The sequence below is a fragment of the Marinobacter mobilis genome, assembly GCF_900106945.1.
GTDB lineage: Bacteria > Pseudomonadota > Gammaproteobacteria > Pseudomonadales > Oleiphilaceae > Marinobacter > Marinobacter mobilis.
The window spans coordinates 57,672-171,473 of sequence record NZ_FNNE01000010.1 but is presented as its reverse complement, the minus strand read 5'-3'; the positions used below and the strand labels follow the sequence as shown (position 1 = coordinate 171,473).

Sequence of the window (113,802 nt, the reverse complement as noted above, 5' to 3'; positions counted from 1 at the left end):
ATTCCTTTACCAGCCAGTCGGGGAATGCGGCAACACCACGCCCGGCCGCCACCATCTGCAGGATGATGTCGGTGGTTTCCAGGGTCTTGTGCTGCTTCGGGCTGCAGCCTGCGGGCAGCAGGAACTGGCTGAACACGTCCAGTCGCTCGATTTCCACCGGGTAGCTGATCAGGGTTTCCGAGCCCAGCTGTTCGGGCAGCACCCGGGTTTTGCCGGCCAGTGGGTGATCGCTCGCCACGACCAGTACCTGCTCGTAATCAAATACCGGGGTGAAGGCGATGCCCTCCTTGAACAGTGGGTCAGGGGTGATCAGCACGTCGATATCGTAACCGAACAGGGCCGCCATACCGCCAAACTGAAAGGCCTGCTTGACGTCCACATCCACCTTCGGCCACGCCGCGAGAAAGGGAGAAACGGTTTTCAGCAGCCACTGGTAACAGGGGTGGCATTCCATGCCGATGCGCAGGGTACCGCGCTGACCAGCGGCGTATTGCTGCATCAACACCTCAGCATGCTCGAATTGGGGCAGCAGCCGGTTGGCGAGCCCCAGCAGGTACTGACCGGCCCTGGTCAATCGCAACTGCCGACCCTCTTTCACCCACACCGTCGTTCCCAGTTGTGTTTCCAGCTTCTTGATGGCGTGGCTGAGGGCGGATTGGGTCAGGTGTAGGCGTTCCGCAGCTTCCGTGAGGGTACCGCAACGGTCCACTTCCCGCAGGATCGCCAGGTGAGATCGTTCCAACATTTGCCCGTCCTTGATTGTAATGAATTATGCTCATGGATTAATGATTATTTACCATTATTATTCATCGATTGGAACTCCTATGCTGGCTCACATTCTCAACAACGGAGGTGAACCATGGCGATCACACACAACCTTGGATTTCCGCGTATCGGGGCGCGGCGTGAACTGAAATTTGCTCTGGAAGAGCACTGGCGCGGCGAATTGCCGGCGCCAGCGCTGTTAGAGCTGGCTGCCGGTTTGCGGCAGGATCATTGGCAGCTACAGGGCGAACTGGACTGGCAGCCGGTCGGCGACTTTTCCCTGTACGACCAGGTCCTGGACATGAGTGTGACCCTGGGCAACCTGCCGGCGCGGGTGCGTGACCTGGGGGGCGATGAGCTGACCGCTTACTTCCGCACTGCCCGCGGCCGGGCACCGGGGGATGCTGGCGACAGCGTGGTGGCCGCTGGCGAGCTGACCAAGTGGTTCGATACCAACTACCACTACATTGTGCCGGAGTTTTCGACAGACACCCGCTTCAGCCTTGATCCCAGCCGGTTACTGGCGCAGATCGACGAAGCCCGGGGCCAGAATGTGGCGGTCAAGCCGGTTATCCTGGGCCCGCTTAGCTATCTCTGGCTGGGCAAGGCCAAGGATGGCAGCGATCCGCTGGCCCTGCTGGATGGCTTGCTGCCGGTGTACGCCGAGTTATTCGAGACCCTGGGGCGTACCGGTGTTGAGTGGGTCCAGGTGGACGAGCCGGTACTGGTCACGGAGCTGTCCGAAACCTGGCAGCAAGCCTATCTGAGGGCCTACCGGTTCCTCGCCGGTCGTGGTCCGAAGAAGCTGCTGACCACCTACTTCGGGCGTCTGGCGAACAATCTTGAGCTGGCCCTGAGCCTGCCGGTGGATGGCCTGCATCTGGATGCGCAGGCCAATCAGGACAAGCTGGAGAGCCTGGCCGCCGGACTACCGGACGATCGTATCCTCTCCCTCGGGGTGATCAATGGCCGTAATATCTGGAAAAGCGACCTTAATGCCCTGCTGGATCGCCTGGAACCCCTGCACCGGCAGCTGGCGGACCGCTTGTGGCTGGCGCCAAGCTGTTCGCTGTTACACGTGCCGGTGGATCTTACCAGCGAGCAGCAGCTTGATGCGGAAGTGCGCAACTGGCTGGCCTTCGCCCGCCAGAAACTGGACGAGTTGACCACCCTGGCGACGGCGCTCAATCAGGGCCGGGCTGCGGTGGCGGAGGCGTTGCAGGCCAATGCCGAGGCATTGCGCAGCCGACGTGAGTCGCAGCGGGTCAACCGGGTTGACGTCAAGGCCCGCCTGCAGGCTTTGGACGCGAGCTGGGGACAGCGTCAGAGCCCCTTTGCGGAACGCATCCGCCAACAGCAGGACCGGCTGAGGCTGCCAGCCTACCCGACCACCACCATCGGCTCCTTCCCCCAGACCAGTGAAATCCGTCAGTTGCGCCGCCGTTATCGCCAGGATGAACTGGATGAACGACGTTACCGGGCCTGTATTCAGCACGAGATCGCCCGCTGCATTCGCGAACAGGAAGCGCTGGGCCTGGATGTACTGGTTCATGGAGAGGCTGAGCGTAATGACATGGTGGAATACTTTGGCGAACAGCTCGACGGCTACGCCTTCAGCCAGTTTGGCTGGGTTCAGTCCTACGGCTCCCGCTGCGTCAAACCGCCGATCCTTTACGGAGATATTCAACGCCCCAAAGCCATGACGGTGGACTGGATTCGCTATGCCCAGTCGCTGACCGACAAACCGGTCAAGGGCATGCTCACCGGCCCGGTCACTCTGCTCAACTGGTCGTTTGTGCGTGATGACCAGCCGCGTTCGGTCACCTGCTTCCAGCTGGCGTTGGCCATCCGTGACGAAGTGCTCGACCTGGAGCAGGCGGGTGTGGAAATCATCCAGATTGACGAAGCGGCCTTACGGGAAGGGTTACCGTTAAAACGGTCCCAGTGGCCGGACTATCTGGACTGGGCGGTGGATGCCTTCCGCCTGGCGGCCAATGGGGTGGCCGATACCACCCAGATCCACACCCACATGTGCTATTCGGAGTTCAATGACATTATTGATGCCATTTCCCGAATGGATGCGGACGTCATCACGATTGAAACATCCAGGTCGGACATGGAACTGCTGGCGGCGTTTGATCGCTTCCGCTATCCCAATGATATTGGACCGGGGGTGTACGACATCCATTCGCCGAACATCCCCAGTCACGACCAGATCGTGGAGTTGATGGCCAAGGCCGGCCGGCGGATTCCCGCCGAGCGACTGTGGATCAATCCGGATTGCGGGCTGAAAACCAGGGGCTGGCCGGAAGTGCTGCCGGCCCTGGAGAACATGGTGGCGGCTGCCCGCACCCTGCGTGAAGCCGTGGCCTAGTTGGCGAGGTGCACACCGAAGGCGTCGCCATAGTGTTCAACCACGAAGTCGATGTCCTTGTCGCCACGCCCGGACAGGTTTACCAGGATGCTCTCGCCGGGATGCGTCTTGGCCAGTTTGAGGGCGTAGGCGACGGCATGTGAGGATTCGATGGCCGGGATGATGCCTTCGGAGCGGGACAGTTCAAAGAACGCTTCGATGGCTTCCTGGTCGTTGATGGTGTCGTAAGTGACCCGGCCGCTGTCCTTGAGGAAACTGTGCTGGGGGCCCACTGAGGGGTAGTCCAGGCCACTGGCCACGGAATAGACCTCTTGCGGTTCTCCTTCAGCGTCCTTCAGCATGTAGGACTTGAAACCGTGCATGATGCCGGGCTCGCCCTTGGTCATGGTGGCCGCGTGTTCGCCGTCGGTCTCAAGATCACGTCCCGCGGGTTCAACGCCCCAGAGTTTTACGTCCTGGTCTTCAAGGAACGCGGAGAAGATGCCCACGGCATTGGAACCGCCGCCAACACAGGCCACCACGTTGTCCGGCAGCTGGCCGGTCTGGGTCAGCATCTGTGCCCGGGCCTCGTTGCCGACAATGGACTGGAAATCCCGCACCATCATCGGGAACGGGTGTGGTCCGACGACCGAACCGATGGCGTAGAGCTGGTTGATGGGGTCCTCGAGATAGGCTTCAAAGGCCGCATCGACAGCTTCTTTCAGGGTCTTACGGCCATGAGTGGCGGGAATCACCCGGGCGCCAAGGATTGCCATACGGACGACGTTCGGGTGCTCCTTGCGGATATCCACTTCGCCCATATAAATATCGCACTCAAGGCCGACCAGTGCGGCGGCGGTCGCTAAAGCTACGCCGTGCTGGCCTGCCCCGGTTTCGGCAATGAGCTTCTTCTTGCCCATCTTCTTGGCCAACAGGGCTTCACCGAGGCAATGGTTGATCTTGTGGGCGCCGGTATGGTTCAGGTCTTCCCGTTTCAGGAAAATCTCGGCGCCACATTTGCGACTGAGGTTCCTGGCATGGAACACCGGGCTGGGGCGGCCAACATAATGGCTGTAGAGTTCTGCCAGCTCGCGGCGAAACTCCGGGTCTTCGCGAATATCGAGGTAAGCCTGGGTGATTTCATCCATCACCGCCTTGAGCTGATCTGGAATAAAACTGCCGCCGTATTCGCCAAAGTAGCCGTCGGCGCTGGGAAGATCATGGAGAAAGGTATTGGTGATGGTATCGCTCATTGCGCGCTCCTGAAGAATGGCCCGTTGCCCGGTTTGTTCGTCACTCCGGTGTTGACTGGCCCACGGTCCGGGGTTCCGGACTGTGGGCGCAACAGTATATCGGATTGTGGAAACCTGGTGTTGGGCCCATGCGCAGGCAGTGGTGCACCGGCCTGAAGGAAGGGCTTAGCGGCGACGGCTACGAAGCCACAGCAGTGACAGCAACCCGAACAGCAGCCAATGGCCGGCGCCACCGCCGCCGTTGCCACCGTTTGGTGCGCCAAATACTTGCAGTTCGAGCGCGATGATCTGGGACTCAATGTCATCAAGCATCGCCTCGATGTCATCGGCACTGGCCAGTTGCTCGCTGATCAGGCTGGCTTCCATCTGGGACTTGATGACCACATCGGTCTGGGCGATGGCACTGGCGACCTGAGTCAGACGACGCAAGGCACTGTCGTTGCCGACGCTGACCTCACCATTTGTCAGCTCACTGTCACCACCTATGGCCACGCCTCCGTTGGCGGAACTGGACAGTTCGACGCTGGTAAGCCGGGCGTAATCGACAAGGGGTTGGCAGTTCATGGTCTCCGCGGGCTGTCCGGCCGGGATGGTTCCGTTGACGACGGGGTTAAACGGGTCACTGCAGTCGTAGTCCGGCGCGGTGCCGTCGCTGATCACCGCAGCTTTGTCGGTGCCATAAAGCTGTATATAGAACCGGTTATCACCACCGTTGGACGATTCATTGGCTTCAACGCGCCAGGAATTGCCCAGCTCACTGTCAAGGTAACCACCTTCCAGGTTCCGGCGGACAGCCTCCGTGGTGGCGGAGGTGTCCAGCCAGCGGATGCGATCGTTGTTTTCCTTGAGAACGAAGCTGTGGTCGGTGAAGGTCTCGCCGGATACGCAATCGGTGCCAAGGCACTGGTTACCCTGCACCACCAGGTTGTCGGTCTTGATCACGTCAGCGGAAACCGTGGCGCCAAGCACCAGCCCCACCGCCGCCGCAAGAAGGCGTGTCAGTGCCATGAGTCACCGTCCTGATCGATGGCCTGTGTTTGCGCCACTTTATCTGCGATACGATCCAGACGGTCCAGCATCGCTGTCATACGGGCTTCAAAACCATCCAGGCGATTGTTCAGCGCCTCTATATCCTGTTGTGCTGTCGCTTCGGCGGTTGCCTGAAAGGCTTCAAACTGGCGCAGGTTAACGGCGTCGGTGTCGTCGATTGCATCGGCCACGTGACTGACACGACGTTCGTTGCCAAGATTACCAACCGATACGGCGCCCTCGACCAGCCCGGCACCTGCGCCCAGGGCTACATCACCGTCCGGTGAGATAACCAGTACGTCCTGACTGGCCGTTTCACTGCGAACAAAGAACGACGTGCGTGATGCGGTACCACCATCGGTGATGCCCATGCTCCAATCTTCTATAGGAAAACTGGCGGTATTGCTGGTGTCCCAGAAGTGAATTTGCGGGGTTGGTGATTTCAGTCGCAGAGTGTCGAAGTCGAAGTCTTCGCCGTCGACACAGTCGCTTCCCACGCACATGCTGAACGGGACAATAAGGTCGTCAAGGATCACTTCATCAGCACTGGCCACTACTGTCAGGGTCATGGCCAACCCGCCCGCTATCAAACGTAATGCACCCATTGCCCACCTCGTCTGAGCTATACGAACCCCTTGAGCGGCAGTGCCCAATCAGAGTTCTGGAAAAGAGCCTGCGAAATTAGCGGATCATGCTAAATGATACAAATGCTAAATTGTTAAATGTCGACATAATTGGCGAGCGCCCGCCGAGGCGGCCGCTCAGGGATCGGTTTGCGGTGTCAGTTGCAGGTGCTCCGGCAGCGTTATGTGGACGGGCCGGTTTCTTAATGGGCACTGGAATTCCAGTTCAACGGCAAGCAGCTGCAGTGGCTGTGGGCCGGCCTGACCATACAGTCGGTCGCCCACAATGGGGTGGCCAATGCCGGCAAGGTGGCGGCGGATCTGGTGTTTCCGCCCGGTTTCTATTGTGACTGAAACCAGGGTTTGATCATCAGCCTGGTGCAGGGTGGTGACGCGGCTCACCGCCGCTTTGCCCTCGACAGGCGCGTCGATCAGGCGATCGTCCGCCACAAGTTGTCCTGAGATCCGGGCCTGGTAGACCTTGTGAATGGTACGACCCTGGAACAGCCGGGACAGCTCTCCGGCAGCCTTGGGATCGTGGGCAATGACCATCAGGCCGGCGGCATCGGCATCCAGCCGGTGTAACAGAAAACAGTCACGGCCGGTTTTCTGTTCGGCCCAGCGCAGCAGGCTGCAGTGATCCCCCCATTGGGACCCCTGGGCCAGCATGCCATGGGGTTTGTACCAGATGCTGTAACGTTTGTTGTCGAGCAGGCACTCGGCGGGCAAGGGCTTCAGTGCCAGGACCTTGTCATCATAGTAGAGGGCAATCCGGGTACCGGGCTGCAACGCCTTGGTTGCCCTTCTGAGTCGCAACTGTTTCCCCTTGTAAGTCCACCAGCAGGCGCCTTTAGTCATGGCATCCTTGATCCTGCCCTTGGGCAGGCCGGTGCGTTCGGCCAGGGCTTCCGCGGCAGTTTGGGGTTCGGTGACGGTGAGTTCAAAAGTCTTTCGCATGGCTCCGGCCGGTCGGATGGTGAGCCGGCCATTTTAAGCCGAGTTGAGGCGCAAGTGGGGAGATTCGTGCTCATTGACATGGAATGGCAAACAAAATCTATAGAACACGGTGTAAAGAACCGCTCGAATGACCTCGTGCCTTCGAGGGATTGAGGTCGTGTCGCGGCCAAGAGCTTTGTGTGGACTTACAATCCGTTACCAAACCTTCCACCATAGTCCCATTGTTGCCTTGGCAAGGGCTGCTGAAACTAACCGGCTTAAGAAAAAAACCATAAAACAGACAACACTGGTCGACCGAGGGGGTGCAGGAACGGTGGGCCTGCCGTTGTTGCCAACCGGAGACCTGTCACCATGAGTTTCAGAACGCTGCTTTTGTCTGTCTGTCTGCTTGCCCTAGTCAATACCGGCGCCGCCGCCGAATCACTCAGGCTGGGCTTCAACTATCCCCAATCCGGACGCTACAAGGAACAGGGGTTGCAGCAGCGACTCGGGGCATTTCTGGCGGTGGAGGAGATCAACCGGTCCGGCGGCGTGCTGGGTCGTCCGTTGGAGTTGGTGATTCGGAACAGTCGCGGTGAGCCTGACCAGGGCGCCGAGAATACCGCAGAACTCATCGACAACGAGGGTGCACAGATGGTGTTCGGCGGCGTGTCCAGTGCGGTTGCCATTGCCTCAGGCAAAGCCGCCAGGGACCGGGATCGGCTCTACTTTGGCACCCTAACCTATTCCAATGCCACCACCGGCAGCGAAGGGCACCGTCACATGTTCCGTGAGCCCTACAATGCGTGGATGACGGCGCGGGTGCTGAGTCAGTACCTCAATGCCAATCACGCGAATGAGGAATACTTCTACATTACTGCAGACTACACCTGGGGGTGGTCGGTGGAAGAGTCGCTGCGGGGATTCTCCAATACCTCCGATGTCGAACGTCATCAGGGCGTGCGTACGCCGTTCCCCAGAGCTCTGACCAGTGATTTCCAGGCGGCCCTGGAACAGGCCAAGGCCAGCGATGCCAAGGTGCTGGTGCTGGTGCTGTTTGGTGACGACATGGTGCGGGCGGTGAATCTTGCCTATGAGCTGGGGCTGACCCAGCAGATGCAGGTGGTGGTACCGAACCTGACGCTGGGCATGGCTCGTGAAGTCGGCCCGACCATTCTTGAAGGTGTGGTCGGCGCGGTGCCCTGGGTCTGGAACCTGCCTTACGAGCATGACTACGCCCGGGGGATGGCGTTTGTCGACGCCTTCTCCGAGCATTATGACATGCGCCCATCCTCGGCTGCGGCCTCGGCCTACAGCATCGTTTACCAATATCGCGATGCGGTTGAGCGGGCGGGCAGCACCAGAACGGCAGATGTCATGCGCGCTCTGGAAGGTCACCGCTACAGTCTGTTGAAAGATGAGCAGTACTGGCGGGCGTTCGATCACCAGAATGTGCAGAGCGTCCATGTGGTCAGAATCAACGACCGCGAGACCGTTATGGCGGACCCCTACAGTTCCGGATACTTTACTATCATTGCTTCGTTACCCGGTGACGAGGCCGCGCAGACCCGGGAGGAGTGGCAAGCCCGGCGTCGTGAAGCCGGCCGGTCTGATACACTGTAATACCCCTTGTTTGCCAGAGAGTCAGACCCGTGATCAGTCTCTACCAGTTTCCGTATGCCTGGCAGGTCAATGCCAGTCCCTTCTGTCTGAAGGTTGAAACCTACTGCCGGCTGGCGGGGATTGATTACCGGATCTGCCCGACCCCTCCGTTCAGGGCGCCCAGGGGCAAACTGCCCTACATTGTCGACGACGGTCGCACCATTGCTGATAGCCGCGAGATTGTGCAGCACCTGGAGAAAAAGGGAGGAACGCCACCGGGAGCGCCGTTGAGTGATGAACAGCGGGCAACGGGACACCTGTTGCGTGAGCTCTGTGAGCAAAGCCTGTACTTTGCCATGCTCTATTCGCGCTGGATGGACGACGCTTTCTGGCCGGAAACCCGCGTTGAGTTTTTCCGGACGTTGCCCCCCGGGGTGAAGAGCCTGTTGCCTCGCGTCGCCCGGCGCGGGGTGCTGGCGGCCCTGAAGGGACAAGGGCTGGGACGCTGCCCGCAGGAGGAAGTGTATGCCCGTGCTGCCGCTGATCTGGACGCCCTGGCCTGGGCATTGGAGCGCAATCCGTTTGCGGTGGGGCCGCAGCCCAGCGAATACGATGCGACGGTCTACGCCTTTCTGGTCAACCTGTTGCGGGTGCCGCTGGCGACGCCGGTTCGCCATCACGCTGAGACTCACCCGGTGTTTGCGGCTTACCTGGCGCGGATGGATCTGGTGCTGAACGGCTCCCCGTCCTGAGATTCTCGCCTACGATACCGAACGGGGTGTGTTCAACGGCCAGCTCAGCCGTCATCCTGAGTCAGGGCGACCAGCGTGGCGCCGGTGAGCTTTTGCAGGTCCGCGGGGGTCAGTTCAATTTCCAGACCCCGGCGACCGGCACTGACAAACAGAGTGTCGAAGTGGCTGGCGGATTGATCGATGAAGGTTTTCAAGCGCTTTTTCTGCCCCAGCGGACTGACACCGCCGAGCACATAACCGGTGGCGCGCTGGACCTCAGCGGGATCGGCCATGGCCGCTTTTTTGGCGCCCGCGGCCTTGGCAATCCGTTTCATACTCAGCATTGCGCTGACTGGAACCACGCCGACCGCCAACTCCCTGCCATCCACCGTTACCACCAGGGTCTTGAACACCCGGTTGGGGTCCACCCCCATTTTTTCCGCCGCCTCGGTGCCGTAGGACTCACTGGCGGGGTCGTGGCTGTATTCGTGAATGGTGTGCGTAATCTTGGCCTTGCGGGCGCTGTTGATGCCTGGGGTCATTGGGCTGTCCTTGGAATGGCAACGGCGGAATCAGCCCGCAATTTACCATGAATCCGGTCCTGCCGGGGGGCGCAACAATGGGGATGTTTTGCCCGGAAGATGGCGATACAGTGAGTTCAGGCGTGAGGATCAGGAGTGACACGTGGTGGTCAGCGATGTAAATACCAGTGAACAGCGTCACCGGACCCTGGTCGCGGAGCTCTGTCGCCGCATTGAGCAGGCGGAATCCGCGCCGACACTGGCAGAGCTGGCCGCTCAGGCCGGCCTGAGTCGTTATCACTTGCAGCGGGTGTTCAAAGCCGTGACCGGGATCAGCCCGGCGGCCTATGCCCGCCGCCATCGCCACCAGCGGCTGGCCCAGACGCTGCATCAGCCGTTGTCGGTGACCGAGGCGGCCTACGCCGCCGGTTATGCCTCCAGCAGTCATTTTTATCGGGAAGCCAATGAGATACTGGGTATGAATCCGAAGGATTACCAGCGTCATGGGCGCAACAACACCATCCGATTCGCGGTGGGCCAGTGTTCACTGGGGGCGATCCTGGTGGCGTGCAGCGAGCGCGGTATCTGTGCCATCGCCCTGGGCGAAGATCCTCAGGCGCTGGTGGAGGAGCTACAGGGTCAGTTCCGCAATGCGGAGCTGGTCGGCGGGGATCGCGGATTTGAGCAACAGATTGCGGCCGTGGTGGGGCTGGTGGAGCAGCCGCAATTGGGGCTGACGTTGCCACTGGATATTCGTGGCACGGCCTTTCAGCAGCGGGTATGGCAGGCCCTGCGTGCCATACCTCCGGGACAGACCGTCAGCTACAGTGATATCGCCCGCCGTATCGGATCGCCGGCAGCAGTGCGGGCGGTGGCCGGTGCCTGCGCCGCTAACCGGCTGGCCGTGGCGATTCCCTGCCACCGGGTGGTGCGCAGTGATGGCGGACTTTCCGGTTATCGTTGGGGCATTGCCCGCAAAAGAGCCTTGCTTGAACGCGAGCGGGGATGATCCTCTACCACAGCAGCGCGATGGCGCGATGGCCCATCACCGGTGCATCAAAAACCACTTCTGCGGGCTGGTTACCGGCCATTCCGGCACACAGGTGCAGTGGCAGCAGATGTTCCTCCCGCGGGTGGCACAAGCGGGCTCCGGGGGCCTGGGCCCAGTCGCGCAGCCGCTGATTGCGGGTGTCTGCGGTCAGCTCCGGATGGCAGCAGGTGTCGATCAGCCAGTGGTGGAATGCATCGACGTCATCGCGGTAACGGTCATCGCCGCTTCGCAATAACTGCATGTTATGGAATGACAGGCCAGAGCCAACCACCAGAATGTTGCGCTCACGCAACGCCGCCAGAGCCTGACCGATGGCCAGGTGCTGACCCGGATCCATCTCCTGCTGCAGGGCAATCTGCAGGCAGGGAATGCTGGCGTCCGGGTACATCAGTTTCAGCGGGATGAACAGGCCATGGTCAAAGCCGCGGTCGCGATCGCCCTGCGCATCGATACCAGCCGCTGCAAGGTGCTTGAGGATGGTCTCAGCCAGCGCTGGCGCGCCCGGTGCCGGGTATTCGATGCTGTAGCTCTCCGGCGGAAAACCGTAATAGTCGTAAATCAATGCCGGCTGTGCACCACTGGTCACAGTGACGACGGGGGCTTCCCAGTGGGCGCTGATGACCACTATGGCCTCGGGGGTACCCAGTCGTTGTGGGATGGTCTGCAGGAAGTCAGTCATCGCCCGGTGCCCGGGGTCCGCCAGCAGTGGCAGCGGGCCGCCGCCATGGGGCAGGTACAGGATTGGGGCCGGAGGTGTGGCCATGGCGTTTCTCCCGGATAGTGGGCCGATAATAGTACCCAATCATGGCGCTTTCACCACATTGGTGAAAGCGGAACCTGGTGACGGACTCCATCAGGAATATTGACGAGGGCCACTTCGCTGGTCCGGTGCTGGCCTATAATGGGCGCAAACCTCTTCAGAAATCTGGCAAAGAGCGACCATGCTTCGAGACATACTGCACCCTTCCCTGGTTTTCCTGTCCGAGCTTTGGGATCGGCTGCTGATTGCCTGGCCGATTCTGGTGTTCCTGATGATGCTCATCGCCCTGATGGGCTTGTGGGTGGGGCGCCGTGAAGGCTGGCGCTGGCAGGACAGTTTGTACTGGGCGGGTATCACCGCGACCACGGTTGGTTACGGCGACATTCGACCCAGACGTGGCGGCTCGCGGTTGCTGGCCCTGTTGATTGCGATGATCGGGCTGGTCTTCAGCGGCCTGGTGGTGGCGCTTGCGGTGAACGCCGGGCAGTCCATGGTTGAGCTGCTCAGGTAAGGCTGGCGTTCGTCACAGCCAGTCGTGGAGCATGATGCCGATACCGATCCGGTGAATCCGCACGTTGTAATCCACCAGGCTTTCCCCGTAGCCATTGAAGTACTGCACGTAGCCCTTGGTGGTTTTGCCCAATGGAAAGCTGTAACCAAGTTCAAAGGTGGTCTTGTTGTCGTGGCTGCGGAAGTTGTTACGTAACCGCAGTGACAGCGACTGGCTCTCATCGACCTTGTAGATCGCCCAGTAGTCACCATAGCCCACGTAGCGGGTCATATCCGGGTTGTTGTCGTCGCTGCTGCTCTCCGGGATGCGATACCAGGGATTGGCAATGAACAACCAGCGATCAACACCATACACCAGGTTGGCGGTAATCCGGTTCCAGCTGCGGGATTGCGGCTCAGTGCGACCATTGGACTGGTGGTTCAGACCCAGAGTCACCATATCGAGTCGCCCGGGCCCCAGATCGAGGCGGGCATCGTAGCGATAAAACAGCTCTGGCTGGTAATTGGTTTCCCGGAACGGTGCGGAATCTTCGGTATTGTAGAGTTGCCAGAAGCTGAGCTGGGTGTAGCCAAACCAGAGCGTGGAGCGCTTATCGAAAAGGCCGGGTAGCAGCGGCACCTTAAAGCTGATCTGAAACTTGACCTCATGCTCTTTGACGTCGTAATCGTAATCGGTAAAACCCAGGCTGGGACTGTAGGGTTGCTGGTTCGGCGATGAGACGTATGAGTACGGCATCAGGTACGTCTGTTTGTAGGGCAGAAAGTTACCCGAGAGCGACATGAACGCTTCCTCAGACGCCAGATGGCGGCTGATCAGTGCCCCGGTGAAACTGCTTTCCTCGCTGGCGCCGACTGCCCCCCCGGGCTTGGGGGCGAGCAGTTCGGTGGCCTGTTCGACCTGCTGCCGCTGCTCGGGCGTCGCGTTCATGGCGCGTTCCTCGGCGTTGACTGCGGTATCGAAGCAGGCCAGGCGCTTGGCGCCGTTTTCAATCAGCGCACAGTTTTCAACGGTTACCGGAGCGACGGGAGGGGGGCTGACCGACTTACTGGGAGGCTCGGCTCCCTGAGCCATCACGTGTCCGGGTAAAACAAAGGCCAGTGCCAGGCACCACCCTGATTGCCGTTGGTTACATGCCCACTCTGCCACTGCTAGCGCCACTGCCCCGCCCTTTCGTTGTTAAAACCAGTGCAGAGGTTACCACCATCGTGCGGCGAAGCTGAATGCCAGTTGTGCCAATGCAGGCGGTGGTTAGCCCAGCACCGGCCAGTGTTCGTGGCTCCGGCGATCATTGCCGTCGTAGCTGTCGATACCATCGAAGGCAAGGAAGACCCGCTCGCTCTGGCTGGGCCGCAGAAAGACCCAGTCGTCCGGCTGCAGGGCAAGAGCGGCGCTGCCGTTGAGCATTTCCTGGTTGGTAGAGCGGCCATAGATCGGGTTGGGACTGAGCCCCGCTGGCGACTCGGCGACGGCTTTCCAATCTCCGCCATAGATGAACACCGCCTTGTGACGGTTGGGGTTCCACCACCCCATCAAGCGGCCGAGTCCGGGTATGCCGGGGATCTCGGGTGGCTCCACGACCTTCAGCACCGGGGTGGCAATGTAGGCGGCTGGCTGGTGGTCGGCCAGGGTCGGAAGGTCGAAGTCGGTGGGTTTGACCAGCGCAGAGCCGGCGGCGATCTCGTTGGCGGCGAAGCGCTCGTGCTGGTCGCGGTAGAGTGTATAGGTGGTGCTGCCGCCGGTATTCAGCGTGAGATTGCGGATGGAGCGGCCCAGTGTCTGTTCAGCCTGATCGACAAAGCCCTGGTAGCGGGCCATAGCCTGGTCGCGGCGCCAGGTGACCGACCCCGGTGCCTTTACGATGTGCGGCTCATAGCCCATGAAGCCGGCGAAGCTCAGCCGTGGCGACTGTTCAATGTGGTTGAGCATGGGGACCAGCTCGGCGGGCGCCCGGATCCCGCCCCGGTGCAGTCCGACATCAATCTCGATGTTGATGCGCAGCTGCAGGCCCAGCTCGGCGGCCAGCTGGTCGTACTGAGCCAGCCGCTCGGGACTGTCGATCAGCCACTGGAGCTGGTGCGCGGGCTCGAAGCCCCCCGGACTTGCCGCTGGCAGGTCGTGGTAGAACTGGCGTGCGGCCTTTACTGGCATGGGTTTGCCGAGCAGGACATCGGCGTCGGGCAGCGCGCTGGCCACCTGGTTCAGGAACGGCTGGTGAAACACCATCAACCGCCGGGTTCCGGTGCGCGCCATCACCAGTTTGAGCAGCGGCAGTGACGGCAGTGATTTGGTGACAATGCGGTAGTTGAATTGTCCCGCCAACTGTTGGCTGAGCAGGTCAATGTTGGCCAGCAACCGCTGCCGGTCGATGATCAGACGCGGCTGGTAGGGGCCGTGTTGACGGAGGGTGTCGTCGAGCCCCTGAAAATAAGGGCCATGACCACCATCGGCGCTGGACGGTCGCAGCCAGCTGGCCGTGCCGGCCAGCGTCAGGGCGCCGGCCCCCAGAAGCAGCCGGCGTCTGCCGGGGGAGAAGTTGTCGTTCTGACTCATCCGTTGAACAGTCCTTGCAGGTAGACGTTGAGGAAGCGTCCTTGCGGGTCCATCTGCTGTCGCAGGGCCCTGAATTCCTCCCAGCGTGGGTAAAGGTCAGCAAAATCCGTTGCGGTGCAGGTATTGAGCTTGCCCCAATGAGGGCGGCCGCCGTAGCGGCGGAAAACGGGTTCTATCGCCTGGAACAGTGGCTGATAGTCTTCCTCAAAAAAGCGATGCACGGCGATGGAGAGGGTGTCGCGTTTATAGAATGGGCTCAGCCAGATGTCATCGCCCCTGACAAAGCGCACCTCCAGCGGAAAGAACACTTCCGGAAAACGGTGCTCGATCAGGTCGCGGATTTCTGCCAGGGCCTTGAGACCCTCCTCTCGCGGCAGGTGATATTCCATCTCATTGAAGCGTACGTTGCGGTCACTGGTGTAGTTCTGCCACGACGAGGCCACTTTCACTTCCCGGTCGATGCTGTTGAGGATCCCTTTGAGCACCATTCGTCGCAGACTGGGGGACCAATCCAACAAATCACGGATTGTCTGCAGATCACGGGCGCCATCGTTCTGGTCAAAGGTGTCGGTACTGGACAGCGGCTCGTCGGTGAGTTCATGGGTGTCACACAGCCCCATGCCGGAAAACGGAATGTAGAAAAACTCGAAGTTACGGTAGCGGTCGGCGTTTTCCTGGGCGTTGGCCAGAATGTCCTCGATCGGCAGCCACTCGGACACCCGCTTGAGCCGGTATGGGCGGGTATTCTGCAGGGTGACATCGGTGACAATGCCAAGGCTGCCGAGGCCGACCCGGGCAGCCTGGAAGAGGTCACGGTTGTGATCCCGGCTGCAATGCATCAACTCGCCACTGGCGGTCACCAGCGACAGCGCCTCAATATTGGCGGACAGGCAGGTCAGGCCTGCGCCGGTGCCGTGGGTGGCTGTGGCGAGCGAGCCGGCGAGGGTCTGCTGGTCGATATCAGGCATGTTGATCAGGGCCTGATTAAGCGCCTCCAGGGGCTGGCCGAGCTGTCCCAGACGGGTGCCGGCGGCGATGGTGGCCTGCACCCGGTCATCATCATGGCTGAGGACTCCGCTGAGCCGGTGCAGGGCAATCAGGGTGTCGTCAGTGGGCACCAGTGGCGAAAACGAATGTCCGGAGCCGACCGCGCGGATAACCCCTGAGGCGTTGCGAACCTGCTCCTGCAGTTCGGCCACAGACGCCGGTGCGAGCCGGTTGAGGGGGTGGCAGGTCTGGCTGCCCGACCAGTTCTTCCATGGCAGGCGGCGGGAGGCACCGGCTTCGCGGGTCGTCGCCAGGAGCGACTCGAGCGGCAGCGAAGTGGCGGCGGCGACCGCCACCAGACGTTTCAGAAACTCCCGACGGTTGGGCATGTTGGTGGTCCTGTGGTGCTCACGGTGTGGCTGGATCACGGCGGGCCCCCGGATGGCGCGACATGAATGCAATCAGCTGTTCAAAATCCCGGGCCGAACAGTCCATGCACAGGCCATAGGGGGGCATGCCGCCGTAGCCTTCGATCACATGCACTAACAGGGTGTCCATGCCCTGGTTCAGCCGTGGCTGCCAGTCTGCGACATCACCGGTTAACGGAGCGGCGGAGCCGGGCCGGCTGTGGCACGCCTGGCAGGAACGCTGATAGATCTCCGCCAGGTCGCGATCTTCCGGTATGGCGGAGCTGGCATAGTGTTCCAGAGTCGCCCGGTCCGGCTCCTGCGAGCAGCCGGTCAGGATCAGCAGAAGCGACAGCAGCCATGGCCCCGGTGTGATTTGTATTCTCAGGTGATATCCCTCCAGCATGGCCCTTTTACGTAAGCACCGTCCGGTGTTTCCGGGTTGCATGGGCATGGTTTATGGGAAAACATGATTGTGTATCACGTATTGGCTGTCAAGGGTGTCGGACGCGTGGCGGCGCCGTCGTGCCAGTCACGGGGGTCAAGGCGGTAAAAGCCGGCCATGCAGTCGTACAACTCGGGTTCCTGGCTGGCCAGCAGCGCAGGGTGAAGGAAGAACGCCTCGGTTGCGACCGCGAAAAACTCGGCGGGTGAGGTGGCGCCGTATTCGTCGATGATGCTGTTGCCTCCAGAGTGTCGCCGGCGCCGTTCCCAGGCTTCGGAAAACACCTGCTGCCAGTGCTGGGCAACCTCTCCCGAGGCCAGCGGTGGCGCGCCGTCGGCGGCTCCGTCGACCTGGTCGAGCTGGTGGGCAAACTCGTGTAGCGCAACATTACTGCGGCTGCTGTTGTCGCCGGCTTCCCGTATCAGGGTGTCCCAGGCCAGTACCAGCTTGCCCTGCTGCCAGGATTCGCCCAGCCGTTCCTGGTCGTCGAAATGCAGCACCGGGCCGTCCTGTTGTGACTGGCTGACGCGGTAGGCACCTGGATAGACCAGGATTGACTGTAGTTTGTGGTAGTAATCCGGCGACAACTGATTGATCAACAAGGCACCGTGGGCCGCAATCAGCACCTTCATGGGCTCGGTCAGTTCGAGGCCGGCACAGCCATAGAATTCGACCCGCTCCAGCAGCACCCGCATGTGGGTGTGCAGGCGGGCGCGGCGGATGGGGGGCAGCCGCCGGTACAGGGCCATCTGTGCCCGTAGCTGCTCGATCCAGTCCATTGGCACTGGTATCCGGGCCAGCCGCTCGAGCTGGCGGCGGGGGCGTACAAACAGCCAGTAAAAGGCCGCTAAAACGATGGCGGTGAGCGCAATTCCGTAACCGAGCATGGGCTTCCCAGATCAGTAGTTGAGTTATTTGTCGTTGCCGTGGCAGGCGGTTCGGCCAATGTAACCGGGGCCGCCAGCTACAATGATAGGTAAGCGATAGCCCAGAACCAAACCAATAAGAGCCGTAACAAAAAGGTTAACCGAATGAAACAGCTTGCCCGTCGTGCGTTCCATACCAGTGCGATCCCCAAAGACCTGGACTCTGTGACCTGCCGTGACAGCGCCGGAGAAAATCCGGCGCTGGTGGGCGTTAGTCCGGAGTCGGTGGAAACTATCTGGCGCAGCGTGCAACGGTTGTACCGCAGTGGTGTGCACCCAGGTATTCAGGTGTCGATCCGCCACCGTGGCGAACAGGTGTTGCACCGTGCCATCGGCCATGCCACCGGTAATGGTCCCGACGATGGCCCGGACACCCCAAGAGTGGCCATGACCACGGACACCCCGGTGTGCTACTTCTCGGCGTCCAAGGCCGTCACCGCCCTCATCATGCACCTGCTGGCAGAACAGGGGCTGGTCAACCTGATGGATCCGGTTGCCTATTACTGTCCGGAATTTGCCCAGAGCGGCAAGCGCACCATCACCGTGCACCAGATACTGTCTCACCGGGGCGGCATTCCGGCCATCCCCAAGGACACTCCCATTGATGTGCTGTGGGACAAGGACGAGATCTGGCGGCTGTTGTGTGAATCCAAGCCGGTCGAAGTGGACGGAGCCAAGGTGGCCTACCATGCCATTACCGGTGGTTTTGTGCTGCAGAGAGTCCTGGAGAAGGTCACGGGTGACAGCATCGAGAACTTCCTTGATCGCCACCTGCGCCAGCCGATGGGGATGAAATGGTTCACCTACGGCATCGATCCTGCGCGCCTGGATCAGCTGTCACTGACTTATGCCACCGGCCCTCGCCCGACGCCTCCCGTGTCCTGGGTGGTCAAGCGCGCTCTGGGTGGGGACATCAAAACCATTGAGGAAGTGGTCAACGATCCGCGCTTCCAGGCGGCGGTGATTCCGGCCGGCAACCTCTGCGGTACCGCTGAGGAGATGAGCCGTTTCTACCAGATGATGCTCAACGGTGGGGTCTGGAATGGCAAGCGGATCTGCCAGGAGATTACCGTACGGCGGGCGATCCAGCAGTTTGGCTCGCTGCAGATCGATCGGACCATGCTGGTGCCGATGCGCTTCAGCGCCGGGTTGATGCTCGGTGGAAATCCTGTGGGTATCTGGGGACCGCAAAGTCGTTATGCTTTTGGTCACCTGGGATTGATCAACAAGCTGTGCTGGGCCGATGCCGGCCGTGATATCTCGGTCAGCATGCTCAATACCGGACTGCCCATCGTCGCCCATCACATCCCGGCACTGATGCGCTTTGTCCAGACCGTCTGCCGTGAGTTCCCGCTGATGCCTGAACAGGAGCGGCCGTTGGTTCTGGCCTGAGCCCGGCGCAGGCAGGACTACCCGGACAGCGATCGCTGTCCGGGGGCTTTCAAAGGTCGGTCAGCTGTGCCTCGAGGATGCCGAGTACCGACGACACCACATCGCGAAAGTCGGTGAGGGTCTGAGTGCGCTGAATCACCTCTTCCCGTTCATCGTCCAGCCGTTCCAGTTTCGGCACCACCCGGCGAATCCCCTCGGTGATGACTTCGTAAGGGTAGTGGTGATCCATGATGCTGAGCTTGTTGAGCTCAGCCACTTCCTGATGAAAGATGCTGATGATGTCGTACAGCATGTCCTTGTGCTGAATGCTGCCGGCTTCCCAGTAGGCGTCGTCCAGCAGTTCGAGCAGGGACAGGTATTCCCGAAGGGTATCGGCGACGGAGGTCTGGTTCATTCACTTGGCTCCAGGAGCGGTTGCGGCGGGTCAGGATCCTTGGCCCGCGCTTGCCAGGGTTTTCTTGGACTTACGGTTGCCTAGGACTATAGCAGCAGATGTGGCTGTGCGGCCTCGGTAAAATCATGAGGCGCCGTTCATTTTGTTGCCGGGGTAGTGAAAAGCAGGCAGAATTGGCCGGATCCTGCCGCTTTTTCAGCAACTGCTATACTCTTCTCTGAGGTAACCGACCTGCGGTGGTGCTGATGGCAGGACCGCGGTTCAGCCGGGAAAAGGTGTTCCCGTAACCTGATGATTTGCTCAATGGATGAGACCGATGAATAATAACGACCAGAAGGCTCCGCACAAGGAGCAGAGCGCCCGGGCCGTCGAGCTCGGCCAGCATGAGAGCGTTCGCTCCCATGTCCTCCGCCGCCTCAACGATGAGGTGGCCCAGCTTGAACGTCGCATTGAAACCCTGCGGCTGACCAAGGCACCGCACACCGCGATCATGATTTCCACCTACGAGCGCATGATTGACCGCAAGAAAGGCTTCATGCAGAGCTGGGGGTTCGGCCCCCGCAACTGACTATTGGCGCAGTGCCAGGGTAATGGTGTTGTAGCTGTGGGCCTCGTCGCCGGGTTGCTGGTGGCCGCAGTAGGCAGGGTTATCCACCTCCGGGGTTTGCGGATCACCATCGTCGTCATGATTGATGGGTTCTCCGTCGGACGTATAGATCAACACCCGTGACAGCGGATAATCCAGTTCCACTCGGATACAGTCGGGTGTTTCTGCTCCCAGGCTGACACCGCTGTTCTTTAGGAACAGGGTGTCGGTTTTGTCCATCACAAAATCCTGGCGTAACTCCATATCCCCCAGCGAGCGGCTGGCGAAACTGGCAATGGTGAATTCTGCGGCATTGTAGCCTTCGCTGCTGAACTGAATGGCATCGAACTGGCTGCTGGAGGTGAGGCTGGTGAGCTGCTGGGTGGCCGCTGCGTCGTCCCCGGCGCCGTTGCGGGCTACGTACTGGATGACTCGGAAAACCTTTTCAAATCCGCTGGTGCCGTCAGCGCCCTGTGGTGTGTAGTTCCAGTACAGGGTGTCGAAGATCCATTGGCGATTGGCCAGCGGCGCGCCGCTGCTGGTGGCGGCCTGATCAACAAAGCGGATGCTGGCTCCGTTGGCTCGGGTGTTGTAGGTGCCGGCCACGCCATTATCTATCAATCCGCTGATGTACTGGCGGCCAGCGTTGAAATTGTCAACCTCGGTGGAGGCCACCACCTGATTCATCAGATCCAGTGGGTTGCGCACCCGGACAAAACCGGTGTCGGTGTCGTTGCGGGTGTGGCCGAGGAACGCATCAATATGATTGCGCAAGGCTGTGGCCAGTGCTTTGCTGGCGGTGTCACCGGCATCGGCCGGCTCGAGGCCGAGGTAGGCGTCGTAGAAGCGGGTGTGTTTCAGGTTAGCCGGCTTGCCGGTGAGGTCTTCCAGGTCAAAGGTGGAAAAAACCAGGTCTACGTCATTGGCCGGGTTGAACGCAGAATCCCCGCTGTCGCTACCTCCGCAGCCGGAAAGTACCGCGCATAGGACGGACAGTTTCAAAAACAGTTGGTGATTTCTCATTCCTGGCATCCCCGAGGTGCGAAGGCACCGATTACGCGCTAAAGTGGATGTGGGCGCAGTGACGCGTTGATTGTCGAAAGTCGTTGCCCACTACGATCGCTAACCCTAGAGAATAAAGCGGGCGTCTTCCCACGCGGAGATCACATTTTGCATTATCGGTTTTTCCCGGCCGGCCTTTTATGGCTGATGGTGTTGCTGTCCACCCATGTGGCGACGGCTGCTGCGGGTGAAGACTGTTCTTCCCGGCCGCTGATGCTGGCTGATCGTGATGCCTCCTATGATCTGGCGCGGTGTGTCTGGTTTCTGGAAGATCCGGACCAGTCCCTGAGTCTGCGCGACATCCGTGATGAACAGCGTCACCCGTTTACCCTCCACGAAGGCAGTTTGCTCAATTTTGGCTACACCGAGTCGGCCTATTGGGTGCGCTACGACGTACGGCGGGGGACGACCACCGAGACGGATGAGTGGGTGCTCGAACTGGCGCTGCCGCTGGTGGATGAGGTCCAGCTTTATGTCGTGCAGGGCGGGGTTGTCGTCGAACGGCAACAGGCAGGCTATGCGTTGAGCCTGAAGGAGCGGGTGCTGGCGGTGCCCAATCCCACCTTTGTGCTGACACTTGAGCCCGATGTCGAAACCCGCCTCTACCTGCGGGTGGTCAACACGAATACCTTCCGCCTGCCCATTACCCTGTGGCAGCCGGCGAGCTACCTGGAAAAGGTGGCGGTCGAGGAGGCCTTCCGCGGAATCCTGCTTGGCTCGATCATCGGCATTCTCGCCTACAACCTGTTCGTGGCGGTCTCTGTCCGCGAGCGCAGCAATATCTATTACGTTCTCTATCTGCTGGTCGCCGTTGCCTTCATCATGACCGAGCAGGTCCATGGTCTCCAGCTGTTTGGTGAGCGCCCCTGGTTCCTCGACAAACAGTATCTGCACCAGCAGATCATAACGACCTGGTTCTTTGGCCTGTTGATGGCCCGGGCCCTGCTGGAAACTCACAAGCGGTCGCCCGATCTGGATCATGTGATCCGGATCTGCCTGTATTCGGTGTTGAGCACCTTCGCCCTGTCCTTCTTCGTGCCTTACCACACCGGCATGCAGTGGGCGGTGCTGGTATCGATCGTGCTCAGTGTGGTGATGATTGTGGTGAGTTTCCTGTCCTGGCGCCACTACAACCCGGCGGCGAAATCCTATTTCTATGCCTGGACAGTGGCGCTCACCGGCTTCTGTATCTATGCCCTGACGGTGATGGGCTTCCTGCCACTCAATATCTTTACTGCCCATAGCAGCCAGATCGGCCTGGCGGGTCAGATTATCCTGTTTTCCTTCTCCCTCGCCGACCGGATCAAGCTGGTTCAGGGCGAGGCACTCAACTGGAACCAGCGAGCCCTCGCCAACCTGCGCCAATACCGGTCACTATTCGACAATGCGGTGGAAGGGGTGTTCCAGATGTCGGTTGCCCGCCGTTTCGTGACCGCCAATCCGGCGATGGCGGCACTGCTTGGCTACACCGGTAGCGGGCAGTTACTGGCGACCAACCCGGACGTGCTGGATACCTGCTTCGTCGATGATGAGGTGCGCCAGTGGGTGGTCGGCAAGCTCGAGGCTACCGGTGCCATCAAGGGCGTTGAAGCCCGCTACATTACTCGCCAGGGCGAAGAACGCTGGGCCACGATCTCCCTGCATACGGTTTACGACGACTATGGTGAGCCCACCTACCTGGAAGGCACCTGCATCGATGCTACCGAGCGGCACCATCGCCAGCAGATTGAAAAAGAGCGTGAGCAGGAGCGGCTGGAGAAGGAACTGGCCCGCAACTCCGCAGAGGCCAAGAGCCAGTTCCTGGCCAACATGAGCCACGAAATCCGGACCCCGTTGGCGGCGATCATCGGTTATGGGGAAACTCTTCTGGACCCGGACCTGAGTGAGCAGGAAAAGCGCAACAGCGCGGAGACGGTGGTACGCAGTGGTCACCACCTGCTGGAACTGGTCAACGATATCCTCGACCATTCCAAGATTGACGCCAATAAGCTGGCGGTGGATGTCGTCACCGTCAACCTGGCGGAACTGTTGGACGAGTTACGGGCATTTTTTGAGCCCCGGGCGCAGGAGAAGGGCCTGGAATTTAACATTACCTGCGAATACCCATTGCCGGAAACCATCCATACCGACCCGACGCGATTCCGGCAAATCATCATCAATTTGTGTGGAAATGCGTTAAAGTTCACCGAAAAAGGGGTTATCTCCCTGACGGTGCGATGCGATCGTGAGGCTCAGCGGCTGTACGTTCGGGTGGTGGACAGTGGCATTGGCATGAAGCCAGAGCAGATGCAGCGTCTGTTCGATCCGTTCGCCCAGGGCAGCGCCGCGATCTCCCGTCAGTATGGTGGAACCGGGTTGGGTCTGAGCATCTCCCGCCGCCTGGCGGAATTGCTGGGGGGCTCCATTACCGCTGACAGCACCTACGGTGAAGGCAGTGACTTTGAGGTCAATATTGCCACCGGGCCGTTGGATGGCGTCCATTTCCTTCGCAATTCGTCGGAGCTGACCCAGCGCCGCCAGCTGCCGCTGGTTCTGGCACCACGACTGTCCGGCCGGGTGTTGTGTGCCGAGGATAACGAGGTCAACCGCAAGCTGGTGAGTTTGCTGCTTGAACGGACCGGGGTTGAGCTGGTTCATGTCGGCAACGGTGCGGAAGTGCTGGAAACCGCACTGAACGAGCCTTTCGACCTGATCCTGATGGATATCCAGATGCCGGTGATGAACGGCCGGGATGCCACTGTGGCGTTGCGCGAGGCCGGGTTGAACACGCCGGTGATTGCCCTTACCGCCAACGTGATGGCTGAAGATATCGACGATTACCGGCAGGCCGGGTTCAGTGAGCACCTGGCCAAGCCCATCGACAAACGGCGGTTCTACGAACTGTTGTCACGATACCTGAAGACCGCGCCGGATAATGGTAACCACCATAACCGCAGTTACCGGGGGCTGGTGTTGGTGGCGGAGGATAACCGGGATAACCGTGCCCTGGTGGAACGTCTGCTGACCCGCCTGGGGCTGGATGTCATGTCGGTGCCTGCCGGCGATGAGGCCGTCAGAACCGCGCTGGCGAAGCCGGTCGACCTGGTCTTGATGGATCGCCACATGCCCGGTATGGATGGGGTCGAAGCGACCCGGCTGATGCGGCAGGCGGGTTTTCGGCGTCCGATTATCGCGTTCAGTGCCGGGGATCAGCGCGAAATTGACGACATGGTGGGCGCCGGTTGCGAAGGGGTGCTGACCAAGCCCATTGACCAGAGCCGGCTGGTGGCCGTTCTGGATCGTTATCTGCCAACGGGGCCACGGCCAGTGGCGGATGCGGAAGCCAGTGCTGCGGGCATCCGTGAACTGGCGGCCCAGTTCCTGGCTGGGCTGGGAGAGCGCAAGGTGGCTATGGACGCTGCGCTGGCCTGCCGGGACCGGCAGGGCCTGCAGCGGGAATCCCACCAGATCAAGGGGACCGCCGGTGCCATGGGCTATCCTGCCATGACCAGCCAGGCCGGTGCTCTGGAGCAGGGACTCAAGGCCGAGCCGGTCGATTGGGATCAGGTAGCCCGCCAGTTGGCGGTACTTAATGGCATGATTGAACAGGCGGTGAACAGCGGCACGGCCCAGGCCTGAGCCGCAGACACAGGACCACAGGAAAGCAGACTATGACAGAGAATTATCCACGTCAGGAAGGGCACTCGCTGAGCATGATGTACGGTACCTACGCCGATGTCCTGTTTGTGCTGTTCCCGTTCCTGGTCATTGTGATGCAGAGACTTTGGGATGGCGAGCTGGCCGATGTGCTGTTACGGCCGGACCTGAGCATTGCCTCGGCGATTCTGGGCGGGTTGGCGATTGGCAAGTTCGTCCTGGGCCTGGTGACCGAACGGAACCTGGGGCGCTATAAGGAACGCATTGTCTTTTTTATCGCGCTGACCCTGTTTGTGGTCATGGGGCCTGCGATGATCCTGATTCTCAGCATTGTGGGCGGCGGTGCAGTGCCGGGTTTTGTCGCGTTCCTGCAGCCGGTCCTGTTGATCGTTTCGATTTCGCTCTATACCACGGCGATCAGCATCAGCAACCTGCTCACTCAGTCCAAAACCGGGGACTCCGGCGGGGCACGGGAGTCGGGCGCGGATTCGGCCAAGAGCGCCAGCGTCGTTAACCATGAGCCACTGTCAATCCCGCGCCGACCCAATGGCGACGGTGTCTGAACGGCAGGGTCTGTAACCTATTCATTCAGAGGTAGCGAGTTATGCATAATTTGAAAGTGATGGTCGTGGAGGATGAACCGGTGATGCGGGAAATGCTCCGTGACATGCTCTATCACGCCGGGGCCACCAGGGTGGTGGAAAGCGAAGATGCCCGTGGTGCGCGGGCGGTGTTCGCGGCGGACAGCTATCAGATCGTCATGCTGGATCTGGGGCTGCCGGATGGTGACGGCCACGAACTGATGAAGGAATTCAAGGACGCCAACCCGGGCCAGCACGTGGTGCTGGTGACAGCTGATGACTCGATTGAAAGCATTCAGAAAGCCATCAGTGCCGGAGCCAATGGCTATGTGGTGAAACCCTACTCGCAGGAGAAGATCCACGACGTCGTCAATAACTACGCCATGATCCATGGCTCTGAAGCGTCCGGGGTCGGTGCAAGTGGAGGCCTGGGCCGGAAGCACTAGCGTTCCGCGAGTGCTCGGTTTCCGGCCCGGGGCTCCGGGTCAGGCAACCTGGCGGGCAATCCAGGAATTGTAGCGGGTGGCCAATGCTCTTACATAGCGGGCCTCGTCGCCATCAAGGCTGCTCAGCACACCTTTGAAAATCCAGCCCCGTTCATACAGGCCCAGCACCCGTTGTTCGTCATCCAGGTTGACCCGCTGGTTCAGCTTCCTGCAGATGGCGTCCAGCAGCGGCAGTTTGTTGGGACGACGGATGGGGGCATCGCGCTGGCTTGACGATGAGCTGGCGGGGCGCCGGGTAGGTTGTCTTCTCATGGGATTCTCCTTGTCGTTTGCTGCTGCAAATACCCCGTGCGTTTCACAACCGGGGCTTAACAGGGAGAAGCGTGACCCGGTTGCTCGACGGCTCCCGGGATTGACCGAAAGCCGCTAGTTTTCCAACACCATGGCGCAAACAATCTGCCGCTGGGGGCAGCGCTCGCTGGTGACGATGACTTGATGGCTAGGGACAATTGGCATTGATCGGCTCGTTGGAAATAGGACGACTGTGGTATTCGGTTCGACAGGCAGTGTAGCGCTTACTGGGGGCTTTGCCTATGGGCAGTTGTACGCACGATTTGACGATCATGGAGTGTAGCGGCAAACCACTACAGACCGGCCCGGCGCCAGGTTCCATAATTCGTCCTGTCACGTGTTTTACGTTGTGCAATCCGCGATGCCTCCCGCAAGGCGTCGAGTGGATCTCTCCTTATTAACGCAGCCAGCTGGCTGCGTTTTTTTTGTCTCGGGTTCCCCGTAGCGGCTACTTACTACAGTTTTTCACACGCTCGGTGGTGATAATGTGAACCGTATTTTTATTGATCGTTCACCGAGGTTGAAACTGAAGAAAATGGAAAGTGACAGAGGCGCCGTTCGCCCATTCCGTAAATTCCGGACAGATCTGTTAGTCGAGGTGGTGTTATTGCTGGCCATGGTGGGTTATTTCGTAGGGACGGCCAGCCAGAGTGTCGGAGAGAACATCTCGGTAACCGCAATCGGAGCAGGTTTGATGGCTCTGTTGAGCTGGTGGACCCTGACGACAGTCAGCGATGGCCTGGAACTGCTGGTCTCCCGCGACCGGACCTGCCATTAGGCCAGCTGGCTGCAGCCCGGGTCACTGCTGTTACCCAGCGGGGGTGTCGCGAGTTCACACCAGGTTTCTCTCAGGATCAGGGCGTCGTTGGCGGCGCGGTGAATGGGCAGTGACAGTCGTTGAATAACCTGCTGGCGGGTGGCGGACCAGACTTTGACCTCGGCCGCTGTCAGCAACAGCGAAATGGACTCAAGCTGAAACCTGGGCTGAAGATTCGCGGCGCGGAACAGTCGGTGCAGCCAGAAACTGTCAAAGGTCCAGGCATCACAGAACACATGGCCATCCAGCAGGTCATTGAGCTGCTGGGCCACCTCGCTAACGGGTACCCCTTCCCGTTCCAATGTTTCCCGGCTGATGCCATGAATGCGCTCTGCGCTTTCAGACCAGTCCTTCCAGAGTACGTGCGGGTGGATGAGCCAGCTGTGGAGAGTGCCATCAGGCAGGCACAAGCCAACCTCAATCGGGTAACTGGCGATCAGGTCCAGACTGGACGCTTCAAAATCGATAAATGCCGGGCTTTTTGCGGTGTTCATTCCGTTCTTTTTTATTTGTGGAGCCGTTCTGAGAGTGTAACCGTCCTGTCAAACAGACGCGAATCCTTGAAGGGTTTTTAAAGGCTCCTTATATCCTGCCACAGCACTGTTACAATATGCCGATTAACCGAAACATCGGCCGCCCGACCGATCTGTCTACGAGTCTTTCATGAAAGAAACCGTTGTTGTCATCTATTCCGGGGGGATGGATTCATTCACCCTGCTGCACAAGGCGCTTGCGGAGGGGCATGCGGTTCATGCCCTGTCGTTCAACTATGGCCAGCGTCATGTGCGTGAACTCGACTGCGCCCGCACGGTGTGTGAGTCATTGGGGATTCCCCATCGGGTGATTGATATTCGTGCCCTCAGCGAGGTCATGGCAGGGTCGGCCTTGACCGGGGAGGTCGAGGTGCCGGAAGGCCACTATGAAGAAGACAGCATGAAATCCACGGTGGTGCCCAACCGCAACATGATCCTGTTGTCGTTGGCCACGGGCTATGCGGTGACGGTTGAAGCTCAGGCGGTCTGGTTCGGGGCCCACGGTGGTGATCACGCCATCTACCCGGATTGCCGGCCGGAGTTCATGGAAAAAATGGACGCGGTCTGTCGAGTGGCCAATTACCAGCCGGTGGCGATCGCGGCGCCGTACATTCGCGCCGACAAGGGTGAAATCCTCGCTGAAGGGCTCGCCATGGGACTCGACTATAGCCACACCTGGACCTGTTACAACGGTCGTAACAAGGCCTGTGGTCGCTGCGGATCCTGTGTGGAGCGGCTGGAAGCGTTCGCCAGCAATGGCCTGCGTGATCCCTTACCCTATGAAGAGAGTGTGCGCTGATGTATCGGGTCAAGGAAGCCTTCTATACCCTGCAGGGCGAAGGAGCGCAGTCGGGGCGGGCTGCGGTGTTCTGCCGCTTTAGCAAATGTAACCTGTGGAATGGCAGGGAGCAGGACCGGGCGTCGGCGGTATGCAATTTTTGTGATACCGACTTTGTGGGCACCGATGGCCAGAATGGCGGTCGTTTTGAGTCTGCGGAGGCACTGGCGGCCCATATTCGCCGGCTCTGGCCCGGTGAACAGGGGCGCCCCTATGTGGTGTGCACCGGGGGCGAGCCGCTCCTGCAGCTGGATGAGCCGCTGATTGCGGCCTTTCATCAGGCGGGGCTTGAGGTTGGGGTGGAAACCAATGGGACTCTGCCTGCACCCGCGGGTATCGACTGGCTCTGCGTCAGCCCCAAGGCCGATGCGGAGGTCGTCATCCGGCGCTGCAATGAGCTCAAGTTGGTGTATCCGCAGCCGCTGGCGTTGCCGGATCGGTTTGTCGATATCGAGGCTGACCACTACTTCCTGTCGCCCATGGCGTCACCGTCATTGCCCGAGGATGGGCCGGATCCGGTCAAGCAGAGCAATACCCGCAAGGCGACGGATTACTGTCTGCAGCACCCACGCTGGCGGCTGACCCTGCAAATGCACAAGATCGTCGGTATCGACTGAGCGGGCCGGGGGCTCAGGCAGTTGCCGACGCCTGCGGCTGGTTGGACTGCGCGGCAGCTTCCCGACGTTCGTTGCGGAACTGGCTGGGGCTGACACCGGTCCAGCGCTTGAAGGCGCGGGTAAAGTTGGCGGCATCGGCATAGCCCAGGGCGTCGGCGATCTGGCTCAGATTCATGCTGGTGTTTTCCAGCAGTTCACCGGCGCGTTCCAGACGCACATCGTCCACCAGATGCTGAAAACTGCGTTCCTCTTCCTGCAGCCGCCGTTTCAGGGTGCGCTCGGACACAAACAGGGTGTTGGCGACCTGGGCCAGCTTGGGCGGAAACGGGTGGCTGGTTTCGATGACACGGCGCACCCGGCAGCCAAAGCCGGCGTCTTCGGTGAGCTGGCGCAGGGATTCTTCACACTCGGCACGGGAGGATGCGGCCAGGGCCTCGTCGCTGAACTGGATCGGCGCGTCGAGAATGGCAGCCGGGAACACAAAGGCGTCCTCGCGGCTTTCATAGCGAACCGGGACCGGGATCTGCTGGCGGAAACGCTGGAAGTAACCCGGCTCTGCCCCCACGCGACGTATCTCGGCATCCCTGACTGGGCTTCCCAGCAACTGATTGCCCATCGTGATGCAGCCAAACAGCATCGCATCAAGAATGAAGCCCTGCAGGGGCCCCAGGTCAATATCACACACCAGCCGGAACACCACGCGATCACCTTCCCGATGCTGATGGACCCGGATGTGGGGGGCACGCAGGGTCAGGTAACGGCTCACCAGATCGAGTGCTTCACCAAGGTTCTCGCTGCTCATTACGGCAATGCCGAGGGCACCGTGCAGCGGCAGTTTCATTTCTCTGGCCAGCATGATGCCTAGGCCGGGCTCACCGCTTTCGATAATGGCACGGGTGACGAATTCGCTGGCCTGGGACTGGCTGACCCGCAGCTCAGTGGATTGCAGGCGCGACGGATCCAGTCCGACCCTCAGTAGCAGAGCGTGTTCGTCAACATTGAGGTTGTGTAGTAATTCGGCCAGCAAATGTAAGTAGATGGCTGGCAAACCGAGGTCCTGGGCCTGGGAAGCGGAGGCTCGCATGTCTGTTTCCTCGTCTGAATAGGGGCTGTTCTTATTGTGTTGTTACGCTAAGGGTCAATTGATTATGACTTGATCAGCTGCCCCGCCCCATGACTTCACTGACGGTGTTCAGGGATCTGCAGGCCAATTGGCATTGAGGGCATGACAAGATTTTCAATATGTGCTCTGTGCACGGACAAAGCGAATCAATGCTGACGCAGAGCGTTTTGGTGCCTCCAGCATGGGTAGATGACCTACCCCGCGGAACACGTGGATGTCGGCCTCTGGCCGCACTCTGCGGAAATAATCCACACAGCAGGTCGGGGTAATAACGTCCCGTGCACCCCACTGGACCTGCAGCGGAATGGTCTGGCTGTCGAGATAGCGGGCCGGGGCGAGGCCGTCCGCAACCATGTCCGAAAAAATGTGGCGGTGGGCATGTTCACGGCTGATCAGGTCGGGGCCGAGGAGGCCGGTTATGGCCAGGGCGCCGGGGTTGGTGCTGCCGTTGCCGACCGAGGTAAACATGCGGTGGACCTCCGGTAACGAGGTCGGTACCAAAATACTGTCACGGTCCGAGGTGAACGGAGCATTGATGTCGACATCTGCGTGTTCGGGAATACCGGCACTGTTCAGTACGGTCAGCGAACGGGCTTCCGGCTCCAGGCGGCCTGCCAGAATCGAGGCAATGGCTCCACCCATGGAGCTGCCCACCAGATGGACATTGTCCAGGTTCAGGCTGCTCAGCCAGTTACGCAGCCGTGACGCCTGGATTTCGTAGCGATAGCTGGCGTTGGCGTGGTACTCACTTTCCCCAAAACCGGGCAGGTCTGGCACCAGCAGGTGCCAGTCGCGAGGCAGCAGCGGCAGCCACAGCCCCCAGTTTTCCTTCATTGCGGTAAATCCATGCAGCAAAACGACCGTCGGGCGGCCGGCGCTGGGGCTGCCCCGTTCCAGCCAGACCAGGCGATGGTTGTCGACCACGGCCTCGCGGCGGCGGGTCTGTTGCAGCCAACGATGGCTGGTGCGGGCCAGGGGCCAAAGGTCTGGGGTCGGAATGCGCATGTGAGTGCCTCGCGGTACGTTGAGCTTTCAGTGTACCGGGCTGCGGGCGGTAGGCTTTGGCTGTTCCGCCCTGGCATGGAGGTTACGAGGGCAAGTGTGCTCTGCTCTCAGAGCTGCAGATCGGTGATCAACGGGTCGTGATCGGAGCTGCGCCAAGGGGCGATGGGTTCGGCTGACACAGCTGCGGGGGCACGAAAGTCCAGCGCGCGGGGTTCGTCGGCATTAATGGCCCAGATCCGGGCGGCTACTATATGGTCGGCCAGCGCGCGATCGGCCAGGCTGTAATCGAGGGTGCCGCGGCGACCCTGATAGCGGTAGCTGGCCGCGGGCGCGTCAGTGGTGTCGTTGATCAGGTCCCGAAAGCCCTTGTCGCGCAGACGTTGAATGGGCCACTCGCGGGCATAGCTGTTGAGATCTCCGGTTACCAGGGTACCGGCAATAGCCTGTGCGGGCAGGGTCGCCAACCATCGTGTCAGAGCGTCGGCCTGCTCCGTACGACGGTTGGCAAAGCAGCCCTGGCCGTCGTGCTGATCGCGGTCTGCGCCGCGGGCATTGCGGCAGTGTTTGGACTTGAAGTGGGCCAGCACCAGCCGCACGGTTTCACCGCCGGAAAGCGGCTGGAACTGTTGCAGCAATGGCCGCCGTCCCAGTCCCGGCCATTGTTCGGCAGGCGGTCGCAACGCGGGCCCTACCGTGCGTACCCGGTCTGCCCGATACAGAAAGCCCACGGTAATAGCCACTCCGGGATCACGGCTGGCAGGAATCACATAACGCCACGGTGCACCAAGTGCCTCGGCGAGGCTGGCGATGGCGCTATCCGATCCATAGCCATCGTTCTCCAGTTCGCTGGCAGCCAGTACGTCCGCCTGGCTCTGCTCAATGGCGGCCACCAGATGGCGGGTTTGGCGCAGCCATTGCTGGCGGTTACGGGCGCCGCGGCTGGTGGTGAACGTCCCCTGCTCGCCATTGAAATAGTTACCCAGATTCAGGGTCATCAACCTCAGGTTGCTGTTGATACCTTGTGCCGGAGCCTGTGGTCGTGGGTTGGTGGGCTCGAAACGGGGGGCTGCCAGAGGTTGCAGGCGCCAGTGCTGATAGCGGTAGTCGAGGATGCCGTCGAGTCCGGTGACCACAGTGCCGGTGCGAAAATTGGTTTGCCGGCTCAGGCCGCCATCGGGATAGGGCGTTGGCACTGGGCCGCGTTGGCTGCGACCGTCATCGAGAATCAGCCGCAGCAGCTGTTGCCGTTGTTCCAGTATCCAGGCTTCGTCACCCGGGGGGAGCAGCTGGGTCGGGACGGTTTGTTGTTGCGGGGCCAGTGTGAGGGTGCCGAAGTCAGCCAGCTGGTGGTGATCAATGATCTGCAGCGGCTGGCTGAGGGCAATGCGCATGCCTTCCAGAGACTCGCGCTGTGCCTCATTCAGTGGCAACTGGACGGATACCGGTGGCGGCAGTGACGCCGGGCCGCAGGTCTTGATCGAATCCACCGCGGTCAGCTCGGTGAGTCCGTGGTATTCGGTCACGGTCCCGGTGACGGCTACCTCCTCGCCAACGGCCCCGTCGCGCAGACGGGTGTAGATGAACAGCGCGCTGGAGGCGTCGGTGTCATGCTCGGGTTGCTGAAGGAAGAAGCCGCCGAGGCCCTGGTCACCGCGGGCGTCGAGGGTGATCACACCGCGGACAGACACCCGCTCGCCGATTTGCGGGGACTGAGACCCGGAACCCTGGATGTCGGTGATTGACCGGTACACACCATCGCACGCGGCGGCCGGCACTGACAGAGCGAGCAGGACAAGGCCAATGTTCCAGGTGTTGGTGAGGCGAGTCATGATGGTACAGTCAGTGGTTGTGTCGAGGGAACCGTGAAGGAGCATTGTAGACGATGAGTCATGGATTATGGGTGGTGCTTGTGGTGGTGGTTATGGCCGTGGGGGTCATCTGGTACCAGAAAACCCGCACCGACCGAACTCTGCAGGCGCTGACCGAGAAGGGCTTTGAGGTGTCCCGGCAATGGCGCTCCAATGTGCTGGTGGTGGCCGATGACAGCCGCCGGCAATTGGCGATTGTCTGGCCACAGAGGTACACCATTGTCGACGCGACCGCACTGACCGGGGTTGAGGTGACGGAGCAGGAGCTTGAAGCCAGCCGTCACCGTTATAACCTGGTGCTGACCTTCGATCACCCCGAGGTTCAGCGTGTAGGACTGGCTCTCAATAACCGGGGTGACCGTGCCCGGGCCTGGGCGGCAGAGATCGAGCAGTGGCGTGCCGGGGGACGCTGAGCACGGACGTGCTTCCGGTCAGAGGCAGGCGGCCGCTTGCGGACTCTGGCCAGACAGTGCCTGAGTAGCCTCGTCGCTGACCAGGGCCAGTGGCTGGGCCAGCGGATCGCTGTTTTCGTGGCCAAGCCCCATCTGCCGCAGCAGGTGGGGCATCAGCGCAGCCCGCACGCTGAGCTCGAGGCGTTCGTTGCGCATGTGGTAGTCATCGGCAATCAGCGCCCGCTGGTGGCTGTTTAGGCGGGGGTTGGGCTGAAAAATCACGGTGACTGTGCGGTTCCAGTGCTGATCCTGGAGCTGGCTGTGGCTGGCCCGTTCAGGCAGCAGGCTGATCGGCGCACGGAAATGGCTGACCAGGAAATCGCGGAAGTTCTGCTGGTTATGGCACCAGGCCCGGACATGCCAGCCGCGGTCACTGCAAATCAGGGTGTGGGGCTCAAGCAGGCATTGTTCCGGTTGCGGGTTGTCCATGGACAGATACACCGCTTTCAGCTGGCGACCCTGGCGGCAGGCTGCAATCAACGGACGCACTACCTCGGGGCGGGCCAGCGGCAGCGGATGCCGGAGCATCTGGCTGTTGGGCAGCTCGATGTCGAGGTTTTCAACGGTCTGGCTCAGGCTCTGGTGACGGCAGACCAGTTCCAGGTATTCGCTGGCATGGCCCTGGGTCACTGAGGGGCTGAAATCGCTGGCGGGAACATAACCTTTGAGATGGCGATCATAGACCAGATTGCCCGGCGCCACTTCCCGCAGGTAAGTGTTGATGTCCTTGGAGGCCTGTTGGCGCCCGATCCCGAAACTGTGGCAGATATGATTGGTGGTCAGCCTGCCTTCCCAAAGCGCAATGATCTCAATCAGGCGATAGCGCAGCAGCAAGTCCCAGCGGATGGGCCACTCCGTTTTTTTCATGTTGCTCAGCTCTTCGATTTGGCGAATCGGGCCGGGGAATACTCCGGATTTTCGGCCATGTTAGCAGCTTTGCCCTGCGCCGGTGTGTTACGTCACCTTAATGTAAAACAATGTTAACTGCTTGCAGCCCATGGCCTGGACGCACGTTACACCCTGTCCTCTTTCGGTTTCCACTGATAGGGTTTGTGCATGCAGTTCTAGGTTCTAATCAGTCATTAGCTTACTATTAGCTATTACCAAACCTCGATGTGCCCATCCTGTTATCTGGGCTTACTTTTTTATGGGAGCCCGGGGCTCCTGTTGTTGTGGAGTACGAGTAATGAGAGACCAGTTTCCTTTTGCTGTGGCCCGTGTCACCCGCCGCTGGCGCAAACTGTTGGATGAACGTCTGAAGGATCTTGGTGTCACTCAGGCGCGCTGGACCACCATGGTCTACCTGCAGAAAGGTGGCGAAGGGCTGACCCAGCGCGAACTCGCCAGCCTGATGGCGATTGAGAATCCGACGCTGGTCCGGCTGCTTGACAGCCTGGAAGAGCAGAGCCTGATCGAACGTCGTCCCTGCCAGAATGATCGTCGGGCCCGCCGTCTGTTCCTGACTGAAGATGGCGAGCGCTTCATGGACGATCTCAACGCCCGCGCCCAGGCGCTGCGAGAGGAGATGCTTGAGGGCATCAGCGATGACGAAATCGCCTGCGCCCTCAAGGTGTTCCAGAAGATCATGGTCAACGGCGACAGCCAGAAGTAATCTTTCATCCGCTCACCCCGCAGCGCCTGAGGGCATCAGGGAGCCAGCTTGAGTAACAACACCGTTGAGGCACTCAGGGCACGGTATGGTGACGGCTGGCGCTGGCTGGCGGTAACCACCGTTATGCTTGGGACCATGGCGACGGTGTTGAGTGCCACGGTGATCAACGTGGCACTGCCGGATATCATGGCCGAATTCGATATTCGCCAGGGCACCGCCCATTGGCTTGCCACCGGCTATATCGCTGCCATGACCACCACCATGCTGGCATCCACCTGGTTGCTGGAGCATTTTGGTGTACGCATGGCGCTGGGCTGCGCCATGCTGCTGTTCAGCGGGGTTTCGGTGTTGGGTGGGTTCAGTCCCAGCACAGAGGCGCTGATCACCGCCCGGGTTGCCCAGGGGGCGCTCGCCGGTCTGATGCAGCCGATGGCGATGTACCTGATTTTCCGCATCTTCCCCCGTGATCGTCGGGGCCAGGCCATGGGCATCTATGGCATGGGAGTGATCCTGGCGCCCGCTCTGGGGCCGGTGCTGGGCGGTTTTTTGGTGGATCATTTTGACTGGCGTTACGTTATGTTTGCGCCGGCCCCGGTAACCTTGCTGGGGGTCTTCATGGCCTGGAAGTTTCTGCCTGTTCCTGTACAACGCCCTGCTCCCTACCCGTTTGATCTGCCCGGACTGCTGTATCTGGGGGGGGCGCTGCTGCTTGGGCTGGACGCGCTCAATCGGCTGCAGGCCGCCGACGGCCAGTGGCTAACCATTGTGGTGGAGTCTCTCGGCGCGGCCCTCATGGTGACGCTGTTTGGTCGCCGGCAGCGCCGAGCGCGGCATCCGTTGCTGCGAGTTCAGCTGATGCGGCGGTCGTCCTTTCTTTACGCCAATCTAGGGGCTCTGGCCCTGGGGCTGGCACTCTACGGATCCACCTACCTGATTCCGCTGTTTGTCCAGACCGCCCTGCAGTTCTCGGCTTCCGATGCCGGCCTGCTGATGCTCCCGGCGGGGATTGCCCTGGGGATCACCTTTCCCATTGCCGGGCGCCTGGCAGACCGGTTCAGTGCCCGTTCGCTGACGCTATACGGCATCGTAGCCTTTGGCCTTTCTGCGGTGCTGTTTGCAGTATCGGACCTGAGCCTGGGGTTTGTCTGGCTCGCGATCTGGGCGGTCATCGGCCGCATTGGCCTTGGTTTCATGCTGCCGGCGCTCTCCACCGCCGCCCTCAATCCGCTGGAAGTTGAGGAGCTGGGTGCAGGGTCCAGCATCATTAACTTTTCCCGCCAGCTGGGTGGCGCCTTCGGCATTAACCTGGTTGCGTTGACCCTGGAGTATGGTGACCACGTCGGCCCGGTACCGGCACTGTCGGCATTCCATACGGCCTGGTGGCTGGTCGCGGGACTGGTTCTGATTGCCCTGGTGCCGGTTCTGCGAATGCCGCGATGATTGTCGAAACGGGCGGGTTGCGAGTATACTGGCGCCACTCTCGGGGGAGTAGCCTCCATCAGCGCTCGCTGATGGGTGGTGGTCAACACACTTGGAGCTCAACTCCATGGCCATCACGTCCTTCCGCTCATGGCGGAGATTGGCAAGACCTGGGACAGTACCATCTCCCAGGGGCGGAGGATGGCACTGTCTCATGTCAAAAATCTGCCCCGGAGATCCCTTGATGGACGCTTTTCTTGCTTCTTCTGTTGCCGTATTTATCGCCGAGATCGGTGACAAGACCCAGCTGTTATCCCTATTCCTGATCAGCCGTTTTACTCAGCGTACCCCGATTATTCTCGGTATTCTGCTGGCGACCCTGGTCAACCACGCGCTGTCGGCCTGGCTGGGTGCGTGGATTGCTGCATGGATTCCCGAAGCCTGGCTACCGTGGTTGCTGGCGGGCAGCTTTATTGCCATCGGGCTGTGGTTGCTGATACCCGACAAGGATGACAGCGATGAGTCAGGATTTCTGGGGCTGGGAGCGTTTGCCGCAACCACGATCCTGTTCTTCCTGGCGGAAATTGGCGACAAGACCCAGATTGCCACCGTGGTCCTGGCAGCCCGGTTCAGCGATACCTTCTGGGTGATTGTCGGTACAACGGTTGGTATGCTAGCAGCCAATGTGCCGGTTATCATGGCGGGTAAATGGTTGATGGATCGCATGCCCATGGCAACCGCCAGGGTGGGCGCCAGTGTCTTGTTTATGATTTTGGCGGTGGTGACCCTTTGGACTGTGTGGGCTGCGGCCTGAGTGGGGATATGTGTGTCCCGGTTTGCAAGAGTGAGTAGCGCGATGCGCGCTGGATGAATGATGATGAATGTGAACAACCGGGTGACGGGCTGGCGCTGGCTGGCTGCCAGTGCCCTTCTGATGACATCAATGGTGGGTTTTGCCGGCGCTGAGCCGGAGTTGCCGCCGGTGGCCGCGGAGGAAACGGAAGGCGATCGTGGGGCCCGGGTTCCGCTGTTACCGCTGAACGGTGACCTGGCCGGTGACCTGTCCGTTTTCCATACCCGTTACGAGGATACCTTCGCCCAGCTGGGAAGCCGGCTGAGTCTGGGCTACCTGGAACTGGTCAAGGCCAATCCTGGCATCGATCCCTGGTTACCGGGGGACGGCACGCTGATCACCCTGCCCCGTCACTACGTGATGCCGGAAACCCGGCGCGAGGGCATTGTCGTCAACTTGGCGGAATACCGGTTGTATTACTTCCGCGACGGAGGTGTTGAGGTCTATCCGGTGGGGGTGGGCACGGATGACAACCCGTCGCCGCTGACCGATGCCAAAGTCACCATGCGCCTGGAATCGCCCGCCTGGTACCCTCCGGCGAGCATCCGCGCCGAATACGCCGCCAGTGGTGACTACCTGCCCCGGATGATTCCCCCGGGGCCGGACAACCCGCTGGGGACCCACGCCCTGGCCCTGAGCGAGGCCGGTTATCTGATTCATGGCACCAACAAGGGCTTTGGGGTTGGCATGCAGGTCAGTCACGGCTGTTTCCGTATGTACAACGAGGACATTGCCGGGCTGGCGTTTTCGGTCGCCAAGGGCACATCGGTTCAGGTGGTCAATCAGCCGGTCAAGGTGGGTCTGAACGGTCGTGAAGTCTGGCTGGAAGTGCACCGCTCCGAAGAAGACTATACCGACAGTGATCGCAATGCCCTGTGGCAGCAGGTGTCGGCCCGTCTGGAGCAATTGCGGGAGGAGCTTCCCGGGGTGGAGATCCAGCGGCAGGCGGTAGAGCTGGCGGTTGATCAGGCGGATGGGATTCCGCGCATGATCGGAGAACAGCTGGCCCAGGTCGCCGCCGATGGGGGCGAAGCCGATGCCAGTGCCAACTCCGGCGAAAACAATCATTTCCTGCAGCTCTGGTTCTGATCCGGGCGCAGACGAGGAAGACCCATGACTCAGACAGTTCTTATTACCGGCGCCAGCTCTGGCCTCGGCGAAGGTATGGCACGGGAATTTGCCAACCGTGGCTGCAATCTGGCGCTGTGTGCCCGCCGCACCGAGCGGCTGGAGCAACTGCGTGAGGAACTTGAGGGCAGTCATCCGGGTCTTACCGTGAAAGTGCGGGCCCTGGACGTCAACAATCACGACCAGGTGTTTGAGGTGTTCCAAGCCTTCCGTGACGACTTTGGCCAGCTGGACCGCATCATTGTGAACGCAGGTATCGGAAAGGGGCAGCCTCTGGGAGCCGGCAAGTTCCGGGCTAACCTGCAGACCGCAGAAACCAATTTTGTGGCGGCACTGGCGCAGATGGAAGCCGCCATGGAAATTTTCCGGGCCCAGAACAAGGGCCACTTGGTGGTGGTTTCCTCCGTGACCGCGGTACGGGGTATGCCGGGCAATGTGACCACGTATGCGGCCACCAAGGCGGGGCTGGCGGCACTGTCGGAAGGATTGCGGGTGGAATTGGCGAAAAAACGCTCACCGATACGGGTGACGACCCTGTATCCGGGCTATATTCGTACTGCGATCAATGAAAAAGTGAAGAACACACCGTTTATCGTCGATGCCCGGACCGGCTGTGCAGCCATGGTCAAGGCCATCGAATCTGAAAAGCCTGAGCTCTACGTGCCGGGCTGGCCATGGACGCCGCTGGGGTTTGTGCTCAAGCGGTTGCCCGTGGGCGTGCTTGCCCGCCTGTTCTAGCGGGCCACGCCATAACGCCACGGCTGGGCTCACCAGGACTTGATCCGGGGAGACGGCATGTTGGTTACCGAACCCAGACTATCCATCCGTTCCCGCCTTTACCGACGCGGCTTCGCCCTCCTGTTGCCTGTCATTGCTCTGCTGCTGCTTGCCTTTGGCAGCACGATCCGGGATGCCGGGGCTGAGGGCCGTTCTGGCCTGGTGCTGACCATCGATGGCGCCATCGGGCCCGCCACCATGGACTACGTGGTGCGAGGCATTCGCAGCGCTGAAGAGCAGGGTGCCGAGCTGCTGGTGCTGCAGATCGATACCCCGGGCGGCCTGATGGAGTCCATGCGTACCATCATCAAGGCGATCCTCGCCGCTGACGTTCCTGTCATCTCCTATGTCGCGCCGGAAGGGGCCCGTGCCGCCAGTGCCGGCACCTATATCCTTTACGGCAGTCACGTCGCCGCTATGGCGCCCGCAACCCATTTGGGCTCGGCGACACCGGTACAGATGGGCGGATTGCCAGGGTCCAGCGAGCCGGAACCTGAGCCTGACGCCGAATCCGATTCCGCCTCCGATGATACCGCCGCAGAGGACAGCAAGCGCCGGGGCGGCACTGCTATGGAGCGCAAGGTGTTGGAGGACGCGGTCAGTTATATCCGCGGTCTTGCCGACCGCCACGGCCGTAACGCCGACTGGGCCGAAGAGGCCGTGCGGGAGGCGGTGAACCTGGGCGCGGAGCAGGCGCTGGAGCAGAATGTCATTGATCTGGTGGCAAGTAACCTGCAGAACCTGCTGGCCCAGCTGGACGGTCATGTGGTGCGTCTGGCCTCCGGGGACCGCACGCTGCAGACCCAAGACCTGGAACTGGTGCACCTGGAAGCGGACTGGCGTACTCGCCTGCTGGCGGTGATCACCGACCCTAACGTGGCCTACTTCCTGATGATCATCGGTTTCTACGGCATCATCTTCGAGCTGTCCAACCCCGGCGCCATCGTGCCGGGCGTGATTGGCGCTATCTGTCTGATCCTGGCGTTATTCGCCTTCCAGGTGCTGTCCGTCAACTATGCCGGGCTGGCGCTGATCCTGCTGGGGCTGGCCTTTATTGTCGGCGAGGCGTTCATGCCCAGCTTTGGCATACTCGGTATCGGCGGCATTATCGCCTTCGTGACCGGCTCGATCATCCTGATGGACGGCAGTCACAGTGATATATCGATACCGACCATCGGTGGCATTGCGCTGGTGGCTGCAGGCTTCATTCTGTGGACCGTGCTGCGGCTGATGAGCCTGCGGCGACATCATCCGGTCAGCGGCCGGGAGCAGATGGGGTTTGAGAAGGCCGAGGCGCTGGACCGGTTTCATGATTCCGAAGGCGAGTACCGTGGTCATGTCCGGCTCAGTGGGGAGCGCTGGAACGCGGTCAGCGCCACGCCAATTCATGCGGGTGAAGTGCTGCAAGTGCTGGCGGTTGAAGGTCTCACCGTTCGGGTCCGTGCGGTGCCCCAAGGTGACAACGGGGACGACTAAATCGAGCAAGGGAAGGAGGTAATATGATTGGTGATCTGATTCCCTATGTGGCACCCACTGTGGTGCTGGTGTTGATCATTGGTTCGGCAATCAGGATCCTGCCGGAATACGAGCGTGGCGTAGTGTTCTTCCTTGGCCGCTTCCAGGGGGTCAAGGGACCAGGGTTGATCATCATCATCCCTGGCATTCAGCAGTTGGTGAGGGTGGATCTGCGGGTCATTACCATGGATGTACCCAGTCAGGATGTGATTTCCAGGGATAACGTCACCGTGCGGGTCAACGCGGTACTGTACTTCCGGGTGGTGGACCCTGAACGGGCAATCATTCGGGTGGAAAACTTTACCAACGCCACCAGTCAGCTGGCCCAGACCACCTTGCGCTCGGTGCTGGGCAAGCATGATCTCGACGAAATGCTGGCGGAGCGGGACAAGATAAACTCTGACCTGCAGGAGATTATTGACGCCCAGACCGAGGAATGGGGGATCAAGGTGGCCAATGTTGAGATCAAGCACGTCGACCTGAATGAAACGATGATTCGGGCCATTGCCCGTCAGGCTGAGGCGGAAAGGGAACGGCGTGCCAAGGTCATCCACGCAGAGGGGGAGCTGCAGGCGTCGAAGAAACTGGTGGAGGCGGCGGAAATCATGTCCACCAACTCGGGGGCGATGCAGCTTCGCTACATGCAGACTCTGGCGGATATGAGCACCAACAATACGTCGACCATTGTGTTCCCGCTGCCAATGGATCTGCTGGAGGCGTTCCGCAAGGCCGGGGGCAAACCGGGCCAAGACGCCGAATAACCGACGAAAAAAAACCGGTCACGGAGACCGGTTTTCCATAAGTCAGAAGACTCATTACTTCTGGCTGGCTTGCTCCAGCATACGACGAGCGCGCTCGTTGGCTTCGTCAGCGGAACGCTGAGCAGCCTGTGCAGCGGCCAGTGCTTCTTCAGCGGTCTGCTGTGCAGAACGTGCAGCGCTGATAGCCTGGTTAGCAGTTTCCATTGCGTTGCCGGCAGTCTGCTCAGCGGAAGCAGCGTTTGCACTTGCTTCGTCAATAGCAGCCTGGTTGGACGCACAACCAGCAGTCATAGCAGTGGCCAGGGCAATTCCAGCGATGGTCAACTTACGCATATCAAATCCTCTTTATTGAGTCGATTTACTTCCTGTGGAGCAGAAGCTTCTTTAGCCAACATCCAGTTATTTCGTGCGCGGGTGGCTTCGACAACCGGAATCGTGAATTAGTTTAAAACACAATCAGCGATAATGTTAACTAAGTATCGACAAAAGTTTTCACGGTTCGACAACAACTTAAAAAATGTTAACCCGCGAAGTCGTCAAAAAATGACGAATGCATGAGGAGCTGAAGGCGTCAGGGCACAATCTGGATGGGGGTGCCGTCGGCGACCAGTTGCCAGATTTCATCCATTTCGTCGTTGCTGACCGCAATGCAGCCGTTCGTCCAGTCGAGGCCGCGGTAGGCGAAGGCATAGTCGCCGGCCTCATTGGGCAGACCGTGGATCATGATGCTGCCACCGGGGTCGAGACCCCAGGCGCGGGCCAGCTCACGGTCTCGGGTGTTGGGGTAGGAAATGTGAATCGACTTGTAGAAGTCGCTGTTGGCGTTGCGCCAGTCCAGGGTATAGCGGCCTTCCGGGGTGCGTTCGTCGCCTTCGTAAAGCTTGTGGCCCACGGGATTGTCGCCCAGGGAAATGCGATAGCTGCGGATCACATCTTCTCCGGCCATCAGGTAGAGCCGGCGTTCCTGCTTGCGCACCAGAACCTCACTGATGGACGGCATGTCGTCCATGGTAGTGGTCGCCAGTGCCAGTTCCGAGGCCTGTCCTTGTGGGGCCAGAATCAGCAGTAACGGCAGTGCGATAGACAGCAGCAGGTGGTACGGACGCAAAACCAATCCTTACTAATCATTAATCAGGGAGTGGAACTTTTTATAGCACAGACAGTCGTCATAACGAATATTGTCGTGTCGTCAAAATGTTAAGTTTCTTGATCGGTCATTTTCAGGCCCACCATGGTGACCCGATCAACATCGGTTGCCCTCGCCACCAGGGTGACCGGTCCCAGCAGCACCTTGTCGCCCACCACCGGATGGCCCCGGGTGCGCCGGGCAAAGCAGTCGGCCAGTGACAGTTCAGGGGGCAGTTCATCAAACTCGATGCCATAGACCTGCTCCACATCCCCGAGCAAGGCATCGCCATTGAGCACGAAATCCCCGAAAAAGGCCCGTTCTGCCAAATGCCGTGGCGGCTGCCGGCCACTGAGTGACTTGCCGAGTTCCGGTAACAGATCGGGTACCGCAAAAATGGCAATGACATCGCCCGTGCTGACCATCAGCTCCGGCACCGGTTGCAGGCACAAGCGCTCGCGGAAGACCCCGGCAATGGCGGTGTTGGGCGGCAACTTGAGCTGCTGCAGCGGCCGGCTGTCGCGCCAGGGCTCTCCCCGCAACGGAAACAGCATCAGTTCGTGATCACCGGCGGCGCTGACATCCAGTGGCATGCGCCGGTAAGGATCATCGCCGGCGGGTACTTCCAGCTTCAGCTTACGGGCCAGTGGCGCCATGGTGGTGCCCTGGATCAGCAGCGACACCAGGACGATGAAGAAGGCGATATGGAACAGCAGCCGGGCCTCCGGCAGGTTGGCCATCACCGGGAACAGGGCCAGCACGATCGGTACTGCCCCCCGCAGACCGACCCAGCTGATGAACCCGAGCTCGCGCCGGTTGAAACCGAATGGCCACAGGGTGCCGATCACCGCGAGCGGGCGGATCACAAAAATCAGTGTGGAGGCCAGCAACAGGGCACCGGCGGTCAGCGGCAGCAGCTCGGAAGGGTTCACCAGCAGACCCAGGATCAGGAACAGGCAGAGCTGAGCCAACCAGGCGAGGCCGTCATGCACCTGCAGGATCATCGGCAACATTCGCACATGGCGATTGCCGATCATCACTCCGGTCAGGTATATCGCGAGAAAGCCGCTGCCCTGAAGGGCGTTAGTGGCGGCAAAGATGGCCAGTCCGGAAGCAACCACCAGTAACGGATACAGCGACGGCGTGAGCGGAATGCGGTTGACCAGCGCGACCACCAGGTAGCCGCCGGCGACGCCCATCAGCGTGCCGATGCCGAATTGCTGAACCAGGATCGAGGCCACCTGCCAACCGGCACTGGCTTCACGGGTTTCCACCATAGTCACCAGCATCATGGTGAGGAAAATGGCCATCGGGTCGTTACTGCCGGACTCGATCTCCAGGGTGGCGCTGACCCGTTCGTTCAGGTGCAGCCCGCGCCCCTGCAGCAATGAAAACACGGCAGCGGCGTCGGTGGAGGAAATGATCGCGCCCAGCAGGAACGCGGTCATCCAGTGCAGGTCGAATACCCAATGAGCAATCAGGGCCGCCCCGGCGGCGGTGATGAATACCCCCACCGTGGCCAGCATCAGGGCGGGCTTGAGGCCAACCCGGAAGGTGTCTGCCCGGGTGCGCATACCGCCGTCAAGGAGGATGACCGCCAGCGCCAGGTTGCCGACCAGGAAGGCCAATTCGAAATTGTCGAAGCGGATCCCGCCGGCACCGTCCTCGCCCATCATCATGCCCACAATCAGGAAAATCAGCAGCACCGGCATGCCCAGCCGGCTGGACAGCGGGCTGAGTACGATGCTGATGACCAGCATCAGGGCAGCAATGAGGATGAGCGTGAAATCCATTCAGTCTCCAGCGGTTGGTCGGGCAGCCGGTATTCCGGGGCAAGGGCGGATTTCCGGAGTCAGCATGCGTCGCTACAGGCCGATGCGCCCCGGAAGGGGACTCAGCTGAAAGTATCGCACACCCGCAGAGGTTAGTGGCGGCAATCCCGGTGAACAATTGTGGATTCGCGCGCGCGGTAAAACGCGCTTGCCAGTTTCTGTGGCGGGCTCTATAGTCTTGCCGACACCTACGGGTGCGTGTCGTTCAGCGGGTGTAGTTCAATGGTAGAACGGCAGCTTCCCAAGCTGCATACGAGGGTTCGATTCCCTTCACCCGCTCCATTCCGGGCCGTTACCGGCACCCTCCTTCTGCTGAACACCAGGAGCTCACGCTCTGGTAGAGCTGGTCATGCCCCTGTTCACAGCGCTCTCAATACCAACAGCGTCCAACCTGGATTCGCCCAAGATCTGACCGGTGGTTTCTTCGACTCGGGCGCTACCGGAAAGCCTCATCACCGTCAGCCTGATCGTCGTATAAATTTTGGTTGTTGTACATTTGTACTAAACTGTTGAGGGTTGCGGTGTCTCTATGGGGAAAGGGGCCTGTCATCGCCGTTTGTTGGTGGAGTATCGGGCCTTGGCCGAGCTCACAGGACTCCACTGAACGGTAGTAGGAACACCCAGGATTCAACAGGAACTCTGCATGACCGATGACATTGTGGAATTTGTTGCGGAAGACGATGCGGATAGCAAAGTCGCCGAGATGCCCGCGGCACACCTCTGGCAAATATTGGTGGTGGACGACGATCCGGAAGTGCACGAGTCGACCCGATTTGCCCTCTCAGACATTGAGCTTCTCGGGGCGCGGGTAAGCCTGCAATCTGCCTTCTCGGCGGAAGATGCGCGCCAGTATCTGTCAGCTCATGATGAGCCGGCGGTTATTCTGCTTGATGTGGTGATGGAAACCTCCGATGCGGGCTTGCGGTTGGCCAAGTGGATTCGGGAAGACCTCAAACTGCTGAAAACCCGGATCATCCTGCGTACCGGACAGGCTGGTTATGCCCCGGAACTCAAGGTCATCAGCGAATACGACATCAACGACTACCGGGTGAAGAATGAGCTGACTCAGGTTCGGTTGATTACCTCACTAACCGCAGCGTTGCGAAGTTACCAGCAGATTCTCCGGCTCGAGACCAGCCATCGTGGACTGCAGCACATTATTGAGGCAACCCGGAGCCTTCTCAGCAGTGACGGCTTTCGCCAGTTTTCCTTTGGTATTCTGACCCAGATCGGGGGGGTCCTGAATCTCAACGAATCGGAAGGCATCGTGGTGGTGTCGATACCCCGTGACCGGGTGGCCGCAGAGCCGTTTGAGCTGAATGATCAGAGCATCGTAGCGGCGACCGGGCGCTTTGAGGGACTGATTGCGCGATCGGTACAGGAAATATCCTCTCTGCTTCAGCGGCAGTTGATCGACCGGGTCATCAAAAGCAATCAACATTATTTCGGCGCCGAAGGCACGGCACTGATCTGTCGCGGTCAGCATTTTTCATTGGTGGTGTATGTCGAATGCCGGCAAGCGGTGACGGCTGAGGAGAAAGACCTGTTGCAGCTGTTCTGCCAGAACATTGGTCTGATGGCGGACAATATGACACTCATTGACCGCCTGAATCAGCAGGCGTTCTTTGACCCGACCACCCTGCTGCCCAATCGCAATAGTTTTGAACAATGGCTGGATGGCCAGCGACGGCAGCTGTTTGACCATCGCCTGTTGCTGATCAATATCGATTATTTCAACAGCGTTCTGGAAACACTGGGCCAGGCCAAATGCGCCAAACTGATCCGGCAGTATGCGAGCAAGCTACAGGGCAGCCTGCGCGACATCAGTAAGTTCTTTGCTCACCTGGGGGATGACACCTTTGCGGCGGTGATTCCCGGAGCCGTTGATAAAACGGTGGTGGAGTCGGTACTCAACCAGGAAGTAGCGTTCACCGGGTTTAATGTGCACATCATGGCCACGGCGATCACCGTGGATCTCGATGAGATGGGGTTGAATGGCGCCCAGCTATTGGGCGCTGCTCACCTGTTTATGAAAGATGCCAAGCGACATAACCGTCGCGGGCTCAAGCACTACCCGATGGCGGCGCTGGAAAATGGGCGCCGCAACATCCAACTACTGCGGGATCTGGTGATTGCGATCCGTGATGATCAGCTGACCATGCATTATCAGCCCAAATGGGACCTTGCGGGGGAATGCTATTGCGGCATGGAGGCGTTGGTTCGCTGGCCCCATCCCGATGGTCACTGGGTGTCCCCGGCGGAATTTGTCCCGTTGGCTGAAACCGCCGGTTTGGGCAACGATCTGTTTCAGTGGGTGTTGGAGAGGGTGCTCCGGGAATATGCAGACCTGATTGCCCATGTTCCCCAGGCCGGTCCTGTGGCGATCAATATCTCCGGTGCGCAACTGCATGACCTGTCCATTGTCGACCGTTTTACGGCCTGTGCGGAGCGTTATGGTGTCCCGGTTTCCAGTTTGATCTTCGAAATAACCGAGTCGGCGGCGATTGTTGGCGGCATCGAAGGTGCCATTGAATTGCTCGGCCGATTGAAAGCGTCCGGCGTCAGCATCTCTCTGGACGATTTTGGTACCGGCTATTCATCTCTCTCCTACCTGGCGCGATTGCCGGTGGATCAGCTCAAGCTGGACCGATCGTTTATCCAGAAGATCAAGGAACCCGCTGGCGTTGCCATCGTGAGATCGATTCTGGACCTGAGCGCATCGCTGGGGTTGGACGTGGTGGCCGAGGGTATCGAAGAAGAAGCAGAAGCTCGCCTGCTACGGGAACTGCGCATCAACAGCTTCCAGGGCTATCTGTTTGCCCGTCCAATGCCCATGGCCGAGGTCCGCGAATTGCTGCAAGGGCGCGCGTAATCATGCCGGTGCCCTGGTATCGTTCGATCCGTACCCAGGTCTTGCTGCTGCTGACGGCGCCTCTGTTACTCCTGTTCTGGTTGTTGGTGGTTCATACCAAGCAAGTGTTTGAACAGGTGCAGGTGGAAAACCTGGTGCAGTCGGTCACTACCTACTCCCAGACACTGAACCTGGGGATTTCTGTGCACCTGGGGATTGGCAACTCGGTGCAGCAGCTTGCTCCGTTTTTGAACGAATTCATCGGGTCTGATGTCGATGGCATTGATTATCTTGCCCTGACCGATGAACAGGGTGAGCTCATCGCCAAGACGCCGGAAACGCCGGTGCTGGCGACGGTCGCCGCGAATCTCCCGATGACGCCGGAATTGCTGTCCCTGGATCAGTATCACGTTTCCATTCCCATCCTGCTGGAAGGCGACAACGTCGGCCTCTTACATTACGGCGTGTCACTCAACAGCATTCGCCAGGCCTCCCAGTCGGTATTTCAGAGATTCCTGGGCCGGAGTCTCCTTGGTCTCGGCTTGATCGTAATCCTGATCAGTACGTTGGCCATCTGGGGATTGCTAAGAATCAGCCGCCGGCTTCAAGGCCTGATACAACGCAGCCGCAAGATCGCCAAAGGCGACTATAGTGTGCCGATTGTCGACAACAGACGGGATGAAATCGGTGTTCTCGGCCATCAGATGGAGCGAATGCGGGAAGCGATCCGGAACCGGATTGCCGAGTCGAACGAAAGCCGACTGCAGGTGGAGCAGCTCAACCGCAATCTTGTAGAGACCCTGGAGCAACTCAGGGTGTCGCAAGTGAACTTGGTGCAATCCGAGAAACTGGCCAGTCTGGGCGGCATTGTCGCTGCGGTAGCCCACGAGCTGAATACCCCGGTTGGTAACGCCCTCACAGTGGCCACGACCTTCGATCAGAAGGCACAGGAATTCAGCCGGGCACTGGCGCAGGGGCTAAAAAAGTCGATCTTGGAAAAGTACGTGTCAGATTCGATTCTGGCAACGGAACTGATAACCCGTAACCTGACGCGAGCTTCGGATCTGGTGGAGAGTTTCAAGCACGTCGCTGTTGATCAAACCAGCTCAAAGCGCCGGCGGTTTAACCTCAGTGACACCATGGAGGACCTGCTGACCACGTTGCGGCCTACCATCAAACACCGGCCGGTCACCATCCATGTCGACATTCCGGATGACATAGAAATGGACAGCTTTCCGGGCCCGCTCTGTCAGGTGGTGTCTAACCTGTTCAACAATTCCATGGTTCATGCGTTTGAGTCCAGTGATACCGACGGCACCTGGGACATTACCGCGCGTATGGCCACGGCCGAGCAGGTCACCTTGCGGGTTACGGACAATGGCACGGGAATGCCGGAGGCAATTGTGAACAAGATTTTCGACCCTTTCTTTACCACCCGGCTCGGCCAGGGGGGCAGCGGCCTGGGGCTGCATATTGTCTATAACCTGGTCACCTCGGTGTTGGGGGGGACGGTGTCGGTAGACTCGGAACCTGACCGGGGGAGCACGTTCATCCTGCAGTTGCCCCTGAGCCCTCAAACCCTCAACGACAATACCCCTGAACAACCGGTGACCGCATGACAACGCATGGTAGATTCCTGATCGGGTGGGTGTTCCTGATGCTGCTCCAGAGCTCGGGTGCACAGGCTTGGGAGTTGATAGAGGACCGGCTATTTTTTAATACCTATGGCACCCTGGGGCTGGCTGTTCTGGATCACGACGATGTCGTGCTTGCCAATATTCAAAACCAGACCATTGATGATCAGCCCTCGGCCAGTTTTGACAGCAGGGTGGGGCTTCAACTTGATTACCGCGTGGCGGATGAATGGTCCATCACCTGGCAGGGGTTGGCAACTAAAGATGGGCCCAGCAGCTATACACTGGAGACCAAATGGGCTTACCTCAGCTATGACGCCACTCCCTGGTTGAACCTGCGCCTGGGGCGCTTCATTACGCCGCTTTACCAGATTTCTGAGCAACGTTATGTGGGTTATAGCCAGCCATGGGCCCGACCGCCGCTGGAGGTGTATGGCAACGAAAACCAGTTTGATGTTTCTGATGGCCTCTGGGCAAAACTGATACTGCCGACCACCCGTGTCACCTCCGTCATCGAAGTGTTTGTCACTCGGCTTGAGGATGAGGTGGCGGACATTGATGTCGAGCTATCGCCCATCGTGGGAGTGGCCTTTTCTGTTTCGTACCAACATCTGGATGTGCGGCTGATGTCTGCCCGGCTTCCGATTTCCCTGCATGGGGGGACGCTGGACAGTCTGGCAAACCTGTTGCAGCAGCCAACCGCCGACCACCGCTATGACCTGGATGATACTCTCTGGTACTACGATCTGGGGCTGCAGTACAGTGACCTGAAGTGGTTGGGGATGGTTGAATACATCCAGAATCGGGTCGACAGCTACTACTACCCGGAAATAGAAGCCTATTCTGTGACTGCCGGCCGTTATGCCGGGGCCTTCCTGGTTTATGCCGTCTATTCCAGGCGTGTCTCCCTGAACAATAACGCGGAGAACGGCCTGACAGGTGGCGCCAGCGTCGTGGCCAATGGCCTTATCGCGGATCGGAATTCGCGTGATCAGTCCACCATTGGCCTCGGTGCCCGTTGGGATGCGATGGCGGGGGTTGCGATCAAGGGACAGTGGGATCATATCCAGGTCAAACCGGGCGATCGAGGGGGCTTTGATCAGGCGCCCCATGGCCACGTTAATATGTTTACCGTTTCAGTTGACTGGGCGTTCTGATGAAAACCGCGTACGCGTTGCTCAGCCTGCTCCTGTTAGCCACTTCTGTCCCGGCTTTTGCGGAGCAATTGGTGGTGGTGGCCGGCCCAGACAGCGACATTTCCAGACTCAGTATCGAGGAGCTGTCGGATCTTTATCTCGGTAAACGCTCGACAGACCACGAGGGGCGACAGCTGACGGTGTATGACCTGGATGATCTGGCGGTACGCAGTGATTTTTGTCGTTCCGCTTTGTCGATGTCTCTGCTCCAGTTGCGGGCCTACCGGGCAAAACAGGTCTTTACCGGGCGTGGACGTCCACCCCGGCAGCTCGCAGTAGAGGAGCTGATCGAACGTGTGAAGAACAACCCTCAGGCCATTGGCTACCTTCCCCGTGATAGAGCCGGGGGATTGACGATCGTCCACAGTTTCTGACCGGCCCTGTGGGGGACACGGAGGTGATGGCGGCCATCATCAGGGTGTAACCCTTCGGCAGGATCACCCTGATGCGCGCATACTCGCGGGCCCTGACTGCCGGGTTGCTCAGTGCAGTTTGAGGCGCGGGTGCATGGCCCGATTGATCTTGTCCATCAGCCAGATCATGCCGGTACGCAGGAACCCGTGCAGGGCCACCTGATGCATGCGGTACAGCGAGACGTAGAACAGTCGCGCCACCTTGCCTTCAATATACATACTGCGGCCGGACAGGTTGCCCATCAGGTTGCCGACGGTGGTGTAGTGGCTGAAGTTGATCAACGAGCCGTGGTCCTTGTACACAAAAGCCACCTCATCACCACCATCGAGTCGGTTGACCAGAGTTTCAAACAGAGTGTCGGCCTGCTGGTGAGCGGCCTGGGCCCGCGGAGGAACCGGACGCTCGGAATCCGGTTGCGGGCAGGCCGCGCAGTCACCGAAGGCGTAGATATCGCGATCCATAGAGGTACGCAGGGTCTGGCTGACCACCAGCTGGTTGCCGCGGTTGGTTTCCAGGCCATCAAGCTGGGTCAGGAATACCGGCGCCTTGATACCGGCCGCCCAGATGGTCATGGCGGACGCCAGTTCGGTACCGTCTTTCATCACCACCCGGTCTGACTTGATCTCGCTGACCGGCTGCCCTGTGAACACGGTGACCTTCTGATTCTCCAGTTCCCGTGTGGCGGCCGCTGATAGCCGGCCCGGCAAGGCCGGCAGGATGCGATCGGCGGCTTCAATGACCGAGATGCTGACGTCGTCGGACTTGAGCGCGTTCATGCCGTACACCGGCAGTTCCCGCGACGCCAGGCGCAGCTCCGCGGCCAGCTCAACGCCGGTGGCGCCGGCCCCGATAATGGTGATCGGCAATTGCGCTGGCTGATCCTGCTTGGCGGCATGATTGGTGCGCAGGAAGGCATTGAGCATCAGATTGTGGAACTTGCGTGCCTGGGCCAGGCTGTCGAGGAACAGGCAGTGTTCCTGAGCGCCGGGCGTGCCAAAGTCATTGGCGGTACTGCCCACGGCAATCACCAGGGTGTCGTAGGACACCTCCCGTTCTGGCACCACTTCGTGCCCATCGGCGTCGTAGAAGGGGTCCAGGGTGATCTTCTTGCTGCCCCGGTCGAGCCCGCTCATCCGCCCGAGCTGGAATTCGTAATGGTGCTTGCGGGCATGGGCCCGAAAGTTGACTTCGTTGCTGCTGGCATCCAGCGAGCCGGCAGCCACTTCGTGCAGCAGTGGCTTCCAGACGTGGGTCAGCACCGCGTCGATGAGGGTGACACGCGCTTTCTTCTTTTTAGCGAGTTTGTTTCCCAGGCGGGTGACGAGTTCAAGGCCTCCGGCGCCGCCGCCAACGACGACGATGTGGTGCAGGTTTTCCATGGGCAATTCCCCTAAAGTAAAGACAGCGAAAGGTGCTGCCGGGGCAGGTCCCTTCGCTTTCTTCACTCACGGTTGGCTTAGGGCACGTATGCTAACGGGGATGGCCGTAAGAGACAATTGAACTTAAGCGCCATGGCGGTTCCGTGGGCGGCTTATTGCCCTGCAAGTCTCTGTAATGGCGTTGTGATGATGCGGATTTGACGGTGGGATCTGCTAACCTAATCTACAGTCGGTTGTTGTTACAACCTGCGCATAGGTCATTAAGGAGAAAACCGTGAAGATCGAAGTCTCTGGGATTACCGAGGGGCAACCCATACCGGAAAAGTTCGCCTTTGGCGTGTTCAATGCCGACGACCACATGAGTTTCGGTCCCAACCGCAACCCGGAGGTGGCGTGGGACAAGGTGCCTGAGGGCACCCGGAGTTTTGCCATCGTGATGTTCGATCCGGACGTGCCGAGCGTTGCCGATGACGTTAACCAGGAAGGCAAGGTCGTGTCTCGGGATTTACCACGGGTGGACTTCTTCCACTGGCTGCTGGTGGATATTCCGGCGGATGTGCGCCGTATTCCCGAAGGTGAGGATTCCAATGGCGTCATGCCCAAGGGCAAGCCAGCGGGCGCCGGTGCGATTGGTCTGCGTGGGGTCAATAATTACACCCAGTTCCTGGCCGGAAATCCGGACATGGCGGGTATCTATGCGGGTTATGACGGCCCCTGCCCGCCCTGGAACGACGAGCTGCTGCACCACTACCATATCGAACTCTATGCCCTTGATGTGGCATCTCTGGGCCTCAGCGGCGAATTTGATGGTGTGGCGGTGCGCGAGGCAATGAAAGGCCATATTCTCGCCAGCGCCCGGGTAACCGGCACCTACACCCTGAACCCCGATCTGCGCTAGTCACTGCGGCCAGCGGAACCCGGTTGTAACAATCGACGGGGTTCCGTGTCCAGCCTCTGAACGGATAACGGAATTGATCGATCCCTGCCGTCTCTGGTTGTCAGTGACGGCAGTTTTTATGATGCGAGGAACAACGTGATACACGATCAGGTACAAGACTATTACGGCAAGGTGCTGGAGAAATCTGACGACCTGCAGACTAATGCCTGCTGCACCGACGCCAACATGCCGGACTACCTAAAGCAGGTGGTCAGCAAGATCCATGACGAAGTGGTGATCCGCTACTATGGCTGTGGCCTGGTAGCGCCGCAGCACCTGGACGGCATGCGTATCCTCGATTTGGGCAGTGGCTCCGGTCGTGATGTCTATGCGTTGTCTGCCCTGGTCGGCGAATCCGGTGAAGTGGTTGGGGTCGACATGACCGACGAACAGCTGGAGGTAGCCCGCCGCCACGTCGATTACCACGCCGAGGCGTTTGGCTACGCAGCGCCCAACGTCCGCTTCCTCAAGGGCTACATTGAGAAGCTGGACGAGCTGGATCTGGAGCCGGGCAGCTTTGATATCATTGTCTCCAATTGTGTGATCAACCTCAGCCCGGACAAACCCGCGGTATTACGGGAAGCTTTTCGCCTGCTCAAGCCCGGCGGAGAGCTCTACTTCTCCGATGTCTACGCCGATCGACGCATTCCCGACGCGCTGGCTGCAGACCCGGTGTTGTACGGTGAATGCCTCAGCGGCGCCCTGTACTGGAACGACTTTGAAAACCTGGCGAAGGCTGCCGGCTTCGATGACCCGCGGCTGGTGGAAGACAGTCCGATCACCATCAACAATGCCAAGCAGGCCGCCAAAGTCGGGCCAATCCGCTTCTTCTCTGCCACTTACCGGCTGTTCAAGCTGGAGGGCCTGGAACCCGCCTGTGAAGATTACGGCCAGGCGGTGATCTACCGCGGTACCGTGCCTCACCATCCCCACAGCTTTGAGCTGGACAAGCACCACCACATCGCCACCGGCAAGGTGTTCCCGGTGTGCGGCAATACCTGGCGCATGCTTTACGACACCCGTTTCCGTGATCACTTCGAGTTCATCGGTGCGGGCAAGACCCACTATGGCCTGTTTGAAGGCTGTGGATCGGCGATGCCATTCGACAGCGGCGTGGCTGATAGCGGTGCCGAGGGCGGAGGCTGCTGCTGATGGCTGATCCAATGCAGTCCCGACAACGGGTGCTGTTCCTGTGTACCGGCAATTCCTGCCGCTCCCAGATGGCCGAGGGTCTGTTGCGTGCCCACCATGGGGATCGCTATGACGTGGTCAGTGCCGGTACCCGCCCGGTGGCGGTGAATCCCTGGGCGATCAGGGTCATGGCCGATGGGGGGTATGACATCTCCGGTCAGCGCTCTCAGTCACTGGATGAGTTCCACGGTGAAGGGATTGATGTTGTGGTCAGTGTTTGTGACGCCGCCAGTGGACTGTGTCCGGATTTTCCCGGCAGCACCCGCCTGCGCTGGAGCGTGCCCGATCCGGCGGACGCCCGTGGCAGTGATGAGCAGATTCTGGCCCGGTTCCGCTCGGTGCGGGAGGATCTGAGGCAGCGGATTGAAGCGGCCTTCGGGGCAACGGCCTAGGGCCGTTGTCGTTAGGCGGTCTGGAGACACCATGGCCCGATTACGCATACCCCCCCGTATTCAGATGATTTTCCGGTTGGCGCTCCAGAATGGCACGCCAGGGCGCGCCGCGCGCCTGGCGGCTGTGGTGGGAAGCCTTCTGGTGCTGATCAACCAGTGGGAAGCGGTCACGGGCAACGGGGCCATCGATTGGCTCAAACTTACCCTGACCTTTTGCGTCCCCTATCTGGTGTCCACCTACACCAGCGTAAGCAAGGACCTGTTCCTGCTCCGGGAGGCGGACAAGGCACGACAAACCGTTCACCAGGAAGCGGAATCGCCGGATAGCCCCGGCAACCCCATGTAACCTTTCGGCCTCAGCGGTGTCTATGGGTCAGGTGGTTCTTGAGACGGCGCAGGGCCGGAACACTCTGGCGGGAGGTGGCGAATGATGCGACTGTCCGGGCACTGGTTGCTGCCCATTCTGCTGCTGGTGAGCCTGTCAGCGGCGGCGCAGCAAAAAAATGGCTTTGACCTCAGCAACGCTCTGATCCCGGTGGATCAGATCCTCTCCGGAGGGCCACCCCGGGATGGTATTCCGTCCATTGATCAGCCGCGCTTTGAGCCAGCGGCCGAGGCCCGGCTGTGGCGGTCTGACGATATCGTGATGAGCTATGACGTCGCCGGCACCAGCTATGCCTACCCCATTGGTATCCTCAACTGGCACGAGATCGTCAATCATCGTTTTGACAGCGGACGGGTGCTGATTACCTTCTGCCCGCTGTGCGGTACCGGCATCGGCTTTGATCCGACGTCGGCGGGGCGTGATTTGACCTTCGGGGTATCTGGCTTGCTCTATAACAGCGATCTGCTGATGTATGACCACCAAACCGAGTCGTTGTGGTCTCAACTCGAGGGTCGTGCCGTGTCCGGCCCCCTGGCCGGCACCCGGTTAGTGCCGGTGCCGGTGCGCCATGAACGGTGGCAGAGCTGGCGCGAGCGGGTCGGTGATCAGGGCCGGGTGTTGTCCACTGATACTGGCCATACCCGCAATTATCGACGTTCTCCCTATGGCGACTACGACCACTCGGAGCGCATTTATTTTCCGGTTTCCCACAGCAGTCGCCTGTTCCACCCGAAGACCTGGGTGCTGGGGTGGCAGCACAACGGTGAAGCGAGGGCCTGGCCCTTTCCGGAACTGGCAGAAGCCGGTGCCGAGGTGGAGGACGAGATAGGCGGCTTGGCCGTGGTGATCCACTACGACGACTCGGTACCGTCAGCGGTGCTGACAACCACCGAGGGTGAGCCGCTGGCGGCGATCCGGGCGTTCTGGTTTGCCTGGTATACCTTCCACCCGGAAACCACCGTCTTCTCAGCGCCATAAATTTTCCAATTCACTGTAATACCCGGGTGCTTGCTGTGTCTCTTCAGTGAGCCGGTTATGTCGTGCCGGTCACGACAACCACTGTAAGGAGAGACTCATGTTCACAACCCAACCCCTTGGGCGGGCTATTCGCTCCGCCCATGACCATCAACGCACCACCTGGTGGTCCGCCGCCCTGGTCGCCCTGGTGATGGGTAGCGGCGGGGTGGCGCTGGCGGCCTGTTCGCCGTGCAACCCCTGTCGCGGCCGCTGCCGTGCCAGCCAGCAGTGTCGGGCCGGCGGTAATCCCTGTACCGCGAAGGCCGGCTGTTGCGCGGCCAATCCCTGTGCGGCTAATCCGTGTGCCAGCCGTAACCCGTGTGCCTCGAAAAATCCGTGCGCCACACGTTGTAATCCCTGCGCGAATTCAGGTTGTAACCCCTGTTCAGCGGCCGGGCGCTGCAGTGCTGCACCGAACCCCAGTGCCGCCAAGCGGGTCACCCGTCCGGCCAGTTATCAGCCCTATGAGGGCAATCCCTGCGCATTAATGGCCAAAGGGGAGGCCTTGTTTAACGACACCTCGCTGAGTAGCAATGGGCTGTCGTGTTCGTCCTGCCACAGTGGCGATGCAGGCTATAACGCGACCTTTGCGGTGGCTTATCCCCACTCGGTGGCGATGGCAAAAAATGTCTTTGGATTGGACTCGGTCTATCTGGATGAGATGGTGCAAATCTGCATGGTTCAGCCCATGGCGGCGGAGCCTCTGGATTGGAATGGTGAGGCGCTGGCGGCCCTGACCGCCTACATGGAGACCGTCCAGAACCGGGTGGCGGCCAACCCCTGTGCCCTGCAGGGAGGGGGATGCGGAGCCTGTAAGCCGTGCAACCCATGCAATCCCTGTGAACCGGCCAATCCCTGTGCGGGCAAGAACCCCTGTGCCGTCAAGGCGCCCACAGACACGGCCGCCCACGACCTGGTGGCCTGAGATGCGTCGCCTGGCCGGGGCAGGAATCCGGTCAGGCCGACAGGAGGCAAGACGATGAGTGCGTTGGAGATACCCCGGCTACACACCTTGCCCAGGCAACAGCTCGAACGCTGCCTGGCGGCGGCGGATGAGATCCTGGAATGTCATCGGGTACTGAAGAAGGGCGGCCTGAACGTGGTTGGCGAAGTCCTCAAAGGGCAAGGGGCGTTCTATGAGATGGATCACTACCCCAAGGATGATGTCTATGACCGGGACAGTCACAGCCAGTACTACTACCATGCCCACCGCGAGGATCATGATGAACACGGGCATTTTCACCTGTTTGTCCGCCACGGTGCGATGGGAGATCACCACCAACCGGTGCTGGGGCCGAAGGGCGAGGACCGGGTGGTCCATCTGGTGGCCATTGCCATGGATGCCTGGGGCTACCCTACGGAGTTGTTCGAGGTGAATCGCTGGGTAACCGATGAAAGCTGGCTACCGGCAGACCAGGTGATCGGTCTGCTCGATCAGTTCGAGATCGACCATGCGGCACCGAGTTGGCCAGTCAACCGTTGGATCACCGCCATGGTCCGTTGCTTCCGGCCGCAGATCGAGGCGCTGCTGAAACAGCGGGATCAGGTGATCGCTTCATACCGCGATGGCAGCCTGGCCGACGTGCTGGAAGACCGGCGGCTGGAAATCACCGGGAGTCTGCCCATTGACCTGGAATCCTGGCGCCAGTTGTTGCTGGAAACACTCGCGGTGCAGGCCTCTGCGCGAGTTGCGGAAACGGCCAGGTCGTAGGCTGGGCTGCGGACGGGATTACTCGCCGGGGTCGTCCCGATCTTTGCCGGCCAGGGCCTTGGCGATGTTCTCATCCAACCGGCGCAGATAGTCCGGATCCGGGGTCTGGCTGGAATGGGCCCGGATCAGTGCAGCGCTGTTGCGGAGGTTACCGATAAACGAACGGCAATTCCGGCACATCATCAGGTGTACCTTGACGGACAGCCGGTCCGTCGCGCCCAGTTCGCCATCCAGGTAATCGCTGGCAATGGTCGCCAGGTCTCGACACATTAACATTCGCCGGACTCCTGAAAGTGTTCAACCATGAGGAAGATTTTTTGCCGTGCCCGGTGCAGCAGGACCCTCAGGTTGGATGCGCTGACATCGAGAATGTTACACACTTCGTCGGAGTGGCGCTGATGGGCTTCGTACAGCATCAGTGCGGAGCGCTGAGCCTCCGGCAACCGGGACAGGTGCTTGTCGAGGCAGTCGCTCAGAGCGCCATTTTCCAGCAGCGCTTCGGCGGACTCACTGGTGGTCATCCTGGGAGGCACGGCCCAGCGGCCGTTGGGTTTGAAGCGGCTGGCGAGGTCCGGGTCGAGGGCTTCGCTGAAGTCGGTCGTCAGCTCGCGCTGACGGTGGCGCAGGGTGTTCTTGGCACGGTTGGCCACAATGCGATGGAGCCAGGTGCTCAGGCCTGAGCGGCCCTCGAAACCCTGGATGGCGGTCACCACCTTCGCCCAACAGTCCTGCACGATATCTTCCGCACTGCTATGGTCAGTGTAATAGCGGGCCACCGCCAACATGCCCGGGGTATAGCGCCTGACCGCCTCCCGATAGGCATCGGGGTCCCCGGCTTTCAACCGGGCAACCAGTCCTGCGTCCGGCTCCCGGGTCTCACGGATGTGCATTCCTTCTGCTCCTGCCCCTGATGGGCTTTCAGAGGCCGCCATGGGTGAAAAGTTCCGGTTTGTTGAGGGAAACGTTATAAATTTTTGAAAACCGGGCTGTAACATTCAGGATATGGCAGTGTCTATGCCCCACAATTCTTAGCGACAAGGTCCCGGATGGCCCCATGAATAGAAAGAAACTGATACTGATTGCCGTAATCGCCACTCTGGTAGGACTGTTCATCGCCTTTGACGGCCACACCGTGCTGACCCTGGATAACCTGCAACGCCATCAGGATAGCCTGCAACAGTGGATTGCCGCCAATACGGCGTTGGCGGTAGGCGGTTTTGTGTTGATCTACATAGCGGTGACCGCCCTGTCGCTGCCTGGGGCGGCTATCCTGACCCTGGCCGGGGGTGCCTTCTTCGGCAACCTCTACGGCCTGGCGGCAGTGTCGGTGGCGTCTACCGTGGGTGCCTCGCTGGCCTTTCTGGCGGCCCGCTTCCTGTTCCGAGACAGCCTCCGGGAACGCTACGCAGAGACCATCCGCCGAATGGATCAGGGCATCAAGAAGGATGGCGCCTTTTACCTGGCCACCCTGCGTCTGGTGCCGGTGTTCCCGTTCTTCCTGATCAATCTGGCCATGGGTCTGACCGCGATGAAGCTGCGCACCTACGCCGTTGTGAGCTGGCTGACCATGCTGCCGGGCACCTTTGTCTACGTGAATGCCGGAACCCAGCTGGCGCAGATTGAGGCGCTTGGGGACATCGTGTCGGCCGACGTGCTGGGTGCCTTTGCCCTGCTCGGCCTGTTCCCATTGATCGCCAAGGTTGTGATCGGCTTTGTCCGTCGCCGCCGGGTCTATCGTGGCTTCCAGAAGCCTGCGCAGTTCGACTACAACCTGTTGGTGATCGGCGGAGGCTCGGCGGGCCTGGTGTCCGCCTACATCGCCGCGGCGGTGAAAGCCAAGGTGGCATTGATTGAACGCGACAAGATGGGCGGTGACTGCCTCAACACCGGCTGTGTGCCATCCAAGGCGCTGATCAGGAGTGCCAGGGCTGCGGATACTCTGCGTCACGCAGATCGCTATGGTCTGGCGTCGGTGCCGGTGAAGGGCTCCTTCGCCAATATTATGGCCCGTGTAAAGCGGATTATCGCTGAAGTGGAGCCTCACGATTCTCCGGAACGGTACAGAAAATTGGGGGTGGACTGCATCCAGGGTGAGGCCCGATTCGTATCTCCCTGGGAGGTGGACGTGCAGACGGCTGACGGTCGTCGTCAGCGACTGACCGCGCGTAGCATCATTATTGCCAGCGGCGGTAAGCCGATGTTGCCGGCGATTCCGGGGCTTGAGGCCATGGATCCGCTGACCTCGGACACCCTGTGGCAGCTCGATGAGCAGCCTGAGCGGTTGTTGATTATCGGCGGTGGGCCCATCGGCTGTGAGCTGACTCAGGCCTTCAACCGGCTGGGGATCCCGGTGACTCAGGTCCAGCGTGGCGCAAGGTTGCTGCCCCGTGAAGACCAAGATGTGGCCGAGCTGATTCAGCAGCAGTTCGTCAGCGAAGGGGTGGACCTGAGACTGGAGCATGCCCCGATAGAATTTGTCGAGGAAGGCGGAAAACGGGTGTTGTATTGCGACCACCATGGCGAGCGGGTTGGTATTACTTTTGACCGGGTACTGGTCGCGGTGGGCCGTCAGGGCAATACCGCCAGTCTTAATCTGCAGGCCTTGGGCATTGAGCCTGCGGCAAACGGTACCGTGCCGGTGGAGGAGGACCTGAGTGTCCGATACCCCAATATTTTTGCCTGTGGCGATGTTGCCGGCCCCTATCAGTTCACGCACGCAGCGGCCCATCAGGCCTGGTATGCGGCAGTGAACGGGCTGTTCGGGCAATTCAGGCGTTTTCGGGTCGATTACCGGGTAATGCCGTGGGTGACCTTCACCGCGCCGGAAGTGGCCCGGGTCGGGCTGAGTGAGGAAGAAGCCAGGGCCAGGGGGGTGGCCTACGAAGTGACCCGTTACGGCATCGATGACCTGGATCGTGCCATCGCCGAGAGTGAGGCTCATGGCTTTATCAAGGTGCTGACCGTTCCGGGCAAGGACAGGATATTGGGCGCGGTGGTGGTCGGGAGCCGGGGTGGTGAAATACTCGCCGAGTTTACCCTGGCGATGAAACACGGCCTGGGGCTGAACAAGATTCTGGGCACCATTCACCCCTACCCGACCTGGAACGAGGCCGCTAAGTACGCTGCCGGCGAGTGGAAGCGGGCGCACGCCCCAGAGGCCATCCTCAGGCTGCTGGAGAAGCTGCATCGCTGGCGGCGGGGCGGAGCTGACGATCGGCGCCCGGCAGAAGCCGTGAGCGAAGCGGCGCATGAACCTGTGGCGCGGCGTGATATAAGCCAATAAACGGATCCAAGCGATGATGAGTGAGCGAACCAACGAGAGACACAGCGTGACCAGTGGGAGTGTGTATGCCAGTTAACGACAGTACGGCCCGGCTTATTCCGGCGCTGGAGATCATTGCTCCCCGGGCGGCGGACAGCTGGACCCACACCCGGGCTGGCGAGCCCCGGGGCTATATCGACTCGGATCAGATCCGGGAGTTGTGGTTTCACACCGGTACAGCCTGCAATCTGGCCTGTCCGTTTTGCCTGGAAGGCTCCCACCCCGGCGATAACCGGCTGGGGGCGATGAAGCTGGCGGACGCCAAACCGTTTATTGAGGAAGCCGTTGAATTGGGGGTGGGGCAATTTTCCTTTACCGGTGGTGAACCCTTCGTCATCCGTGATTTCGTCAATATTCTGGACTACGCCAGCCAGCACCGGCCCTGTTTCGTACTGACCAATGCTACCGACCCGCTACTGAAACGCCGTCACCAGATTCTGCCCCTGAAAAACAATCCCTACCCGATCCACTTCCGGGTGAGTCTGGACTATCCCGATCAGGCCCGGCACGACGCTGGCCGCGGCGACGGCAGTTTTGCCCAGGCGCTGGCAGGTATCCGCTGGTTGAAGGATGAAGGCTTTGTGGTGTCTGTGGCGCGTCAGAGTGACGAAGGCGAAGACCCGGCGGCGGTCGATGACGCGTTCCGGACGATCTTCCGTGACCATGGCATTCCGGAAGATCTGCCGTTTACCGCGTTCCCGGATCTCGGCACACCGGGTTCCGAGGATGGCAGTCCGGAGATTACTGAGACCTGCATGGAAAAGTACCCCAGCCGGGAAAGTCGGGCGCACTTCATGTGCAGTTATACCCGTATGCTGGTGAAGAAAGGCGACCAGGTCCGGGTCTATGCCTGCACGTTGGTGGACGATGATCCTGACTACGACCTGGGCGGAAGCCTTCGGGAGAGCCTGGATCAGCGCATCATGCTCCGCCACCACCGCTGCTTCGCCTGCTATCGCTTTGGTGCCAGCTGTGCCGAGCCGACCTGATATCGAAACCCAACGCCGCCGGAGGCTGACGAACCATGTCCATCACTGAAGCCAGTCTGTTCTGGGGATTCCTGGTAGTCTACGGGATTATCATGTACTGGCTGTCGCCGCGCAGCACGACGGCGGCCTCGTTTTACCGCGGCGCGGATGACAAAGGTAACCCGGTGAGTCAGTGGTCACTGACGGCCAGTATCTTTATCAGCTGGATCTTCGCCAAGTCGGTCACCAACGCTGCCAACCTTGGGGCGGCCTACGGTGTCGTCGGGGGCCTGGCTTACGCCACGTACTGGCTGTCGATCCCGGTGGCCGGTTACGTTATTTACCTGATCCGGACCCAGACCGGCGCCCGCAGCCTGCAGGAATTCCTGACCTCCCGTTTCGGCCGGCTGGCGGCTCTGAGTTTTGCGGCGGCGATCCTGATCCGGCTGTACAACGAGGTGTGGAGCAATACCGCCGTAGTGGGTGGCTATTTTGGCCAGCCCGGGCAGTGGCAGTATTACGGTGCCGCCATGCTGTTCACCTTCTTTACGCTGGCCTACAGCCTCAAGGGTGGCCTGCGCAGCTCCATTTTCACGGATGTGATCCAGGCGGTGGTGTTTGTGTTCTTCGTCGGTGCGGTGCTGTTCCTGGTCTTGCCCGCCAACGACAGCGGTGCCCTGCTCAGTACCGGTGAGTTCCGCCTGGAGGCGGGCATGGACCTGCTGCTGGTGGCGGGTCTGCAGATCTTCAGTTATCCCTTCCACGACCCTGTGTTGACTGACCGTGGCTTCGTCAACAAGGAAAAGGCCATGCTCAAGAGCTTTGTGGTTGCCGGCCTGCTGGGCTTTGTGGCGGTGTTCGTGTTCAGCCTGGTGGGTGTTCATGCCCAGCTCAATGGCATCGAAGCCATGGGCAATGCCCCGGCTGCCGTCGGCCAGTCTCTCGGGCTGACAGCCCTGTTCTTTATGAGTGTGGTGATGATGACCTCCGCCGGATCCACCCTCGACTCGACCTTCACCTCGCTGGCCAAGTCGCTGGCGGTTGACCTGCCGCGTCTGGCCCGGGGGGCGGTCGAAAAACTGCCCAGCCTGCGGCTGGGTGCGGTGGTGATGGTGGTGTTCGCCATTCTTGGTAATCTGCCGATGTTTGCCGGCACCGACATCCTCAAGGCCACAACCATCTCCGGCACCATGGTTATGGGGCTGGCGCCTGTGTTCCTGTTTTACGGGTTTGCTCAATGGTCGCCCTGGAGCTTCCACCTCAGTTTCTGGAGCGGCATCGCCCTTGGGGTGCTGCTGGCGGTCGGGCTGATTCCAGCGTCCTGGGCGATCGGTGAGGGCAACTATGCCTTGCTGCTTGGGGTCAACGCCTATGGCTTTCTGGTGTGCACAGCCGGGTTCTTCCTGCCCCTGCTGACCCGCCGCGTATTGGGGCGGGATGCGCAACCGGCACGGTCGGTGAACTGACGGTGAGCGGGCAGCCGGGGCGCAGTTGCCCGCTGGGCTATCGTTATCGGCCAGAGCAGCTGGCGGACACGGCCGAACGCTGGCCGGAGGATGTGCTGCTGGTGGCGGGGGGGCTGTATGGCAACCCTTTCGCTCTGGACGCGCTTGAGGCTATGGCGGCGGCCGAGCGTGCCAGGGGCCACCGGGTTCGGCTGTTGTTTAATGGCGATTTCAACTGGTTCAATGCAGAGCCGGAGCTGTTCCGCGACATCAATCGCCGGGTGCTGAGCCACGACGCCATGCTCGGCAACATCGAGTTCGAACTGGCGAACCCCAGTGACGCCGCTGGCTGTGGCTGCAGCTACCCGGCGTTTATCGATCAGGGGGTGGTGGAGCGCTCCAACCGGATCATGCGCAGGCTCCAGCAAGAGGCCGCCCAGACCCCCGAAATAGGTGAACACCTGGCGGCGCTTAAACGCTGGCGGTTCGGGATATTTGGTGGCCTAAATATTCTGGTGGTGCACGGTGATGGGGACTCCCTGGCGGGCTGGGGGTTGTCCCGGGAAGCGTTTGCGGCAGGCAACCATCCACAGGTCAGCGAATGGTTCGATCGGAGCGGGGCTGATGTCATTGTTTCGAGTCATACCTGCCTGCCGCTGTTGTGGTCTGGTGAGGCCGGCGGGAGGCCTTGCCTGGTAGCCAACAACGGCTCTGCCGGGATGGCGAATCTGGCCGGAGACCCCCGTGGATTGGTGGTAAGAATTTCATCAAAAACAGCAATTTATGATTCTGTTGCCCGTTGTTCGGCAGGGCCGGTGACGGTCGAGCTGGTGCCGCTGGCGTTTGATGTTGATCGTTGGTTGGCGCTGTTTGACCAGCTCTGGCCTAAGGGCTCGGAGGCGGCACTGAGTTACCGCCAGCGCATCGTCAACGGGCCCTCACTGGAGCCGAACAGGCTCGTGCTGTAACAAAAAAATCACCCTTCATAACGCCCTATAACTGTTCAAATTTTGCGCTTTTGCCCCGGGGTTGGGCAGCGCTCGCCTTGAAATATATTTCGTGGTCTATATAATTCAGCTCTAACGTTTTGAGATGATTTTATTATCACTATGACCACAGAAGGTTCGACTACCACCGCCATCACACTTCGCAAAGCTGCCAAGAGTGATGGCTTCCGGCTCCACCAGCTGGTGGCCCAATGCCCCCCGCTGGATCCCAACTCCATGTACTGCAATCTGCTGCAGTGCACCCACTTTGCCGACACCTGTGTCGCTGCCGAGCTCGCTGGCGAACTGGTGGGGTTTATCTCCGGTTACATTCCGCCCCAGCAGCCCGACACCCTGTTTGTCTGGCAAGTGGCTGTCCATGAGAAAGGTCGTGGACAGGGTCTGGCCAAGCGCATGCTCAAGGACATCGTATCCCGTGAGGTTTGCAGGGACGTGACGCACCTGGAAACCACGATTACCAAGGATAACGAAGCCTCCTGGGCGTTGTTCCGCTCTTTCGCCCGTGACCTGGGCGCCGGCCTCGAATTCAACGAGCACTTTGAGAAAGCGGCCCATTTTGGCGGTCTGCACGATTCTGAGTTTCTGCTGCGAATCGGCCCCTTCTCTCAGCCTGTCACCTGAGAAGCTGGCAGTCCGCTGAGGTCGGGCTGTCATCAAGGCTTCAACTCACGTGCGACACGCTAGTCGCGACCGAAACCGATCAGCGCACGCACATTCACCTCGAACCTAACATGCTAAGAGGCAAGACAATGGACATTTTCAAGTCAACCGAATCCGAAGTACGCGTTTATTCACGGGCTTTCCCGATGGTGTTCAATCGCGCCAAAAACGCCCATCTCTACTCGGAAGACGGCAAGGAATATCTCGACTTCCTGGCCGGTGCCGGTTCACTGAACTACGGCCACAACAATGACATCCTCAAGAAGGCGCTGCTCGAGTACATCGAGAGTGACGGTATCAGCCAGGGGCTGGACCTGTTCACCACCGCCAAGCAGGATTTCATTGAGGCGTACAAGAAGTACATCCTTGACCCCCGCGGTCTGGACTACAAGATGCAGTTCACCGGCCCCACTGGTACCAATTGTGTGGAAGCAGCCATGAAGCTGGCCCGCAAGGTGAAAGGTCGGACCGGCATCATTTCGTTCACTAACGGTTTCCACGGCGTGTCCCTGGGCGCTGTTGCAGCTACTGGTAACAAGGGCCACCGCGGTGGTGCCGGCCAGCCCCTGAACAACGTGACCTTCATGCCTTACGACGGTTACTTCGGTGACAACGTCGATACCCTGGCCATGATGGACAAACTGCTGGCGGACAACTCCTCCGGTATCGACCTGCCGGCAGCGGTTATCGTTGAAGCCGTTCAGGGTGAAGGTGGTCTGAACGCTGCCCGCGCCGAATGGCTGCAAGGCCTGGAGAAGCTGTGCAAGAAGCACGACATCCTGCTGATCCTGGATGACATCCAGGCGGGTAACGGCCGTACCGGAGAGTTCTTCAGCTTTGAATTCGCCGGTATCAAGCCCGACATTGTGACCGCGTCCAAGTCCTTGAGCGGTTATGGTTTGCCAATGGCTGTGGTGCTGTTCAAGCCGGAGCTGGACATCTGGAACCCGGGTGAGCACAACGGTACCTTCCGTGGCAACAACATGGCCTTCATCACCGCCCGTACCGCGGTTGAGACTTACTGGAAGGACGACGCCTTCGCCAATGAGGTGAAGAAGAAGACGGAAGTTCTGGGTAACGGCCTGCAGGCGATCGCCAGCAAGTACGGTAGCGATTTCTACCTCAAGGGCCGTGGCCTGATGCGCGGTATCGCCTGCCCGAACGGCGAACTGGCGGACAAGATCACCTCGCTGGCTTTTGAGAAGGGCCTGATCATCGAGACCAGTGGTCCCAATGACGAAGTGATCAAGTGCCTGATGCCGCTGACCACCAGTGAAGCGGATCTGAAGAAAGGCACGGACATCCTTGCCAAGTGTTTTGAGGAAGTCCTGAGCGAAAGTCTGAGTAAGGCGTCGTAACGCCAAGGAAGATATACGACCATGACGAGTCAATTACATACAGTTGAGAAGATCGGCGGCACGTCGATGACCAACTATGAGGCCGTGCGGGACAATGTCATTCTTGCGGGCCGCAGCGAACATGAGCTGTACCAGCGGATCTTTGTGGTTTCCGCCTACGGTGGTGTCACTAATGAGCTGCTGGAACACAAGAAAACCGGTGAGCCGGGGGTGTATGCCCTGTTCGCCGATGCGGAATCGGATTGGGCCTGGGGTGATGACCTCACCAAACTGGTCCAGTTCCTGACCGATATCAATGGTGAGCTGTTCGAAGACCCGATGCTGAAAAATCAGGCTGATCAGTTCATTACCGATCGCATTGAAGGCGTGCGCGGTTGCCTGATCGATCTGCAGCGGCTGTGTTCCTACGGCCAGTTCCAGCTCGAAGAGCACCTGCTCACCGTACGGGAAATGCTGGCCGGAATCGGTGAGGCCCACAGCGCCTTCAACACCGCGCTGAAACTGCAACAGGAAGGCATCAATGCCCGCTTTGTTGACCTCACCGGGTGGCGCGACAGCGAACTTTTGCCGCTGGACGAGAAGCTGAGGCAGGCGTTCGAGAGTGTTGACCTGAGCCGTGAGCTGCCCATCGTGACCGGATACGCCCAGTGCAAGGAAGGCCTGATGCGAACCTTTGACCGGGGTTACAGCGAGATGACCTTCAGCCGGGTGGCGGTGATCACCGAGGCCCGGGAAGCCATTATCCACAAGGAATACCACCTCAGCTCCGCCGACCCCAATATCGTCGGTGGAGACAAGGTGGTTCCCCTGGGCCGGACCAACTACGACGTGGCTGACCAGTTAGCCAACCTGGGGATGGAAGCCATCCACCCTCGCGCCGGTAAAGGCCTGCGTCAGAACGAGATCCCGCTGCGGGTAATGAACACCTTCGAGCCGGAGCATACCGGGACCCTGATCACGCCCGACTACGTGAGCGAGAAGCCCCAGGTGGAAATCATTGCCGGTGCCAAGGGCGTATTTGCGATTGAGGTGTTCGACCAGGACATGCAGGGTGAGCCGGGCTCCGATCGTAAGATCCTCGATACCCTGAGCCGTTTCAAGGTGCGCTTCGTGTCGAAGGACACCAACGCCAACACCATTACCCATTACGTGGACAGTACCCTGAAACACGTCAAGCGGGTGGTAAAGGCGCTGGAAGAAGTTTTCCCGAATGCGGAAATCAGCACCCGCAAGGTGGCGCTGGTATCGGCCATCGGCTCCGACATGAAGGTGCCGGGTATTCTTGCCCGAACCGTCAAGGCGTTGGCCGATGCTGAAATCAGTGTGCTGGCCATCAACCAGTGCATGCGCCAGGTGGACATCCAGTTTGTGGTGGATGAGGACGCTTACGACCGCTCCATCTCCGCCCTGCACGCGGCCCTGATTGAACCCCATAACCACGAGTACGCCATCGTCGCGGCGTAACCGTGTCAACGAATTGCCTGGCAGCGAGACCGGTCGCCTTGCTGCCGGGCAATGGAGGACGTCTTGCCTCCTGATCGGGGCATCCGGGAAACCGGATGTCCTGATCACCCTTTCCTGGCCTTTCCCTTCTACCCCTGTGTGAATCGATCACGCCATCTACCGGAGGCGCACGCCAGTGACCGGCGCAGGTTCGCGATGACGGAGGCTCCCGGATTCAGGGCGCCAGTTCGCGGCACGCCTGGTGGGCGGGGCAACCGATCAGGTGATCGTTGACCATGCCGGTGGCCTGCATGAAGGCGTACACGATGGTCGGGCCGACGAAGTTGAACCCGGCCTTTTTAAGGGCTTTGGACATGGCTTCTGCTTGCGGGGTGGTCACCGGCACCTCGGCGAGCGTGCGCCACTGGTTCTGGATCGGCTGCCCCTCGACAAAAGACCACAGAAACTCGCTGAACGATTCCCCACGGTCGCGAAATTCCAGAAATCCCCGTGCATTACGGATGATCGACTCGACCTTGAGGCGATTGCGAATGATGCCGGGGTTGGCCAGCAATTCGGCCTTCTTCTCGTCGTCATAGCGTACGATTTTCTCAGCGTCGAACTGATCGTAGGCGTCCTGGTAGCTGTGTTGCTTGCGCAGGATAGTGATCCAGCTCAGGCCGGCCTGCTGGCCATCGAGACAGAGCTTCTCGAACAGATCCTGATCGTGGTAGCTGGGCCGGCCCCAGACAGTGTCGTGGTAGTTCACGTAGAGAGGGTCGGTGCCGCACCAGGGGCAGCGGCCGGGGTCGGACGTGGTCATAGGTGGCATTCTCCGGCCTGGGCGATGGTGTTGTGGAAGTGCCAGTGTACGGGATTCTCCGTGACAGTTTCAGCCGCCAGCAAGCCTTCGATGTGACCGCCCGCGAGCAGCGCAGAGGCCGGCGGCGAGGGATGCCCACCGTGATAGACCACCGCTATTGTGAATCCCGCCATGGTACCGACCGAGGCCTGCCAGTCGTTGCTGGGTTGATCGCCCAGCAGGTGGCCATCGGCCAGCACTTCCAGGGTTTGCAGGTTGCCGGCAATGCCACGACCGGTGGCCTTGAGCCAGGCCTCTTTGAGCGTCCACACCCGCAGAAAATCCTCCAGCCGGTCATTGGCCAGCAGCCAGTGTTGTTCGCGCTCGGTGAACCAGCGCCGAACCACCTTGTGCCACTGGCTGTGACGGCTGTTGGGTTCGATGTCGATGCCAACGCCACTGGCGGTGGAGGTGGCGCAGGCTACCAGGCCATGGCTGTGGCTCAGCGACAGCGACCAGCCCGGCGGGGTGCTGGATGCCACCGGCCGGTCCGCTACCGGACGGCAGTCTGCCACCGGGTGTCCGGAAGCTCCGGCCAGGGCCTGGCGAATCAGCCAGCGGCTGTGAACAAAGTCATTCAGGCTGGTCTGGTGCAACCCCTCAGCACGGGCCTGCTCACTCGCACTGAGCCAGTCTGGCGGCTCCGGTGTGGTGGAGGCCTCGCAGTGGCTGAGCCAGATGGCGATGGTCGCTTCAGGGTTGCAGTCGTTGGATGAGCCAGCCATCGTCCTGCCTCAGGTATTCAAACCGATCGTGCAGGCGGCTGGGCCGTCCCTGCCAGAATTCTATGCGTTCGGGTACGACCCGGTAGCCGCCCCAGAAACTGGGTAAAGGAACGTCGCCCTGGCTGAAACGACGTTTGATCTCGGCGACTTTCTGTTCCAGCAGGCCGCGGGAGGTAATGACCTTGCTTTGTTCCGATACCCAGGCCCCGATCTGGCTGCCACGGGGACGGGACGAAAAATAGCGTAGCGACTCGGCTTTGCTGACCTTCTCAACCGGGCCCTGAATGATCACTTGTCGGTTGAGGCCAATCCACGGGAACAGCAAGGCTGCTTTCGGGTTCTGGTCGATTTCCCCGGCCTTGCGACTGCCGTAATTGGTGTAGAAGACAAAACCCTTGTCATCGAAGTATTTGAGCAGCACGGTGCGGAGGTCCGGTTGGCTGTCGCTGCCAGCGGTGGCCAGGGACATGGCATTGGGCTCAAGGATGCCGGCCTCGCGGGCATCATGGAACCAGTGCTCGAACTGGCGGATGGGGCTGTCGTCGAGGTGATCGCGGTCGAGACCTTCACTCTCGAATTCACGGCGCATATCGCCTATATCCATGGATTCGGTCCTTTGCGGATACTTGCGGATTGAGGAGGTTTCGGACTTATTCCTGATCTCCGGACATAGTACGATTGTATCTGCTTTCAGGTGCTTGTGGGGCCTGGCGTCCCGTTCGGGATAGGTCGGACGGAGAATAGACTCTGTCCTGAAGGCAATAGAACATTGATGCAGGCCGGCAAATGGGAGTCAGCGGTGGCAAAGCAAGGCGAAGAAAGTCAGGGTGATGTACAGCCGGGTTCGGCAAAGGCAAAGCAGGACACAGTAAAGGCCGTATACAAACGGGGTTGGTTCTGGGCAGCGCTGGTGGTGGTGTTGTATGCCCTTGCGGGTTTTGCCGGACTGCCCTGGTGGCTGGAGCGGAATCTGCCGACCCAGGCCCAGCAGTACATGGGCTGGCAGACCACGGTGGAGAACATTTCGGTCAATCCGTTTGCGATGACCGTGGAGGTGACCGGGCTGGCGGCTCAGGATGCCAATGCCGAGCCGGTGCTGGCCTTTGACCGTTTCTATGTGGATCTGGGTTTCTGGCAGCTGGTCACCGGCGTGGTGGCGTTCGACACCATCGAGCTGGTGGAGCCCAACATCCGGCTCGATCTGCTGGAAGATTATAACGTCAACTTTGCCCGTGACTGGCAGGCGCATAACCCGGTGGTGGATGAGCCTGACGCGGCCCCTGCGGAACCCGAGGAAGCCGGTAGCGGACCGAAAATCTATCTTGGCAAGCTGCAGATTTCCGGTGGTGAACTGATGTTCCGGGACTTCAGTATGGCGCAGCCGGAGAGTTTCAGTATTTCTCCGCTGGATTTCGGCATCAGTGATCTGGCGACCTATTCCCGTGATGGCAGCAACAGCAACTACAGCCTGGAGGGCGCGCTGGGTGAGAAGACCACCTTCTCCTGGGCGGGCAGCCTGAGTGTAAGCCCTCTCCATTCCAGCGGCCACCTGCGTATAGCGGATATCGATTCCGCAATCATCGCCCATTTTATCCAGGAAGTGATGCCGTATTCCCTGCAGAGCGGTAGCGTTACCCTGGAATCCGACTACGAATTGCTTGGTGGTGATGGCATCTCACTGATTACCCGCGACGGCACGTTGGGCATCAGGGCACTGGCGCTGGCTATTGCCGGCGACGATGATACACCGCAGTTATCGATCAACCGTGTTGATGTGTCTGGCATCAATTTCAGCTTGCGTGAACATTATGCCGGGATCGCGAAGGTGGCGGTCGACGGCTTGCAGGTGTCAGCGGTCAAGGGTGCCGATGGCGAACTCAACTGGCTGCGACCTTTGGCCGCCGCAACACCATCGGCCGCTGAAGCGGACGGTGAGGCTGGTACTGGCGATGGTGCCGGCTTCCGCTGGTCAGTGGACGAAATTGCGGTCAGTGGCAGCCAGGTCCAGTGGCGGGACGAACAGCTGGACACCCCGGTGGATCTGGCCTTGCAGGGCATTGATCTGAGCATCGGTAAACTCAGCCAGCAGTTTGAGGAGCCTGTGCCTTATGAGCTGGCGGCGAATCTGGTGGCTGGCGGTAACCTCCGGGCCCGCGGTCAGGCAACCCTGGTGCCGTTTACCCTGGAAACCGCGTTGTCGGCCAATGAGGTGGTGTTGGGCCAGTTTGAACCTTATGTGCAGATGGCCACCAATCTGGTCATTCGTGATGGCCGGCTGACCGTGGACGGCGAGCTGGATCTGGACGGGCAGAAGGACCCCATGACCGGCACCTTTAGCGGCACCGGTGAGCTTAAGGCATTGGACCTGGGGCTGAAAGACGATGACGAGCCCCTGCTGGGCTGGCAGACCCTGCAGCTGGCGCCAATCGAGTACAACCTGTCACCGGCGCGGCTGGAAATCGGTACCGTCACGCTGTCTGCCCCGAGAGTCCAGGTCACCAAGAATGAGGACGGTGACGAGAATGTGAGCCGGATTGCCAGGGTTGGGGAAGCCTCCGCGGCCCCTGAAGAGGGCGAGGCTGAGGACGGTGGCGAGCCAGGTATGATTTTCCGCATTGGGGAATTCGTGCTGCAGGATGGCGCGGTGTCCTACACCGATCGCAATATTACGCCGACCTTCGCGACCCGGGTGCATGAACTCAACGGAACCGTGACCGGGCTGAGTAACATTGCGCCACAACAGGGCAGCGTGGCCATCAAGGGCCGGATCGGTGAACTTGGCCGGGTTGATTTTGGCGGCTCCCTGGGGGCACTTGGCGGTGAAGACACGACCGAACTCAAGCTTGATTTGAGCCAGTTGTCGTTGCCGACCCTGAGTCCCTATTTCGGGCGCTATGTCGGCTACAACGTTGACAGTGGCAAGCTCAATCTGGATCTCACTTATCAGATCACCGGAGAGCACATCAAGGCGGAGAATCTGGTGATCCTTGACCAGCTCGAGCTGGGCCAGGAAGTGGACAGCGAGGATGCGGTCAATGCGCCTGTGGAGCTGGGGCTGGCCTTGTTGCGGGATCGTGATGGTGTGATTGAAGTGGACCTGCCGGTGGAAGGCGACCTGAACGATCCCGAGTTCCGGGTGGGCCGGGTGGTGGCGCGGGCGTTCGTCAACCTGCTGGTCAAGGCGGCCGCCTCGCCCTTCAGCATGCTGGGATCAATGGCTGAACTGGCCGGCTTGTCTGCTGAAGAGCTGGGCACGGTCTATTTCGAAGCCGGTAGTGAGGATCTGGTGGCCGGCGAAGAGGAAAAGCTGAGTGCGCTGGCCCAGGCCCTGCAGGAACGTAGCGAACTGGTGCTGAACATCCGCGGTGCCGTGTCCCAGGAGCTGGACGGACTGGTGTTGAAACAGCAGGTGCTGGCGCGGCGTATCGGGTTGAATGGCGAGCTGGTGACCTCAGAGCGAATTGACCGGCTTGAAGGGGAATACCGTCGGGTCAATGGCAGCGATGCTCTGGAGGTCATGCGGAGTGAACAGGGAGACAACCCTCAGGACTGGGAAATTGCACTGGTAAAAGCACTGACCCAGGATCTCAACCTGCCGCCGGAAGCCTTTGGCAACCTGGCTTTGGCTCGGGGTCAGGGGCTGCAGCGCCAGTTGCTGCAGCAGTACGAGATTCCGCCTGACCAGCTGTTCCTGCGGGATCCCCAGCTGAATGCCTCCGGCAATGAGGACGGCGAGGTGGCCGTGCAATTCACCCTCGACGCGCGTTCATAGGGGCATTCGCGATGACGCAAAAGCCGCTGAGCCACTTTTTTGCCTACATTTCCCGCCTGCGCTGGATCAAGCGCTGGGGCCTGATGCGCAATGCCATCGAGGAGAACGTCGCCACCCATTCCTGGGAGGTGGCCACCCTGGCCCATGCCCTGGCGTTGATTCGCAACCGCCACTTCGGCGGTTCGGTGGACGTTGACCGCATCGCCACGGCTGCGTTGTACCACGATGCCACCGAGGTGATCACCGGCGACATGCCAACGCCGGTGAAATACCACTCGAAGGTGATGCGGGAAGTATTCGGGGATATCGAGCACAAGGCCCAGCATGAGCTGTTGGGACTACTGCCGGATGCGTTGCAGGAGGATTTTGCGCCCTACCTGAGCGAGGCCCTCTGGTGTCGGGAAACCCGGGAATTGGTCAAGGCCGCAGACCGCTTGTCGGCCCTGCTCAAGTGCCGGGCCGAAATCCAGGCCGGTAACGGCGAGTTCGAGCCAGCCGCGAAGCAGATCTATCATCGCCTGCAGCAGGAAAACCTGCCGGAAGTGCAGTACTTTCTGGAGGTGTTTGCCCCCGGATACCAGCAGCCGCTGGATCATCTGCTGGAGCAGCCGCACTAGAGTGCGGCTGCCAGCATCCGGTCTGTTATTGCGTTCAGGCGCCGGCGGCGGAGCCACCGACCATACCGCCACGGAGGCCGTCTTTGCGCAACAGGTTGCGGGCGGCATCTTCCGGGCTGCCGGCCAGTTCGCGGAACATGCCCATGGACCCGAGCAGCGCTGACGACTCGTAGGGCACGAACACCCGCTCGCCGTCTTTCGCCATGGTGGGCAGGGCCTTGATGTAGCTCTGTCCCAGCAGGTAACCAATAACAGCCTGTTTGTTGTCTTCGGAGTCGCCCATGGCGCTGAGGACCAGACGAATGGACTCCTGCTCACCCTGGGCACGAAGGATGGCAGACTCCTTGTCGCCCTGGGCGTTGAGGATGGCGGATTCGCGCTGGCCCTGGGCCATGGCGATGGCGGCCGCCTTTTCACCTTCAGCCTCAGTCACGGTGGCCCGACGCTTACGCTCAGCGGCCATCTGCAGGCGCATGGCCTCTTCCACTTCCTCCGGCATGCTGATGTCCTGGACTTCCACGCGGGTCAGTTTGACCCCCCACTTGGACGCGGGTTCTTCCATTTCGGACTGGATCGCGTTGTTGACCTCACTGCGGGACTCAAACAGTTTGTCGAGTTCCATCTTGCCCACCACGGAACGCAGTGTGGTCTTCGCCAGTACCTCCACCGCCTGACTCATGTTCGCTACTTCGTATACCGCGCGGCGGGGGTCAATAATCTGGTAATAAAGCGCACCGTTAATGGAGACGGTCACGTTGTCGGTGGTGACAACCGGCTGACCGGGGAAGTCCATGACCGTTTCCCGGCGATCGATGCGTACTTCGTCGCTGACCACGGGGTGGTAGTCCTGCCCCATCTTGACGTAGCGGATCATGGTGATGGGCCGGGCCTGCTCAATGAATGGGATGATGATATTGATGCCGCTTTCCAGCACCCGGTTGAATGAGCCCAGGCGCTCAATCACCATGACTTCTGACTGGCGAACGATCACCACGCCCTTGGCAATGATGAAAATGCCGACGGCCATGAAAATCAGGCTGATGATAAGGCTGGGACTGATCAGGGATTCCATGCTTATTGCTCCTTGCTTGGGTTGACGCAATGGACCACGGCTGTGGTGCCATCGAATGTGTCGAACACGACTTCAGTGCCTTCCGGCAGGTCGGTGAGATTGTCGGGGGTTACCCGCAGGCGGTAGAAGTCGCCATTAATCTTGATGCCGCTGGCACCATCGTAATCCCGTTTGAGGGTGCGGTAGCGCTGCCCGGATTCGACGCCGGTGCCGGTGGTGCCGTACGCCACACCCCTGGGGGAAAAGCGGGGTTTGATCCAGCGAATGGCCACCGGGACCAGAATGCCGGAGAACACCCCCATGGCCACGAGTTGCCATTCAAAGGGCGCATCGAGGTACGCCACGATGGCTGTCAGCGCGGCAGCGATGCCCAGCGCCAGCAGTAACAGGACGCCCGACGCCAGTTCGGCCAGGCTCAGCACCAGGGCCAGAATCAACCAGAGATGGGTAAGACTCCATTCCATAAACAGTTCCGCCAGGTTGTGAAAACATCAAAAAACCGATTGTAACCAATGGGGTTGCTGCCGTCCCGTGAAACCCGTCGGGATTGCGGACTGACCGAAACGTCCGAAGCCGCCGAGATTTGCTGCCATAGGCCGGTTTGGCCGAGATGATACAGTGAATGAAATTAGAGTAATTGCTCTGCCAACTTACGAGCCGAACAACAAGAGGTCACGGTCTATGAAAGAGTTGAACAACAAGGTTGCAGTGGTTACCGGCGCAGGTTCCGGTATCGGTCGTGCCCTGGCCCATTTGCTGGCGGCTCGTGGCTGTCGGTTGGCACTGTCTGATGTCAACGAGGCCGGACTCAAGGAAGCCGCAGCAAGCTGCGGGGCCAGTGAGGTTCGCACCTACCTGCTGGATGTGTCGGATCGTGATGCCATTTACGCCCACGCCGACGAGGTCGCCAAGGACTTCGGTCAGGTCAACCTGATCATCAACAATGCCGGTGTTGCCCTGTCGGCGTCGGTACGTGAAATGACCGATGAAGACTTCAAGTGGATCATGGACATCGATTTCTGGGGCGTTGCCCATGGAACCCGCGCGTTCCTGCCTCACCTGATTGCCTCTGGCGACGGCCATGTGGTGAACGTGTCCAGTGTTTTTGGCCTGATTGGCGTTCCCAAGCAGAGTGCCTACAACGCGGCCAAGTTCGCCGTGCGGGGCTTTACCGAAGCGTTGCGTCAGGAAATGCAGCTCGAGGGCCAGCCGGTGGCTGTGAGTTGTGTCCATCCCGGTGGTATTCGCACCAACATTGCCAACGCCGCCCGCATGGGTGTTTCAGAGAACGCCGATGCCCAGCGCAAGGGCTTCGACAAGTTGGCCATGACCACGCCGGAGAAAGCCGCGGAAACCATCATCAGAGGTATTCTGCGTGACGAGTCCCGTATCCTGGTAGGGCCGGATGCCTGGGGGATCGATGCCCTCAACCGTCTGCTGGGTGCCGCTTACCAGCCGCTGGTCGCCCGTTTCTCACGCAAGAACCTGTACAACTGATAGCAGGCCCCTGTGGGGGCGTCGGCTGAGCCCCTGAATGGCGTCTGACGTCGTTCCAGGGGCTCATCGTCCGACCGAACAGTTTTACTCTCTGGTCCAAGAACTTATACTGGCGCTATCGCTTGGACCAAACTGTCATGACCGCACCGCGCCAAACCTACCCCGCTGGAACTTCTGTCCACTACCGTCCTGGATTGAGTGACAGCCACCGCCGATTACTGGCGCGCTGGCTCTATATTGTCACGGCGGTGTCACTGGTCCCCTTTGCCCTGCTGCAGATTGCCAACGGCCACACCACCCTCGCCTTTGCCGAACTGGTCGCCTCGGCGCTGCTGGCCATCGGCTTCTGGCGGCTCGGGCACAGCCGTTATCTGCAACGCTGGATCTATGGTTACCTGATTCCGCTGTTCACCTTCTTCAATATCATCATCATTGTACCCGAGGCCTCGATCTCGGCGTCGATCTGGGTGCTGATGATGCCGGTGCTGTCATATCTGTTGCTTGGCAAGCGTCAGGGGCTGCTGTTGTGTTTGCCGTTTATGATCGGCGGCTGTCTGGGCTACCTGTATTTTCTCGACAGTATCCACTCTGCCCGCAGTGCCATCGATTTTCTCAATCTGCTGCTCGGTTCAACGCTGATGCTGCTGTTTATTCACCTCTATGAGCAGCGTCGGGAAGAAACCCGTCAGCGCCTGGTCAATATGGCCCAGACCGACCCCCTCACCGGGCTGGTCAATCGAAACCGCTTCCACGAACTACTGGCCCGCACCATCGCCGAGTGCCGCCGCAGCAACATTCCCTATGCCCTGGTGGTGCTTGATCTCGACCGCTTCAAGCAGGTGAACGACACCTTTGGCCATGATGCCGGTGACCGTCTGTTGCGCCTGGTCAGTCGGGCCCTGACCGAACGCCTGCGTGGTACCGACACCGTCGGCCGGCTGGGTGGTGAGGAATTTGGTCTGCTGTTGCGGGATGTGGCTCCGGACGACACGGTCCAATTGATTGAAGAGGTGCGGGAGCGTATCGCCGAGACCCGTCTGAGTTACCGCGGCGACGACATTGCGGTCACCGCATCGTTCGGCATTGCCCACTCCGCCAGGGACGGTCACCAGGCCGATACCCTGTTCCGTATCGCTGACCGGCGCCTGTACCAAGGCAAGCGCGGAGGGCGGAATGTGGTTGAGAGTGGTGACAACCCTGCCGTTGAAGCCACGCCAAGCAAGGATGTTGCCGATGTGTGAGCTGTTGGCGATGAGTGCCAATACCCCCACTGATTTGTGTTTCAGCTTTACCGGTCTCACCCGGCGCGGTGGCGACACGGGCCCGCACCGTGATGGCTGGGGCGTGGCTTTCTACGAAGGTAAGGGCGTGCGGGCATTCCACGAATCCGGTGCCAGTGCGAGTTCCCGCATAGCCGAGGTGGTGCAGACTCACCCCATCAAGAGCGAAGTGGCAATCTGCCACATCCGTCAGGCCAATGTCGGTTCGATCTGCCTGGCCAACACCCACCCCTTTATCCGGGAACTGTGGGGCCAGTATTGGACGTTTGCCCATAACGGCCAGTTGGAGGGTTTCCGGGCCGAGCCAGGATTTTATGAGCCGGTCGGCGATACCGACAGCGAGCAGGTGTTCTGCGACCTGCTTAACCGGATGCGGGCGCAGGGCCAGCGTAGCGACTCCCTGGAGGGGCTCAGTGAACGGCTGGTGAAATTGTCCGAGGGCTACGCCAGGCGGGGGGTGTTCAATCTGCTGCTGAGCAATGGTGACTGGCTGTTTACCTTCTGTACCACCAAGATGGCCAGCATTACCCGGCGCGCACCGTTCGGGCCGGCCCGGCTCAAAGACGCCGATGTGATCGTTGATTTCGAGGCTGAAACCACCGCCAATGACATTGTCAGTGTCATTGTCACCGAGCCGCTGACCACCGACGAGCGCTGGGAACTGTACCAGCCCGGGGAGTGGCGGTTGTGGCGCAAGGGCGAGGTTATGGCCTCGGGTGTGGTCGGGGTGCCGGATTATCCGCGCCCACCCACAGACTGACGGGGTGGGCCGTCAGGCTAATGAAGAAGGACAGCCGGGGCTGTCCTTCTTTCGGTGCGCCGGAGCAATTACTGCAGGGTACGACGGTTGCCGGTCTTGAACTGGGGCGCGATTTTCTCACTGACCTGGGCCTTGAAGCGCTCGATCAGCTCGCTGTTGTTGTGATCCCAGGGGTGGAAGCCCGGCTTGAAGTATTCCAGCCAGGTGGGGATCAGGCTTGAGAACGTGCCGTCTTTGCCCCACATCCGCCACAGGCTCTTGGCGCTGTCCTTCAGACTGAACCCTTTCGGGTCCTTGAGCATCATCTGGGCGGTAAAGGCAGACGCGACAACCCCCAGCATCGCCGTGGAGAACGCCAGGTAGAAGGTGCGTTCAGCGTAGCTGCCACCTACTTGCTGGAAGACATCAAAAGTTACCGCCTTGTGCTCGGTTTCTTCGATGGCGTGCCATACCCAGAGCGTGCGCATGGACTCGTGCATGTCTTCGCGGACATCGTTGCGCTCCAGCAGCATGTCAGCCAGCATGGCCGTCAGGTGCTCTAGGCCGCAGGTGATGGCAAGCTGATGGCGCTTGGGCAGCTTCTTGGCAATGCCCAGAATCACACTGAGTTGCTTCTCCAGCTCTTCCACCGGCATGCCCTGATCGCGGACATGCTGGTTCATGGTCATATGTTCCAGCGAATGCATGGCTTCCTGGCCAATGAAACCGCGCACTTCTTCCTTCATTTTCGGATCGGTGATCTGGTCGCGGAAATAACGGACCGAATCCACAAAGAACTGCTCTCCCTGGGGAAACAGTACCGACAGGGCATTCATTGTGTGGCTGATAAAGTAGCTGTTATCGAGCCAGTAACGGGGCGTCTTCTCACTAAACTCAAAGCCCATGCGCTGGGGTTTGATGGTAACGTTGTCCGGTGTACGGGTCTTGACGGTTTGGGTACGACCTGTTGTCGGCATGATGGAACTCCTGTCCTGGGCGCTTTATAGATATTTTTTGGTTTGATGGATGCGCGCTGTGGTTATGGTTCCAGTGTGTCGGGGATGCTGGCCAGAAAACAGACGAAAACAGGACGTTGGCCGTGGATAATGGGCCAAGCAATTGCTTGGTTGACCGAGATGACACCTCGCGGGAGGCGGGCTTGCCACTACCCGGGAGGGTGTCAGTTCGTGGTAGCATCTGCCGAGGCCACCGTAACTGAAAACCTGATGAGGCGTTGCCGCAGCGGACGATGCTCCATCCCTTAAATAGGACGTACCATGGCAAATAACGGCCCGGATAGAGAACGGCAGATGCTGGGACTGTTCCTGGTTCCCGGGGTATACCTGCGGGTACTCGCGGAGACGGTGGGCAAACTCGGTCATAATGAACGCCAGCTCTATGACGGCTTGAGCTTCAGCGCGGATGACCTCAAGGCCAATAACAGCAGGGTCTTCGTAACGGATGCCATGGTGATGGCCGAGCGGGCGCTGAAACTGGCCGGACACCAGGGCCTGAGCTTCATGCTGGCGCGTGAATTGCGGGTCACCATTCACGGTACCCTGGGGCTGGCGGCCCTGACCAGTCCGACCATGGGCGAGGCCATCGATTCGGTGCGCCGTTACCTGCAGCTTCGGGTGCCCTTCCTGACCATGAACATCAACGATGCGGGTGATCGTGTCCTGGTCACCCTGCGCGCAGAATTCGATGTGCCGGGGCTCTACCACTTCCTGGCGGAAACCGTGGCAACCACGTTACTGATGCTGGCGGACCAGTTGATCGACCGTTCCAGTGCAGAAGAAATGGGCTTTCCGCTGACCAATGGCAAGATTCCTGGTATCAAAGTGCATCTGACCGGTCCGGAACCGGACTATTTTGCCCAGTTTGCGGATCAGTTGCCGGCGGACATCAGCTACCAGCAGCAGGAAGAAATGATTGTCTTTCCCAAGAAGCTGCTGGACGCGCGTATGCGCCTGGCGGATGCTGATGCCTCCAAGATGGCCCGCGACCAGTGCGAGTTCGAGCTGCAGAAAGCGCTCAAGGATCAGGGCGACATCACCTACGCGATCCGCAACATGCTGCACATCATGCCGGGCCCATTGCCCTCGCTAGAGACCATGGCCGAGCGCTTCTGTGTCTCATCGCGGACCCTGAAGCGGCGCTTGGCCGAAAAAGACACCACCTATCGGGAGATTGTGGAGCAGGTGCTCAAGGACCGTGCCATCCAGTTGCTGCGTTACACCAATCAGTCGGTGAGCGAGATCGCCTACGAGCTGGGCTATGCCGATCTGTCCAATTTCAGCCGGGCTTTCCGTAAGTGGACCGGTAAGTCTGCCAGTGAATTTCGCGAAGACGGCCCCGATCCCGCGCCGGAAATTGGGCCCTGAGCGGTTCTGCCGGAATCCTTCAGTTCTGCTACGTCATCAACGTTACACGGTCGGTTTATAAGGAGATGCAGATATGCAACAAGCGAATACCCACAGCAAAGTGTTGGGTTACCTGCTCTGGATTTTCGGGTTTCTCGGTTCTCACCGGTTCTACTACGGCAAGCCGGTAACCGGAACCATCTGGTTCTTTACACTGGGCCTGTTTTTTATTGGCTGGATTATTGACCTGTTCCTGATCCCTTCGATGGACCGCGAGGCTGACATGCGATTCCAGGCCGGAGGTACCAGTTACAACATCAGCTGGTTGCTGCTGACCTTCCTGGGGGTGTTTGGTGTGCACCGGATGTACATGGGTAAATGGATCACGGGTATTATTTATCTGTTTACCGGCGGCCTGTTCCTGATCGGGGTGCTCTACGATTTCTGGACCCTCAACGACCAGATCTCGATGAAGAACCGCGAGCAGTCTGGTTACTGAATGCCTTGCTTCCTCCGGCCCCGGGTGTCATGACACTCGGGGCTCTTGATTCCGCTCAAGCCCATTGTTTCACTCAGGGCTCCTTGGTTTCGCTCAGGGCTGCAACCCCGCAGCCTGCTCCAGTTCCGTGAGGCCGTCTTCCAGGTAGTCCAGCAGCCGTTGCAGGCTGGGCAGGGTGCGGCGACAACCGATCAGCCCGAACTCGATCTGGTCACAATAACTGGTCAGCGTCATGTTCAGCGCCATCCGGTCCATCGCGATGGACACCGGATACATCCCTTCCAACTTCGCGCCATTCCAGTAGCACGGTTCCTGGGGGCCGGGTACATTGGAAATCACCACGTTGAACGTCTGCCATTTCGGCGCCATCCCGGTCAGCAGGTGGAAGCCGGCCGGTGCCAGGGTCAGCGCGGTGTAATTGATGATTTCCTCAGAGGTCATGTTGGCGTAACGCTCTTTGGCCTCGTTTACCTCCAGATGAATATGGCGAAGGCGATCGGCTGCGTCGCTCAGATGCGTGCCCAGGCCCGCGAGGATCATGCCCACCTGATTGCCCTCGGTGCTGTCGTCCTTACGGAGGGATACCGGCACCATGGCCACCAGGGATTTATCCGGCAACGCGTTCTGGCTCAGCAGATAGCTGCGCAGGGCGCTGGCGCACATTGCCATCACCACATCGTTGACGGTGGCACCAAAGGCGGCGCCGACATCCTTGATGCGGCTGAGGTTGTATGACTGTGCGGCAAAACGCCGGGAACCGGTGACCTTCTGGTTCAGGATGCAGCGGGGAGCGTGAAAGATCGAGTCGTATTCCGGATTGCGGCGTGCCTCATTGATGGTACGCAGCAGTTCCCGTGCCACCGTTGGTACCGTGCCCAGCTGTTTGCCGGATTCGCCCAGCAGGTGCGACAGATTATTCATCAGCGAGGGCCGGGGCCGGTCTTCTTGGTGCTGTCGGGCAGGCAGGTTCCAGATCGGCGGCATGTCGCGCTGGTCGGGATCAGACGACATCATCCGCTTCATCATTCGCATGGCAGATACGCCATCCACCAGGGCGTGGTGGACCTTGGTATAGACGGCAAAGCGCCGGTCCTGCAAGCCCTCAATCAGGTGGAACTCCCATAATGGTCGTTCCCGGTCCATCAGGTGACTGTGCTCGGCAGACACGAAGGCCAGCAGCTCACGGATGCGCCCGGGCGTGGGCAACGCTTCAAAACGGAAGTGGTGCTCAAGGTCGAACTGGTGGTCTTCGGTCCAGTAGCTTTGTCCCAGCCGACTGGTCAGACGCTGATTAAACGGTGCCGTAATGGCGGTTTGCTGCTGTAACTGATCGGCCAGTTGCGCAACGTAGTCATCGGGGGCACCTTCGGGAAACGAGAACAGCTGAAGTCCGCCAACGTGCATCGGTTGTTGACGTTTTTCGAGCCACAGAAACAACTGGTCGGCCGGGCTGAGCAGCTTCAAGGGCTGGTCCTCTTGAGATTGTCATTATTGGATGTTTTCCCGATGGTACTGTAATTACTGGAGAACGGAAGTGGCAATGCAAACTTGCGCGGTTGCCGAAAGGGTCAGTGACCGGAGTCCGGTCGGCGGAGTCTTTACTGAACGGATATACTGCAATCATTGCCATCAATACTGTGGTCATAGCGATTGGAGATGTTATGAGATACCCCGCCCATCACAAAGCCGAAACCCATAAGCAGCTGGTGGCCTCAGCCGGTGCCCTGGTCAAGACCGCAGGTTTCGGTACGACCGGCGTGGACGCCCTGATGCGGTCGGTGGGATTGACCGGTGGGGCTTTCTACGGCCATTTCAGGTCCAAGACGCAGTTGTTCCGGGAAATCATTGCCAGCGAACTGGACAATACCCGGCAGCGTCTGCAGAAGCTTGCGGGCCGGGCTGCCGGTAAGGCGCGTTATAAGGCGATGGTCAATGACTATTTTAGTCGTTGGCACCTGGATCATCCTGAGGATGGTTGCCCGTTGCCGGGGCTTAGCAGTGAAGTCGCCCGCGCGGGTGATGATGTGAAGCAGGCCTATGAACACGGCCTGAAAGAGCTTCATGTGATCCTGACCGAGGAGCTTGGTGATGACGCCAGAGCCTGGGCGGTCATCGCTCTGGGTGTCGGTGCTGTGAGCATCGGGCGAGCACTGGCCTCGACGGAATTGCAGGAGGAATTGTTGAATGCATGCCGTCAGTTGGCCGGGGAACAGGCCCGGGACTGATTTGCGGGTTGTCGCCTGAACTGGCCCGTAACGCCAAAGGCGATGGCGGGATAAATGGCTTATGATCGTTAACTAAATGATCGTTTAGTTATTGTTGGAATGTCCGCACCCGTTCGCGGGTTGTTCACCAGGAGAGAACGCCATGATCACCAGCCGCACCGATACTACCGCCTGCATCCTGTGTTCCCGTAACTGCGGGTTGAGTGTGGAGGTTGAAGGATCACACCTGAAGAAAATCCGGGGTGACAAGGCTCATCCGCTGACCCACGGCTATATCTGTCAGAAAGCGGCACGCCTGGAGCATTACCAGAATCACGACGATCGTCTGACCAGCCCGATGCAACGCCAGCCCGATGGATCGTTCAAGCCGGTCAGTTGGGACGAGGCGCTGGAGGACATTGCCCAGCGCCTGACGGTCATTCGCGAACGTCACGGGGGCGATGCCTTCGCCTTTTTGGGCGGTGGCGGTCAGGGCAACCATTTAGGAGGGGCCTACAGCCGGCAGTTGCTGACGGCGATGAAGAGCCGCTACAGCTACAATTCCCTGGGCCAGGAGAAGACCGGGGATTTCTGGGTGAATGGCCGGCTGTTTGGCAGCCAGACCTGCCACACCACCGAAGATGTGGAACATGCGGATTTTGTGTTGTTCATCGGGACCAACCCGTTTCAGGCTCACGGTATCCCTAATGCCCGGGATACCCTGAAACATCTCCAGAAGGACCCCGGTCGCACCATGGTTGTGATCGACCCACGGCGCTCGGAGACCGCCAGGATGGCCGACATCCATCTGCAATTGCGGCCCGGTACCGACAGTTACCTGATGAGCGCCATGCTCGCCATTATCGTGAGTGAAGGCCTTCATGACCGGGCGTTCCTGAGCCGCCGATGCCTGGGGTTTGAACAGGTCGAACAGGCACTGCTGGCGATCCCGGTGGCAGACTATGCTGAACGGGCGGACATTCCCCTGGCCCAGCTGCAGGCGGTGGCACGGGGCTTCGCCAAGGCCCACACCGCCTGTGTAAGGATCGATCTTGGCATCCAGCAGACACTGCACACCACCCTGAACGGCTATCTGGAAAAGCTGTTGTATTTGATGACCGGCAATTTCGGCATCCGTGGCGGGAACAACCTGCACAGTTTCCTGTTGCCCATCCTGGGGCACACCGACGAGCGCAAGCCCAAGTTCAAGCGTACGGCGCATCATGGGATGTTTCCCATTGCCGGGATCTACCCGCCAAACATTCTGCCGGATGAGATTCTCCACGAAGGCGAAAACCGGATTCGGGCGGTATTTGTCGACAGTGCCAACCCCTTGGTCACCTGGACCGACACGGGTGCCTACGAGAAAGCGTTTGCTGCCCTTGAACTCAGTGTGGTGGTGGACGTGACCATGACCGAAACCGCCCGGGCTGCCGATTATGTGTTACCGGCGTCGTCCCAGTTCGAGAAATGGGAGGCCACCGGCTTTAACCTTGAATTCCCTGTAAATGGCTTCCACCTGCGCCATCCCTTGCTCCCAGCCCGGGAAGGCACGTTGCCCGAGCCGGAAATTTACACCCGGCTACTGGAAAAGATGGGCGTGCTACCGGCGAGTTTCCCCAAACTGGAACGGATCGCCCGCATAGAAGGCGGCCGGGGCTATCACCTTGGGTTCATGGCGGCGTTTGCCGGGGCCCTGGCGAAGAATCGCCATTGGGTGCCTTATGCCGCCTCTATTCTCTATCGTACTCTGGGGCAGACCCTGCCTGACAGCGCCGCAGCAACTGCACCCCTGTTACCGCTGGCGATCGCCTATGCCCAGAAGCACTACGCTGCAGTCAAACGCGCCGGTCACAAGGGTAACCGGATAACTCTGGGGACCAACCTGTTCCGGGCGATTCTCGATGGCCGATCCGGGGTTCTGCTCAGTGAACACGAATTTGACGATCTGTGGACCTTCATTGCCCATAAGGATGGTCGTATTCATCTGGCCATTCCCGAAATGCTGGATGAACTTAAGGACCTTGGCGTCGAATCGCATGCCAATACGGATTATCCGTTTGTATTGATGGCGGGTGAGCGGCGCAGTTACAACGCCAACCAGATCTACCGGGACCCGGCCTGGCGCAAGGTGGACCCACACGGCGCGATGAGGATACACCCCGGGGATGCGGAATCCCTGGGTGTGATCAGCGGTGACCGGATTCAGTGCCGTTCGCCCTGGGGCTGCATTGAAGCGGTTGTGGATGTGGATGACAGCGTCCGTGCCGGCATGGTGACCCTGCCTCACGGTTATGGCATGCGCTTTCGGAATGAGGGGCCCATTGGGCCGGAGCTGAACCGTCTGACCAGCCTGGACTACTGTGACCCCCTGTCCCGCACTCCGTTCCACAAGCACGTGCCGGTTCAGTTGGAAAAAGTGATCAAGAGGGGAACGGACGAAGAAACTGCGGGTGAGGAGGCCTCCGCCGGCGCTACAGGTTGAGGCGCTCCGGGCAACTGGGCGATCAATCGCCTGGGGGCTGACAGGAGGGCCGTCCAGTGGCGGCCCTCCTTAAACGGCTCAGGAATCAGGCGATTTCTTTGACCTGACTCTTGACGGGTACTTCCAGCACCACGTTGTTGCCATCGAGGAGTACCGGGTAGGTTGGCACCTGCACGGCATCATCTTCCAGGCAGACTCCGGTTTCCAGGTTGAAATGCTGCTTGTACAGCGGTGAGGCCACCACCGGCTGACCTTTAAGGTCGCCGGTGATGCCTCGAGCCAGTACGTTGGAGCCACTGAACGGGTCGGTGTGGCCGATGGCGAACAGGCACGGGATGCGGTTGGGCAGATAGAAGATCGCTACCGGGCCATCCGCGGTCCAGACCGCAATACCGGATTCCGCGATCAGGTCATCGACGCTGCACACACTTTGCCACTGGGTCTTGTTGCTCATCTTGATTTCCTCCTCAGGCGGTTTCGATGACAGGACGACGCTGGCCGCGCTCCTGAGTCCACTGTTGTACGGGGTCCTTGCGTTCGTCATTGACGAACTCGCGGAAGCGCTTGCGCTTCTCGGGGTCTTCCACGGCGGTCTTCCACTCGCACTGGTAGGTGTCAATCACGGTCTGCATGTGCGCATCCAGCTCTTCGCCGATACCCAGGTTGTCCTCCAGTACCACCTTCTTGAGGTAGTCGAGACCACCTTCCAGGTTTTCCAGCCAGACGCTGGTGCGTTGCAGACGGTCGGCGGTGCGGACGTAGAACATCAGCACGCGGTCAATGGCGCGGATAAGTTCCTCATCACTGAGGTCGGTGGCGAACAGATCGGCATGGCGTGGACGCATACCGCCGTTACCGCAGACATACAGGTTCCAGCCTTTGTCGGTGGCGATCACGCCAATGTCCTTGCTCTGGGCCTCGGCACACTCACGGGTACAGCCTGACACCGCCATTTTCAGTTTGTGAGGGGAGCGCAGACCCTTGTAACGGTCTTCCAGAAGGATCGCCATGCCGACGCTGTCCTGCACGCCGTAGCGGCACCAGGTGCTGCCAACACAGGATTTTACGGTCCGCAGTGATTTGCCGTAGGCGTGGCCGGTCTCGAAGCCGGCGGCGATCAGCTTTTCCCAGATTTCCGGCAGTTGACTGAGGGTGGCGCCAAACAGGTCGATGCGCTGACCTCCGGTGATCTTGGTGTACAGGTCGTATTCCTTGGCCACTTCGCCCAGCACAATCAGTTTGTCGGGGGTGATCTCACCGCCGGGAACCCGTGGCACGATCGAGTAGGTCCCGTTCTTCTGCATGTTGGCCATGAAGGTGTCGTTGGTGTCCTGCAGGGCAACGTGGTCGGTGGCGAGAATGTGCTCGTTCCACACCGTCGCCAGGATGGAGCCCACCGCCGGTTTGCAGATATCGCAACCGTGGCCCTTGCCATGGTCATGGATCAGCTGGTGGAAGGTGCGGATGCCGTTGACCTTGACCAGGTGGAACAGCTCCTGACGGCTGTACGGGAAGTGTTCACAGATGTCCTTGCTGACTTCCACACCGCGTTTTTCCAGTTCGCAGTCGACCACATTCTTCAGCAGCGCGGCACAGCCACCACAACCGGTGCTGGCCTTGGTCTCACCCTTGACACTGCCGAGGTCGCAGCAGCCGGCATCGATAACGCCGCAGATGTCGCCTTTGGTAACGTTGTGACAGGAACAGATGGACGCCGTGTCTGGGAGGGCATCCGGGCCCAGCGCCGGGGCGCCGCCTTCGGATTCCGGCAGGATCAACGCCTCCGGGTTGGCCGGCAGCTCGATGCCGTTGAGCGCGTACTGCAGCAGGGTGTCGTAGGGGCCGTTGTCGCCCACAAGGATAGCGCCGAGCAGCTTCTTGCCGTCCTCGCTGATGACCATGCGGCGGTAAACGCCGTTGGCACCGTCGTTGAACTGGATGTTGCGGGCACCCGGGGTCTGGCCATGGGCATCTCCGATGGAGCCGACGTCAACCCCCAGCAGCTTCAGCTTGGTGCTCATGTCGGCACCGGTGAAGGCCGCTTCACTGTCGCCGTTAAGGGCGCCGGACAGGGTGCGGGCCATGGTGTAACCCGGGGCAACCAGACCGAAGATACGGCCGTCCCACAGGGCGCACTCGCCGATGGCGTGGATGTGCGGGTCGGACGTGGTGCACTGGTTGTTGATGACGATGCCGCCACGCTCGCCGATGTCCAGGCCGGAACTGCGGGCCAGGGCGTCCTGAGGGCGGATACCGGCAGAGAATACGATCAGGTCGGTTTCCAGATGCGTGTCATCGCTGAAGTTCATGCGCAGGCGGCACTCGTCACCCTCGACAATCGCGGTGGTGGCCTTTTCGGTGTGTACCTGCACGCCGAGTTCTTCAATCTTGCGACGCAGCAGACCGCCGCCGTCGGCGTCGAGCTGCACGGGCATCAGCCGTGGCGCGAATTCCACCACATGGGCTTCCAGACCCAGACTCTTGAGCGCGTTGGCCGCTTCCAGGCCCAGCAGGCCACCGCCGACCACCACGCCAACCTTGCCGCCTTCGGCGCTGGCGCGGATCTGGTCGAGATCATCCAGGGTGCGATAGACCAGGCAGTCCGGACCGTTGTTGCCTTCAATGGGAGGCACAAACGGGAAGGAGCCGGTGGCCAGTACCAGTTCATCGTAGGGGTAGCTGCCCTTGGGGGTGATGACCTGCTGGTTGTCACGGTCAATCTCGCTGACCTGTTCGTCCAGGTGCAGGTCGATGTTTTTGTCGGCATACCACTGGGCGGTGCCCATGGCGAGGTCGGCATGGGTAGAGCCGGTGAAATATTCAGACAGGTGAACCCGGTCGTAGGCCAACAGAGGTTCCTCACCGAAGACCACAACATTGAACGCGGCGGCAGCTTCGGATTCGACGAACTGTTCAAGGAAGTGGTGGCCGACCATGCCGTTACCAACCACTATCAGATTTTTCTTGCTCATGGTGTTTCCTCTCATCTCATCAAGTCCGGGCTCGGTTCATGCTGCCGCGTTGCAGTAATCTTTCCCGAATGCCAGGTTGGCCCGGTATTGCGTAATATCGTCCGCGTGACGGATGCGCTCGTGGTACCAGGGGCCGTCACTGGTTTCGCCGAACAGAACGGCTCCAGTGAGGCGCTGATCACGGATCATCAGCCGGCAGTAACGGTTGGTTTCATAGTCTTGCCAGACCACAGACTCGGTACGGTCGTCCGCTTCGGTCTGGCCACTGGAAAAAATAGGGATGCCACTGATCTTGAGCCGGGTCGCGAGGACCGAGGGCTCAAAGCAGGCGTTGCTGTCTTTCTCGCTGAGCACCCGGGCCAGTACGTCGGCCTGTTCGTAGCCCGGCTCCACCAGACCGAAGGTCTCTTTACCGAGCTGGCAGCATTCGCCCAGGGCGTAAATGTCGGGGTCGCTGGTCTGCATCTGGCCGTTGACCTGAATGCCGCGGTCACAGTCGAGGCCGGCGTCTCGGCCCAGTTCCGCATTGGGGGTGATCCCTGCAGCGACCACCACCAGATCGGTGCTGATCAGGGTTTCGTCTGCCAGTTGCACGGCCCGCAACTGTTGCTTGCCCAGCAGTGACAGGGGGGAGGTCCCGGTGCGGACATTAAGCCCACGCTCCTGCAGGGCTTGCTCCAGCAGGCTGCCGCCGACCCGGTCGAGCTGGCGATTCAGCAGGTGGCTGCTGCGGTGCAGTACCGTTACCGACATGCCCCGGCAGCGCAGGCCTTCGGCCGCCTCAAGACCCAGAAAGCCGCCTCCGATGACCACCGCACGGCGGTATTTCTGGCTGAGTTCAATCAGGGTGCGGGTGTCGCGCAGGTCGCGGAAACCGACCACGCCATTAAGGTCTTCCCCGGGCAGGCCGAGGCGGGCGGAACGGGAGCCGGTGGCAATGACCAGTTTGCCGTAAGCCTCTCGATGACCGCTGGCGGTGATGACCTCCCGGTTCTCCCGGTCGATCCGCGCCACCGGGTCGCCGTGGCGGCGTTCAATGCCGTGGCGCTGGAACCAGTCGTCCGGTTTCAGGGTCAGGCTGTCTTCTTTGGCATCCCCGGCCAGCAGGGACGACAGCTGAATGCGGTTATAGGCAGGGGCGGGCTCGCCGCTGAGCACCACAATTCGCGAGAACGCTGGCTTCGGCTGCGCACACAACCGCTCCAGCAGACGCTGGGCGACCATGCCATGACCACAGATAACCAGGGTATTGTTCATCGTTTTCCGCCCCAAATAAAAAAGCCGGAGTACCCCATCTCCCTCACGGAAGAATCGGTAGTCCGGCAACATTGCCAACAACGAAGATTGGATGGCCCGTCCGGCTCCGGCCGGGTGACCCCATCCTGATTTAATTAAAGCGAGAAGCGTGCCAACCTGTGTATTCCCTTAAAAACGCGGGTTCGTGCCGCGCTCAGGAAAATTTCCCGGCGCCTGGCTGCCCTGCTCTGGTTCGTTTGCACCAGGTTGGGGCGATGCGGAGGTGCCGGCGCCGGGATCAGGGAACTCAGGCAATGGCCCGTTGTTGTGGCTGGTCGTTGACCTCGCGGTCTGTGGGCACGGTGGCCGGGGTATGGGCCTCGACCTCGGCGTTGCTGTCGGTGCTGGCCTCGGTGGCCGTGCTGGCGGGTTCTGACTTGCCCGGGAAGGTCTGCTTCTCATACAGGAAGGACAGCACCGCCTGGCGGCAGTGGACATAGGTCGGGTCATCGGCCAGGGCCACCCGGTTCCGGGGCCGGGGCAGATCCACGTGCAGTTCCTCGCCGACGCTGGCGGCTGGGCCATTGGTCATCATGACAATGCGATCGGACAGCAGCACGGCTTCATCCACGTCGTGGGTGATCATGATGACGGTGCTGTTGAGATCCTGCTGAATGGCCATCAGTGCGTCCTGCAGGTGGGCCCGGGTCAGTGCATCGAGGGCGCCGAAGGGTTCGTCCATCAGCAGCACGCTGGGTTTCATGGACAGCGCCCGGGCGATGCCAACTCGCTGAGCCATGCCCCCGGAAATCTCTCCCGGACGCTTGTCGATGGCGTGCTGCATGTTGACCAGCGTCAGGTTATGCAGGATCCAGTCGCGCTTCTCTTTTTTGCTCATGGTCTTGCGGAATACCTGGTTGACCGCCAGTTCGACGTTTTCGTACACCGTCAGCCAGGGCATCAGCGCGTGGTGTTGGAACACCACGGCACGCTCCGGCCCCGGGGTGTTCACCTCGTGGCCGTCCAGCACGCAGCCGCCGCGGGTTGCCTGCAACAGCCCGGCGACGATGTTCAGTACCGTGGACTTGCCGCAGCCGGAGTGGCCGATCAGCGAGACAAACTCGCCCTTGCGGATTTTCAGGTTGACGTTGTCCAGGGCCAGAAACTGCCCCTTGGGGGTATCGAAGGCCATGTCGACGCCGGTCAGTTCAAGATGTGGCTTGTTCATAATGGGTTCCTCGCTTACGCAACGGGCAGTGGATTATTCGTTCCAGGCAACTTTCTTCTGGATCAGCAGCATGAGGCGATCCAGCAGGAAGCCGATGAAGCCAATGGCCAGCACGGCCACCATGATGCGGCTCAGCGACTGGCTGCTGCCGTTCTGGAACTCATCCCAGACAAACTTGCCGAGGCCCGGGTTCTGGGCCAGCATCTCGGCCGCAATGAGCACCATCCAGGCGATCCCCAGGGACACCCGCAACCCGGTAAAGATCATCGGCACCGACGAGGGCAACACGACCTTGCGGGTGTGGGTCCAGAACGACAGCCGCAGTACCCGTGAAACATTGACCAGGTCGGGGTCCACGGCGGCCACGCCGAAACTGGTATTGATCAGCGTTGGCCACAGGCTGCACAAGGTGACGGTGATCATCGAGGTCAGGAAGGCTTTCTCGAACATCGGGTCATCGCTGACGTACGTCGCCGAGACGACCATGGTCACCAGCGGCAGCCAGGCCAGCGGCGATACCGGTTTGAAGATCTGGATCAGCGGATTGATGGCCGCCGCGAAATAACGGTTGAGGCCCACCAGCACCCCCAGGGGCACGGCGATCACCGTGGCCAGCAGAAAGCCGGACAACACGGTGACCAGGCTGGTGCCGATCTGGTCAAAGAAGGTGGGCGCCCCGGGATAGGGGCGGATGGTGACCTCGGCGTCGGGGTTGCTGGCCAGGATGCGGGCGTTACGGGCTTCCTGCATCTCTACGAAGCGGTCTGCCCGTTCCCGTTCACTGGCGTGTTCCTGCCAGAGCTGGCCAGCCTGTTCCCAGACATCGGTCGGCGCCGGAAAGCTGCCCAGTGAGGTGTCGACCTTGGGTGCGGTCAATTGCCAGAACACCAGGAACAGGGCGATGCCAATGATCGGTAGCAACAGATTGCGGCTGCTTCGGGCCAGCGCCCCTGGAGACAGGTAGTCCGTCAGGGTGTTCAGCCAGCGCGGTGCTGGCGCCGGGTTCTGTGACTGGGTGATGGTGCTCATCTCAAGCCTCCGGTACGTGCGTTCGGATTAAGGGGTGTCCTGGCCTTTCAGGCCAATGGCGAAACTGTCGATGTAGGCGTTGGGTGTCCGTGGGGTGAAAGGCACGCCATCAATCAGCTCGCCCTGCTCGGGACGTTCAAAGTTTTCAGCGCCCAGCTCCGGGAAGTCCTCGGCACTCATCAGACCGTCATCGATCAGCGACTGTGCGGCTGCTTCGTAGATGTCAGTGCGATAAACCTTGCGGGCGGTTTCCATGTACCAGTTGTCGGGCTTGGCTTCGGGGATCTGGCCCCAGCGGCGCATCTGGGTCAGGTACCAGATGGCGTCAGACGGGTACGGGTAGGTGGCGTAGTAGCGGAAGAACACATTGAAGTCCGGCACCGGGCGTACGTCGTCCTTCTCGTATTCGAAGGTGCCGGTCATGGAGTTGGCAATGACCTGGGCATCAGCGCCGACATAGTTGGGACGGGACAGGATCTGCACGGCCTCCTCCCGGTTGGCGTTATTGTTCTCGTCCAGCCAGTAGGCGGCACGGATCAGGGCACGCAACAGGTGTAAGTGGGTGTTGGGGTATTTCTCGGCCCACTGCTCGGTCACCCCAAAGACCTTTTCCGGGTTATTGGGCCAGATTTCGTAGTCGGTGATGACCGGTACGCCGATGCCCTTGGCCACCGCCTGCTGGTTCCACGGTTCACCCACGCAGTAACCTTTGATGGTGCCGGCCTCAAGCGTGGCGGGCATCTGTGGGGGCGGAGTCACTGACAGGTGCACGTCGGCCTGCAGGGTGCCGCTGGTGTCGCCACTTTGGGGGGCATAGTACCCGGGGTTCAGGCCGCCGGCAGCAAGCCAGTACCGCAATTCATAGTTGTGGGTGGAGACCGGGAATACCATGCCCATGGGGAAGCGCTCGCCGCGTTCGCTGTAGGCATCGACGACCGGCTTCAGAGCGGCGGCACTGATCGGATGCTGAGGGCTGCCGTCGGCCTGGTTGGGGATGTGCTCCCGCATGTCTTCCCAGACATCGTTAGAGACGGTGATGCCGTTGCCGTTGAGGTCCATGCTGAAGGCCGTGATGATGTCGGCCTGGGTGCCATAGCCGATGGTTGCGCCCAGTGGTTGTCCGGCCAGCATATGGGCGCCGTCCAGTTCGCCGGTGATTACCCGGTCCAGCAGCACTTTCCAGTTAGCCTGGGCCTCGAGTTCCACGAACAGGCCTTCATCCAGGAAGTAGCCCTGTTCCCAGGCAACCGCCAGCGGCGCCATGTCGGTCAGCTTGATAAAACCGAGCTTGAGATCCGGCTTCTCCGGCTCGCCGAGGGCGGCCAGCGCCGGTGCGGTCAGCCAACTGGCACAGGCCAGGGTCAATGCGATAAACGGCTTCTTTGTCATAACTCTCTCCCTTGAGGGTTCTTGAATCAAAAAACAGTGCCTGAAAACAAAAAAGGCGCGGGTCTTCCGAGAGGAAGACGGGCGCCTATGCCAAAGCTGGAACACATTGTGGGTCGGCTGACGAATCAGCTGACAGGTTGTTCAGTGAACGTTTCTATGATTCGTATTGCAGAGTCCGTGCCAGTTATTAAAATTCTTTAAAAACAGAGGTTTAATATGGGTGTAGGGGAGTTTTCAGGGAAGGTCGGCGGTGTGGGTGCACAACTTTGAATCCGGCGCCTCACCACGGCGCACGAGTGGCGGGGTTACCACTCGTGGAGTTGATCGCCGATCAGGCTGTCGCTGGATACATTGACCGGGCCATGGCGACCGGTCAGGGTGAACGGCAGGCGATGACGGCCTTCGGTTTTGCCATCAACAAGGGGGGTGTCGATGCCGAAGGTGTCGGCGGCCTGGCGGTAAAGCTCGGGCAGGATCACTGACTTCACGGTGTCGATCGACAATGCGCCGAGCTGCCCGTGGCATTCCAGCCGGGTGGCCAGCCAGTGGGCCTGGGACAGCCAGGGGAAGTTGGCTGAGTTACGGAAAAAATGCTGGTGCAGATTGGGGTGGAACAGACTGCACGGGTGGTGATCCAGATTGGCGATCTGGCTGCCTAGGTACTCCGGGCGTGCCAGTACCTGACGCAGATCAGTGTGGTTGGCCGGGTTATCGAGCCAGCGGCAGGCACCGAGCAGGGCCCGGATCAGCCGCAGGTGTATTTCCGGATGCTGCTCGGCCCAGTCGGCACGCATGCCCAGTACCTTTTCCGGGGCGTTCTGCCAGATCTGGTGGCCGGAATGAAGGATGCGACCGAGGCCGTTGAGCTCCAGCACGCTGTTCCAGGGCTCGCCCACGCAGCAACCTTCGACCGCGCCAGCGCGGAAGGCATCGACCATCTGCACCGGTGATACCGGGATGATTTGTACGTCTTCGGAGCTTACCTGGCCGGTCGAGTTGAGCCAGTCACGCAATTGCAAGTCGTGGCTGGACCAGGGGGCCACCGATGCCAGACGGATCGGGCGGCCGCGTTCACGGGCCAGCTGGAGCAGGTGTTGGGCTGAGGCCAACGGGTTGTCTTCACTGGCACCCCGGGCCTTGAGCTGATCATACAGTTTACTGGCGAGGGTAATACCGTTGCCATTGCGGCTTAGGACCATACCGGTGACCACCGGAGTGGTTGGCTGGCCTTGGCTCAACGACATGGTCAGGGGCATGGGCGCGAGCATCTGGGCACCGTCGATCAGACCAAAACTGACCTTGTCACGGACCGACGCCCAGGCGCCTTCACGAACCAGCTCGACGTGCAGTCCCTCGCCATCAAACAGGCCCAGTTCCTGGGCCATGATCAGCGGAGCGCTGTCGAGCAGTGGCACAAACCCCAGCCGAACCTGGAAGGTGGGTAGTTTGTGCAGCGGAATGGCGGCTACCGGGCGTGAATCAGACATCGCAAGGGGCTCCCTCAGGATGCCTGTTTCAGGTTCCGGCTGGCGATGGCGGTGCGGCCGGCATCATCTGCCAGAATGTCGATAACCCTCTGGGCAATCACCGACAGCCGTTCGCTGTGGTCCATCGCCGACTTGCGCAGCACCTGGTAGGCCGCATCTTCATCGCAGCCTTCGCGCTTCATGATCAGGCCCTTGGCCCGTTCAATCAGTTTACGGTCTTCCAGGGCGGTACGGGTTTCGGCAAGTTCCGCGCGCAAAGCCTGGAACGATTCAAACTGTGCCACCGCAGAGTCGATGATGGCGCGTACCCGATCCGGCTGGAGGCCGTCCATGACGTAGGCGCTGACCCCGGCGTGCAGGGCCGCCTTGATGGTTTCGCGGTCGACCGGTTCGTTGGCGCAGAACACAATGGGTCTTGGTGCGTGCTCGTTCAGGGTGCTCATGTTTTCGAGAGTGTCACGATCGGGCAGGTCCATATCAATGATAACCATGTCCGGTTCATCCCGGGCGACGGCAGCGGTCAGGCCGGTGGCGTCCGGACGCTGGCTGATCACCTCATGCCCCTCCAGTTCAAGCGCCTTTTTGACCAGGCTGGCGCGATCGCTGTCCTTATCAATAAGGAGAATGCGGAGTGGGTCGATTGAAGTCATGACGGTATTCCTCTGAAAACGGTGCTGTACGTGCGCGTTGAGCTTAGTGCGGTTACACCCAGCAAATAGTCTGCCAATCGATGTTTTTTCTTTGCTGGCGCTGCGTTGGAGCGCAATTTTGTAACCTGGCGTGCGCGTCTGGTGGGCGGCTGTGTGCCCTGAAGCTGTGCAATTCTGGTGCATGGCGCACCAAATTGAAGAGCTGAACGCCTTGTCAGCGCGGTATTTAGGGGCTAAGTGGCTGTTATACGGTGGGTGGCCCTGTTATTGCTTGGTAAGCGTTATACATTCATTCAAGCGAATAGCTGTCCGGCAACGAAGTCCGATTGTTCGCCCGAGGTTCCCGGTAGCTGGGGCCAGGGTCGTACAGCGGACTTTTTTTATGCCCGACCGAATCTCAGGAGAACCCGTGACGGTGATTACCACGGACTCATGTCGTACCACCTGCCCCTACTGTGGCGTAGGTTGTGGTGTCTTGGCCAAGGGCGGAGACACCCCGTCAGTGGCTGGCGACCAGACCCACCCGGCCAATCTGGGCCGGCTCTGTGTCAAGGGCGCCAACCTGCATGAAACGACCGATAGCCGTGACCGGCTGCTGGCACCCAAAGTCGCCGGTCGCCAGGTGTCCTGGACCGACGCCCTGGGGGCCACCGCTGAGGCAATCCGGCGTGCCGTCGCCGAGCATGGGCCCGGTTCAGTGGCGTTTTATCTGTCCGGTCAGTTGCTGACGGAGGATTACTACATCGCCAACAAGCTGGCCAAGGGTTTCATTGGGACACCGCACGTCGATACCAACTCGCGACTGTGCATGTCTTCGGCGGTGGCTGCCCATAAACGGGCCTTCGGCGCTGATGCGGTTCCCGGCTGTTACGAGGATCTGGAGCTGGCGGACCTGCTGGTACTGGTGGGCAGCAATGCTGCCTGGAACCATCCGGTGCTGTATCAGCGCATGAAGGCGGCCGCACGCGATGGCCGGCGGGTGGTGGTGATCGACCCCCGTCGCACGGCGACGTCTGAGCTGGCGGATTTACACCTGCTGTTGCGTCCGGGCACGGATACCGTGCTGTTCAATGGTCTGTTGGTGTGGCTGGCGGATCATCATGGCGTTGATCAGGACTACCTGGATCGCCACTGTGATGGTTTTGACGCGGCACTGGCGGCCGCGCGGGTGGCGGCACCGGACCTGGCCAGCGTGGCCAGTCAGTGCGATCTGGCGGAAGCCGATGTTGAGACCTTCTACCGCTGGTACCTGGAAACTCCGCGCACGGTGACCGGATTTTCCCAGGGGGCAAACCAGTCTGTGGCGGGTACCGACAAGGGCAATGCCATCATTAACTGCCATCTGGCCACCGGTCGGGTCGGTCGGCCTGGGGCGAGTCCGTTCTCACTCACCGGCCAGCCCAACGCCATGGGTGGTCGTGAAGTCGGGGGCCTGGCCAATACCCTGGCGGCCCATATGGACTATCACAACCCCGATGACCGGGCTCTGGTTGCTGACTTCTGGGGCAGTGACCGGGTACCCGATGGCCCGGGCCTGAAAGCGGTGGACATGTTCAACGCCATTCACCGGGGTGACATCAAGGTGCTGTGGGTGATGGCGACCAACCCCGCCGTCAGCCTGCCCGACACCGCGCTGGTACGGGAAGCCCTTCAGCGTTGTCCAACGGTGATTGTGTCCGATTGCATGGCCGATACCGATACCGCGGCGTTTGCCGATATTCTGCTGCCGGCGGCAGGTTGGGGCGAGAAGGACGGTACCGTGACCAATTCTGAGCGACGGATTTCCCGTCAGCGCCGGTTCCTGCCACTGGCAGGCGAAGCCCGTCCGGACTGGTGGATCATGGCCTCCGTGGCGCGAGAGCTCGGCTATGGGGATGCCTTCGCCTATCAACGGCCCGCAGATATTTTCCGGGAACACGCGGCCCTGTCGGCCTTCGGTAACGAGGGCCAGCGAGTGTTCAACCTCGGTGGCCTGACGCAGCTGGATGATCAGGCCTATGATGCCCTGCAACCAATCCAGTGGCCGGTGCTCAGTCGCGACGATGGCGGGCGTTCGCGACTGTTTGGTGATGGTGGTTTCTGTCACCCCAATGGTCGTGCCCGGCTGATCGCCATCGACACCGTATTGCCGGTCACCCGGCCGGACGAAAAACAGCCGCTGGTGGTCAACACCGGTCGTATCCGTGATCAGTGGCATACCATGACCCGCACCGCCAAGGCGGCACGTCTGCTGCAGCATCGTTCGGAACCGTTCATCGATGTTCACCCCCAGGATCTGCTGCGTTTTGGTGTCCGCGATCAGGGGCTGGCGGTGCTGGACAACCAGGGCCAGCAATTTGTCGGCCGGGTTCGCAGTGCCGAAGGCCAGCGTCCGGGGGAAGTGTTCGTGCCGATCCACTGGAGCCAGCGCTTTACCGGCGCCGGGCTGGCGTCAGCGTTGACCTCCCGGGTGACCGACCCGCTGTCGGGCCAGCCGGAATCCAAACACGGGACCGCAAGCCTTCGACCGTTTGCCGCCCGCTGGCACGCGCGTTTGCTGTGCCGCCAGGATCGCCCCCGGCGCTGGCGCGCTGACTACTGGAGTTACGTCCCACTGGCGGACTGTGACAGCTGGTGGCTGGCTGGTGAGTCGCTGATGGACTGGGCCAGCGAGGCTGACTACTGGTTGGGGGGCATGCCACAGCTGGTCATGAGCGATCCCGCCCAGGGCATGTTCCGGGCGGCGCGGATTGTTGATGGCCGGCTTGAGGCGATGATTCTGGTTGACCGGGAGGTCAGCCGGTTACCGGATCTGGCCTGGCTGGAAAGTTGCTTCGGGCAGGACACCCTGAGTGAGCGGGATCGGCGGGCTCTGTTGGCCGCGCGTGACTGTGAAGGCGAGGATGTGGGGCCGATCGTGTGCAGCTGCTTCCAGGTCGGCCAGTATCAGATCGAGGCGGCTATTGCCGCCGGCGCGACCTCTGTGGGCACATTGGGCCAGCAGCTGCGCTGCGGCAGCAACTGCGGCTCCTGCATTCCCGAACTCAAGGCGCTGGTGGAATCCTCCGTCGTTGCTGCCGAGTCCTAGTGCCCGTTTAGGCGCTCTCTTCCTCGCGGCGCAGCATGGTCAGTGGTACCCGGTAACGGAGCTGACCGTGCAGTGCCGGGCAGGCAACGGTGCAGGTTTTGCGGTTGACCCGCAGAATATGCCCGACCCGGTGGCCCTGTCCCTCCCCAAAGTAAACCTTGTCGCCAACCTGCCAGTGCGCCCGGGCAGATGCCGGATCAGGCATCTCCAGGCGCTGGTCTGACAGCGGCAGCCCCTGCCGTTGAGCCCGCTCTGCCAGATAGGACTGTACTCTCTCCCCATACCCCTGTGCGTGCAGGTTGTCGAGGATGCTGTAGAAATGGCGGTTATGGACTGATCCGCGGAACCGCTTGCCGTCCAACTGTTGCAACAGGTGGGCAAATTCGTGGCAGCAGGTGTGGGCGAGCAGGTTGAGCGGGGAGATCGTGCCGGCAAAGTAGCGGCGCCGGCTGATTTCCCGGGTCGACAGCCACGCTGCGGCAGAGGCCCCTTGCTGCTTGGCCTCGATCATGCGGACGCCGTAGGTAATCTGGTGCAGGCTATGGCGCGGATCGTAGCGGTGGTAGGTGGCCTGACCGTGCCCTACCCGGCACTGTAGCTGGTTGTCGCTGCGGTTGGTGGCGAGGGGCCAGAGTATCTGGCGAGTGGCGTCGCACAGCAATTCGCCAAGTTGGCGGTGGGGGGACAGACTCAGGGACATGGGCAACCGGTTACCAGAGCGACGTTGATCGGTGACTCCATGATAGCCGTCCGGCGACGAACAAAAAAGGCGCCCGTTGGGGCGCCTCTGATGATCAGGCCGGGATCAGGCCTCGATCGGCGAACGCCAGTCATCGGCACCGGAGGTACCCGCGACGGCATGCTCCCAGGTCACCTTGCGGTAGGCCAGAGACACTTCAACCAACTGGGTGAAGTCAGACTTGGCCGGATCCTGACAGTGCGGCATGTTGCAGTCGATATTGATGATGGTGGCATCCTCCAGGATGGTGGAGAAAAAGTGTTCCTGCTTGCCCTCGACAGAGGTGCGGTACCACTTCAGTTCCACCCGCGGCAGCATTTCACCAGAGGCCAGGGCGTTGTACATCAGTGGCGTGGCTTTGTTCAGCGCGGCGGTGAAGCGGAACGGCTTGTGAACACGCTGACCGGAAGGCTGGCCAGACTGAGGGTCGGTCGGCACGGTGACCACGTGATTGAATTCCTGAACCAGGATTTCGTTTTCGTGGCCTTCGACGTAGATGTTACCGACGGAATCGGAAGTAAAGGCGCCAGCGGTGATGTTGCCCTGTGTCTGGCCTTCAATGCTGATATAACAAGGAGTTGGCATAGTCTGCTCCGTGACTGTGATGAATTGGGTATGTCCTTGCGGGTGCTCCCTGGACGCCAAATCTATAACAAAGTCCATGCCAGTCATAAAAAGTTATTTTATATCATAAAGATAGGGAATTTTCAGGGTCCCCATGTCGATTGTTCGAGCAATAACTTGCAGAGTTAGGGCGAGAGATTGCTGAGCGGGCAAATTCTTGCCCGCTCAGCGCAGGTGGAACCGAACCGGCAGGGTGAAGCTGAAGCGGGTACCGCTCATGTCGTCGGGAATGGCGGGCAGCGGTGCTGCCGCCTTCAGCAGATCCAGCGCCGCCTGATCCAGCAGGTTGTAGCCGGACCCTTCTTCTAGCCGCCAGTCCACCAGTGTACCGCTGCGATCAAAACTGAAACGGACGACGGGTGTGCCTTCTTGTCCTAAACGCTGGGCTCGCCTGGGGTAAACAAAATGCCTGCCAAGATGGCGCATCAGTTGGCTGAGGTAGGTATCGGTGGCGGTCGACTGGCCGCTGTTCAGTGGCACCGCCGTCGGTGCCGGTTGGACCTCCGTTGTTGCTGTGGTGGCGGCCACAGGTGTTGACGGGTCAGGCACGGGCGGTTGTGGGTCTGCCGCTGACAAGGCAGGTTCTGGAACTGAAGAGGCTGGTTCTATGGCCACGGTCTCGGGTTTTGCCGCCGCCGGTTCCGGCGTCCGAACCACAGGCTCTGGCGGCACCGGGTCTGGCTGCGGTGGCTGCGGGGTTGCCTCGGTCTGCGGTTCCGCGGTAACGGCAGGCTCCGCCGGCTGAGACTGTGCCGGAGCCAGGGTCAGGCGAATGGCGGGCGCCATGGAGGTGGTATCCATGACCCCCGGCGGTTGCAGTAAGGGCGCCTGCGGCAAGGCCAGGGCGATGACCATGGCCGCCAGCGCCATCGCCGGGACAACCAGAATACGACGGTGCAACGGGGTCATGATGCCGGCTCCGTGAGCAGCAGAACCTGTTGATAGCCTTCCTGCTCGAGTTTTTGCAGCAGCGCTTCCAGATCGGCCATGGAAATCTCGCCAGCTGCGGCGACGCGTAAGGGCTGGCTGGTATCCGGAGGCGGCAGCAGGCGGCTCAGGGTCGTGGCCGTGACAGTCTGGTTATCCGCCAGCCAGCGGCCGTCGGCCTGAACGACCAGGTCGGCGGTGGGGGCTTGCCGGTCTTGCTCGGCCTGTGCGGCGGGAAGCTCAGGCAGCGGGGTCTCTGCCAGCTTCCCCGCCACGATGAAGAACATGAGCAGCAAGAATACCAGGTTGATAAGCGGTAGCAGGCTGTCTTCCACACGGTCCAGCAGGGTTTTTTGGCTGCCAGGGCGATCGTCCAGGAGAGGGGTCATTGCTCGCGTCGTTGTTCCGGTGCGGGTTCGCGGCGCCAGTGTACGCTGATGCCGGCGCTCTCCAGGGTGCTGAGAGTACGGGTGAAATCGGTCAGCGGGGTTTCGGCCGCTGTGCCGAGGTTGATGTCGTCACTGCCCTGCCGCTGCAGCTGCTGGATCAGGGCTGGCAGCTGCCACTCCTGCTGCTGCCAGCGCAGCTGCCCGCTGGCGTTCAGCTGCAGCTCCGGCCGTGTGGTGCCGCCACTGGCGTCCCCTTCAGGAACACGACTGTCGAGCTCAAGGAACCCGGTGGGCAGCAGATGGCTGGTAAGCATGAAAAACACCAGCAGAATGAAGACGACATCGATCAACGGTGTGATGCGGATCGGTAATGGCCGTGGCGGCCGTGGCTCAACCAGCTGCATGGGCGAATGCCGCCTCGCTGGGCGCTGGCCGTGCTTCAGCGCGGGCGACCGCGGGTCGGGCTGATGGCTGGGTGATGAACTCCGGCTCGGGCTCGGATTCAGGGGCGATCAGCTCGTCTGAGCGTTGTGGCAGTTCGGGGCCCAATACGCTGACCAGCGCGGCGTTGACCAGGCTGTTTAGCCGCCGCAGGCGAAAGTCCGCCCAGGCCGCCAGCGCCGCAAACGGGATGGCCAGAACCAAACCTGCTGCGGTTGTCGTCAGGGCCTCATAGATGCCACCGCTGAGCTGGCTGGCACTGGCCTGGCCGCTGCTGGTGGCCATGGCGCTGAACGAACCCATCATGCCCAGAACGGTGCCGAGCAGGCCCAGCAGCGGAGCCAGTGCGGCGACCACTTCCAGCACTTTGAGCGGCGCCTCAAACGGTTCCAGGGCGGCACGGGCATCCCGTGCCAGGGTCTCCCTGAGGGTATCCGGAGCCTGTCGGGTCAGGCGCCCGTTCATGGCGTTGGCGATCAGCGTACGTAGCGGATTCTGGCGTGCAAGCCAGTTGACCGGTTGCTGTACGCGGGTGACGCAGTCCGCGTGGGGACGATCTTGCCAGTCAGCCAGCGCCCGCTTCAGGGACCGGGACTGTCGGGGCGCGTAAATGACCGCCGCCAGCAGCAGATAGAAAAAGGCAACCAGACCGATCACCGCCAGTGCCAGCAACACCACAAGGACCGGGCCTCCCATGGTGATCAGCTGTTGCAGGGGGGCGGTGTAGGCATCCGCTGGCGTAGACATGGAGAACTCCGATTAGTGAGAAGTATTTATTTAATGATAACCATTATCAATAGGGAAAGGGAAGAGGCCGGGGCAGTGTTGGCGAGGGCGCTGCCCTCTAGCCGAGCCAGCCTGAGGCGGTGGCGGCCTGCCACAGCAGCCGCAAGGCCAGCGCGGTCAGCAGCAGGTTGAACACCTGATTGAAGCGCCGGTTACTGATTCGCTTCAGCACATGCAGGCCCAGCCAGGTGCCCGCCAGGCCAAAGGCGACCATGGCCAGGATAAAGCCCAGCCACTGCGGGAACACGAAGCCCGCCACACCAAACACCAGGGCCTTCGGTGCGTGCTGCAGGACCATCGCCATGGCAAAGGTGGCGATGGTGGTGAAGCGGTCACGGTGAATCTGCTTGATAAACGCGGCCACCAGCGGGCCGGTGGCACCCACGAACAGGCTGACAAAACTGGTCAATGCGGCGGCAATGAAAATGCCAGGCTTGCCGAAGGCCATGCCCGGCAGCCCGGGGCCCCAGCACAGGTAGAGCACAAACAGGGCGATGGTCAGCTGCCAGACCTGTTCCGGTAAATCGACCAGCAGCCAGGCCCCGATCCCGGCACCGACCACGACACCGGGGGCGAACGCGGCAATGACACGCCAGTCGACCTTGCGCCAGGTCATCACCGCACGGCCCCCGTTGGAACCGAGCTGCACCAGGCCATGGACTGGAATGATCGCTGCGGGGGGAACCCACATGGCCATCAGTACCAGCAGCAGCACCCCGCCACCGGCGCCAAGGCTGGCGGTGATCATGGAGGTCAGGGCGGAACAGAACAGCAGGACCAGAGCGGTGGTGACGCTGAGGGCGTCCGGTAGCAGGGCAAAATCCACAGTCACTCCTGGTATGGGTCAGCCACCGGGGCTGTGACAGAACGCATCGTCGTTGAGGCGAGGCGTTGCGCACAGAGCCTCTGTGGCCAGCTGGACATCGGCCACGTAATACAACGAAGCCAGCCCGAGGCGGTCGCGCCCGAGGTTATGGTAGATCATGCCGAAGGCGATGTCGCCGGCGCTGAAACGGTCATGGTGGCGGGCAAAGTAATCGGCAGGCCCGGACAGTTCCTCGCTGCTGAGCAGGGCCTGCACTCGCCCTGCCCCGCCATGGTAGGCCTGGATCAGCAGCAGGGTGAACAGGCGCTGTTTTTTGTCGTCCGGCAGCTCACCGAAACGTGCCTCAAAGGCCGGCATCAGATTGCGGGCGTTCTGGTTCATCAGCTTGAGGGCGCAGTCGATCTGCGCCAGCCGGTGCCAGTAGTTGCTGGCACTGATGCCGCAGTCGCTGAGGGCCGAGGTCGAGAGCTGGAGAATGCCGCGGGCATTGGCGCTGGAGTGGGCCTGGGCCTGTCCACCGCTTTCGATCAGCAGCTGCCCTGCCAGGTACCGGGGCAGTTCCGGTGGCAGCTGCAGGCGCTGTTGGGATAGCCGGGTCTGGTAGATCAACATCAGGGCGTCGTGCAGCGGGCCGGGGTTGTCCCGGCTGCGGTAGATGATGTCGTCCCAGCTGCCCCAGATCCGGTCACTTTCGTCACTGCCCAAGTAGCGGTTGATGGCCTCGTTGAGGTCGACATGGGGCTGGTCACAGGCGAGGGCAAAGGGGTATCCGGTGACGTCGGCCGCACCGGCGATCCAGTTGTCGGTCTTGCCTCGTCGGGCCATGGAGGCCCTGGCCTCGTTCAATCGTTGCTGGGTGCCGATACGGGACACGCCGTTGTCGATGTAGCCGAGGAACTGGCCACGGCGGTTGAACAGAATATGGCGGTCAGAGTCCGAGCAATAGCCGGATTCGCCCAGCACCCAGCGGCGGATGGTGACGATGTTGCTGTAAACACCCTGGCTTTCCCAATAGGGTGAATCCCGCACCACGGACATCCAGCCTGCGCTATTGCCGGGTTCCGCCAGCAGCGGGCTGCACATCCAGAGCAGCAGGGCTGGCACCAGTCGTCGGAAAATCGGGTTCATGAATGGGATCCTGAAGGTTCACGCCACCATCCGCATCGTAGCCAGTGTGGGCGCTGGCGTCCATGCCGGGCTTCAGGTCAGTGGCCTGATGAATCCTTTTTTAATCCGTCAGTTGCGGTATTCTTGGCGGTCAACGCCGAATTTACGATGCCGGAACCGCCACCATGAAAGAATCCGAATACCTGCGCCTTGACGCTACCGCCCTCGCCGACCTGATCCGCCGTGGTGAAGTCAGTCAGCAGGAAGTCTGTGACACGGCCATTCGCCGGGCTGAGTCGGTCAACGGGGTGATCAACGCGATCTGCCAGCCTCAGTACGACCAGGCGCGATCGCAGAGTCCGGCCCATGGTCAGGCATTTTCCGGCGTGCCGTTCCTGCTCAAGGATCTTGCTCAGGAGCAGCAGGGCGAATGGTGCTCCTACGGCAGCCGCGGGTTTCGCGGCAACATCGCCAGCCAGGATTCGGAGTTTGTCCGTCGCAGCCGTATCAGTGGCCTGGTGTTTCTGGGGCGAACGGCAACCCCGGAGCTGGGTCTGAAGGCCGTTACTGAATCCCGGTTGTGGGGCCCTACCCGCAATCCGTGGAACCGCAACCTGACCCCCGGCGGCTCCAGCGGTGGGTCCGGTGCCGCGGTTGCAGCGGGTATTGTGCCCATGGCCGGTGCCAATGACGGTGGTGGTTCGATCCGAATCCCTGCGGCCTACAACGGACTGTTCGGCCTGAAGCCGTCACGGGGACGGATTTCCGTTGGCCCCCACTCAGGTGAGGCCTGGACCGGTGCGTCCACCGATCATGTGGTTAGCCGAACCGTGCGTGACAGCGCCGCCATGCTGGATGTGCTGGCCGGCCCGGCAGCGGGCGATCCATTCCAGATTCCGGCCCCGTCGTCGCCCTATGCCGAACTGATGCAGCAGAGCCCGCGCCCGCTCAAGATCGGGCTGTTTACCAAGTCACCTTACGGTACCGCGGTGGACCCTGCCTGTGTGGAGGCGGTGGAAGCGACGGGGCGCTTGCTGCAAAGCCTGGGGCATGTGGTGGAATATGCCCAGCCGTCGTTCGACGGTCCGGCACTGGCCCGCAGTTATCTGGGACTTTATTTTGGCGAAGTTGCCGCCGCCATGGATCGGGCTGCCGACGAGTGGGGGGCAAAAGACTCCGACTTTGAGCTGGATACCCAGCTGTTGGGAATGCTCGGGCGGACCCTGCCCTTGCCGGATTACGTGCGCATGCGCCAGGGCTGGAACCGCTTTGCCCGTGCTCTGGGCAGTTTCTTCGGTGAATATGACCTTTACCTGAGCCCCACCACCGGTCAGCTGCCGGCGAAAATCGGTGAGCTGGCCACGCCTTCGCACCTGCAACTGGTGGCGCGGCTGATGTTGCTGCTGAAAGCCGGGCGACTTCTGCACCGGAGTGGGCAGGTGGAACACCTGGCGATGGAGAGCCTGGCCCGTACGCCGTTTACCCAGCTCGGTAACCTCACCGGCACCCCGGCCATGTCGATGCCGCTTCACTGGACCGGTGATGGCCTGCCCGTGGGGGTGCAGTTTGGCGCCCGCCACGGCGATGAGGCCACCCTGCTGCAGTTGGCGGCGCAGCTTGAGGAAGCCGCGCCCTGGTTCCATCATTATGAGCGTCTGGAACAGCTCGCCTAAGCTGCTGTTCATAAGCGACTTTTGAATAAGGTTGAGGTTTGCCGTTTATCTTTGCTTGGGTAACACGCTATGCTGAAGGCAGGGAGCGTGTTCCCTTCCTACCTGATGGCATCGAGGAGGCGAGTGTACGATGAACCAACCGATGGCAATCGAAGAGCTGGTATCCGTTGCACAGGCAGAGGCCATGGGAGAGCTGGACGCTCCGATGATGGCGATTGTGCTGTCCGGCGACCAGAGCTATGACCTTCCTATCAATTCACTGGAAACTGATGCCGACAAGGCGCGCTGGGGGTTGATCCTCAGGGCTGCCCGTGAGCATGTTGAAGCGGATGCGGTGGCGTTGCTGTATCCGGCCTGGACCACCATCCGCAATAAACCCGAAGCCGCGGTCGCAACCAGCGAAGCCAGCAACGATGACGAGGCTGCCTCGCCTATCGACACCCTGTTTGTGCAGCTGCATACCCGTGACCGCATATACTGGCGTGGCTTTGAACAGATCCGCGATCCCCGGCACCAACGCATCATTGGTTTCCGCGGCATTCACGCCCTGTTCTCCGACTATGAACGGGGCCAGGAACCGAAAGTCACCGAGTGGCTCACCACCCTGTTCGAGCCGTTGCCCTGTGATGGCGAGGAAACCGATGTAGATCGCGAACTGGCCCTGCTGCTGGACGAAGAACCGGAAGTCAGCGCCGCCCTCTATCCCCGTCAGATGCGGGCCCTGCACTGATCTGACCACCCCCGGCAATCTGATCCTGCGACAGGTCAGATTGCCGCTGTTCGCTCCGCCACCCAGAACAGGCTCGTGCCGATGATGGCGACCAGCACGGCTGGCACCGCCGCCTCACGATACCAGCGCCGCTGGCCCATCAGGTACAGCAACGGAAAGGTCACCGCCAGAACCAGCAGCTGGCCAATCTCGACACCGATATTGAACCCTGCCAGCGCGGCCACGGTTTGTGTGGTGCCTGCGGTCAGTTCTGCCAGTACGCTGGCGAATCCGAAACCGTGAATCAGGCCAAAGCCAAAGGCGAGTTTCCAGCTCTTTTCACCAAGAACCGGCCACCTGATATTGAGGGCTGCGAGGGCGACAGACAGGGCGATGATAATTTCGACCCAGGCGATGGGCGGAGTGACGACCTTGAACACAGCCAGCGCCAGCGTGATGGAGTGTGCGACGGTGAATGCCGTGACGATGGCCGCCAGGTCTCGTAATCCCGACAGGAAACGGTTGTCGCTGGCACTGGATGGGGCGCGGGCGCTGATCAGTGTGGCGGGGAGCATGATCACCAGCAGGAACAGCAGGTGATCCAGTCCGATCAACAGGTGGATTATGCCCTCATAGAGAAAGCTGACCAGAGTGGACCAGACCGGAGACGTCGGTGCGTCCAGGGTCAGGCTACGATGCTCGGGAGTGAGCGCGGTCAGGCGTATGTCTCCGTCCTGGTTCACCTGAAGGAGCCCCCGGTGGAGCCCATCCTGGTCAAACAGCGCGTGGTACTGCAACGTTGACGGTAGGGCGTTGCCGGGGCAGTCCAATTGGAACCGGGTTGCCGCATAGGGGCCATCACTGTGGCGGGTTAGCCCCCATTGCCGTGCGATCAGCTGGCAGCGGGCCGTGGAGGCCAGCACCGTCAGGTGCGATTGCAGGTAGTTAAGAATGTCCGGGCGGGCCAGGCGCAATTCTTCGCCAGTAACCTGGCGGTCACGATTCTGGTCCAGCGGTATCACCAAGGCCAGATCTCTCAATGCCAGCTCGACCTGCAGGGTCGCGGGCTCGTTTGCGCCCAGGTCGAGGTAGAGAAAGCCGTCACTTGCCTTGTGAGCGTAGGCGCGATCCGCTGAAATCAGCAGAATCAAAAGCGGGAGAAGCCGGAGTATTTGCATGTGATCAGCCCTCATCAGCCGGGCGGCCAAACCGGGCATCGGTCTGGCCGTTGCGATCAAGCCAGGTGAATACGTCGCCCACGGTGGGGGTGTCCCCGGCGGCCCGGGCCGTGCGAAGGAGCAGGCGGGTGTCCAGCGGTTCACGCTGTTCCTGCCAGTTGAGGCGGGCCTGCTCCAGGGCCGGTAAGTACTCGAAGGTTACGTCCAGCAGAAAACGGGCGTAGTCCCTTCGGTGAAGCAGGTTGCCACGCCAGAGTGCCTCCTCAAACCGTTGCTTCAGGCTGTCGATGAGAGCCTCGGCTTCCCGGGAATGCTGCAGACGAGTCAGGGCAATTGCCCGCAACACAGCCAGTGAATCCACATCGGCGTAGCCGGCGGTCAACTCAAGCGCCTCATCAAAGCGCTGGTGCTGAATCAGCCAGTCGGTGGCCAGGGTTCTGGTGTAGAGATCGTTCGGATCCAGGTCCAGTGCCCGGTGCCAGTGATCAAGCGCGACCTCCTCTCCCAGCTGCGCAGCAATCTCTCCCAGCGTCCCTTCGGTCCAGGCCTGGATGCCGGGGCCCTGCGACGGAATCGATCGGAGCATCACCTGCAGGCGTTGGTAGGCCATGGCGGGCTGGCCGGTTCTGGCCTGTACCTGGGCCAGGCAGTTTTGCGCCACAAGATCATGGTATTGGCGCTTCAACTGCTGGCAGGCCTGGTTCGCCGCCGGGTAGCGGCCCTGAACCAGCTCCAGGTTGGCCAGAGTCAGCGTTGCCTGACGGTAGTTTGCTGGCGAGGGTGTGTCCTCCAGGACCCTGAGAAGATCGGTCCGGGCCTGGTCAAACTGATGCAGGCTCTGGTTCAGGGTGGCCCGCAGTATCATCAGACGATGATCGATGGCGGACTCAGGCCAATCCTGCAGTTGGGTCATGGCATACCCCAGATATCGGGGATCACCGCTGCTTCGCGCCTGTTGCAGCAACGTCTGAACTTGGTCCGCCAGCCCCCGGGAGGTGCCAGGTCTGACGGCAAGAGGTGGTGTTTCGGGTAGCTCGATTAATACCTGGCTATCGGCGAAGTCAGTGTCAATGTCCGTGGGGGTGGCGAGCGCCATGGTTGCAGCCATAACGCCACCGATACCGATGGCGAGCCTGACAGCCCTGGCGACAGCCTGGCGGGTTAAACCCGCCAGGCTGGTATGGCCACGCTTAGAACAGCTCATCGTAGGCATTTGGATTGCTGCCATCGTTAAAGCTGAAATTGATCGCGTTGACGTCCGTCGGCAGGCGCCGCTCGGAGTTGTTGGCGAGCTCTGCTTTAACAAACGCTGTGAAGTCAACGGTAGGCGTCAGGGCCCCGGCTGAGTCATTACTGCTGCTTGAGCAGCCGGCCAGTGACGTCGCGAAGACGGTGATACAAAGCGTCAGGATACGATAGTTCATGGTCAACTCCTGCAGGATCAGATGGGCTGGTCATTGGGTGAGCCAGGTATCGGAGTGCTCAGGTATGGAAAGCTGCTCCGCAGTTCCGTGGGGTCGAGTTGCACGCCATCGGTAAAGGGCACGTCCTTGTTAGGAGCGTCCGTGGTGAGTGCGCCCATGACCACGCGCAGGGCGATATCGACAACGTCGTCAATGGGACGGCGGCCGTTTGGAAACCCTGCGTTATCTCCACCGAGTACGCCGAGGTCTGATTGTGTGCCTGCTGGTGTTGCGGGGATTTCCGGGTTCAGTCGCAGCATTTCAGAGGCGGTGACGCCCTGAGGCTGGTTGAGGTCAGGCACACCGGTCAGGAAGGCCGTGACCAGGTCGTTGCGCGGGAAGGTGTTGGGTGCCTCGGCTCCGGCTCCGGAAAACAGGATTTCCAGCAGCTCCGGCAATGTCGGGTGGGTGACGTAGGTCAGGAACTGACCGTCATCCCCGGGATTGGAGGCGTTGAAGGCATCCTTGTCCTTGAGCCCGATGACGACTTCGTTGACCAGAGGCATGCCCAGTCGTGATACTTGTGCAAAGGCCCCGCCTTCGATGGTCGCGCCTTTGTCATTGGCGTTTGGCGCGGGGTTGATGACTCTTGCCTGGCGCAGGCTGGCGGTGGTCCAGGCGCCAATGACTGACTGTCCGGAGGCCGTGGCGGCGGAACCGGTCAGGCAATCAGTGGATACTTCCAACGCGAAGCTGGTGACGTTCTTGTCGGCGAGATCACCCGCCCCTTCGCCATTGCGTGGCCCCAACGGATTGGTGTTGACCAGATCGAAAATTTCGCCAAGGTTCACGGCAAACGCCTCCTTGCGTTGCCCGACGAACACACGTCCGGGAACGCTGCAACCAGGAATGGCGATGTCGTGGATATGTTGATCGGCATAGCTGGCGTAGTCCGGGAAAGACTTGGCCCCGATGTTATCCAGAGGCTTTCGGAACGCCTCGGTACCGGTGCTGATGTTGGTCGCCACCTGGGGGGCGCCGCGGCGGTTGCCATAGATCACGCTGACGGAGTATTGCTGACGAACCTGGACATTGCCGTCGACCGACGCGTCTCCGATGTTTTTCAGCGGCACTGAAACCAGTTCCTCACTTCCGCTCTCGCCGACCGCGAGCTGAAGGTCGTTGAATACATCCGTGAACTGGAACCGGTACGTGATCTCCTCCTGGGCATCACCGTCGTTGTCGATGTGAATCTCGTATATGGCGTCGGTATCCAGGTCAAAGTAATTGGGGCCGCCATAGGCATCCTGCAAGGGCAAGTAGTTGGCAATCAGGGTAACGAAGCCATCCCGGCCCGATTCATAACTGCGGAACATGTAAAAGTCTGTGCCGTCTGCTTTCGGGATCTCCGTAATGAAGGGGGCTTCGCGATGGCTGGAGCCATGGCTGAGGCCGGCAGTCACCGCCAGTCCTGCTGCGGTGAACAGTACGCCGGCCTTGTTGAGGTAGCTTTTCATTTGTCATTCCTCATCTATTGTTAGAGTTGCCTAAGACATACGTGCGGAGCGCTTCGGCAGATGCACTTTTTTTCGTCCGGGCTGGCTGGACGCATCCAAAAGAGGCTTTGGCCCGTATTATCTGATGCCGCACATAGGCGGAGTCACTTACCAGGGAGATAACATGGCAACGTATGAGGTGGACCAGGACCATCTGCTGCGACTGCTGGCGGCAGTTGCCCAGCAGGATCGGCGGGCGTTTGAAGTCCTGTATGAAAAGATGTCCTCGCGCATGTTCGGGTTGTGCCTGAAACTCTGCGGTCAGCAGGATCTGGCAGAGGAGGCGCTGCAGGACAGTTTTGTCAGGATCTGGCACCACGCAGGCGAGTACCATCAGGATCGGGGCGCACCCCAGAGTTGGATGCTCAGCATTGCCCGTTACCGGACCCTCGACCTGATCCGTGCGCGCAAGGTACGTCAGGGAGGCGGTGAGGCGACGCCAGAGGCGTTGCATGACGAGCGACCAGGCCCCCTTGATGAGTCGCTGATGGTGTCTGGTGCGGCGGCACTCAACGGTTGCCTGGAAGAACTCAGCGACAGCCAGCGTGACAGCATTCTGTTGTCCTATTACCGCTGCCTGACCCACGAGGAGCTGGCAACCGCGCTGGACACCCCCATTGGCACGGTCAAGAGCTGGATACGCCGTGGCCTGATGGCGCTCAAGAGGTGTCTGGAACGATGAAAAAAACACCGGAACGGATTGAAAAACTGGCGGCGGAATACGTGCTCGGTTCACTCAGGGGACCCGCCCGACGTCGATTTGAACGCTGGATGATGGAGTCCGGCGCGGCGCGTCGGGAAGTCTGGTACTGGGAACAGAAACTGGGCAGCCTCTCGGACCGGGTGGAAGAAGTTCAGCCACCCCGTCGGGTCTGGGAGGGCATAAACCAGCGTTTGTGGCCACAGCAGGCGGCCCCGCAACGGGGCGAGTCAGGCCGGCGTGGCGGTTTGTGGTTGCTGGGTGGCTGGAGCGCGATGGCCACTGCAGCGGTGCTGGTACTGGCGGTGGTGCTGTTGCAACAGCCTGCGCCGGAAGCCTTCCGGGTGATGACCGGAGCCATTGTTGAAGAAAATGTCGCCGATCCACTGTGGCTGGTGACGGAGGCGGATCATCAGCGAGAACTCAGTCTGAGGCCGGTGGCGGCGCGGGCGGCAGAACAGGGCAAGGACTATGAGCTGTGGGTGCTGCCGGATTCCGGGCCGGCCATCTCACTGGGGGTGGTGCCGGTGGGCGAGGTCTATCGGGTGACGCTGGATGAGGCCACGCGTCAGGCCTTGCTGGAAAGTCAGACCCTGGCCATTACCCTGGAACCGAAAGGCGGCTCTCCAACGGGGGTTGCCACCGGTCCGGTTCTTTACGTCACCAGGCTCTACGAGCTATGAACCGAGGCCGCGGGGTGGGTGTTGCCGGCCCCGCCCCGGTTTTCTCCAGGATTGTCTCTCAGCCACGGCTGGAAAGGATGGTCAGACAGAGCTGGGCGTTCTGCAGAAAATGGCTGAACGCCGCCAGCTGGTCCTCGGAGGGTTCCGGGGTCGCGCCCGCGTTATCGGCGTAGAACATGCCGACCAGCCGGCCATTGGCGAGCAGGGCGCCGGTTAAGGCCGGAACCTTGCCCAGCCAGCGGTCCTCGCTGATGCCGACGGCGCCTGGGGTTGGCACATAGCGGGTCGCTGCGCCGTGGGGCAGCAACCGGCCAAGCGCCCCGGTGCCATCCCTCCGCAGAACAAAGCAGTCCTTCCATTGCTCGGTACCCGGACCCGCCAGCTTGCGCGGTGTCAGGGTCTGGCCGGAACGGTCACTCATCAGCAAGGCCACCCGTTTCATGCCAATGGCACGATGAATACCTTCGGTAATCAGCTGACAGACCTCATTGATGTCGGGCTTTTCAGTCAGGATCCGGGTCAGGTCCCGGAGGATCTCCAGCTGTAGGGACGGGTCTCGGATCGGCGCCGGTTGCTGGGGCTCCGTGCCCTCCGCAGGCCGGGCGCCGGGCATCAGCTCGGTAATCTGGGGTATGCCCAGGGACACCGCCATCTTGGCGGCTTCGCCGGCATTGACTTTGAGCTGGTCGCGAATGGCCGACGGGGACTGTCCGGTATCTGTGGCCAGCGCATCCAGCAGGCGGTCCATGTCGGCCCCTCGCCAGCCCTGCTCCGAGACCCGGGCCATTTCCACCGAATGGCGGACCAGGCTGGTGGCGGGGGATTTTGCCTGCCCCGGTGCCACCACATCGCGAATGAACGGCCCCAGTGACCAGGCTTCCACCAGGCCGCGGGTAATCTCGGTGAAGGTGCAGTGCAGCACGGCTTTCTGGCTTTCCACCTCGGCCTCACCCTGCTCCAGCCGCTGCTCGAGCTCGTCGGCCTGCTCGGTCTCACAGGACCAGAACGCCAGCTCGCCAATGTTCATCAGCAGGGCGCCGATAAACACCTCTTCCAGGGCGTGCTCGTTTCGCCGGGGCAGCAGGCAGCGGGCCTGGACCGCGCCATGCAGTGCCCTGGCCAGGCATTTCAGCAGGTAGGGCCGTTTGCTGCGCTTGAGGAGGGTGTCTACCACCAGCGAGGAAATGGCCATGGCCTTGACGGCATCGAAGCCGATCAGGGTGATGGCGCGGCTGACCGTGCTGACCTGGGTGCGGGTCTGGTTGTAGAACACGGTGTTCGACAGCCGCAGCACCTGGGAGGTCAGCTGGGCGTCGTTGAGGATGACCTTGGCCAGCTCGTTGACAGTGCTGTTACTGCTCTCGGTCAACTCGTTGATGTTCTGCAGGGTATTGGCCAGCACCG

Annotated in this window: 107 protein-coding genes and 1 tRNA gene (2 of these 108 running past the window's edge); 54 read left to right on the top strand and 54 right to left on the bottom strand. The window is 60.5% G+C overall.

Features of this window, described 5'->3' with window-relative positions:
• Positions 1–745: the 5' portion of a LysR family transcriptional regulator gene (locus tag BLV11_RS15725; protein ID WP_091812315.1), read on the bottom strand. It extends 152 nt beyond the left edge of the window; only the first 745 of its 897 coding nucleotides appear in the window; the start codon lies at positions 743–745; its stop codon lies beyond the left edge, outside the window.
• Positions 746–859: 114 nt separating this feature from the next.
• Here BLV11_RS15725 and metE point away from each other — a divergent pair, with 114 nt between their 5' ends.
• Positions 860–3,139 carry a 5-methyltetrahydropteroyltriglutamate--homocysteine S-methyltransferase gene (metE, locus tag BLV11_RS15720; protein WP_091812314.1) on the top strand — a complete coding sequence of 760 codons (2,280 nt, stop codon included), beginning with the start codon at positions 860–862 and terminating at the stop codon, positions 3,137–3,139.
• On the opposite strand, the gene trpB is transcribed toward metE, so the two are convergent.
• The 4 genes from trpB to BLV11_RS15700 all read right to left on the bottom strand — a co-directional run bounded on the left by trpB (position 3,136) and on the right by BLV11_RS15700 (position 6,980).
• Entirely contained in the window at positions 3,136–4,371 is a 1,236-nt protein-coding gene (gene trpB, locus BLV11_RS15715; protein ID WP_217634549.1) for a tryptophan synthase subunit beta, read from the bottom strand. The genes metE and trpB overlap by 4 nt on opposite strands.
• 165 nt (positions 4,372–4,536) lie before the next feature.
• The gene (locus BLV11_RS15710; RefSeq protein ID WP_091812313.1) at positions 4,537–5,379 is read right to left on the bottom strand and encodes a hypothetical protein; all 843 of its coding nucleotides are present in this window, start codon (positions 5,377–5,379) and stop codon (positions 4,537–4,539) included.
• Entirely contained in the window at positions 5,370–5,969 is a 600-nt protein-coding gene (locus BLV11_RS15705; RefSeq protein WP_175528306.1) for a hypothetical protein, read from the bottom strand. Before BLV11_RS15705 ends, BLV11_RS15710 begins: the two co-directional genes overlap by 10 nt.
• A gap of 192 nt (positions 5,970–6,161) precedes the next feature.
• Positions 6,162–6,980: an RluA family pseudouridine synthase gene (locus tag BLV11_RS15700; protein ID WP_091812311.1), complete on the bottom strand. Its 819-nt coding sequence runs from the start codon at positions 6,978–6,980 to the stop codon at positions 6,162–6,164.
• A gap of 351 nt (positions 6,981–7,331) precedes the next feature.
• Between BLV11_RS15700 and BLV11_RS15695 the strand changes: the two genes are divergently transcribed.
• Positions 7,332–8,582, top strand: coding sequence for an ABC transporter substrate-binding protein (locus BLV11_RS15695; RefSeq protein ID WP_091812310.1), 1,251 nt, complete (start codon positions 7,332–7,334; stop codon positions 8,580–8,582).
• A gap of 29 nt (positions 8,583–8,611) precedes the next feature.
• The gene (locus tag BLV11_RS15690; RefSeq protein WP_091812309.1) at positions 8,612–9,313 is read left to right on the top strand and encodes a glutathione S-transferase family protein; all 702 of its coding nucleotides are present in this window, start codon (positions 8,612–8,614) and stop codon (positions 9,311–9,313) included.
• Positions 9,314–9,357: 44 nt separating this feature from the next.
• Here the strand turns inward: BLV11_RS15690 and ybaK are convergent, their stop codons facing one another.
• Entirely contained in the window at positions 9,358–9,834 is a 477-nt protein-coding gene (gene ybaK, locus BLV11_RS15685) for a Cys-tRNA(Pro) deacylase (RefSeq protein ID WP_091812308.1), read from the bottom strand.
• A gap of 142 nt (positions 9,835–9,976) precedes the next feature.
• Between ybaK and ada the strand changes: the two genes are divergently transcribed.
• Positions 9,977–10,822, top strand: a complete 846-nt coding sequence (gene ada, locus BLV11_RS15680; RefSeq protein ID WP_091812307.1) for a bifunctional DNA-binding transcriptional regulator/O6-methylguanine-DNA methyltransferase Ada — start codon at positions 9,977–9,979, stop codon at positions 10,820–10,822.
• Positions 10,823–10,826: 4 nt separating this feature from the next.
• On the opposite strand, the gene BLV11_RS15675 is transcribed toward ada, so the two are convergent.
• A complete protein-coding gene (locus BLV11_RS15675) occupies positions 10,827–11,627 on the bottom strand; it encodes a DODA-type extradiol aromatic ring-opening family dioxygenase (protein ID WP_091812306.1) in 801 nt (266 codons plus the stop codon).
• Positions 11,628–11,805: 178 nt separating this feature from the next.
• On the opposite strand from BLV11_RS15675, the gene BLV11_RS15670 reads away from it, so the two are divergent.
• Positions 11,806–12,135: a potassium channel family protein gene (locus BLV11_RS15670; RefSeq protein WP_091812305.1), complete on the top strand. Its 330-nt coding sequence runs from the start codon at positions 11,806–11,808 to the stop codon at positions 12,133–12,135.
• Between the two features lie 12 nt (positions 12,136–12,147).
• Here BLV11_RS15670 and BLV11_RS15665 read toward each other — a convergent pair whose 3' ends face one another.
• From BLV11_RS15665 to BLV11_RS15645, 5 genes are all read right to left on the bottom strand, one after another.
• Positions 12,148–13,206 (bottom strand): phospholipase A, encoded by a 1,059-nt coding sequence (locus BLV11_RS15665; RefSeq protein ID WP_091812304.1) that lies wholly within the window; start codon positions 13,204–13,206, stop codon positions 12,148–12,150.
• Positions 13,207–13,383: 177 nt separating this feature from the next.
• Positions 13,384–14,685, bottom strand: coding sequence for a DSD1 family PLP-dependent enzyme (locus BLV11_RS15660; RefSeq protein ID WP_091812303.1), 1,302 nt, complete (start codon positions 14,683–14,685; stop codon positions 13,384–13,386).
• Complete coding sequence (locus BLV11_RS15655) at positions 14,682–16,061, bottom strand: D-arabinono-1,4-lactone oxidase (protein WP_091812302.1); 1,380 nt, start codon at positions 16,059–16,061, stop codon at positions 14,682–14,684. Before BLV11_RS15655 ends, BLV11_RS15660 begins: the two co-directional genes overlap by 4 nt.
• A 19-nt stretch (positions 16,062–16,080) precedes the next feature.
• Positions 16,081–16,485 (bottom strand): c-type cytochrome, encoded by a 405-nt coding sequence (locus BLV11_RS15650; RefSeq protein WP_091812301.1) that lies wholly within the window; start codon positions 16,483–16,485, stop codon positions 16,081–16,083.
• 74 nt (positions 16,486–16,559) lie between these two features.
• Positions 16,560–17,411 carry a M90 family metallopeptidase gene (locus BLV11_RS15645; protein ID WP_091812300.1) on the bottom strand — a complete coding sequence of 284 codons (852 nt, stop codon included), beginning with the start codon at positions 17,409–17,411 and terminating at the stop codon, positions 16,560–16,562.
• Between the two features lie 144 nt (positions 17,412–17,555).
• On the opposite strand from BLV11_RS15645, the gene BLV11_RS15640 reads away from it, so the two are divergent.
• On the top strand, positions 17,556–18,842 hold the full coding sequence (locus BLV11_RS15640; protein ID WP_091812299.1) for a serine hydrolase domain-containing protein: 1,287 nt from the start codon (positions 17,556–17,558) through the stop codon (positions 18,840–18,842).
• 49 nt (positions 18,843–18,891) lie between these two features.
• Here the strand turns inward: BLV11_RS15640 and BLV11_RS15635 are convergent, their stop codons facing one another.
• On the bottom strand, positions 18,892–19,236 hold the full coding sequence (locus BLV11_RS15635; protein WP_091812298.1) for a hypothetical protein: 345 nt from the start codon (positions 19,234–19,236) through the stop codon (positions 18,892–18,894).
• Between the two features lie 316 nt (positions 19,237–19,552).
• On the opposite strand from BLV11_RS15635, the gene BLV11_RS15630 reads away from it, so the two are divergent.
• Positions 19,553–19,804: a hypothetical protein gene (locus BLV11_RS15630; RefSeq protein ID WP_091812297.1), complete on the top strand. Its 252-nt coding sequence runs from the start codon at positions 19,553–19,555 to the stop codon at positions 19,802–19,804.
• Here BLV11_RS15630 and BLV11_RS15625 read toward each other — a convergent pair whose 3' ends face one another.
• Positions 19,805–20,845 carry a hypothetical protein gene (locus BLV11_RS15625; protein ID WP_245725954.1) on the bottom strand — a complete coding sequence of 347 codons (1,041 nt, stop codon included), beginning with the start codon at positions 20,843–20,845 and terminating at the stop codon, positions 19,805–19,807.
• Positions 20,846–21,031: 186 nt separating this feature from the next.
• Between BLV11_RS15625 and BLV11_RS15620 the strand changes: the two genes are divergently transcribed.
• From BLV11_RS15620 to BLV11_RS15610, 3 genes are read left to right on the top strand one after another with little or no spacing between them, the layout of a single operon-like run.
• Positions 21,032–24,502 (top strand): response regulator, encoded by a 3,471-nt coding sequence (locus BLV11_RS15620; protein WP_091812571.1) that lies wholly within the window; start codon positions 21,032–21,034, stop codon positions 24,500–24,502.
• 32 nt (positions 24,503–24,534) lie between these two features.
• Positions 24,535–25,083: a hypothetical protein gene (locus BLV11_RS15615; RefSeq protein WP_091812296.1), complete on the top strand. Its 549-nt coding sequence runs from the start codon at positions 24,535–24,537 to the stop codon at positions 25,081–25,083.
• Between the two features lie 41 nt (positions 25,084–25,124).
• Entirely contained in the window at positions 25,125–25,547 is a 423-nt protein-coding gene (locus BLV11_RS15610) for a response regulator (protein ID WP_091812295.1), read from the top strand.
• Between the two features lie 39 nt (positions 25,548–25,586).
• On the opposite strand, the gene BLV11_RS15605 is transcribed toward BLV11_RS15610, so the two are convergent.
• On the bottom strand, positions 25,587–25,859 hold the full coding sequence (locus BLV11_RS15605; RefSeq protein WP_091812294.1) for a hypothetical protein: 273 nt from the start codon (positions 25,857–25,859) through the stop codon (positions 25,587–25,589).
• Positions 25,860–26,433: 574 nt separating this feature from the next.
• Here BLV11_RS15605 and BLV11_RS15600 point away from each other — a divergent pair.
• Positions 26,434–26,676, top strand: coding sequence for a hypothetical protein (locus tag BLV11_RS15600; RefSeq protein WP_091812293.1), 243 nt, complete (start codon positions 26,434–26,436; stop codon positions 26,674–26,676).
• Here the strand turns inward: BLV11_RS15600 and BLV11_RS15595 are convergent.
• Complete coding sequence (locus BLV11_RS15595; RefSeq protein WP_091812292.1) at positions 26,673–27,209, bottom strand: 3'-5' exonuclease; 537 nt, start codon at positions 27,207–27,209, stop codon at positions 26,673–26,675. The two genes, BLV11_RS15600 and BLV11_RS15595, sit on opposite strands and share 4 nt — an antisense overlap.
• A 169-nt stretch (positions 27,210–27,378) precedes the next feature.
• Between BLV11_RS15595 and queC the strand changes: the two genes are divergently transcribed.
• A complete protein-coding gene (gene queC, locus BLV11_RS15590; RefSeq protein ID WP_091812291.1) occupies positions 27,379–28,047 on the top strand; it encodes a 7-cyano-7-deazaguanine synthase QueC in 669 nt (222 codons plus the stop codon).
• The gene (gene queE / locus BLV11_RS15585) at positions 28,047–28,703 is read left to right on the top strand and encodes a 7-carboxy-7-deazaguanine synthase (RefSeq protein WP_091812290.1); all 657 of its coding nucleotides are present in this window, start codon (positions 28,047–28,049) and stop codon (positions 28,701–28,703) included. The genes queC and queE overlap by 1 nt, the downstream gene beginning before the upstream one ends.
• A gap of 13 nt (positions 28,704–28,716) precedes the next feature.
• Here the strand turns inward: queE and BLV11_RS15580 are convergent, their stop codons facing one another.
• The 3 genes from BLV11_RS15580 to BLV11_RS15570 all read right to left on the bottom strand — a co-directional run bounded on the left by BLV11_RS15580 (position 28,717) and on the right by BLV11_RS15570 (position 32,660).
• The gene (locus BLV11_RS15580) at positions 28,717–29,787 is read right to left on the bottom strand and encodes an AraC family transcriptional regulator (RefSeq protein ID WP_091812289.1); all 1,071 of its coding nucleotides are present in this window, start codon (positions 29,785–29,787) and stop codon (positions 28,717–28,719) included.
• A 153-nt stretch (positions 29,788–29,940) separates the two neighbouring features.
• Positions 29,941–30,831 carry an alpha/beta fold hydrolase gene (locus BLV11_RS15575; protein ID WP_091812288.1) on the bottom strand — a complete coding sequence of 297 codons (891 nt, stop codon included), beginning with the start codon at positions 30,829–30,831 and terminating at the stop codon, positions 29,941–29,943.
• 107 nt (positions 30,832–30,938) lie between these two features.
• Positions 30,939–32,660 (bottom strand): ExeM/NucH family extracellular endonuclease, encoded by a 1,722-nt coding sequence (locus tag BLV11_RS15570; RefSeq protein ID WP_175528305.1) that lies wholly within the window; start codon positions 32,658–32,660, stop codon positions 30,939–30,941.
• A 53-nt stretch (positions 32,661–32,713) separates the two neighbouring features.
• Here BLV11_RS15570 and BLV11_RS15565 point away from each other — a divergent pair, with 53 nt between their 5' ends.
• Positions 32,714–33,112, top strand: coding sequence for a hypothetical protein (locus BLV11_RS15565; RefSeq protein WP_091812286.1), 399 nt, complete (start codon positions 32,714–32,716; stop codon positions 33,110–33,112).
• An 18-nt stretch (positions 33,113–33,130) separates the two neighbouring features.
• On the opposite strand, the gene BLV11_RS15560 is transcribed toward BLV11_RS15565, so the two are convergent.
• Entirely contained in the window at positions 33,131–34,018 is an 888-nt protein-coding gene (locus tag BLV11_RS15560) for a BrxR family helix-turn-helix transcriptional regulator (protein WP_091812285.1), read from the bottom strand.
• 319 nt (positions 34,019–34,337) lie between these two features.
• Between BLV11_RS15560 and slyA the strand changes: the two genes are divergently transcribed.
• The 7 genes from slyA to BLV11_RS15525 all read left to right on the top strand — a co-directional run bounded on the left by slyA (position 34,338) and on the right by BLV11_RS15525 (position 41,216).
• Positions 34,338–34,763 carry a transcriptional regulator SlyA gene (gene slyA, locus BLV11_RS15555; protein WP_091812284.1) on the top strand — a complete coding sequence of 142 codons (426 nt, stop codon included), beginning with the start codon at positions 34,338–34,340 and terminating at the stop codon, positions 34,761–34,763.
• Between the two features lie 48 nt (positions 34,764–34,811).
• Positions 34,812–36,203 (top strand): DHA2 family efflux MFS transporter permease subunit, encoded by a 1,392-nt coding sequence (locus BLV11_RS15550; RefSeq protein ID WP_091812283.1) that lies wholly within the window; start codon positions 34,812–34,814, stop codon positions 36,201–36,203.
• 223 nt (positions 36,204–36,426) lie between these two features.
• Positions 36,427–36,996: a TMEM165/GDT1 family protein gene (locus BLV11_RS15545; RefSeq protein ID WP_091812282.1), complete on the top strand. Its 570-nt coding sequence runs from the start codon at positions 36,427–36,429 to the stop codon at positions 36,994–36,996.
• Between the two features lie 57 nt (positions 36,997–37,053).
• A complete protein-coding gene (locus BLV11_RS15540; RefSeq protein WP_425433822.1) occupies positions 37,054–38,124 on the top strand; it encodes a L,D-transpeptidase family protein in 1,071 nt (356 codons plus the stop codon).
• 24 nt (positions 38,125–38,148) lie between these two features.
• Positions 38,149–38,901 carry an SDR family oxidoreductase gene (locus BLV11_RS15535; RefSeq protein ID WP_091812281.1) on the top strand — a complete coding sequence of 251 codons (753 nt, stop codon included), beginning with the start codon at positions 38,149–38,151 and terminating at the stop codon, positions 38,899–38,901.
• A gap of 57 nt (positions 38,902–38,958) precedes the next feature.
• Positions 38,959–40,416: an NfeD family protein gene (locus BLV11_RS15530; RefSeq protein ID WP_091812280.1), complete on the top strand. Its 1,458-nt coding sequence runs from the start codon at positions 38,959–38,961 to the stop codon at positions 40,414–40,416.
• Between the two features lie 23 nt (positions 40,417–40,439).
• A complete protein-coding gene (locus BLV11_RS15525; RefSeq protein ID WP_091812279.1) occupies positions 40,440–41,216 on the top strand; it encodes a slipin family protein in 777 nt (258 codons plus the stop codon).
• 54 nt (positions 41,217–41,270) lie between these two features.
• Here BLV11_RS15525 and BLV11_RS15520 read toward each other — a convergent pair whose 3' ends face one another.
• From BLV11_RS15520 to BLV11_RS15510, 3 genes are all read right to left on the bottom strand, one after another.
• Entirely contained in the window at positions 41,271–41,549 is a 279-nt protein-coding gene (locus BLV11_RS15520; RefSeq protein WP_091812278.1) for an Lpp/OprI family alanine-zipper lipoprotein, read from the bottom strand.
• A gap of 238 nt (positions 41,550–41,787) precedes the next feature.
• Positions 41,788–42,309, bottom strand: coding sequence for a L,D-transpeptidase family protein (locus BLV11_RS15515; RefSeq protein ID WP_175528313.1), 522 nt, complete (start codon positions 42,307–42,309; stop codon positions 41,788–41,790).
• 104 nt (positions 42,310–42,413) lie between these two features.
• Complete coding sequence (locus BLV11_RS15510; protein WP_091812277.1) at positions 42,414–44,135, bottom strand: potassium/proton antiporter; 1,722 nt, start codon at positions 44,133–44,135, stop codon at positions 42,414–42,416.
• Between the two features lie 247 nt (positions 44,136–44,382).
• On the opposite strand from BLV11_RS15510, the gene BLV11_RS15505 reads away from it, so the two are divergent.
• From BLV11_RS15505 to BLV11_RS15485, 5 genes are all read left to right on the top strand, one after another.
• Positions 44,383–44,456, top strand: a tRNA-Gly gene (locus BLV11_RS15505).
• A 361-nt stretch (positions 44,457–44,817) separates the two neighbouring features.
• Positions 44,818–47,046, top strand: coding sequence for a GGDEF/EAL domain-containing response regulator (locus BLV11_RS15500; protein ID WP_091812276.1), 2,229 nt, complete (start codon positions 44,818–44,820; stop codon positions 47,044–47,046).
• A gap of 2 nt (positions 47,047–47,048) precedes the next feature.
• Complete coding sequence (locus BLV11_RS15495; protein WP_091812275.1) at positions 47,049–48,644, top strand: sensor histidine kinase; 1,596 nt, start codon at positions 47,049–47,051, stop codon at positions 48,642–48,644.
• The gene (locus tag BLV11_RS15490) at positions 48,641–49,816 is read left to right on the top strand and encodes a hypothetical protein (RefSeq protein ID WP_091812274.1); all 1,176 of its coding nucleotides are present in this window, start codon (positions 48,641–48,643) and stop codon (positions 49,814–49,816) included. The genes BLV11_RS15495 and BLV11_RS15490 overlap by 4 nt, the downstream gene beginning before the upstream one ends.
• Positions 49,816–50,229: a hypothetical protein gene (locus tag BLV11_RS15485; RefSeq protein WP_091812273.1), complete on the top strand. Its 414-nt coding sequence runs from the start codon at positions 49,816–49,818 to the stop codon at positions 50,227–50,229. The genes BLV11_RS15490 and BLV11_RS15485 overlap by 1 nt, the downstream gene beginning before the upstream one ends.
• A gap of 108 nt (positions 50,230–50,337) precedes the next feature.
• Here the strand turns inward: BLV11_RS15485 and BLV11_RS15480 are convergent, their stop codons facing one another.
• Positions 50,338–51,648: an NAD(P)/FAD-dependent oxidoreductase gene (locus BLV11_RS15480; protein WP_091812272.1), complete on the bottom strand. Its 1,311-nt coding sequence runs from the start codon at positions 51,646–51,648 to the stop codon at positions 50,338–50,340.
• Positions 51,649–51,922: 274 nt separating this feature from the next.
• Here BLV11_RS15480 and BLV11_RS15475 point away from each other — a divergent pair, with 274 nt between their 5' ends.
• The 7 genes from BLV11_RS15475 (at position 51,923) to BLV11_RS15445 (ending at position 57,281) form a co-directional block, all read left to right on the top strand.
• Positions 51,923–52,546, top strand: a complete 624-nt coding sequence (locus BLV11_RS15475; protein ID WP_091812271.1) for a YbhB/YbcL family Raf kinase inhibitor-like protein — start codon at positions 51,923–51,925, stop codon at positions 52,544–52,546.
• Between the two features lie 135 nt (positions 52,547–52,681).
• Positions 52,682–53,737, top strand: coding sequence for a methyltransferase domain-containing protein (locus BLV11_RS15470; RefSeq protein ID WP_245725953.1), 1,056 nt, complete (start codon positions 52,682–52,684; stop codon positions 53,735–53,737).
• Positions 53,737–54,168, top strand: coding sequence for an arsenate reductase ArsC (locus BLV11_RS15465; RefSeq protein WP_217634548.1), 432 nt, complete (start codon positions 53,737–53,739; stop codon positions 54,166–54,168). Before BLV11_RS15470 ends, BLV11_RS15465 begins: the two co-directional genes overlap by 1 nt.
• A gap of 31 nt (positions 54,169–54,199) precedes the next feature.
• Complete coding sequence (gene nrtS / locus BLV11_RS15460; RefSeq protein ID WP_175528304.1) at positions 54,200–54,514, top strand: nitrate/nitrite transporter NrtS; 315 nt, start codon at positions 54,200–54,202, stop codon at positions 54,512–54,514.
• 81 nt (positions 54,515–54,595) lie between these two features.
• Positions 54,596–55,531 (top strand): DUF3179 domain-containing protein, encoded by a 936-nt coding sequence (locus tag BLV11_RS15455; protein ID WP_245725952.1) that lies wholly within the window; start codon positions 54,596–54,598, stop codon positions 55,529–55,531.
• 97 nt (positions 55,532–55,628) lie between these two features.
• A complete protein-coding gene (locus BLV11_RS15450; protein WP_217634547.1) occupies positions 55,629–56,495 on the top strand; it encodes a cytochrome-c peroxidase in 867 nt (288 codons plus the stop codon).
• A 54-nt stretch (positions 56,496–56,549) separates the two neighbouring features.
• Complete coding sequence (locus tag BLV11_RS15445) at positions 56,550–57,281, top strand: DUF6969 family protein (RefSeq protein ID WP_175528303.1); 732 nt, start codon at positions 56,550–56,552, stop codon at positions 57,279–57,281.
• Positions 57,282–57,299: 18 nt separating this feature from the next.
• Here the strand turns inward: BLV11_RS15445 and BLV11_RS15440 are convergent, their stop codons facing one another.
• Complete coding sequence (locus BLV11_RS15440; protein ID WP_091812270.1) at positions 57,300–57,557, bottom strand: zf-HC2 domain-containing protein; 258 nt, start codon at positions 57,555–57,557, stop codon at positions 57,300–57,302.
• Entirely contained in the window at positions 57,551–58,171 is a 621-nt protein-coding gene (locus tag BLV11_RS15435) for an RNA polymerase sigma factor (protein WP_091812269.1), read from the bottom strand. The genes BLV11_RS15440 and BLV11_RS15435 overlap by 7 nt, the downstream gene beginning before the upstream one ends.
• Before the next feature lie 164 nt (positions 58,172–58,335).
• Here BLV11_RS15435 and BLV11_RS15430 point away from each other — a divergent pair, with 164 nt between their 5' ends.
• The 7 genes from BLV11_RS15430 to BLV11_RS15400 all read left to right on the top strand — a co-directional run bounded on the left by BLV11_RS15430 (position 58,336) and on the right by BLV11_RS15400 (position 67,505).
• Complete coding sequence (locus BLV11_RS15430) at positions 58,336–60,564, top strand: FAD-dependent oxidoreductase (protein WP_091812268.1); 2,229 nt, start codon at positions 58,336–58,338, stop codon at positions 60,562–60,564.
• Between the two features lie 65 nt (positions 60,565–60,629).
• Entirely contained in the window at positions 60,630–61,592 is a 963-nt protein-coding gene (locus BLV11_RS15425; RefSeq protein ID WP_091816550.1) for a radical SAM protein, read from the top strand.
• 35 nt (positions 61,593–61,627) lie between these two features.
• Positions 61,628–63,037: an SLC5/6 family protein gene (locus BLV11_RS15420; protein ID WP_091816547.1), complete on the top strand. Its 1,410-nt coding sequence runs from the start codon at positions 61,628–61,630 to the stop codon at positions 63,035–63,037.
• 2 nt (positions 63,038–63,039) lie between these two features.
• A complete protein-coding gene (locus tag BLV11_RS15415; protein WP_091816544.1) occupies positions 63,040–63,984 on the top strand; it encodes a hypothetical protein in 945 nt (314 codons plus the stop codon).
• A 141-nt stretch (positions 63,985–64,125) separates the two neighbouring features.
• Positions 64,126–64,644 (top strand): diaminobutyrate acetyltransferase, encoded by a 519-nt coding sequence (gene ectA / locus BLV11_RS15410; protein WP_091816542.1) that lies wholly within the window; start codon positions 64,126–64,128, stop codon positions 64,642–64,644.
• Positions 64,645–64,772: 128 nt separating this feature from the next.
• Entirely contained in the window at positions 64,773–66,041 is a 1,269-nt protein-coding gene (ectB, locus tag BLV11_RS15405) for a diaminobutyrate--2-oxoglutarate transaminase (protein WP_091816539.1), read from the top strand.
• 21 nt (positions 66,042–66,062) lie between these two features.
• Positions 66,063–67,505 (top strand): aspartate kinase, encoded by a 1,443-nt coding sequence (locus BLV11_RS15400; RefSeq protein ID WP_091816535.1) that lies wholly within the window; start codon positions 66,063–66,065, stop codon positions 67,503–67,505.
• 214 nt (positions 67,506–67,719) lie between these two features.
• Here BLV11_RS15400 and BLV11_RS15395 read toward each other — a convergent pair whose 3' ends face one another.
• The 3 genes from BLV11_RS15395 to pdxH are packed head-to-tail and all read right to left on the bottom strand — an operon-like array spanning position 67,720 to position 69,675.
• Positions 67,720–68,307, bottom strand: coding sequence for a DNA-3-methyladenine glycosylase I (locus BLV11_RS15395; protein ID WP_091816533.1), 588 nt, complete (start codon positions 68,305–68,307; stop codon positions 67,720–67,722).
• Positions 68,304–69,071, bottom strand: a complete 768-nt coding sequence (locus tag BLV11_RS15390) for a 4'-phosphopantetheinyl transferase family protein (protein WP_091816530.1) — start codon at positions 69,069–69,071, stop codon at positions 68,304–68,306. The genes BLV11_RS15395 and BLV11_RS15390 overlap by 4 nt, the downstream gene beginning before the upstream one ends.
• On the bottom strand, positions 69,040–69,675 hold the full coding sequence (gene pdxH, locus BLV11_RS15385) for a pyridoxamine 5'-phosphate oxidase (RefSeq protein WP_091816525.1): 636 nt from the start codon (positions 69,673–69,675) through the stop codon (positions 69,040–69,042). The genes BLV11_RS15390 and pdxH overlap by 32 nt, the downstream gene beginning before the upstream one ends.
• A gap of 195 nt (positions 69,676–69,870) precedes the next feature.
• On the opposite strand from pdxH, the gene BLV11_RS15380 reads away from it, so the two are divergent.
• The gene (locus BLV11_RS15380; protein ID WP_245726053.1) at positions 69,871–72,843 is read left to right on the top strand and encodes a DUF748 domain-containing protein; all 2,973 of its coding nucleotides are present in this window, start codon (positions 69,871–69,873) and stop codon (positions 72,841–72,843) included.
• 11 nt (positions 72,844–72,854) lie between these two features.
• A complete protein-coding gene (gene yfbR, locus BLV11_RS15375; RefSeq protein ID WP_091816517.1) occupies positions 72,855–73,460 on the top strand; it encodes a 5'-deoxynucleotidase in 606 nt (201 codons plus the stop codon).
• Positions 73,461–73,494: 34 nt separating this feature from the next.
• Here yfbR and BLV11_RS15370 read toward each other — a convergent pair whose 3' ends face one another.
• On the bottom strand, positions 73,495–74,532 hold the full coding sequence (locus BLV11_RS15370) for an SPFH domain-containing protein (protein ID WP_091816514.1): 1,038 nt from the start codon (positions 74,530–74,532) through the stop codon (positions 73,495–73,497).
• 2 nt (positions 74,533–74,534) lie between these two features.
• Entirely contained in the window at positions 74,535–74,996 is a 462-nt protein-coding gene (locus tag BLV11_RS15365; protein ID WP_091816510.1) for an NfeD family protein, read from the bottom strand.
• 217 nt (positions 74,997–75,213) lie between these two features.
• On the opposite strand from BLV11_RS15365, the gene BLV11_RS15360 reads away from it, so the two are divergent.
• The 3 genes from BLV11_RS15360 to BLV11_RS15350 all read left to right on the top strand — a co-directional run bounded on the left by BLV11_RS15360 (position 75,214) and on the right by BLV11_RS15350 (position 78,069).
• Positions 75,214–76,029 (top strand): SDR family NAD(P)-dependent oxidoreductase, encoded by an 816-nt coding sequence (locus BLV11_RS15360; RefSeq protein ID WP_091816506.1) that lies wholly within the window; start codon positions 75,214–75,216, stop codon positions 76,027–76,029.
• Positions 76,030–76,166: 137 nt separating this feature from the next.
• Positions 76,167–77,270, top strand: a complete 1,104-nt coding sequence (locus BLV11_RS15355) for a GGDEF domain-containing protein (RefSeq protein ID WP_091816503.1) — start codon at positions 76,167–76,169, stop codon at positions 77,268–77,270.
• The gene (locus tag BLV11_RS15350; RefSeq protein ID WP_091816500.1) at positions 77,263–78,069 is read left to right on the top strand and encodes a class II glutamine amidotransferase; all 807 of its coding nucleotides are present in this window, start codon (positions 77,263–77,265) and stop codon (positions 78,067–78,069) included. Before BLV11_RS15355 ends, BLV11_RS15350 begins: the two co-directional genes overlap by 8 nt.
• 68 nt (positions 78,070–78,137) lie before the next feature.
• On the opposite strand, the gene BLV11_RS15345 is transcribed toward BLV11_RS15350, so the two are convergent.
• The gene (locus tag BLV11_RS15345; protein WP_091816496.1) at positions 78,138–79,025 is read right to left on the bottom strand and encodes a metal-dependent hydrolase; all 888 of its coding nucleotides are present in this window, start codon (positions 79,023–79,025) and stop codon (positions 78,138–78,140) included.
• 300 nt (positions 79,026–79,325) lie between these two features.
• On the opposite strand from BLV11_RS15345, the gene BLV11_RS15340 reads away from it, so the two are divergent.
• Complete coding sequence (locus BLV11_RS15340) at positions 79,326–80,432, top strand: helix-turn-helix domain-containing protein (protein ID WP_091816492.1); 1,107 nt, start codon at positions 79,326–79,328, stop codon at positions 80,430–80,432.
• Positions 80,433–80,505: 73 nt separating this feature from the next.
• Positions 80,506–80,910: an NINE protein gene (locus tag BLV11_RS15335; protein WP_091816488.1), complete on the top strand. Its 405-nt coding sequence runs from the start codon at positions 80,506–80,508 to the stop codon at positions 80,908–80,910.
• A 93-nt stretch (positions 80,911–81,003) separates the two neighbouring features.
• On the opposite strand, the gene BLV11_RS15330 is transcribed toward BLV11_RS15335, so the two are convergent.
• Complete coding sequence (locus tag BLV11_RS15330; protein ID WP_091816485.1) at positions 81,004–82,374, bottom strand: WS/DGAT/MGAT family O-acyltransferase; 1,371 nt, start codon at positions 82,372–82,374, stop codon at positions 81,004–81,006.
• A gap of 197 nt (positions 82,375–82,571) precedes the next feature.
• Here BLV11_RS15330 and BLV11_RS15325 point away from each other — a divergent pair, with 197 nt between their 5' ends.
• On the top strand, positions 82,572–83,135 hold the full coding sequence (locus BLV11_RS15325; protein WP_091816481.1) for a TetR/AcrR family transcriptional regulator: 564 nt from the start codon (positions 82,572–82,574) through the stop codon (positions 83,133–83,135).
• A gap of 142 nt (positions 83,136–83,277) precedes the next feature.
• Positions 83,278–85,599 (top strand): molybdopterin-dependent oxidoreductase, encoded by a 2,322-nt coding sequence (locus BLV11_RS15320; protein WP_091816478.1) that lies wholly within the window; start codon positions 83,278–83,280, stop codon positions 85,597–85,599.
• An 85-nt stretch (positions 85,600–85,684) separates the two neighbouring features.
• Here BLV11_RS15320 and nirD read toward each other — a convergent pair whose 3' ends face one another.
• The 8 genes from nirD to BLV11_RS15280 form a co-directional block, all read right to left on the bottom strand.
• A complete protein-coding gene (nirD, locus tag BLV11_RS15315) occupies positions 85,685–86,053 on the bottom strand; it encodes a nitrite reductase small subunit NirD (RefSeq protein ID WP_091816474.1) in 369 nt (122 codons plus the stop codon).
• Positions 86,054–86,066: 13 nt separating this feature from the next.
• Positions 86,067–88,571: a nitrite reductase large subunit NirB gene (nirB, locus tag BLV11_RS15310; protein ID WP_091816471.1), complete on the bottom strand. Its 2,505-nt coding sequence runs from the start codon at positions 88,569–88,571 to the stop codon at positions 86,067–86,069.
• Positions 88,572–88,607: 36 nt separating this feature from the next.
• A complete protein-coding gene (locus BLV11_RS15305) occupies positions 88,608–89,828 on the bottom strand; it encodes an NAD(P)/FAD-dependent oxidoreductase (protein WP_091816589.1) in 1,221 nt (406 codons plus the stop codon).
• A gap of 286 nt (positions 89,829–90,114) precedes the next feature.
• Complete coding sequence (locus BLV11_RS15300) at positions 90,115–91,035, bottom strand: ABC transporter ATP-binding protein (protein ID WP_091816468.1); 921 nt, start codon at positions 91,033–91,035, stop codon at positions 90,115–90,117.
• A gap of 33 nt (positions 91,036–91,068) precedes the next feature.
• Positions 91,069–92,064 (bottom strand): ABC transporter permease, encoded by a 996-nt coding sequence (locus BLV11_RS15295; RefSeq protein ID WP_091816465.1) that lies wholly within the window; start codon positions 92,062–92,064, stop codon positions 91,069–91,071.
• Between the two features lie 27 nt (positions 92,065–92,091).
• Positions 92,092–93,453, bottom strand: coding sequence for a CmpA/NrtA family ABC transporter substrate-binding protein (locus BLV11_RS15290; protein ID WP_091816462.1), 1,362 nt, complete (start codon positions 93,451–93,453; stop codon positions 92,092–92,094).
• Between the two features lie 305 nt (positions 93,454–93,758).
• A complete protein-coding gene (locus BLV11_RS15285) occupies positions 93,759–94,940 on the bottom strand; it encodes a CmpA/NrtA family ABC transporter substrate-binding protein (protein ID WP_091816459.1) in 1,182 nt (393 codons plus the stop codon).
• 14 nt (positions 94,941–94,954) lie between these two features.
• Entirely contained in the window at positions 94,955–95,590 is a 636-nt protein-coding gene (locus BLV11_RS15280) for an ANTAR domain-containing response regulator (RefSeq protein WP_091816456.1), read from the bottom strand.
• Between the two features lie 382 nt (positions 95,591–95,972).
• Here BLV11_RS15280 and BLV11_RS15275 point away from each other — a divergent pair, with 382 nt between their 5' ends.
• On the top strand, positions 95,973–98,657 hold the full coding sequence (locus tag BLV11_RS15275; protein ID WP_091816453.1) for a nitrate reductase: 2,685 nt from the start codon (positions 95,973–95,975) through the stop codon (positions 98,655–98,657).
• 7 nt (positions 98,658–98,664) lie between these two features.
• Here BLV11_RS15275 and BLV11_RS15270 read toward each other — a convergent pair whose 3' ends face one another.
• The 8 genes from BLV11_RS15270 to BLV11_RS15235 all read right to left on the bottom strand — a co-directional run bounded on the left by BLV11_RS15270 (position 98,665) and on the right by BLV11_RS15235 (position 104,517).
• Positions 98,665–99,357 carry a hypothetical protein gene (locus BLV11_RS15270; protein ID WP_091816449.1) on the bottom strand — a complete coding sequence of 231 codons (693 nt, stop codon included), beginning with the start codon at positions 99,355–99,357 and terminating at the stop codon, positions 98,665–98,667.
• 105 nt (positions 99,358–99,462) lie between these two features.
• Complete coding sequence (locus BLV11_RS15265) at positions 99,463–99,981, bottom strand: Hcp family type VI secretion system effector (RefSeq protein ID WP_091816445.1); 519 nt, start codon at positions 99,979–99,981, stop codon at positions 99,463–99,465.
• 204 nt (positions 99,982–100,185) lie between these two features.
• A complete protein-coding gene (locus BLV11_RS15260) occupies positions 100,186–100,929 on the bottom strand; it encodes a TonB family protein (RefSeq protein ID WP_091816442.1) in 744 nt (247 codons plus the stop codon).
• A complete protein-coding gene (locus tag BLV11_RS15255; RefSeq protein WP_091816437.1) occupies positions 100,926–101,336 on the bottom strand; it encodes an ExbD/TolR family protein in 411 nt (136 codons plus the stop codon). The genes BLV11_RS15260 and BLV11_RS15255 overlap by 4 nt, the downstream gene beginning before the upstream one ends.
• Positions 101,333–101,740, bottom strand: coding sequence for an ExbD/TolR family protein (locus BLV11_RS15250; RefSeq protein ID WP_091816433.1), 408 nt, complete (start codon positions 101,738–101,740; stop codon positions 101,333–101,335). The genes BLV11_RS15255 and BLV11_RS15250 overlap by 4 nt, the downstream gene beginning before the upstream one ends.
• A complete protein-coding gene (locus BLV11_RS15245) occupies positions 101,727–102,524 on the bottom strand; it encodes a MotA/TolQ/ExbB proton channel family protein (protein WP_091816430.1) in 798 nt (265 codons plus the stop codon). The genes BLV11_RS15250 and BLV11_RS15245 overlap by 14 nt, the downstream gene beginning before the upstream one ends.
• Before the next feature lie 97 nt (positions 102,525–102,621).
• Positions 102,622–103,389, bottom strand: coding sequence for a sulfite exporter TauE/SafE family protein (locus BLV11_RS15240; protein ID WP_091816426.1), 768 nt, complete (start codon positions 103,387–103,389; stop codon positions 102,622–102,624).
• A gap of 18 nt (positions 103,390–103,407) precedes the next feature.
• Positions 103,408–104,517, bottom strand: coding sequence for a lysozyme family protein (locus BLV11_RS15235; RefSeq protein WP_091816422.1), 1,110 nt, complete (start codon positions 104,515–104,517; stop codon positions 103,408–103,410).
• A 164-nt stretch (positions 104,518–104,681) separates the two neighbouring features.
• Here BLV11_RS15235 and BLV11_RS15230 point away from each other — a divergent pair, with 164 nt between their 5' ends.
• Positions 104,682–106,169, top strand: a complete 1,488-nt coding sequence (locus BLV11_RS15230; protein WP_091816418.1) for an amidase — start codon at positions 104,682–104,684, stop codon at positions 106,167–106,169.
• Between the two features lie 130 nt (positions 106,170–106,299).
• On the top strand, positions 106,300–106,899 hold the full coding sequence (locus BLV11_RS15225; RefSeq protein WP_091816415.1) for a hypothetical protein: 600 nt from the start codon (positions 106,300–106,302) through the stop codon (positions 106,897–106,899).
• A gap of 35 nt (positions 106,900–106,934) precedes the next feature.
• Here BLV11_RS15225 and BLV11_RS15220 read toward each other — a convergent pair whose 3' ends face one another.
• The 4 genes from BLV11_RS15220 to BLV11_RS15205 are packed head-to-tail and all read right to left on the bottom strand — an operon-like array spanning position 106,935 to position 110,976.
• Entirely contained in the window at positions 106,935–108,056 is a 1,122-nt protein-coding gene (locus BLV11_RS15220; protein WP_091816586.1) for a HupE/UreJ family protein, read from the bottom strand.
• Between the two features lie 4 nt (positions 108,057–108,060).
• Positions 108,061–109,260: a tetratricopeptide repeat protein gene (locus BLV11_RS15215; protein ID WP_245726052.1), complete on the bottom strand. Its 1,200-nt coding sequence runs from the start codon at positions 109,258–109,260 to the stop codon at positions 108,061–108,063.
• On the bottom strand, positions 109,247–109,480 hold the full coding sequence (locus BLV11_RS15210) for a hypothetical protein (RefSeq protein WP_091816412.1): 234 nt from the start codon (positions 109,478–109,480) through the stop codon (positions 109,247–109,249). The genes BLV11_RS15215 and BLV11_RS15210 overlap by 14 nt, the downstream gene beginning before the upstream one ends.
• Before the next feature lie 17 nt (positions 109,481–109,497).
• Entirely contained in the window at positions 109,498–110,976 is a 1,479-nt protein-coding gene (locus BLV11_RS15205) for a DUF4331 domain-containing protein (RefSeq protein WP_091816407.1), read from the bottom strand.
• Between the two features lie 163 nt (positions 110,977–111,139).
• Between BLV11_RS15205 and BLV11_RS15200 the strand changes: the two genes are divergently transcribed.
• Positions 111,140–111,697 (top strand): sigma-70 family RNA polymerase sigma factor, encoded by a 558-nt coding sequence (locus BLV11_RS15200; RefSeq protein WP_091816403.1) that lies wholly within the window; start codon positions 111,140–111,142, stop codon positions 111,695–111,697.
• Positions 111,694–112,398: an anti-sigma factor gene (locus BLV11_RS15195; RefSeq protein ID WP_091816398.1), complete on the top strand. Its 705-nt coding sequence runs from the start codon at positions 111,694–111,696 to the stop codon at positions 112,396–112,398. The genes BLV11_RS15200 and BLV11_RS15195 overlap by 4 nt, the downstream gene beginning before the upstream one ends.
• 58 nt (positions 112,399–112,456) lie before the next feature.
• Here BLV11_RS15195 and BLV11_RS15190 read toward each other — a convergent pair whose 3' ends face one another.
• Positions 112,457–113,802, bottom strand: the 3' portion of a protein-coding gene (locus BLV11_RS15190) for an HDOD domain-containing protein (RefSeq protein WP_245726051.1). 82 nt of this gene lie beyond the right edge of the window; 1,346 of the gene's 1,428 nt are visible here — the last part of the coding sequence; the start codon falls outside the window, past its right edge; it ends in the stop codon at positions 112,457–112,459.

Coding starts and splice junctions, on each gene's coding strand:
- BLV11_RS15510 (WP_091812277.1), bottom strand. CDS start 44,135: ATGGATTTCACGCTCATCCTCATTGCTGCCCTGATGCTGGTCATCAGC.
- BLV11_RS15560 (WP_091812285.1), bottom strand. CDS start 34,018: ATGAAAAAAACGGAGTGGCCCATCCGCTGGGACTTGCTGCTGCGCTAT.
- BLV11_RS15545 (WP_091812282.1), top strand. CDS start 36,427: ATGGACGCTTTTCTTGCTTCTTCTGTTGCCGTATTTATCGCCGAGATC.
- BLV11_RS15395 (WP_091816533.1), bottom strand. CDS start 68,307: ATGACCACGTCCGACCCCGGCCGCTGCCCCTGGTGCGGCACCGACCCT.
- BLV11_RS15565 (WP_091812286.1), top strand. CDS start 32,714: ATGAGTCATGGATTATGGGTGGTGCTTGTGGTGGTGGTTATGGCCGTG.
- BLV11_RS15200 (WP_091816403.1), top strand. CDS start 111,140: ATGGCAACGTATGAGGTGGACCAGGACCATCTGCTGCGACTGCTGGCG.
- BLV11_RS15530 (WP_091812280.1), top strand. CDS start 38,959: ATGTTGGTTACCGAACCCAGACTATCCATCCGTTCCCGCCTTTACCGA.
- queE (WP_091812290.1), top strand. CDS start 28,047: ATGTATCGGGTCAAGGAAGCCTTCTATACCCTGCAGGGCGAAGGAGCG.
- ectB (WP_091816539.1), top strand. CDS start 64,773: ATGGACATTTTCAAGTCAACCGAATCCGAAGTACGCGTTTATTCACGG.
- BLV11_RS15305 (WP_091816589.1), bottom strand. CDS start 89,828: ATGAACAATACCCTGGTTATCTGTGGTCATGGCATGGTCGCCCAGCGT.
- BLV11_RS15195 (WP_091816398.1), top strand. CDS start 111,694: ATGAAAAAAACACCGGAACGGATTGAAAAACTGGCGGCGGAATACGTG.
- BLV11_RS15275 (WP_091816453.1), top strand. CDS start 95,973: ATGCCCGACCGAATCTCAGGAGAACCCGTGACGGTGATTACCACGGAC.
- trpB (WP_217634549.1), bottom strand. CDS start 4,371: ATGAGCGATACCATCACCAATACCTTTCTCCATGATCTTCCCAGCGCC.
- BLV11_RS15495 (WP_091812275.1), top strand. CDS start 47,049: ATGCCGGTGCCCTGGTATCGTTCGATCCGTACCCAGGTCTTGCTGCTG.
- BLV11_RS15465 (WP_217634548.1), top strand. CDS start 53,737: ATGGCTGATCCAATGCAGTCCCGACAACGGGTGCTGTTCCTGTGTACC.
- BLV11_RS15480 (WP_091812272.1), bottom strand. CDS start 51,648: ATGGAAAACCTGCACCACATCGTCGTCGTTGGCGGCGGCGCCGGAGGC.
- yfbR (WP_091816517.1), top strand. CDS start 72,855: ATGACGCAAAAGCCGCTGAGCCACTTTTTTGCCTACATTTCCCGCCTG.
- BLV11_RS15520 (WP_091812278.1), bottom strand. CDS start 41,549: ATGCGTAAGTTGACCATCGCTGGAATTGCCCTGGCCACTGCTATGACT.
- BLV11_RS15255 (WP_091816437.1), bottom strand. CDS start 101,336: ATGACCCCTCTCCTGGACGATCGCCCTGGCAGCCAAAAAACCCTGCTG.
- BLV11_RS15285 (WP_091816459.1), bottom strand. CDS start 94,940: ATGTCTGATTCACGCCCGGTAGCCGCCATTCCGCTGCACAAACTACCC.
- BLV11_RS15425 (WP_091816550.1), top strand. CDS start 60,630: ATGCCAGTTAACGACAGTACGGCCCGGCTTATTCCGGCGCTGGAGATC.
- BLV11_RS15390 (WP_091816530.1), bottom strand. CDS start 69,071: ATGGCTGGCTCATCCAACGACTGCAACCCTGAAGCGACCATCGCCATC.
- BLV11_RS15525 (WP_091812279.1), top strand. CDS start 40,440: ATGATTGGTGATCTGATTCCCTATGTGGCACCCACTGTGGTGCTGGTG.
- BLV11_RS15350 (WP_091816500.1), top strand. CDS start 77,263: ATGTGTGAGCTGTTGGCGATGAGTGCCAATACCCCCACTGATTTGTGT.
- BLV11_RS15290 (WP_091816462.1), bottom strand. CDS start 93,453: ATGACAAAGAAGCCGTTTATCGCATTGACCCTGGCCTGTGCCAGTTGG.
- BLV11_RS15235 (WP_091816422.1), bottom strand. CDS start 104,517: ATGAACCCGATTTTCCGACGACTGGTGCCAGCCCTGCTGCTCTGGATG.
- BLV11_RS15220 (WP_091816586.1), bottom strand. CDS start 108,056: ATGCAAATACTCCGGCTTCTCCCGCTTTTGATTCTGCTGATTTCAGCG.
- BLV11_RS15675 (WP_091812306.1), bottom strand. CDS start 11,627: ATGGCCACACCTCCGGCCCCAATCCTGTACCTGCCCCATGGCGGCGGC.
- BLV11_RS15360 (WP_091816506.1), top strand. CDS start 75,214: ATGAAAGAGTTGAACAACAAGGTTGCAGTGGTTACCGGCGCAGGTTCC.
- ybaK (WP_091812308.1), bottom strand. CDS start 9,834: ATGACCCCAGGCATCAACAGCGCCCGCAAGGCCAAGATTACGCACACC.
- BLV11_RS15605 (WP_091812294.1), bottom strand. CDS start 25,859: ATGAGAAGACAACCTACCCGGCGCCCCGCCAGCTCATCGTCAAGCCAG.
- BLV11_RS15295 (WP_091816465.1), bottom strand. CDS start 92,064: ATGAGCACCATCACCCAGTCACAGAACCCGGCGCCAGCACCGCGCTGG.
- BLV11_RS15355 (WP_091816503.1), top strand. CDS start 76,167: ATGACCGCACCGCGCCAAACCTACCCCGCTGGAACTTCTGTCCACTAC.
- BLV11_RS15340 (WP_091816492.1), top strand. CDS start 79,326: ATGGCAAATAACGGCCCGGATAGAGAACGGCAGATGCTGGGACTGTTC.
- BLV11_RS15540 (WP_425433822.1), top strand. CDS start 37,054: ATGATGATGAATGTGAACAACCGGGTGACGGGCTGGCGCTGGCTGGCT.
- BLV11_RS15655 (WP_091812302.1), bottom strand. CDS start 16,061: ATGCCCAACCGTCGGGAGTTTCTGAAACGTCTGGTGGCGGTCGCCGCC.
- BLV11_RS15635 (WP_091812298.1), bottom strand. CDS start 19,236: ATGAACCAGACCTCCGTCGCCGATACCCTTCGGGAATACCTGTCCCTG.
- BLV11_RS15580 (WP_091812289.1), bottom strand. CDS start 29,787: ATGCGAGCCTCCGCTTCCCAGGCCCAGGACCTCGGTTTGCCAGCCATC.
- BLV11_RS15615 (WP_091812296.1), top strand. CDS start 24,535: ATGACAGAGAATTATCCACGTCAGGAAGGGCACTCGCTGAGCATGATG.
- metE (WP_091812314.1), top strand. CDS start 860: ATGGCGATCACACACAACCTTGGATTTCCGCGTATCGGGGCGCGGCGT.
- nrtS (WP_175528304.1), top strand. CDS start 54,200: ATGGCCCGATTACGCATACCCCCCCGTATTCAGATGATTTTCCGGTTG.
- BLV11_RS15400 (WP_091816535.1), top strand. CDS start 66,063: ATGACGAGTCAATTACATACAGTTGAGAAGATCGGCGGCACGTCGATG.
- BLV11_RS15205 (WP_091816407.1), bottom strand. CDS start 110,976: ATGAAAAGCTACCTCAACAAGGCCGGCGTACTGTTCACCGCAGCAGGA.
- BLV11_RS15695 (WP_091812310.1), top strand. CDS start 7,332: ATGAGTTTCAGAACGCTGCTTTTGTCTGTCTGTCTGCTTGCCCTAGTC.
- BLV11_RS15320 (WP_091816478.1), top strand. CDS start 83,278: ATGATCACCAGCCGCACCGATACTACCGCCTGCATCCTGTGTTCCCGT.
- BLV11_RS15325 (WP_091816481.1), top strand. CDS start 82,572: ATGAGATACCCCGCCCATCACAAAGCCGAAACCCATAAGCAGCTGGTG.
- BLV11_RS15420 (WP_091816547.1), top strand. CDS start 61,628: ATGTCCATCACTGAAGCCAGTCTGTTCTGGGGATTCCTGGTAGTCTAC.
- BLV11_RS15250 (WP_091816433.1), bottom strand. CDS start 101,740: ATGCAGCTGGTTGAGCCACGGCCGCCACGGCCATTACCGATCCGCATC.
- BLV11_RS15570 (WP_175528305.1), bottom strand. CDS start 32,660: ATGACTCGCCTCACCAACACCTGGAACATTGGCCTTGTCCTGCTCGCT.
- BLV11_RS15215 (WP_245726052.1), bottom strand. CDS start 109,260: ATGAGCTGTTCTAAGCGTGGCCATACCAGCCTGGCGGGTTTAACCCGC.
- BLV11_RS15365 (WP_091816510.1), bottom strand. CDS start 74,996: ATGGAATGGAGTCTTACCCATCTCTGGTTGATTCTGGCCCTGGTGCTG.
- BLV11_RS15345 (WP_091816496.1), bottom strand. CDS start 79,025: ATGCCGACAACAGGTCGTACCCAAACCGTCAAGACCCGTACACCGGAC.
- BLV11_RS15245 (WP_091816430.1), bottom strand. CDS start 102,524: ATGTCTACGCCAGCGGATGCCTACACCGCCCCCCTGCAACAGCTGATC.
- BLV11_RS15665 (WP_091812304.1), bottom strand. CDS start 13,206: ATGGCTCAGGGAGCCGAGCCTCCCAGTAAGTCGGTCAGCCCCCCTCCC.
- BLV11_RS15660 (WP_091812303.1), bottom strand. CDS start 14,685: ATGAGTCAGAACGACAACTTCTCCCCCGGCAGACGCCGGCTGCTTCTG.
- BLV11_RS15450 (WP_217634547.1), top strand. CDS start 55,629: ATGTTCACAACCCAACCCCTTGGGCGGGCTATTCGCTCCGCCCATGAC.
- BLV11_RS15610 (WP_091812295.1), top strand. CDS start 25,125: ATGCATAATTTGAAAGTGATGGTCGTGGAGGATGAACCGGTGATGCGG.
- BLV11_RS15300 (WP_091816468.1), bottom strand. CDS start 91,035: ATGAACAAGCCACATCTTGAACTGACCGGCGTCGACATGGCCTTCGAT.
- BLV11_RS15225 (WP_091816415.1), top strand. CDS start 106,300: ATGAACCAACCGATGGCAATCGAAGAGCTGGTATCCGTTGCACAGGCA.
- BLV11_RS15575 (WP_091812288.1), bottom strand. CDS start 30,831: ATGCGCATTCCGACCCCAGACCTTTGGCCCCTGGCCCGCACCAGCCAT.
- BLV11_RS15500 (WP_091812276.1), top strand. CDS start 44,818: ATGACCGATGACATTGTGGAATTTGTTGCGGAAGACGATGCGGATAGC.
- BLV11_RS15455 (WP_245725952.1), top strand. CDS start 54,596: ATGATGCGACTGTCCGGGCACTGGTTGCTGCCCATTCTGCTGCTGGTG.
- BLV11_RS15260 (WP_091816442.1), bottom strand. CDS start 100,929: ATGACCCCGTTGCACCGTCGTATTCTGGTTGTCCCGGCGATGGCGCTG.
- BLV11_RS15705 (WP_175528306.1), bottom strand. CDS start 5,969: ATGACCCTGACAGTAGTGGCCAGTGCTGATGAAGTGATCCTTGACGAC.
- queC (WP_091812291.1), top strand. CDS start 27,379: ATGAAAGAAACCGTTGTTGTCATCTATTCCGGGGGGATGGATTCATTC.
- pdxH (WP_091816525.1), bottom strand. CDS start 69,675: ATGGATATAGGCGATATGCGCCGTGAATTCGAGAGTGAAGGTCTCGAC.
- BLV11_RS15620 (WP_091812571.1), top strand. CDS start 21,032: ATGGTGTTGCTGTCCACCCATGTGGCGACGGCTGCTGCGGGTGAAGAC.
- BLV11_RS15430 (WP_091812268.1), top strand. CDS start 58,336: ATGAATAGAAAGAAACTGATACTGATTGCCGTAATCGCCACTCTGGTA.
- slyA (WP_091812284.1), top strand. CDS start 34,338: ATGAGAGACCAGTTTCCTTTTGCTGTGGCCCGTGTCACCCGCCGCTGG.
- BLV11_RS15435 (WP_091812269.1), bottom strand. CDS start 58,171: ATGCACATCCGTGAGACCCGGGAGCCGGACGCAGGACTGGTTGCCCGG.
- nirD (WP_091816474.1), bottom strand. CDS start 86,053: ATGAGCAACAAGACCCAGTGGCAAAGTGTGTGCAGCGTCGATGACCTG.
- BLV11_RS15700 (WP_091812311.1), bottom strand. CDS start 6,980: ATGCGAAAGACTTTTGAACTCACCGTCACCGAACCCCAAACTGCCGCG.
- BLV11_RS15485 (WP_091812273.1), top strand. CDS start 49,816: ATGAAAACCGCGTACGCGTTGCTCAGCCTGCTCCTGTTAGCCACTTCT.
- BLV11_RS15280 (WP_091816456.1), bottom strand. CDS start 95,590: ATGACTTCAATCGACCCACTCCGCATTCTCCTTATTGATAAGGACAGC.
- BLV11_RS15490 (WP_091812274.1), top strand. CDS start 48,641: ATGACAACGCATGGTAGATTCCTGATCGGGTGGGTGTTCCTGATGCTG.
- BLV11_RS15535 (WP_091812281.1), top strand. CDS start 38,149: ATGACTCAGACAGTTCTTATTACCGGCGCCAGCTCTGGCCTCGGCGAA.
- nirB (WP_091816471.1), bottom strand. CDS start 88,571: ATGAGCAAGAAAAATCTGATAGTGGTTGGTAACGGCATGGTCGGCCAC.
- ectA (WP_091816542.1), top strand. CDS start 64,126: ATGACCACAGAAGGTTCGACTACCACCGCCATCACACTTCGCAAAGCT.
- BLV11_RS15670 (WP_091812305.1), top strand. CDS start 11,806: ATGCTTCGAGACATACTGCACCCTTCCCTGGTTTTCCTGTCCGAGCTT.
- BLV11_RS15335 (WP_091816488.1), top strand. CDS start 80,506: ATGCAACAAGCGAATACCCACAGCAAAGTGTTGGGTTACCTGCTCTGG.
- BLV11_RS15650 (WP_091812301.1), bottom strand. CDS start 16,485: ATGCTGGAGGGATATCACCTGAGAATACAAATCACACCGGGGCCATGG.
- BLV11_RS15625 (WP_245725954.1), bottom strand. CDS start 20,845: ATGAGAAATCACCAACTGTTTTTGAAACTGTCCGTCCTATGCGCGGTA.
- BLV11_RS15210 (WP_091816412.1), bottom strand. CDS start 109,480: ATGAACTATCGTATCCTGACGCTTTGTATCACCGTCTTCGCGACGTCA.
- BLV11_RS15265 (WP_091816445.1), bottom strand. CDS start 99,981: ATGCCAACTCCTTGTTATATCAGCATTGAAGGCCAGACACAGGGCAAC.
- BLV11_RS15640 (WP_091812299.1), top strand. CDS start 17,556: ATGAAACAGCTTGCCCGTCGTGCGTTCCATACCAGTGCGATCCCCAAA.
- BLV11_RS15445 (WP_175528303.1), top strand. CDS start 56,550: ATGAGTGCGTTGGAGATACCCCGGCTACACACCTTGCCCAGGCAACAG.
- BLV11_RS15630 (WP_091812297.1), top strand. CDS start 19,553: ATGAATAATAACGACCAGAAGGCTCCGCACAAGGAGCAGAGCGCCCGG.
- BLV11_RS15370 (WP_091816514.1), bottom strand. CDS start 74,532: ATGGAATCCCTGATCAGTCCCAGCCTTATCATCAGCCTGATTTTCATG.
- BLV11_RS15440 (WP_091812270.1), bottom strand. CDS start 57,557: ATGTTAATGTGTCGAGACCTGGCGACCATTGCCAGCGATTACCTGGAT.
- BLV11_RS15270 (WP_091816449.1), bottom strand. CDS start 99,357: ATGTCCCTGAGTCTGTCCCCCCACCGCCAACTTGGCGAATTGCTGTGC.
- BLV11_RS15645 (WP_091812300.1), bottom strand. CDS start 17,411: ATGCTCGGTTACGGAATTGCGCTCACCGCCATCGTTTTAGCGGCCTTT.
- BLV11_RS15595 (WP_091812292.1), bottom strand. CDS start 27,209: ATGAACACCGCAAAAAGCCCGGCATTTATCGATTTTGAAGCGTCCAGT.
- BLV11_RS15600 (WP_091812293.1), top strand. CDS start 26,434: ATGGAAAGTGACAGAGGCGCCGTTCGCCCATTCCGTAAATTCCGGACA.
- BLV11_RS15230 (WP_091816418.1), top strand. CDS start 104,682: ATGAAAGAATCCGAATACCTGCGCCTTGACGCTACCGCCCTCGCCGAC.
- BLV11_RS15710 (WP_091812313.1), bottom strand. CDS start 5,379: ATGGCACTGACACGCCTTCTTGCGGCGGCGGTGGGGCTGGTGCTTGGC.